At 64.1% G+C, this 110355-nt stretch carries 112 protein-coding genes and 1 pseudogene (1 of these 113 only partly in view); 60 read left to right on the forward strand and 53 right to left on the reverse strand.

Going from position 1 to position 110355, the window contains the following annotated elements; translation table 11 throughout:
- Positions 1-197 precede the first annotated feature (197 nt).
- The 3 genes and pseudogenes from AC0L2L_RS26190 to AC0L2L_RS26200 all read left to right on the forward strand — a co-directional run.
- Positions 198-809 (forward strand): annotated as a pseudogene (locus AC0L2L_RS26190) (RelA/SpoT AH/RIS domain-containing protein); the annotation flags it as partial.
- A gap of 73 nt (positions 810-882) precedes the next feature.
- Positions 883-1461 carry an orotate phosphoribosyltransferase gene (gene pyrE, locus AC0L2L_RS26195; RefSeq protein ID WP_473582454.1) on the forward strand — a complete coding sequence of 193 codons (579 nt, stop codon included), beginning with the start codon at positions 883-885 and terminating at the stop codon, positions 1459-1461.
- 75 nt (positions 1462-1536) lie between these two features.
- On the forward strand, positions 1537-1920 hold the full coding sequence (locus AC0L2L_RS26200) for a VOC family protein (RefSeq protein WP_473582457.1): 384 nt from the start codon (positions 1537-1539) through the stop codon (positions 1918-1920).
- Here AC0L2L_RS26200 and AC0L2L_RS26205 read toward each other — a convergent pair.
- Complete coding sequence (locus AC0L2L_RS26205) at positions 1898-2386, reverse strand: GNAT family N-acetyltransferase (protein WP_473582459.1); 489 nt, start codon at positions 2384-2386, stop codon at positions 1898-1900. The two genes, AC0L2L_RS26200 and AC0L2L_RS26205, sit on opposite strands and share 23 nt — an antisense overlap.
- Before the next feature lie 256 nt (positions 2387-2642).
- On the opposite strand from AC0L2L_RS26205, the gene AC0L2L_RS26210 reads away from it, so the two are divergent.
- From AC0L2L_RS26210 to AC0L2L_RS26235, 6 genes are all read left to right on the forward strand, one after another.
- Positions 2643-3230, forward strand: a complete 588-nt coding sequence (locus AC0L2L_RS26210; protein WP_473582462.1) for a DUF2062 domain-containing protein — start codon at positions 2643-2645, stop codon at positions 3228-3230.
- The gene (gene acpS / locus AC0L2L_RS26215) at positions 3227-3640 is read left to right on the forward strand and encodes a holo-ACP synthase (RefSeq protein ID WP_027164899.1); all 414 of its coding nucleotides are present in this window, start codon (positions 3227-3229) and stop codon (positions 3638-3640) included. The genes AC0L2L_RS26210 and acpS overlap by 4 nt, the downstream gene beginning before the upstream one ends.
- A gap of 79 nt (positions 3641-3719) precedes the next feature.
- Positions 3720-4469 (forward strand): signal peptidase I, encoded by a 750-nt coding sequence (lepB, locus tag AC0L2L_RS26220; protein WP_473582465.1) that lies wholly within the window; start codon positions 3720-3722, stop codon positions 4467-4469.
- Positions 4456-5190, forward strand: coding sequence for a ribonuclease III (gene rnc / locus AC0L2L_RS26225; protein WP_473582715.1), 735 nt, complete (start codon positions 4456-4458; stop codon positions 5188-5190). The genes lepB and rnc overlap by 14 nt, the downstream gene beginning before the upstream one ends.
- Positions 5175-6107 (forward strand): GTPase Era, encoded by a 933-nt coding sequence (gene era / locus AC0L2L_RS26230; RefSeq protein ID WP_473582467.1) that lies wholly within the window; start codon positions 5175-5177, stop codon positions 6105-6107. Before rnc ends, era begins: the two co-directional genes overlap by 16 nt.
- Positions 6108-6204: 97 nt before the next feature.
- Positions 6205-7101 (forward strand): aminoglycoside phosphotransferase family protein, encoded by an 897-nt coding sequence (locus AC0L2L_RS26235; RefSeq protein ID WP_473582469.1) that lies wholly within the window; start codon positions 6205-6207, stop codon positions 7099-7101.
- Between the two features lie 92 nt (positions 7102-7193).
- On the opposite strand, the gene AC0L2L_RS26240 is transcribed toward AC0L2L_RS26235, so the two are convergent.
- Both AC0L2L_RS26240 and AC0L2L_RS26245 read right to left on the reverse strand, forming a co-directional pair.
- Positions 7194-8705, reverse strand: coding sequence for a winged helix-turn-helix domain-containing tetratricopeptide repeat protein (locus AC0L2L_RS26240; RefSeq protein ID WP_473582471.1), 1512 nt, complete (start codon positions 8703-8705; stop codon positions 7194-7196).
- Positions 8706-8825: 120 nt separating this feature from the next.
- Positions 8826-9629, reverse strand: coding sequence for a CPBP family intramembrane glutamic endopeptidase (locus AC0L2L_RS26245; protein WP_473582473.1), 804 nt, complete (start codon positions 9627-9629; stop codon positions 8826-8828).
- Positions 9630-9891: 262 nt separating this feature from the next.
- On the opposite strand from AC0L2L_RS26245, the gene recO reads away from it, so the two are divergent.
- Positions 9892-10650 carry a DNA repair protein RecO gene (gene recO / locus AC0L2L_RS26250; RefSeq protein ID WP_473582475.1) on the forward strand — a complete coding sequence of 253 codons (759 nt, stop codon included), beginning with the start codon at positions 9892-9894 and terminating at the stop codon, positions 10648-10650.
- Positions 10651-10654: 4 nt separating this feature from the next.
- Here recO and AC0L2L_RS26255 read toward each other — a convergent pair whose 3' ends face one another.
- Positions 10655-11119, reverse strand: a complete 465-nt coding sequence (locus AC0L2L_RS26255; RefSeq protein WP_473582477.1) for an NUDIX hydrolase — start codon at positions 11117-11119, stop codon at positions 10655-10657.
- 463 nt (positions 11120-11582) lie between these two features.
- Here AC0L2L_RS26255 and AC0L2L_RS26260 point away from each other — a divergent pair, with 463 nt between their 5' ends.
- On the forward strand, positions 11583-14351 hold the full coding sequence (locus tag AC0L2L_RS26260; RefSeq protein ID WP_473582479.1) for a DUF2339 domain-containing protein: 2769 nt from the start codon (positions 11583-11585) through the stop codon (positions 14349-14351).
- 23 nt (positions 14352-14374) lie between these two features.
- Here the strand turns inward: AC0L2L_RS26260 and AC0L2L_RS26265 are convergent, their stop codons facing one another.
- Both AC0L2L_RS26265 and AC0L2L_RS26270 read right to left on the reverse strand, forming a co-directional pair.
- Positions 14375-14770 (reverse strand): hypothetical protein, encoded by a 396-nt coding sequence (locus tag AC0L2L_RS26265; protein WP_473582480.1) that lies wholly within the window; start codon positions 14768-14770, stop codon positions 14375-14377.
- A complete protein-coding gene (locus tag AC0L2L_RS26270; protein WP_473582482.1) occupies positions 14763-15014 on the reverse strand; it encodes a type II toxin-antitoxin system Phd/YefM family antitoxin in 252 nt (83 codons plus the stop codon). The genes AC0L2L_RS26265 and AC0L2L_RS26270 overlap by 8 nt, the downstream gene beginning before the upstream one ends.
- A 214-nt stretch (positions 15015-15228) precedes the next feature.
- Between AC0L2L_RS26270 and AC0L2L_RS26275 the strand changes: the two genes are divergently transcribed.
- The 5 genes from AC0L2L_RS26275 to AC0L2L_RS26295 all read left to right on the forward strand — a co-directional run bounded on the left by AC0L2L_RS26275 (position 15229) and on the right by AC0L2L_RS26295 (position 19619).
- On the forward strand, positions 15229-15747 hold the full coding sequence (locus AC0L2L_RS26275; RefSeq protein WP_473582484.1) for a sigma-70 family RNA polymerase sigma factor: 519 nt from the start codon (positions 15229-15231) through the stop codon (positions 15745-15747).
- On the forward strand, positions 15744-16538 hold the full coding sequence (locus AC0L2L_RS26280; RefSeq protein WP_473582486.1) for an anti-sigma factor family protein: 795 nt from the start codon (positions 15744-15746) through the stop codon (positions 16536-16538). Before AC0L2L_RS26275 ends, AC0L2L_RS26280 begins: the two co-directional genes overlap by 4 nt.
- A gap of 205 nt (positions 16539-16743) precedes the next feature.
- Positions 16744-17841: a peptidase C39 family protein gene (locus AC0L2L_RS26285; RefSeq protein WP_473582488.1), complete on the forward strand. Its 1098-nt coding sequence runs from the start codon at positions 16744-16746 to the stop codon at positions 17839-17841.
- Between the two features lie 4 nt (positions 17842-17845).
- Positions 17846-19309: a RimK family protein gene (locus tag AC0L2L_RS26290; RefSeq protein WP_473582490.1), complete on the forward strand. Its 1464-nt coding sequence runs from the start codon at positions 17846-17848 to the stop codon at positions 19307-19309.
- A 37-nt stretch (positions 19310-19346) separates the two neighbouring features.
- Positions 19347-19619: a DUF3303 domain-containing protein gene (locus AC0L2L_RS26295; protein ID WP_473582492.1), complete on the forward strand. Its 273-nt coding sequence runs from the start codon at positions 19347-19349 to the stop codon at positions 19617-19619.
- A gap of 15 nt (positions 19620-19634) precedes the next feature.
- Here the strand turns inward: AC0L2L_RS26295 and AC0L2L_RS26300 are convergent, their stop codons facing one another.
- Together AC0L2L_RS26300 and AC0L2L_RS26305 are read right to left on the reverse strand one after the other, a co-directional pair.
- Complete coding sequence (locus AC0L2L_RS26300) at positions 19635-20045, reverse strand: RidA family protein (RefSeq protein ID WP_473582494.1); 411 nt, start codon at positions 20043-20045, stop codon at positions 19635-19637.
- Between the two features lie 82 nt (positions 20046-20127).
- On the reverse strand, positions 20128-21057 hold the full coding sequence (locus AC0L2L_RS26305) for a LysR substrate-binding domain-containing protein (RefSeq protein WP_473582496.1): 930 nt from the start codon (positions 21055-21057) through the stop codon (positions 20128-20130).
- A gap of 84 nt (positions 21058-21141) precedes the next feature.
- Between AC0L2L_RS26305 and AC0L2L_RS26310 the strand changes: the two genes are divergently transcribed.
- Complete coding sequence (locus AC0L2L_RS26310) at positions 21142-22059, forward strand: fatty acid desaturase family protein (protein WP_473582498.1); 918 nt, start codon at positions 21142-21144, stop codon at positions 22057-22059.
- Positions 22060-22079: 20 nt separating this feature from the next.
- On the opposite strand, the gene AC0L2L_RS26315 is transcribed toward AC0L2L_RS26310, so the two are convergent.
- From AC0L2L_RS26315 to ygfZ, 3 genes are all read right to left on the reverse strand, one after another.
- Positions 22080-24221, reverse strand: a complete 2142-nt coding sequence (locus AC0L2L_RS26315) for a putative bifunctional diguanylate cyclase/phosphodiesterase (RefSeq protein WP_473582500.1) — start codon at positions 24219-24221, stop codon at positions 22080-22082.
- 65 nt (positions 24222-24286) lie between these two features.
- Entirely contained in the window at positions 24287-24925 is a 639-nt protein-coding gene (locus tag AC0L2L_RS26320; RefSeq protein ID WP_027164921.1) for a YfbR-like 5'-deoxynucleotidase, read from the reverse strand.
- A complete protein-coding gene (gene ygfZ / locus AC0L2L_RS26325) occupies positions 24925-25788 on the reverse strand; it encodes a CAF17-like 4Fe-4S cluster assembly/insertion protein YgfZ (protein WP_473582717.1) in 864 nt (287 codons plus the stop codon). The genes AC0L2L_RS26320 and ygfZ overlap by 1 nt, the downstream gene beginning before the upstream one ends.
- Before the next feature lie 85 nt (positions 25789-25873).
- On the opposite strand from ygfZ, the gene AC0L2L_RS26330 reads away from it, so the two are divergent.
- The 3 genes from AC0L2L_RS26330 to AC0L2L_RS26340 are packed head-to-tail and all read left to right on the forward strand — an operon-like array spanning position 25874 to position 28248.
- Positions 25874-27205, forward strand: coding sequence for a dihydroorotase (locus AC0L2L_RS26330; protein ID WP_473582503.1), 1332 nt, complete (start codon positions 25874-25876; stop codon positions 27203-27205).
- A gap of 49 nt (positions 27206-27254) precedes the next feature.
- On the forward strand, positions 27255-27479 hold the full coding sequence (locus tag AC0L2L_RS26335) for a hypothetical protein (protein ID WP_473582505.1): 225 nt from the start codon (positions 27255-27257) through the stop codon (positions 27477-27479).
- 55 nt (positions 27480-27534) lie between these two features.
- A complete protein-coding gene (locus AC0L2L_RS26340) occupies positions 27535-28248 on the forward strand; it encodes a nucleotidyl transferase AbiEii/AbiGii toxin family protein (RefSeq protein WP_473582507.1) in 714 nt (237 codons plus the stop codon).
- 9 nt (positions 28249-28257) lie between these two features.
- Here AC0L2L_RS26340 and AC0L2L_RS26345 read toward each other — a convergent pair whose 3' ends face one another.
- The 4 genes from AC0L2L_RS26345 to AC0L2L_RS26360 all read right to left on the reverse strand — a co-directional run bounded on the left by AC0L2L_RS26345 (position 28258) and on the right by AC0L2L_RS26360 (position 30666).
- Positions 28258-29049, reverse strand: a complete 792-nt coding sequence (locus AC0L2L_RS26345) for a hypothetical protein (RefSeq protein ID WP_473582508.1) — start codon at positions 29047-29049, stop codon at positions 28258-28260.
- A gap of 128 nt (positions 29050-29177) precedes the next feature.
- Positions 29178-29435 carry a hypothetical protein gene (locus AC0L2L_RS26350; protein ID WP_027164925.1) on the reverse strand — a complete coding sequence of 86 codons (258 nt, stop codon included), beginning with the start codon at positions 29433-29435 and terminating at the stop codon, positions 29178-29180.
- Positions 29436-29791: 356 nt separating this feature from the next.
- Complete coding sequence (locus tag AC0L2L_RS26355; RefSeq protein ID WP_473582719.1) at positions 29792-30169, reverse strand: TIGR02301 family protein; 378 nt, start codon at positions 30167-30169, stop codon at positions 29792-29794.
- Between the two features lie 71 nt (positions 30170-30240).
- Positions 30241-30666: an NUDIX domain-containing protein gene (locus tag AC0L2L_RS26360; RefSeq protein ID WP_473582510.1), complete on the reverse strand. Its 426-nt coding sequence runs from the start codon at positions 30664-30666 to the stop codon at positions 30241-30243.
- Positions 30667-30785: 119 nt separating this feature from the next.
- On the opposite strand from AC0L2L_RS26360, the gene AC0L2L_RS26365 reads away from it, so the two are divergent.
- Positions 30786-31547, forward strand: a complete 762-nt coding sequence (locus tag AC0L2L_RS26365; RefSeq protein ID WP_473582512.1) for an SOS response-associated peptidase — start codon at positions 30786-30788, stop codon at positions 31545-31547.
- A 127-nt stretch (positions 31548-31674) separates the two neighbouring features.
- Here AC0L2L_RS26365 and AC0L2L_RS26370 read toward each other — a convergent pair whose 3' ends face one another.
- Entirely contained in the window at positions 31675-31830 is a 156-nt protein-coding gene (locus AC0L2L_RS26370) for a hypothetical protein (RefSeq protein WP_156913300.1), read from the reverse strand.
- A 432-nt stretch (positions 31831-32262) separates the two neighbouring features.
- Here AC0L2L_RS26370 and cysS point away from each other — a divergent pair, with 432 nt between their 5' ends.
- The 10 genes from cysS to AC0L2L_RS26420 all read left to right on the forward strand — a co-directional run bounded on the left by cysS (position 32263) and on the right by AC0L2L_RS26420 (position 40780).
- Positions 32263-33714 (forward strand): cysteine--tRNA ligase, encoded by a 1452-nt coding sequence (gene cysS / locus AC0L2L_RS26375; RefSeq protein ID WP_473582514.1) that lies wholly within the window; start codon positions 32263-32265, stop codon positions 33712-33714.
- 208 nt (positions 33715-33922) lie between these two features.
- Positions 33923-34321: an endonuclease domain-containing protein gene (locus AC0L2L_RS26380; protein WP_473582516.1), complete on the forward strand. Its 399-nt coding sequence runs from the start codon at positions 33923-33925 to the stop codon at positions 34319-34321.
- Positions 34318-34704, forward strand: coding sequence for a VOC family protein (locus AC0L2L_RS26385; RefSeq protein WP_473582518.1), 387 nt, complete (start codon positions 34318-34320; stop codon positions 34702-34704). Before AC0L2L_RS26380 ends, AC0L2L_RS26385 begins: the two co-directional genes overlap by 4 nt.
- 33 nt (positions 34705-34737) lie before the next feature.
- Positions 34738-35229 carry a GFA family protein gene (locus AC0L2L_RS26390; protein ID WP_473582520.1) on the forward strand — a complete coding sequence of 164 codons (492 nt, stop codon included), beginning with the start codon at positions 34738-34740 and terminating at the stop codon, positions 35227-35229.
- Positions 35226-35702 carry a GFA family protein gene (locus AC0L2L_RS26395; protein WP_473582522.1) on the forward strand — a complete coding sequence of 159 codons (477 nt, stop codon included), beginning with the start codon at positions 35226-35228 and terminating at the stop codon, positions 35700-35702. Before AC0L2L_RS26390 ends, AC0L2L_RS26395 begins: the two co-directional genes overlap by 4 nt.
- Complete coding sequence (gene pip / locus AC0L2L_RS26400; protein WP_473582524.1) at positions 35699-36667, forward strand: prolyl aminopeptidase; 969 nt, start codon at positions 35699-35701, stop codon at positions 36665-36667. The genes AC0L2L_RS26395 and pip overlap by 4 nt, the downstream gene beginning before the upstream one ends.
- A 197-nt stretch (positions 36668-36864) precedes the next feature.
- Positions 36865-38481: a citramalate synthase gene (cimA, locus tag AC0L2L_RS26405; RefSeq protein ID WP_473582526.1), complete on the forward strand. Its 1617-nt coding sequence runs from the start codon at positions 36865-36867 to the stop codon at positions 38479-38481.
- Between the two features lie 5 nt (positions 38482-38486).
- Positions 38487-39014 carry a hypothetical protein gene (locus tag AC0L2L_RS26410; protein WP_473582528.1) on the forward strand — a complete coding sequence of 176 codons (528 nt, stop codon included), beginning with the start codon at positions 38487-38489 and terminating at the stop codon, positions 39012-39014.
- Positions 39015-39137: 123 nt separating this feature from the next.
- On the forward strand, positions 39138-40067 hold the full coding sequence (gene rarD / locus AC0L2L_RS26415; RefSeq protein WP_473582530.1) for an EamA family transporter RarD: 930 nt from the start codon (positions 39138-39140) through the stop codon (positions 40065-40067).
- Positions 40068-40093: 26 nt separating this feature from the next.
- Positions 40094-40780, forward strand: coding sequence for a glutathione S-transferase family protein (locus AC0L2L_RS26420; RefSeq protein WP_473582532.1), 687 nt, complete (start codon positions 40094-40096; stop codon positions 40778-40780).
- Between the two features lie 2 nt (positions 40781-40782).
- Here the strand turns inward: AC0L2L_RS26420 and AC0L2L_RS26425 are convergent, their stop codons facing one another.
- Positions 40783-41778, reverse strand: coding sequence for a transporter (locus AC0L2L_RS26425; protein WP_473582534.1), 996 nt, complete (start codon positions 41776-41778; stop codon positions 40783-40785).
- 256 nt (positions 41779-42034) lie between these two features.
- On the opposite strand from AC0L2L_RS26425, the gene AC0L2L_RS26430 reads away from it, so the two are divergent.
- From AC0L2L_RS26430 to AC0L2L_RS26440, 3 genes are all read left to right on the forward strand, one after another.
- Entirely contained in the window at positions 42035-43006 is a 972-nt protein-coding gene (locus AC0L2L_RS26430) for an MBL fold metallo-hydrolase (RefSeq protein ID WP_473582536.1), read from the forward strand.
- 49 nt (positions 43007-43055) lie between these two features.
- Positions 43056-43517: a tetratricopeptide repeat protein gene (locus AC0L2L_RS26435; protein WP_473582538.1), complete on the forward strand. Its 462-nt coding sequence runs from the start codon at positions 43056-43058 to the stop codon at positions 43515-43517.
- 170 nt (positions 43518-43687) lie between these two features.
- Positions 43688-44188: a DoxX family protein gene (locus tag AC0L2L_RS26440; RefSeq protein WP_473582539.1), complete on the forward strand. Its 501-nt coding sequence runs from the start codon at positions 43688-43690 to the stop codon at positions 44186-44188.
- 26 nt (positions 44189-44214) lie between these two features.
- Here AC0L2L_RS26440 and AC0L2L_RS26445 read toward each other — a convergent pair whose 3' ends face one another.
- Entirely contained in the window at positions 44215-45411 is a 1197-nt protein-coding gene (locus tag AC0L2L_RS26445; RefSeq protein WP_473582541.1) for an ROK family transcriptional regulator, read from the reverse strand.
- A gap of 242 nt (positions 45412-45653) precedes the next feature.
- On the opposite strand from AC0L2L_RS26445, the gene AC0L2L_RS26450 reads away from it, so the two are divergent.
- From AC0L2L_RS26450 to AC0L2L_RS26465, 4 genes are all read left to right on the forward strand, one after another.
- Positions 45654-48215 carry an ATP-binding cassette domain-containing protein gene (locus AC0L2L_RS26450; RefSeq protein WP_473582543.1) on the forward strand — a complete coding sequence of 854 codons (2562 nt, stop codon included), beginning with the start codon at positions 45654-45656 and terminating at the stop codon, positions 48213-48215.
- Positions 48212-49201 (forward strand): ABC transporter permease, encoded by a 990-nt coding sequence (locus AC0L2L_RS26455; protein ID WP_473582545.1) that lies wholly within the window; start codon positions 48212-48214, stop codon positions 49199-49201. Before AC0L2L_RS26450 ends, AC0L2L_RS26455 begins: the two co-directional genes overlap by 4 nt.
- 46 nt (positions 49202-49247) lie before the next feature.
- Positions 49248-50249: a rhamnose ABC transporter substrate-binding protein gene (locus tag AC0L2L_RS26460; RefSeq protein ID WP_473582547.1), complete on the forward strand. Its 1002-nt coding sequence runs from the start codon at positions 49248-49250 to the stop codon at positions 50247-50249.
- A gap of 72 nt (positions 50250-50321) precedes the next feature.
- Positions 50322-51080, forward strand: coding sequence for a glutamine amidotransferase (locus tag AC0L2L_RS26465; RefSeq protein ID WP_473582549.1), 759 nt, complete (start codon positions 50322-50324; stop codon positions 51078-51080).
- A gap of 251 nt (positions 51081-51331) precedes the next feature.
- Here AC0L2L_RS26465 and AC0L2L_RS26470 read toward each other — a convergent pair whose 3' ends face one another.
- Complete coding sequence (locus tag AC0L2L_RS26470) at positions 51332-51646, reverse strand: putative quinol monooxygenase (RefSeq protein ID WP_473582551.1); 315 nt, start codon at positions 51644-51646, stop codon at positions 51332-51334.
- A gap of 12 nt (positions 51647-51658) precedes the next feature.
- Positions 51659-52441 carry a glucose 1-dehydrogenase gene (locus AC0L2L_RS26475; RefSeq protein WP_473582553.1) on the reverse strand — a complete coding sequence of 261 codons (783 nt, stop codon included), beginning with the start codon at positions 52439-52441 and terminating at the stop codon, positions 51659-51661.
- 218 nt (positions 52442-52659) lie between these two features.
- On the opposite strand from AC0L2L_RS26475, the gene AC0L2L_RS26480 reads away from it, so the two are divergent.
- Complete coding sequence (locus AC0L2L_RS26480; RefSeq protein WP_473582555.1) at positions 52660-52875, forward strand: hypothetical protein; 216 nt, start codon at positions 52660-52662, stop codon at positions 52873-52875.
- Positions 52876-52977: 102 nt separating this feature from the next.
- On the opposite strand, the gene AC0L2L_RS26485 is transcribed toward AC0L2L_RS26480, so the two are convergent.
- Positions 52978-53748 (reverse strand): pyrroline-5-carboxylate reductase, encoded by a 771-nt coding sequence (locus AC0L2L_RS26485; RefSeq protein WP_473582557.1) that lies wholly within the window; start codon positions 53746-53748, stop codon positions 52978-52980.
- 136 nt (positions 53749-53884) lie between these two features.
- Complete coding sequence (locus tag AC0L2L_RS26490; RefSeq protein WP_473582559.1) at positions 53885-54175, reverse strand: muconolactone Delta-isomerase family protein; 291 nt, start codon at positions 54173-54175, stop codon at positions 53885-53887.
- 116 nt (positions 54176-54291) lie between these two features.
- Between AC0L2L_RS26490 and AC0L2L_RS26495 the strand changes: the two genes are divergently transcribed.
- Entirely contained in the window at positions 54292-55176 is an 885-nt protein-coding gene (locus tag AC0L2L_RS26495) for a LysR substrate-binding domain-containing protein (RefSeq protein ID WP_473582561.1), read from the forward strand.
- A 112-nt stretch (positions 55177-55288) separates the two neighbouring features.
- The gene (locus AC0L2L_RS26500) at positions 55289-55981 is read left to right on the forward strand and encodes a molybdate ABC transporter substrate-binding protein (protein ID WP_473582563.1); all 693 of its coding nucleotides are present in this window, start codon (positions 55289-55291) and stop codon (positions 55979-55981) included.
- An 8-nt stretch (positions 55982-55989) separates the two neighbouring features.
- On the opposite strand, the gene AC0L2L_RS26505 is transcribed toward AC0L2L_RS26500, so the two are convergent.
- Complete coding sequence (locus tag AC0L2L_RS26505; RefSeq protein ID WP_027164950.1) at positions 55990-56601, reverse strand: LOG family protein; 612 nt, start codon at positions 56599-56601, stop codon at positions 55990-55992.
- 118 nt (positions 56602-56719) lie between these two features.
- Here AC0L2L_RS26505 and AC0L2L_RS26510 point away from each other — a divergent pair, with 118 nt between their 5' ends.
- The 4 genes from AC0L2L_RS26510 to AC0L2L_RS26525 all read left to right on the forward strand — a co-directional run bounded on the left by AC0L2L_RS26510 (position 56720) and on the right by AC0L2L_RS26525 (position 61202).
- On the forward strand, positions 56720-58201 hold the full coding sequence (locus tag AC0L2L_RS26510; RefSeq protein ID WP_473582564.1) for a LysM peptidoglycan-binding domain-containing protein: 1482 nt from the start codon (positions 56720-56722) through the stop codon (positions 58199-58201).
- A gap of 111 nt (positions 58202-58312) precedes the next feature.
- A complete protein-coding gene (locus tag AC0L2L_RS26515) occupies positions 58313-58633 on the forward strand; it encodes an ArsR/SmtB family transcription factor (protein WP_473582566.1) in 321 nt (106 codons plus the stop codon).
- 86 nt (positions 58634-58719) lie between these two features.
- On the forward strand, positions 58720-60603 hold the full coding sequence (locus tag AC0L2L_RS26520) for an ABCB family ABC transporter ATP-binding protein/permease (protein WP_473582569.1): 1884 nt from the start codon (positions 58720-58722) through the stop codon (positions 60601-60603).
- Positions 60604-60860: 257 nt separating this feature from the next.
- On the forward strand, positions 60861-61202 hold the full coding sequence (locus AC0L2L_RS26525) for an antibiotic biosynthesis monooxygenase family protein (RefSeq protein ID WP_473582570.1): 342 nt from the start codon (positions 60861-60863) through the stop codon (positions 61200-61202).
- Positions 61203-61302: 100 nt separating this feature from the next.
- Here the strand turns inward: AC0L2L_RS26525 and AC0L2L_RS26530 are convergent, their stop codons facing one another.
- Positions 61303-62175: an SMP-30/gluconolactonase/LRE family protein gene (locus tag AC0L2L_RS26530; protein WP_473582573.1), complete on the reverse strand. Its 873-nt coding sequence runs from the start codon at positions 62173-62175 to the stop codon at positions 61303-61305.
- Positions 62176-62364: 189 nt separating this feature from the next.
- Between AC0L2L_RS26530 and AC0L2L_RS26535 the strand changes: the two genes are divergently transcribed.
- Positions 62365-63063, forward strand: coding sequence for a phosphatidylserine decarboxylase (locus tag AC0L2L_RS26535; protein ID WP_473582575.1), 699 nt, complete (start codon positions 62365-62367; stop codon positions 63061-63063).
- A gap of 3 nt (positions 63064-63066) precedes the next feature.
- Positions 63067-63882 carry a CDP-alcohol phosphatidyltransferase family protein gene (locus AC0L2L_RS26540; protein WP_473582577.1) on the forward strand — a complete coding sequence of 272 codons (816 nt, stop codon included), beginning with the start codon at positions 63067-63069 and terminating at the stop codon, positions 63880-63882.
- A 237-nt stretch (positions 63883-64119) separates the two neighbouring features.
- Here the strand turns inward: AC0L2L_RS26540 and AC0L2L_RS26545 are convergent, their stop codons facing one another.
- Positions 64120-66342 carry an AMP-binding protein gene (locus AC0L2L_RS26545; RefSeq protein ID WP_473582579.1) on the reverse strand — a complete coding sequence of 741 codons (2223 nt, stop codon included), beginning with the start codon at positions 66340-66342 and terminating at the stop codon, positions 64120-64122.
- A 215-nt stretch (positions 66343-66557) separates the two neighbouring features.
- Between AC0L2L_RS26545 and parS the strand changes: the two genes are divergently transcribed.
- Both parS and AC0L2L_RS26555 read left to right on the forward strand, forming a co-directional pair.
- The gene (gene parS / locus AC0L2L_RS26550; protein ID WP_473582581.1) at positions 66558-67046 is read left to right on the forward strand and encodes a type II RES/Xre toxin-antitoxin system antitoxin; all 489 of its coding nucleotides are present in this window, start codon (positions 66558-66560) and stop codon (positions 67044-67046) included.
- Positions 67043-67546, forward strand: coding sequence for an RES family NAD+ phosphorylase (locus AC0L2L_RS26555; RefSeq protein WP_473582583.1), 504 nt, complete (start codon positions 67043-67045; stop codon positions 67544-67546). The genes parS and AC0L2L_RS26555 overlap by 4 nt, the downstream gene beginning before the upstream one ends.
- Before the next feature lie 38 nt (positions 67547-67584).
- Here AC0L2L_RS26555 and AC0L2L_RS26560 read toward each other — a convergent pair whose 3' ends face one another.
- The gene (locus AC0L2L_RS26560) at positions 67585-67992 is read right to left on the reverse strand and encodes a tautomerase family protein (protein WP_473582585.1); all 408 of its coding nucleotides are present in this window, start codon (positions 67990-67992) and stop codon (positions 67585-67587) included.
- Positions 67993-68105: 113 nt separating this feature from the next.
- Between AC0L2L_RS26560 and AC0L2L_RS26565 the strand changes: the two genes are divergently transcribed.
- On the forward strand, positions 68106-68960 hold the full coding sequence (locus AC0L2L_RS26565; protein WP_473582587.1) for a LysR substrate-binding domain-containing protein: 855 nt from the start codon (positions 68106-68108) through the stop codon (positions 68958-68960).
- 152 nt (positions 68961-69112) lie between these two features.
- On the opposite strand, the gene AC0L2L_RS26570 is transcribed toward AC0L2L_RS26565, so the two are convergent.
- The 3 genes from AC0L2L_RS26570 to AC0L2L_RS26580 form a co-directional block, all read right to left on the reverse strand.
- Complete coding sequence (locus AC0L2L_RS26570; protein ID WP_473582589.1) at positions 69113-70030, reverse strand: DMT family transporter; 918 nt, start codon at positions 70028-70030, stop codon at positions 69113-69115.
- Between the two features lie 40 nt (positions 70031-70070).
- Positions 70071-70964 (reverse strand): DMT family transporter, encoded by an 894-nt coding sequence (locus AC0L2L_RS26575; protein ID WP_473582591.1) that lies wholly within the window; start codon positions 70962-70964, stop codon positions 70071-70073.
- A 139-nt stretch (positions 70965-71103) separates the two neighbouring features.
- Positions 71104-72600, reverse strand: coding sequence for a S10 family peptidase (locus tag AC0L2L_RS26580; RefSeq protein ID WP_473582593.1), 1497 nt, complete (start codon positions 72598-72600; stop codon positions 71104-71106).
- A 213-nt stretch (positions 72601-72813) separates the two neighbouring features.
- Between AC0L2L_RS26580 and AC0L2L_RS26585 the strand changes: the two genes are divergently transcribed.
- Entirely contained in the window at positions 72814-73320 is a 507-nt protein-coding gene (locus AC0L2L_RS26585; RefSeq protein ID WP_473582595.1) for an OsmC family protein, read from the forward strand.
- A 9-nt stretch (positions 73321-73329) separates the two neighbouring features.
- Here AC0L2L_RS26585 and AC0L2L_RS26590 read toward each other — a convergent pair whose 3' ends face one another.
- The 13 genes from AC0L2L_RS26590 to rpsF all read right to left on the reverse strand — a co-directional run bounded on the left by AC0L2L_RS26590 (position 73330) and on the right by rpsF (position 85428).
- Positions 73330-73554: a hypothetical protein gene (locus AC0L2L_RS26590; RefSeq protein ID WP_027165524.1), complete on the reverse strand. Its 225-nt coding sequence runs from the start codon at positions 73552-73554 to the stop codon at positions 73330-73332.
- A 138-nt stretch (positions 73555-73692) separates the two neighbouring features.
- The gene (locus AC0L2L_RS26595; RefSeq protein ID WP_473582597.1) at positions 73693-74334 is read right to left on the reverse strand and encodes a hypothetical protein; all 642 of its coding nucleotides are present in this window, start codon (positions 74332-74334) and stop codon (positions 73693-73695) included.
- A gap of 88 nt (positions 74335-74422) precedes the next feature.
- On the reverse strand, positions 74423-75166 hold the full coding sequence (locus AC0L2L_RS26600) for an SDR family NAD(P)-dependent oxidoreductase (RefSeq protein WP_473582599.1): 744 nt from the start codon (positions 75164-75166) through the stop codon (positions 74423-74425).
- Between the two features lie 53 nt (positions 75167-75219).
- Positions 75220-76701, reverse strand: coding sequence for an amidophosphoribosyltransferase (gene purF, locus AC0L2L_RS26605; RefSeq protein WP_473582601.1), 1482 nt, complete (start codon positions 76699-76701; stop codon positions 75220-75222).
- A 112-nt stretch (positions 76702-76813) separates the two neighbouring features.
- Complete coding sequence (locus tag AC0L2L_RS26610) at positions 76814-77488, reverse strand: CvpA family protein (RefSeq protein WP_473582603.1); 675 nt, start codon at positions 77486-77488, stop codon at positions 76814-76816.
- A gap of 46 nt (positions 77489-77534) precedes the next feature.
- Positions 77535-78938 (reverse strand): DNA repair protein RadA, encoded by a 1404-nt coding sequence (radA, locus tag AC0L2L_RS26615; protein ID WP_027165529.1) that lies wholly within the window; start codon positions 78936-78938, stop codon positions 77535-77537.
- A 231-nt stretch (positions 78939-79169) separates the two neighbouring features.
- On the reverse strand, positions 79170-80660 hold the full coding sequence (locus tag AC0L2L_RS26620) for a replicative DNA helicase (protein WP_027165530.1): 1491 nt from the start codon (positions 80658-80660) through the stop codon (positions 79170-79172).
- Positions 80661-80918: 258 nt separating this feature from the next.
- Entirely contained in the window at positions 80919-81884 is a 966-nt protein-coding gene (locus AC0L2L_RS26625) for a small ribosomal subunit Rsm22 family protein (protein WP_473582605.1), read from the reverse strand.
- Between the two features lie 70 nt (positions 81885-81954).
- Positions 81955-82275, reverse strand: a complete 321-nt coding sequence (locus tag AC0L2L_RS26630) for a YnfA family protein (RefSeq protein ID WP_473582607.1) — start codon at positions 82273-82275, stop codon at positions 81955-81957.
- 68 nt (positions 82276-82343) lie between these two features.
- A complete protein-coding gene (locus AC0L2L_RS26635; protein WP_473582609.1) occupies positions 82344-83639 on the reverse strand; it encodes a class I SAM-dependent methyltransferase in 1296 nt (431 codons plus the stop codon).
- Between the two features lie 230 nt (positions 83640-83869).
- Positions 83870-84457, reverse strand: a complete 588-nt coding sequence (gene rplI / locus AC0L2L_RS26640) for a 50S ribosomal protein L9 (RefSeq protein ID WP_473582611.1) — start codon at positions 84455-84457, stop codon at positions 83870-83872.
- 228 nt (positions 84458-84685) lie between these two features.
- Positions 84686-84934, reverse strand: coding sequence for a 30S ribosomal protein S18 (gene rpsR, locus AC0L2L_RS26645; RefSeq protein WP_006203718.1), 249 nt, complete (start codon positions 84932-84934; stop codon positions 84686-84688).
- Complete coding sequence (gene rpsF, locus AC0L2L_RS26650) at positions 84934-85428, reverse strand: 30S ribosomal protein S6 (protein ID WP_027165535.1); 495 nt, start codon at positions 85426-85428, stop codon at positions 84934-84936. Before rpsF ends, rpsR begins: the two co-directional genes overlap by 1 nt.
- 960 nt (positions 85429-86388) lie before the next feature.
- Between rpsF and AC0L2L_RS26655 the strand changes: the two genes are divergently transcribed.
- Positions 86389-86790 (forward strand): hypothetical protein, encoded by a 402-nt coding sequence (locus AC0L2L_RS26655; RefSeq protein ID WP_473582613.1) that lies wholly within the window; start codon positions 86389-86391, stop codon positions 86788-86790.
- An 80-nt stretch (positions 86791-86870) separates the two neighbouring features.
- Here the strand turns inward: AC0L2L_RS26655 and AC0L2L_RS26660 are convergent, their stop codons facing one another.
- The 6 genes from AC0L2L_RS26660 to AC0L2L_RS26685 all read right to left on the reverse strand — a co-directional run bounded on the left by AC0L2L_RS26660 (position 86871) and on the right by AC0L2L_RS26685 (position 94867).
- Entirely contained in the window at positions 86871-87134 is a 264-nt protein-coding gene (locus AC0L2L_RS26660; protein WP_473582615.1) for a curli assembly protein CsgF, read from the reverse strand.
- 48 nt (positions 87135-87182) lie between these two features.
- A complete protein-coding gene (locus AC0L2L_RS26665) occupies positions 87183-87785 on the reverse strand; it encodes a hypothetical protein (protein WP_473582617.1) in 603 nt (200 codons plus the stop codon).
- Positions 87786-87828: 43 nt separating this feature from the next.
- Positions 87829-88221 (reverse strand): hypothetical protein, encoded by a 393-nt coding sequence (locus AC0L2L_RS26670; RefSeq protein WP_473582618.1) that lies wholly within the window; start codon positions 88219-88221, stop codon positions 87829-87831.
- Positions 88222-88292: 71 nt separating this feature from the next.
- Positions 88293-93026 carry a beta strand repeat-containing protein gene (locus tag AC0L2L_RS26675; protein WP_473582620.1) on the reverse strand — a complete coding sequence of 1578 codons (4734 nt, stop codon included), beginning with the start codon at positions 93024-93026 and terminating at the stop codon, positions 88293-88295.
- Between the two features lie 299 nt (positions 93027-93325).
- Positions 93326-94162 carry a CsgG/HfaB family protein gene (locus AC0L2L_RS26680; RefSeq protein WP_473582625.1) on the reverse strand — a complete coding sequence of 279 codons (837 nt, stop codon included), beginning with the start codon at positions 94160-94162 and terminating at the stop codon, positions 93326-93328.
- 279 nt (positions 94163-94441) lie between these two features.
- Entirely contained in the window at positions 94442-94867 is a 426-nt protein-coding gene (locus AC0L2L_RS26685; protein WP_473582627.1) for a hypothetical protein, read from the reverse strand.
- A gap of 116 nt (positions 94868-94983) precedes the next feature.
- On the opposite strand from AC0L2L_RS26685, the gene AC0L2L_RS26690 reads away from it, so the two are divergent.
- Complete coding sequence (locus AC0L2L_RS26690; RefSeq protein WP_473582629.1) at positions 94984-95628, forward strand: invasion associated locus B family protein; 645 nt, start codon at positions 94984-94986, stop codon at positions 95626-95628.
- Between the two features lie 198 nt (positions 95629-95826).
- Here AC0L2L_RS26690 and AC0L2L_RS26695 read toward each other — a convergent pair whose 3' ends face one another.
- Positions 95827-97755 (reverse strand): LTA synthase family protein, encoded by a 1929-nt coding sequence (locus AC0L2L_RS26695; RefSeq protein ID WP_473582631.1) that lies wholly within the window; start codon positions 97753-97755, stop codon positions 95827-95829.
- Between the two features lie 274 nt (positions 97756-98029).
- Between AC0L2L_RS26695 and fabD the strand changes: the two genes are divergently transcribed.
- The 7 genes from fabD (at position 98030) to gmk (ending at position 104944) form a co-directional block, all read left to right on the forward strand.
- Positions 98030-98983, forward strand: coding sequence for an ACP S-malonyltransferase (gene fabD, locus AC0L2L_RS26700; RefSeq protein ID WP_473582633.1), 954 nt, complete (start codon positions 98030-98032; stop codon positions 98981-98983).
- Positions 98984-99118: 135 nt separating this feature from the next.
- A complete protein-coding gene (gene fabG / locus AC0L2L_RS26705; RefSeq protein WP_473582635.1) occupies positions 99119-99856 on the forward strand; it encodes a 3-oxoacyl-[acyl-carrier-protein] reductase in 738 nt (245 codons plus the stop codon).
- A 251-nt stretch (positions 99857-100107) separates the two neighbouring features.
- Positions 100108-100344: an acyl carrier protein gene (locus AC0L2L_RS26710; RefSeq protein WP_006203723.1), complete on the forward strand. Its 237-nt coding sequence runs from the start codon at positions 100108-100110 to the stop codon at positions 100342-100344.
- A gap of 34 nt (positions 100345-100378) precedes the next feature.
- Entirely contained in the window at positions 100379-101641 is a 1263-nt protein-coding gene (gene fabF / locus AC0L2L_RS26715) for a beta-ketoacyl-ACP synthase II (protein WP_473582637.1), read from the forward strand.
- 162 nt (positions 101642-101803) lie between these two features.
- Positions 101804-103069 (forward strand): endolytic transglycosylase MltG, encoded by a 1266-nt coding sequence (gene mltG, locus AC0L2L_RS26720; protein ID WP_473582639.1) that lies wholly within the window; start codon positions 101804-101806, stop codon positions 103067-103069.
- A 305-nt stretch (positions 103070-103374) separates the two neighbouring features.
- Positions 103375-104265 (forward strand): YicC/YloC family endoribonuclease, encoded by an 891-nt coding sequence (locus AC0L2L_RS26725; RefSeq protein ID WP_473582641.1) that lies wholly within the window; start codon positions 103375-103377, stop codon positions 104263-104265.
- Positions 104266-104269: 4 nt separating this feature from the next.
- Positions 104270-104944, forward strand: coding sequence for a guanylate kinase (gene gmk / locus AC0L2L_RS26730; protein ID WP_473582642.1), 675 nt, complete (start codon positions 104270-104272; stop codon positions 104942-104944).
- A 162-nt stretch (positions 104945-105106) separates the two neighbouring features.
- Here gmk and rsmA read toward each other — a convergent pair whose 3' ends face one another.
- The 4 genes from rsmA to AC0L2L_RS26750 all read right to left on the reverse strand — a co-directional run.
- Positions 105107-105952, reverse strand: a complete 846-nt coding sequence (gene rsmA / locus AC0L2L_RS26735; protein WP_473582644.1) for a 16S rRNA (adenine(1518)-N(6)/adenine(1519)-N(6))-dimethyltransferase RsmA — start codon at positions 105950-105952, stop codon at positions 105107-105109.
- A gap of 7 nt (positions 105953-105959) precedes the next feature.
- A complete protein-coding gene (pdxA, locus tag AC0L2L_RS26740; protein WP_473582646.1) occupies positions 105960-106994 on the reverse strand; it encodes a 4-hydroxythreonine-4-phosphate dehydrogenase PdxA in 1035 nt (344 codons plus the stop codon).
- Between the two features lie 196 nt (positions 106995-107190).
- Positions 107191-108114 carry a SurA N-terminal domain-containing protein gene (locus tag AC0L2L_RS26745; protein WP_473582648.1) on the reverse strand — a complete coding sequence of 308 codons (924 nt, stop codon included), beginning with the start codon at positions 108112-108114 and terminating at the stop codon, positions 107191-107193.
- Between the two features lie 253 nt (positions 108115-108367).
- A protein-coding gene (locus AC0L2L_RS26750; RefSeq protein ID WP_473582650.1) for an LPS-assembly protein LptD crosses the window boundary here: on the reverse strand, positions 108368-110355 show its 3' portion. It continues 415 nt past the right edge of the window; only the last 1988 of its 2403 coding nucleotides appear in the window; the start codon falls outside the window, past its right edge; it ends in the stop codon at positions 108368-108370.

Here is a 110355-nt window from a genome sequence, read left to right on the forward strand (position 1 = left end):
CCCCCCCCCCCCCCCCCCCCCCCCCCCCCCCCCCCCCCCCCCCCCCCCCCCCCCCCCCCCCCCCCCCCCCCGCGCCCGCCCCCCCCCCCCCCCCCCCCCCCCCCCCCCCCCCCCCGCGGGCCCCGCCGCGGGGGCCCCCCCCCCCCCCCCCCGGCGGCGGGGCGGGGGGGGGCCCCCCCCCCCCCCCCCCCCCCCACGTCATGAAGGCGGTCTTCCCCGACTATAAGGACGAGCGCGTCACCGTAAGCGCCCCCAAGCAGCGCGAGGAGGGCTGGTCGAAGATCCGCAACGCCGCCGGCATGCTGTTCCAGATGCCCGGCAGCCGCGCCGCACGCAAGGACAAGGACCAGCCGCGCGACGGCGCGGTGCCGATCCGCGGCGTGCGCGGCGACCTGCCGGTGCGTTTCGCGCCGGAAGGCGCGGTGCCCGGAGACCGTATCGTCGGCATCATCCAGCCGGGAACCGGCATCACCATCTATCCGATCCAGTCGCCGGCGCTGCAAGCCTTCGACGACCAGCCGGAGCGCTGGATCGACGTGCGATGGGATATCGACGAGCGCACCAAGGAACGTTTCCCGGCGCGTATCTCGGTCACCGCCATCAATGCGCCGGGTTCGTTGGCCGACATCGCCCAGGTCGTCGCATCCAACGATGCCAACATCCACACGCTGTCGATGGTACGCACGGCGCCCGATTTCACCGAGATGCTGATAGACCTCGAGGTCTGGGACCTGAAGCATCTCAACCGGCTACTGTCGCAGCTCAAGGACAATTCGAGCGTCAGCGATGCGCGGCGCGTGAATGGGTGAATAGTGAATAGTGAAAGAAGGTACTCTTACCACTCACCACTCACTACCATTCACCATGGACATGGAGCGAAGAATGAACACCGACGAAGTGCTGGGCATTTTCCGCGAGGCCGGCGCCGTTCTCGAAGGTCATTTCATCCTGACGTCCGGCCTGCGCAGCCCGGTCTTCCTGCAGAAGGCGCGGGTCTTCATGCATGCCGACAAGACCGAGCGCCTGTGCAAGGCCCTGGCCGAGAAAATCCGGGAAAGCGTGCCCGGCAGGATCGACTATGTCGTCGGCCCGGCCATCGGCGGCCTGATCCCGGCCTACGAGACCTCGCGCCATCTTGGCGCGCCGGCGATCTGGGTCGAGCGGGAAGGGGGCGAATTCAGGCTGCGCCGCTTCGAGATTGCCGAGGGCTCGCGCGTCGTCATCGTCGAGGACATCGTCACCACGGGCCTGTCGATCCGCGAGACCATCGACTGCCTGCGCGAGATCGGCGCGGAAGTGGTCGCGGCTGCCTGCATCATCGACCGCTCGGCCGGCAAGACCGATGTCGGCGTGCCGTTGATCGCGCTTGCCGAATATGAAGTGCCGGCCTATCCCGCCGACCGCCTGCCGCCGGAACTCGCCGCCATTCCCGCCGTTAAGCCGGGAAGCCGCAACATCTGAGATCGCAATGCATGAAAACAAGCACTTGAGCGCATCGCTTGGATCTCTTTCCCCCAGACACGCGGCGAGGTCGCGATGATCGCCGGCATCGACCACTTCGTGCTGACGGTCCGTTCGGTTGAAGCGACCTGCGGCTTCTACCGGCGGGTGCTTGGCATGTGGCGCGTGGATGAGCCGAACCGGCCGACCGCGCTTTTGTTCGGCTCGCAGAAGATCAACCTGCATGAGGTCGGCCGCACTTTCGAGCCAAAGGCAAAGGCGCCGACGCCGGGTTCCGGCGATTTCTGCCTCGTTGCCGCCGTGCCGCTTGCCGAAGTCCAGGCCAGCCTCAAAGCCAATGGCGTGGCTATCGAAGTCGGACCGGTCGAACGCACCGGCGCGCGCGGCACCATGATGTCGGTCTATTTTCGCGATCCGGACGATAATCTGGTCGAGGTCAGCGAGTATCCGCTCGACTGAGATCGAGCCGCATCGCGCAGCGCTGGTCCAAAGGCATGCCGTGCTCGGCCTCGTCGCTGAGCAGGCTTGCGAGCCGTTCGTCGATCTCGGCGTCTTCGAGGACGCGAAATCCGAACTTGCGATAGAAGGGCGCGTTCCAGGCGACGGCGCGAAATGTCGTTAGCGTCAAAGCGGCCAGGCCGCGCTGCCCGGCGTCTTCGATGGCTCGTTCGACCAGGGCGCGCCCGATGCCTTGGCCCTGCCGGTCGAGGCGCACGTCCAACTCCCAGATATGCAGCGTAACGCCCTCAATCCCGGCGCTCAGGAAGCCGACCAGCTGCTCTTGGCCATCGGCGGCAACCCAGCATGCGCCCCCGGCTATCAGCGCGCGGTGTCGTTCCGCGCTGACATTGTCTCCGTCGGCCAGCCATGCCAGCTCCGGGATGGCGCGGAACGCCAGTCCGGCGGACTGCTCGATCTGAGGCAATGCCCCGGCATCCTCGGTCCGCGCCGGTCGAATTGTGATCATTGGCCCCTTATCCTGGCTGTTTTCCTCAGTTTCGCCAGAATGAGGCTATTGTTACAGCCTGCGGCAGACCATCGCGGCGGCGTTTCCGTTGTTGCGCGGCCTCGTCGTCGCTATATCAAAGTCTTGTTGCCTTTCTGCGCCCTCGAAGCGCAAGATAAGTTTGCGCGTCCCGGTGGGCAGGGGCAGCGCGTGTTGGACCGGGAACTGGAACAGAGTGCTTTTTCGACGCCGAGAGCCTGATGGCCTCCTGGAGCGGGTGCGTACTTATCTTTGGCCGCGCCGCTCTTTTTCGCGTTCTGTTCAGTATTTTTCCAAGCGCATCCTGCGGTTGAAGGCGACGCCGCATTCCGTCGCCGCCGGCGTCGCCGCGGGCGTTTTTGCCTCCTTTTTCCCGCTTGGCTTCCACTTCATTGTCGCCGCCGTGCTGTGCTGGATCATCGCCGGCAATCTGGTCGCGGCGGCGCTCGGCGCCGTGTTCTTCGGCAATCCGCTGACCTTCCCGCTGCTGTGGGGCGCGTCCTGGGAAACCGGCAAGTTGCTCCTGCATGAACGCCTGCCGAAGCACGGGCCGCCCGAGCATCTCGGCGAAATGATGCACAAGCTCTCCTTCGCGAAGCTCTGGCACCCCGTCCTGGAGCCGATGCTGATCGGCGCCGTGCCGCTGGGCCTGGCCTTCGGGCTCTTGTTCTATGGCATCACGCGCTGGGGCATGACCGTGTTTCGCGAGCAGCGCAAGAAGCGCATGGCCGAGCGTGCCGAGAAGAAATCGCGGCCGGGCGGACGGGAAGTGCCCGCGGAATGATCATCGGCATCGGCAGCGACCTGATCGACATCAGACGGATCGAAAAATCGCTGGAACGGCACGGCCAACGCTTCGTCCAGCGCATCTATACCGAGGTCGAACAGGCCAAGTCGGAAAGGCGTGCCGCCCGCGCGGCCTCCTATGCCAAGCGCTTCGCCGCCAAGGAGGCCTGCGCCAAGGCGCTGGGTACGGGCATGGCCGAGGGCGTATTCTGGCGCGACATGGGCGTGATCAACCTGCCGAGCGGTGCGCCGACCATGGCGCTGACCGGCGGCGCCGCGGCCAGGCTGGAGAAAATCCTGCCGACAGGCCACCGTGCGCTGATCCACCTCACCATCACCGATGATTTCCCGCTTGCTCAAGCCTTTGTGATCATCGAGGCAGTGCCCGCCGAACAAGCGCCACATTGATTCCATCTGACCACGAGCGGCATGACGTTGCCCAGCGCGCGCCGAGACTCTATACCAACATCGCACAATCGAGGACGACATGAGCGTGGCTGAAAAATCGCAGAAGAAATCCGGCGGACTTGGTGAAACCTTTTCCGTCATCATCCAGGCTCTGCTGCTCGCGCTCGTCATCCGCACACTACTCTTCCAGCCTTTCTCCATTCCGTCCGGCTCGATGCGGCCGACCCTGCTCGAAGGCGACTATCTGTTCGTCACCAAATGGGCCTATGGCTATTCGCGCTATTCGCTGCCATTCGGTCCCGATCTCTTCTCCGGCCGCATCTGGGGCTCGGAGCCCAAGCGCGGCGACGTGGTGGTGTTCAAGTTCCCGCCGGATCCGTCGGTCGACTACATCAAGCGCGTCATCGGCCTGCCCGGCGACAAGATCCAGATGAAGGATGGTCAGCTTTTCATCAATGACGTCGGCGTGCCGCGCGTAAAGACCGGCCAGATCGAAAACCCCGACATCACCGAAGTGCCGCAGCCGGTCGACGTCTATCGCGAGACGCTGCCGAACGGTGTCAGCTACGACACGCTCGACCTGACGCCGAATTCGATCGGCGACAACACGCGCGAATGGACCGTGCCGGCCGGCCACTATTTCATGATGGGCGACAATCGCGACAATTCTTCCGACAGTCGTTTCACCGTCGGCTTCGTTCCGGCCGAGAACCTGGTTGGCCGCGCCAATCTCATCTTCTTCTCGATCGCCGGCAAGGCGAGCCCGCTCGAGATCTGGAAGTGGCCGTCGCTCATGCGCGCCGGGCGCCTGTTCCATTTCGTCCACTAGAGCAATGGCGGCCGGCAAGCGTTTGACCGCCGATGCCCTAGCCGAAGCGCTTGTCGAGCGCACCGGCCACGCCTTTGCCGACCGCCAGCGCCTACAGCGGGCGCTGACCCACGCCAGCGCGCGTTCGACCCATGCCGGCGTCGATTATGAGCGTTTCGAATTCCTGGGCGACCGTGTTCTCGGCCTCGTCGTTGCCGACATGCTGCTTGCTTCCTTCCCCGATGCCGCCGAGGGCGAGCTTTCGCTGCGTTACAACGCGCTGGTCAATGCCGAGGCGCTCTCCGAAATCTCCGAGGAGATTGGCCTGCCCGAGCTGATCCGCGCCGGTTCCGATGTGCGCAATCTCGAAGGGCGCAAGCGCACCAATCTGCGCGCCGATGCGCTGGAATCGCTGATTGCCGTGCTCTATCTCGACGGCGGGCTGGAGGCGGCGCGCGCGTTCATACATCGCTACTGGCAGCCGCGCTCGCAGGCGACCGGTGCTGCGCGCCGCGATGCCAAGACCGAATTGCAGGAATGGGCGCACCAGGCAGCGGCCGGCGCCGTGCCGGCCTACCGCATCGACAGCCGCGAAGGGCCGGACCACGATCCGCTATTCACCGTCAGCGTCAAGGTCGGCTCTTTTGCTCCCGCGATCGGCAGCGGCCGCTCCAAGCGCGAGGCCGAGCAGGCCGCGGCGGCTACTCTTTTGCTGCGCGAGGGCGTATGGAGCGCGGCATGATCGCAAACCAATCTCCCGAGACCCCCAACACCCGCTCCGGGTTCGTCGCGCTGATCGGCGCGCCCAATGCCGGCAAGTCGACGCTGGTCAACCAGTTGGTCGGCGCCAAGGTGTCGATCGTCACCCACAAGGTGCAGACCACCCGCGCCATCGTGCGCGGCATCGCCACGCATGACAACGCGCAGATCGTCTTCGTCGACACCCCCGGCATCTTCAAGCCGAAGCGGCGGCTGGACACCGCGATGGTGACGACCGCCTGGGGCGGCGCCAAGGATGCCGATGTCGTGGTGTTGCTGATCGACGCCGAGCGCGGCATCAGGGGCGATGCCGACGCCATCCTCGACCGGCTGAAGGATGTTCGGCAGCCGATGCTGCTCGTCCTCAACAAGGTCGACCGGGTCAAGCCGGAGACGCTTCTGGCCCTGTCCGCGGCAGCAAACGAAAGAGTGCCGTTCAAGCGCACCTTCATGGTCTCGGCGCTGACCGGCTCCGGCTGCAAGGACCTGCTCGACTATCTGGCAGAGGCGCTCCCCGCCGGCCCCTGGTACTATCCGGAAGACCAGATTTCCGACCTGCCGATGCGCCAGCTCGCGGCCGAGATCACGCGCGAGAAGCTTTATCTGAGGCTGCATCAGGAGCTTCCCTATTCCTCCCATATCGAAACCGAGAAATGGGAAGAGAAGAAGGACGGTTCGGTGCGCATCGAGCAGGTCATCTATGTCGAGCGCGACAGCCAGAAGAAGATCGTGCTCGGCCACAAGGGCGAGACGATCCGCGCCATCGGCCAGGCGGCGCGGATGGAGATTGCCGGCATCCTCGAACAGAAAGTGCACCTCTTCCTGTTCGTGAAGGTGCGCGAGAACTGGGGCGACGACCCCGAGCGTTACCGCGAGATGGGGCTGGAGTTTCCGCATTGATGCATGTCGCCCAAAAGTGCGAAGCGGTTTTGGGATAACGACATGCATAAGACAAACATGCGGGTCGCCCAAGGGTGAAGCGGTTTGGGACGGCGACATGCATGAGGCGCGACCAGACATCGATACCGATCTCGTGCGACGGCTGGTCGACGCGCAATTCCCTGAATGGCGGCATCTGCCGGTGAGCCCGGTCGCCTTTGGCGGCTGGGACAACCGCACCTTCCATCTCGGCGACGAGATGACGGTGCGCCTTCCAAGTGCAGCGCCCTATTCGCTGCAGGTCGAGAAAGAGCAGCGCTGGCTGCCGCAACTCGCGCCGCTGCTGCCGCTGCCCATTCCGACGCCGCTGGCGATGGGCGAACCGGCCGAAGGCTATCCCTGGCATTGGTCGGTCTATCGCTGGATCGAAGGTGACACTGCGAAGAATGGGCGTATTGGCGATCTGGGCTCGTTTGCGCTCGACGTGGCAGATTTCCTCGTCGCATTGAGGAGCATCGATCCAACGGACGGGCCTGGCCCTGGCCAGCACAATTTTCACCGCGGCGGACCGCTGACCGTTTACGACGGCGAGGCAAGGCAAGCCATCGCTGCGCTCGACGGCCGGATCGACACGCAAGCCGCCACGGCGGTCTGGGAAGCAGCGCTTGCCGCCACCTGGTCTGGCTCTCCGGTCTGGTTTCATGGCGACGTCGCCTCGGGCAATCTTCTGGTCGAGGACGGCCGCTTGAGCGCCGTCATCGATTTCGGCACCTCCGGGGTCGGCGACCCATCCTGCGACCTGGCGATCGCCTGGACCTTCTTCGAAGGTGAAAGCCGCGAAGCGTTCCGCGCTCGCATCGCCGTCGATGACGCCACCTGGGCACGCGGCCGCGGCTGGGCGCTGTGGAAGGCGCTGATCACGGTCGCCGGCCACGACGCCAACCAGGTCGAGGGGAAAAGGCAGCGCCAGGTGATCGACGAGGTGCTCGCCGAGCACGGGAAATTCGCGTGCTGAAGGCTATAGCAGGCCTGTCGCCCAAAGGTCGGCTGATGACGTGAAACGGGGTGCCGCCCCGCCGCCGAATCGCTCGGGCACCGCCAGCCAGCTCAGGATCCTTGACCCTCTCCAAGTGCCAGCGCCACGCCTTGTGCAAGGTGCTCCATGTCGGAGGGGTTCTCGAACGGCACGCCTGACATCGCATAATCGAGCGGAGAGAAATCGGCGTCATCGGCCTTGATCAATGCAACCTGTTGCCTCGCCGCTTCCATTTTGCCGAGCTGGGCACAACAGGCCGCGAGCCGCGTCCTGATCCACGGCATCGGTCGCGTGGCCAGTTCCAGCGTCTCGACAGCGGGCTGGTACTCGCCAATCATGTAGAGAGCCAACGCGCGATCATACTGGTACCAGTGCGGGTTGAGCGGGTCGATGCGGATAGCGCGCGCCAACCAGGCAAGCGCATCAAGCGGCCGGCCGCGCATTACCATGAGATAGCCCATCTGCCCGATGCACTCGGCGTCGCTCGGATTGAGCTCGAGTGCGATCCGCAAATGATGTTCGGCGGCTTGGTGATCGCGCATGTTGAGCCGCACCAGGGACTGGATGCGGTGCGCGGTCGCCTGGTCTGGCGACAACGCGATGCCTTTCTCGGCAAGCTCGCGAGCTTTCGCAAGCACGGCTGTACTGATGCTCCCAAACTCGCCATTCAGCACGTGCGACAGCGCCAGATAGGTGTAGGCAAGACCATAGGCCGGGTCCCGCGCGATCGCTGCTTCGAAAAGCGCCGCGGCCGCCTTCAGGTCGCTCTGCGCCGGATCGCGCAGCAAGGTTACCCCGCGCAGCGCCAGTTCATAGGCAGCCAGGTTTGCCAGCGGCTTTCGTGCCGCGCGCTGCAGGCCGGCATTGTGCACCCGCACCACCAGCCGTCCGACGATTTCCTCGACAATATCCTGTTGGATGGCAAAGAGCCCTGCATCCTCGACGCGGTAGCGCTCGCCCCAAAGCTGGATTGCGTTGGCCGCGTCGACGAGATTGACTGCAACGACAAAGCCGCCTGGCTGCCGGCGAACATAGCCGTCGACGAGATAATCGGCGCCAATGCGCGAGCGAACGGTCGGCCATTCGGTGGGCATGTTGGAGGCGAAGGAAAAGCTTGAGTTGCGCGCCAGCACCGTCACGGTGCCGAAGCGGGCCAGGCCGTTGATGACGTCCTCGGCAAAGCCGTCGACAATCGTTTGGTCGGCCGGATCCACGCCGTCATTGCGAAACCTGAGCACGGCCACGATTGGTTGCGCGCCGGGCTCCGGGACCACCTCCGTTTCGGCCGCCAGCATATAGCCGCGCTTTGACACCGTTCGCACCATTCCTTCGCCCAGCACCTTGCGGATTTCTCTGATCGACTGTGTCAGCGAATCCTCGGTGACGAAGACGCCCGGCCAGACCGTGTCCATCAGCTCCGATTTCGGCACGACGCGGCCGATGTTGCGAGCGAGGTGCGTCAGCAACGCGTAGGCTTTCGGGCGCAGGTAAGCTGTCCGGTCCGCTTGGCCAAGTGTGCCCTTGCCCAAGTCGAGCGTGAAATCGCCGAAATGAAAAACCTGATCGGTGGTCGAAACCGCCATCAAGAGACCCGCTCCCTGGAGGCCATGCGATATTGGCTACGCCTCGGGAGCCGGGTCAAGACCAGATGTTGGCACCACCGCGACAACGCGCCGCCCAGGAAGCGCGTCTATGTCTGCGGCTCAGGCGATTCCGGCAATGGCGACCCTGGCCTTTGACCTGTGGGCGAAGCTCTCGGTGCCGTAGCAGGCCACGATCGCCAACGCGATGATCGCCCAGATCGCAACGCCGATCCATTGCTGCTGCGCGTAGTCGCCGCCGGTGAACACCTTGCCAAGGAAGCGCACGCTGTTCTGGTGCGTGACATGCATCATGATCGCAAGCAGCACGCTGCCGGTGTTCTGGTAAAGCCAGGTGAAGACGATTGCAGCCAGCACGACGTTGATCGTGCCGTAGAGGCTGAGATCGCCGACCAGGCCGAGCGGCAAGTGCCAGATCGCCCAGATAACGCCGAGGATCAGGCTACCGGCGAGCGCCGAATGGCTGGAAAGAAGGCGCGGCGTCGCAAAGCCACGCCAGCCGGGTTCCTCGCCTAATGGGCCGCTGAAGACAGCATAGAGCGCGATGATCGGCAGCATCTCGGATAGGGCGGGGATGTTGCCCCAGGCCGGTACCGCCGCGCCGAACAGCGGATTGATCAGGATCGAGGCAAGCTGCGCGCCGAACGGCAGGCCGAACGCCACCAGATACCAAACCGGGCGGACACGCCACTTAACCATCGAGGCGAGCACGGGCTTGATCGCCCTCCAGCCTCCGGCAAGTCCCGAGACGATGAAGCCGGAGACCATCGGCCCGAAGGTGAACCAGGGAATGCTATCGCCATGCGACAAATAGAAGGGGACGAATGCCAGCCATGTCAGGCCGAGCGCCAGCGAAAAAAATGCAATAAGCTGATGCCTTCGCACCAGGCTCAGGAAGGAAGTCATCTCAAATCCTCTCAACGGGCAGTGATCATGAGAGGTCGACGGCTGCCCGATCGGTCGACATGCATCTGAGCACGATCCGGCCGAACCGTTCCCGCAGGCGGTGCGTCGACCGCATCGGCCAACGCGTTCTTATTGGAGGCAGCGCGCCCGAAAATCCCGACGGCTTTCTGAAAGATTTCCGATATTTGCAATTGGCAGCATTCTTCATGCTTGATTCAGCCGAATCTTGATTTCGCCGCGCAACGGGTGAAAAGCTCGCCGCATGGAATGGCGAGACGAGGGAATCATTCTCGGCACCCGCAAGCATGGCGAAACCAGCGCCATCCTCGAGGTGATGACGCGCGCGCATGGCCGCCATCTCGGCCTGGTGCGGGGAGGGCGCTCGCGCAAGCAGCAGCCGCTGCTGCAGCCCGGCAACCGCGTCGACCTTCTGTGGCGAGCCCGCCTCGACGAGCATCTCGGCATCTTCCAGGCCGAGGCGATCGAGATGAACGCCGCACGGCTGATGGACAGCGCGGTCGCGGTCTACGGACTGCAGACAATGGCCGCGCATCTCAGGCTTCTGCCCGAGCGCGATGCGCATGGCGGCCTCTACGAGGCGCTGGCCGTGATGATCTCGCATCTGAGCGATGCCGATGCGGCGGGCGAGCTGGTGGCGCGCTTCGAGCTGCTCATTCTGGATGAGCTTGGCTTCGGCCTCGACCTCAGCCAATGCGCGGCGACCGGCACCAGGCAGGATCTCGCCTACGTCTCGCCGAAATCCGGCCGCGCCGTCTCGCGCGCCGCCGGCGAGCCCTGGCGCGACAAGATGCTGGCGCTGCCCGCCTTCCTTCAGCGCGGCTCCGGCCTGCGCGCCGATGCGGCGGCACTTGAAGACGCCTTCCGGCTCACCGGCTTCTTCTTCACCCGCCATGTCTACGAGCCGCGCGGCCTCGAGCCGCCCGACGCCCGCGCCGGCTTCCTCGCCGCGCTGCGCCGGCATCATGCGGCGACGAAGGCGATTGCGGGTGAGGCAGGATAGAAGCCTAATCCGCTGCTCTTCGCTCCAGGAAATCGTCGAGCATGGCGCGCTGGCCCTTCAGGATCTTGCGGCCGGCATCGGCCAGTGAAAACCAGCCGGCTCTGTCCACTTCGGGAAACGCCTTCATGCTTCCCGATTTCGGCGGCCACTCCATGGTGAACATGTTGCTCTTGATGGCATTTGCATCGATATCGGCCTCGACGCTCCACGCGACCACGATCTTGCCACCCGGCTGCTTGTAGCTGCCGAGCGGCTGGAAATCGCCTTCGACGGCGACGCCGAGCTCCTCTTCGGCTTCCCGTTTGGCTGCCTCGAGCCCGTCCTCGGTGTCGCCGATCAGTCCCTTCGGGATAGACCACGCGCCTTCATCCTTTCTGGCCCAGAACGGTCCGCCCGGGTGGACGAGCAGGAATTCGAGCACACCGGCGGTGCGCCTATGGATCAGCAGGCCCGCGCTCTTCTGCGGCATCGGTCACCTCGCGACATTGTCTTCGCCGCGCGAGAATAGCACGAGTATTTCGCAGCGGAGGTCACGCAATCTCGCCGCCAAAAGTGGCGGTGCGGCCGGCCTGGCATTGGATAAACCGGCAAGTTGCTGGCAATCGGCCACGAAACATGCTCGATCTTGTATGTGCATGTCGCCCAAAAGTGCGCAGCGGTTTTGGGAGAACGACATGCACCAAAACAATGAGCATGTCGCCCAGAAGTGTGCAGCGGTTCTGGGACAACGACATGCATAAAAACAATGAGCATGTCGCCCAGAAGTGTGCAGCGGTTCTGGGACAACGACATGCATAAAAACAAAGATTAAAGCGTGTCGCCTGAATCCGTTTCAGCGCAACACGCTTTAGCCGGCAAGACGCTGATTTGCGCCAGCCGTCTCATTGCCGCATTTATTGGCCACGACTGGTCTGGTTTTGAGGGAAACCACCATGTTTTTCAGCCTGATCGCCATTGCCGCCGTCATCGCTCTTTTCGTCATCGTTTCACGACAGCAAAACCGCATTGCGCTGGTCGAGCGCGAGCTCGGCGTCCTGCGCGGCCTGGTGCAGCCACCGTCCAAGACGGCCACCGCCGCGCAAGAAGGTGTTTCCGAGGAGGCCAGGCCGGCCGCGGCCTCCGCAGTGCCGTTGGCTGACGACGCGACCGCGGCCGAAGAGATTGTCGCGAAGCCCGCGGCCGCCGAAGGCGAGGCGATGGCTGGGCCCTGGACCAAGGGCAAGGCGAGCCCGGCGCAATCCGCCGGGCCATCCGAACCGGCGCAACCTGCCTCCGTGGCCAAGACGCCTGCGGCAGGGGCGCCTGCGTCCGCCAAGGCGGCGCGCCAGACCGATGTCGAGACGGCGCTCGGCACGCGCTGGGCGGTCTGGGTTGGCGGCATCGCGCTGGCGCTGGGTGGCCTGTTCCTGATCCGCTACACCATCGAGGCCGGCATTTTCGGTCCCGGCGTGCGGCTGACGATGGCCGGCATCCTCGGCCTGGTGCTGATTGCCAGTGCCGAATTCATCCGCCGCACCGGCTTCAAGGTGCCGGTGCAGGGCGCGGCCGGCGCCTATATTCCCGCGATCCTGACCGCGGCGGGCGCCTTCATCCTGTTCGGCACGGTCTACGCGGCGCACGGCATCTATGGCTTCATCGGTCCGGCGACAGCCTTCGCGCTGCTTGGCGTCATCGGCGTCGCGACTATCGGCGCTTCGCTCGTGCATGGCCTGGCGCTGGCCGGCATCGGCCTCGTCGGCGCCATGGTCACGCCGGCGCTGGTTTCATCGCAGGCGCCCAACCCCTGGGCGCTGTTCGTCTACCTGGCGATCGTGCTTGCGGCGACCGCGGCAACCGCCCGCATCCGGGACTGGAAGGCGCTTATGGCCGCTGCTTTCGCCGGCACCGGCATCTGGACCATTCTTTACATGGTCGACGCGCCGGACGTGAACCTTGCCGCCGTCCTGTTCATCAGCCTGGCCACGCTGGCCGTGCTTGCCTGCGTCTGGCTTGCGGGCCGCGACGGGTCGGCGCGCGGCTTCGACTGGCCATCGATCGTGCCCGGCTTCTTCATCGCCTTGAGCGCGATCGGCCTCTCCGTCGATCCGGCTTTTGCCAGCGCCGGCGATGCCTTGCACGGCGCGGTCCTCCTGGCCGCGCTGGTCGCAGTGGCGCTCTACCAGCCACGTGCGCTTCCGCTGGTCTTTGCCGCCGGCATCGCGACCGTGCTGATCTATCTCGGCATCATCCCGCCCGCCACGATCGGCGCGGATGCGCTCGATGTCGGTCTGGACGCCCAGCCTTTGGCGTCGTCCGACGCGCTGACTTTCCGCATCGGCATCACGCTTGGCCTGATCTTCCTCGCCGCCGGGTTCTGGGCGGCACGCCGCTTCGCCGCCACTGCTCCGGTGCGCGCGGCCTGCTGGGCGGCCTGGGGCGTCATTGCTCCGCTGGTGGTGCTCCTGGCGCTGTGGCTGACCTTCGGCGATATCGACCGCGACTTCGGCTATGCGCTGCCGGCGCTGTTGCTGGTGCTGGCCTTTGCCGCCGGCGGCGAATGGATCGCGCGCGCCGAGGAGCCGCCGCTGACCGGCGGCCCGGCCGTGTCGTTCGCGCTCGGCGGCGCCGGCGTCGCCGGCCTGCTGATGCTGCATATGGCCTTCGGTTCGGGCTGGACGACCGTGCTGGTTGGAGCTGCCGCCATTCTGCCAGCGCTGGCCACGCGCTGGCGGACTTACCCCGTGCTGGGCTGGATCGCGGTGGGCGCGGCGGTCGCCGTGCTCGGCCGTGTCGCCTTCGATCCAACGATCGTCGGCGCAGCGTTTCTGTCCAGGACGCCGGTCTTCAACTGGCTGCTGCCGGGTTACGGCGTGCCGGCCCTCGCCTTCGGCTTCGCCGCCTGGCAGCTCGCCCGCACCACCCCCGCACTACCAATAGCTGGCAATGGCCGGCCGCGCCTTGCGATGGAGGCAGCCTCGGCGCTGTTCGCGCTGCTCACCATCGCCATGCTGGTGCGCCATGCCATGCATGGCGGCGTCATCGACACCGGCACGGTGACGCTTGCCGAACAGGCGATCTACACGCTGATCGCGCTCGGCGCCGGCGCCATCCTTGTCGCCATCGACATGCGCTCGCCGAGCTCGGTGCTGCGCTATGGCTCGCTGGCTGCCGGCGTGGTTTCGGCAGCCCTGATCGCCGTTCAGCATTTCGTGGTGCTGAACCCGCTGCTGACGGACGAGTCGACCGGCGCGATACCGGTCTTCAACCTCCTGTTCCTCGCCTATCTGCTGCCGGCGATCGCCGCCGGCGCGCTGGCGCTCTATGTCCGTGACAAGCGTCCGAGGTGGTATGCGGCGATGCTGGCGCTGGTCGCCTCGCTGCTTGCCTTCGCCTATGCGACGCTGTCGGTGCGCCGCCTGTTCAAGGGCGAGTTCATCGCCTTGTGGAGCGGGCTGGGCCAGCTCGAGACCTACACCTATTCGGCGCTCTGGCTGGTCATCGGGGTGGCGCTGCTGACCGCCGGCGTCTGGCTGAAATCGCAGGTGCTGCGCATCGCCTCGGCGGCGCTGATCGCGGTCGCGGTGGTGAAGGTCTTCCTGTTCGACATGTCGGAGTTGGAAGGCGTGCTGCGCGCTCTGTCCTTCATCGGCCTGGGCGCAGTGCTGATCGGCATCGGGCTATTTTACCAGCGGCTGCTGACAAGGGCAGCCAAACAGGCATGACGGCCCCGGTTTCTGTCCTGCTGCTATCTTCGGACAATGCCGCGCAGTCGGCGCTGGTTGGCTGCCTCTTTGATGAGGCCAGCAATCTTGCGGATGAACGCCGGACTGAAAGAACCGATCGGCTTCGTCGTCGCGAGGTCGTAAACTTCGTCGGTCCGCGCCCGGTTGTACTCGTCGAGGATCAGCCATGATGGAAAATCGAGGCCGCCCCTACGGCACTCGATCTCACTGATGGCAATATACGTGCGGGTTGGATCGGGTTGCTGCGAGGTGAGCGGGAACAGGAACAGCGCGGCTGGCGTAGTCGGCGTTCTGACCACGACACAGACGGGACGCGCTTTGCGGCCAGATTCTTCACCGGCTTCAGCTTGCCGCGCCCACAGATAGTAATACCGAAGCAGATCGCCGGGCTTAAACATCCGGCTCATCGCCAGTTATGATGGCTTCCAATCCCGACATCAGTTCGTCGTGGATATCGTCAGGCGCGTCCTCCAGCGTGTAAGCGGCGGCATGAGACGAACCAACGAGTTGCCGGTATTGTCTGGCTGAGAGGATGATCAGTTTTTCCTTGCCGCGTTTCGTGAGCGCGACAGGCTCGATCATCGCCGTTTCAAGGATTTCACCTGATGCGCGGTTCATGTCTGAGAAGGTGAATTGTTTCATCAGTTGCCTCATACCTGATATACCTATTATACCTATTATACGTAATTAAGCAATTGGCCTATGCGGCTTTTGGGCCGGGAATAAACTGCCCTCCGTCCGCGTTATTGACTTGCTTGGGTAATCGCAGCGGTTGAGCCGCTTGGCGCTGACTGCTTGCACCGCGCCGGGAAGGCGCGTTCTATCGGAATGGAAAGCGACCTCGAAACAAGCGGTCATGGACGACAAGAAGGCAGCGATCCTGAGCGAAATACCGCGGTTGCGGCGCTATGCGCGCTCGCTGCTGCGCGACCGCGATTCCGCCGACGACCTCGTCCAGGATTGCCTGGAGCGGGCACTTCAGCGGCTCGACAACTGGCAGACTGGAGAGAGCCCCCGGAGGTGGCTGTTTACGATCATGCATCACTTGTTCATCGACCAGATGCGCAAGGTCAACCGGCGCGGCGAGGCGGCGATGCTGCCTCTCGAAGCCGGTGAAGCCCAAGCCGCGCCCGCCGATCAGGTCGAAACCATCGCCTCGCGCGAGATCATGGATGCCTTGCAGGCGATCAGCCCCGATCGCCGCGCGGCATTGGTGATGGTCGCCATCGAGGGCTTTTCCTATGCCGAGGCCGCCAACATCCTTGGTGTGCCGGCCGGCACGCTGATGTCGCGCATCGCGCGCGGCCGCGAGGAACTGCGCGGCCTGCTCGAGGACACATCGCGCCGCCGCTCGATAAGGATCGTCGAGAAATGACCCGCCGCGATTTCTCCGAACGCGATATCCACATGGCCCTCGACGGCGAACTGCCGGGCGAGGAGCGCATGGCTTATGACGCCTGGCTCGAGGCCAATCCCGAGATGAAGGCGAGGTCCGCGCGCTACATTGCCGATCGCGCCGCCATGCGCGCCGCCTTCGCGAGCGTGATCGACGAGCCGGTGCCGGCGAGGCTGCGGCAGGTCGTGTTTGGCGAGGTGCCCGCGAAAGCGCCTGCATGGCGCTCGCGCTGGTGGCTGTCGGCTGCCGCTGCCGTGGTGCTGGCGCTCGGTGGGTTCGGCGGCTACGTCGCCGGCATCGATAGCGTCAGCCGTGGTGGCGATAGCGACGACCAGCTCGCCGAGCAAGCGATCGCCGCTCATGTCATCTACGCCGCAGAAAAGCGCCATGCCGTCGAGGTCCCGGCAAGCGACAAGGATCACCTCCAGACCTGGCTGTCGAACCGCGTCGGGTTGAAGCTGGTTGCGCCCGACCTCGCGGCCGAGGGCTTTGAGCTGATCGGCGGCCGGCTGCTGCCTGCCGGTGAGCAAGGCAAGGCGGCGATGCTGCTCTATGAGGATGCCAAGGGCGAGCGCATTTCGCTCTTCGTCACCGCCGAATCGTCCGCGACGTCGAAGGGCACCTACACGGCTGAGGGGGGCGGGCCCGAGGCGGTCTACTGGCTCGACAAGGGCTACGCCTGCGCTGTCGTCGGCTCGTTGCCGCCGGAGCGGCTGTCCGATGTCGCAAAGAGGGCCTACGGCCAGCTCCTGGCCGGCATATCGAGCTGAACCGGCTGCGTTTTTCGCGGCCGGTCTTCCCTAGAACGGCAATTCTGTTCAAACACTTTACCCTTTCCTGCCGTGGCGGAAACTGTCACAATTCGGCCCTAATCAAGGAGCGATAGCGCTTGATGGATACCGGCGTTTCGGCCAGTGTTCGCGACGCATCCACCGGGGCCGTTTCCACACCCAATCGAGGTTCTCCCAAGCCCGTATGCCTGCCGAGATTCGCAAGGCCCGTGCGTCAGATGTCGATGACCTCGCCGCCATCGAGAAGGCGGTGTTTCCTGGCGACCGGCTGTCGCGCCGTTCCTTCCGTCAGTTTATCGAACGCGAGACCGCCGAGATGCTGGTGGCTGAAAACGAGGGGCGTGTCGCCGGCTATGCGGTGGTGCTGTTTCGCAAGGGCAGCGGCGTGGCGCGGCTCTATTCCATCGCTGTCGGTCCCTTTTTCGGTGGGCTCGGCATCGGCCGCGTCCTGTTGGCGGCCGCCGAGGACGCGGCCTTCGAGCATGACCGCTTGTTGCTGCGGCTTGAGGTGCGCGAGGACAATGAACGCGCCATCCGCATCTACGAGCAGGCCGGCTATCGGAAACTAGGCCGCGAGCCCGACTATTACGAGGATGGCGCGACGGCGCTTCGCTACGAAAAGACGCTGCGCGGCGACACACCCACAGCGACCAAAGTTCCGTTCTACCAGCAGACTTGTGAGTTCACTTGCGGTCCGTGCTGCCTGATGATGGCGATGGCCAATTTCGACCGCGGCTTCGTGCCCGATCCGGTGATGGAAATCCGCCTCTGGCGCGAGGCCACCACGGTCTTCATGATGTCCGGTCCCGGCGGCTGCGAGCCTTTCGGCCTGGCGGTCTCCGGCTACGAGAGCGGGCTCGCCGCCGAGATATTCGTCTCCTTTTACGGCGCGCTGTTCCTGCAGTCGGTGCGCAGCGAGGACAAGCGCCGGGTGATGGAGCTGGCGCAGGTCGATTTCCGCCGCCGTGCCGAACTTTACGGCATTCCCGTCAATTACCGTCCGTTCGGCATCGGCGATATCCGTGACGCCCTGGCCGAGGGCAAACTGGTGGTTGTGCTGATCAGCGGCTTCCTTATGTTCGGCAAGAAGGTGCCGCATTGGGTGCTGGCCATCGGCGACGATGGCGACCATATCCTGATCCACGATCCCTGGGTCGAGGACGAAAGGCAGGAAACGATCCTCGATGCCGCGAACATTCCGGTGCCCTACGACATCTTCATGAACATGGCGCAGTTCGGCCGCGACGGTTTGCGCGCCGCCATCACTCTGGGAAAACGCTGAGACAATGACCTGGGTTATCCTGACAGGCAGGCAGAACGATCTCGATCAGGTTGCCACCCCCCACAAGATCATCACCAACCGCGATTACCTCGCGCATCCGGCGCTGTTCCGCGGCCAGCGGCCGAAGGTGATCAACCTTTCGAACAATTACGGCTATCAGAGCCGCGGCTACTATGCATCGCTGCTCGCGGGCTCGCGCGGCCATAGGGTGATCCCGACCGTCGAGACGATGATCGACCTCTCGGAGCGCAAGCTTTACGAGCACGCGCTGCCGGAACTCGAACTTGCCCTGAACAAATGCCGCAAGGACCTCGGCGGGACTTTCCCGGCGAAGGTCGCGATCTTCTTCGGCATCGGTCCGTCGAAAGTATGGGACCGTTTCGCCAAGCTGTTGTTCGACTGGTTCCGTGCCCCGGCGCTCGAGGTCCATATCAAGGACAGCGCCGAATGGGCGTCGATCCGCAAGATCGGCTTCCTGCCGCTCGCCCGCATGACCGAGGATGAGGACGAGTTCTTCCTGCAGTGCCTGGACACCTACACCAATCGCGAATGGCGCGACACCAAGGGCCGCACGCCTGCGCGCTATACGTTTGCCACGCTGGTCGACCCGCATGAGGAATTGCCGCCGTCGGAGATTTCCTCGCTGCGCTACTGGGCGAGGATCGCCGAGAAGATGGGTGTCGAAGTCGAGCCGATCACCAGGAAGGACCTCGCCAAGCTCGCCAATTACGACGCGCTGTTCATCCGCGAGACCACGTCGATCTCCAACCACACCTACCGCTTCGCGCGCCGCGCCCAGCAGGAAGGCATGCCGGTGATCGACGATCCGCTGTCGATGATCCGCTGCACCAACAAGGTCTATCTCAACGAGCTGATGACCTACAACAAGGTGCCGGTGCCGCCGACGGTGATGATCGCCGGTACCTCCGACCTGGAGCTCGCGGCGCAGACACTGGGCTTTCCGCTGGTCTTGAAGATCCCGGATTCGTCCTTCTCGCGCGGCGTCAAGAAATGCGAGAACATGGCTGAGTTGACCAAGCTCGCGACTGAGTGGCTGGACGATTCCGATCTGCTGATCGCGCAGAAATTCATCCCGACCGAATATGACTGGCGCGTCGGCGTGCTCGGCGGCCAGCCGCTGTTTGCCGTCCATTATCTGATGGCGAAGAAGCACTGGCAGATCGTCAACCACAAGGCCAGCGGCAAGCCCGACCAGGGCGGCATCAAGACCTTCACGCTGAAGCAGACGCCGCCGCATGTCGTCGAGACCGCCGTCAAAGCGGCAAAGTGCATCGGCGACGGCCTCTACGGCGTCGACCTCAAGGAGACCAAGGACGGGGTCTTCGTTATTGAGGTCAATGACAATCCCAATCTTGACCATGGCTGGGAGGATTCCGGCGAGAAGGACGAGCTGTGGGTGCGATTGACGCAGTGGTTCCTGGAACGCCTGGAGCGGCCGGACAAATAGCGACCGGAGAAGTAACTGCCTGATTTGAGGGAACAAAATGCTGTTTTTCGTGATCGAGGATTTTCACGGCTCGGACCGCAAGGAGATCTATCGCCGTTTCCGTGACAAGGGCCGCCTGAAACCCGACGAACTCGTCGTGCATCACAGCTGGATCGCCGGCGACATGAGCCGCTGCTTCATGCTGGTCGAAGCCGACGATGCGACGGTGCTGCAGCGCTGGGTCATCGAATGGGCGGATTTGGTCGAGTTCGAGATCGTTCCCGTGGCTAACAGCAAGGACATGGTGGCGGCATTGGCTGGGCATCTCTGAATCGATGATGACCAGCTAGCTGCTGCTGGCCCCGTCAATGACCGCTATCGCGTCGACCTCTATGAGGTAGCCTGGGGACATGATCGCCACGCCGACAATCACATTTGCTGGCTTGTGATCTCCAAACAGCGAAATCTGCGCATCTTCGATGATCGGAACGTGTTCATCGCGGTTGTAGTCGACGATGTAGATCGTGATCTTGCAGACTTGGTCGGGCCGGGCACCCGCCGCACTGAGCGCTCGGCCGAGATTGCCGAACGCCAGGCGTGCTTGCGCCGCAAAATCACCATGCCCGACGAGCTTGCCGTTTATGTCTTCGGGCTGCTGACCCGAGATGAACACCAGCTTGGATCCCGTCGCGACGACAACCTGTGTGTACATCTCTGGAACTGGCAGATCATCCGGGTTGATGAGTTCGAGCGACATCAAAAATCTCCTGTTTCGTTCGACTGAAAAGCGAGGCGGGCAGCGAAGGCAAATTAGTGCTCCGTCACCGTAATTCCCTAAATTAATCCTCGGATGACCGGGTGCCGAGCGCCGGCGATCCGACTGCGCGCACGCATTCCCCGATCAGCCATTCCCGGAACGCCGCCACGATATCGCGCCTTGCGCTGCGTTCCGGGATCGTCAGGCAATAGGGTTGGCGCAACGCCAGGGATCGGGCAGCGGGCCGGACCAGCCGGCCGTCTTCCAGCGCCTGGGCGCAGTAGACGCCTTGCGCCAGCGCCACGCCCAGTCCTGAAATGGCGAGATCGAGCGCTGCGCGCGACGAATTGGCCGAAAGGCCGCGCTGTGCCATGCGCCCCGGCTCGCTCCCCGCTGCCTCGAACCAGTTGCGCCAGGATGGAAAGGACGCGCCGGTCGGTCCCCAATCGGTGTGGATCAGCGGCAGGCCGGCAAGGCTGGCGGATCCGGTCATGCTTGCGAGCGCCGGCGCGCAGACGGGATAGACGGCGTCCCTGACGATCTCTTCCGTCGGATGCTCGCGGTAGTGCGGACCGTAGGAGAGGCGGATGTCGATCAATTCATGATCGAACGGCACCGGATCGTCGTCGCCTCTGAGCGATATGTCGGCGGCGCCATGGTCGGCGACGAAGCCGGCGAGACGCTCCGAGAGCCAGCCCATCGCCATCGAGGGCGGCACGGAAACGACGAGCCTTGGCCGGAACGCATCGCCGCCGGCATCGCGCGCGACACTGCCGATTTCCCGGAAGGCCATGCTGAGCCTGGGCAGCATCTCCACCCCGGCCTCGGTAAGCACAGCGCGCCGGTTGACCCGGTGGAACAGTTTTCGCCCCATCTGCTCCTCGACGGTGCGGATAAGCTGGCTGACGGCCGCCGCCGAAACCGACAGCTCCTCCGCCGCGGCCGCAAAACTGCCCGTGCGGGCCGCCGCTTCGAAGGCCTGAAGTCCGCGCAAGGAGGGAAGGGCGACCATCGCGATCCAAAAGATAAGGTGACCTTATCTATTTTGCAGAAATCCTCGTTTTTCGAAAGGTTTCTTTCTCGGTATCGTGATCTCATGAATGCAATCGACCACGACGCAACCGTCGACCATCGCCACGTGATAGCGTCGCTGACGAATGAGGAGCGCGGCCGGCTGACCGGAAAATCGGATGCCCCGGGCCTTGTCCAGTTCGCCCTCCATCTCGGCGCGATCATCGTTCTCGGCGCGCTAATCGCGGCACAAGTGCCGTTCTGGCCGGTCCTGATGCTGCCGCAGGGTGTGCTGATCGTGTTCCTGTTCACGGTGCTGCATGAAACCGTGCACAGGACGGCGTTCGAAACGCAGTGGCTGAACGATATCGTCGCGCGCTTCTGCAGCCTGGCGATCGCGCTGCCCGCCGACTGGTTCCGCTACTTCCACTTCGCCCATCACCGCTTCACCCAGGATCCCGAGAACGATCCGGAACTGGCCTTCCCGAAGCCCGAAACCTTGCGGCAATACATCGTCCACGTCTCCGGGCTGCCGGTGTGGTGGGGCCATTTCAAGACGCTCTACACCAATGCGACCGGTGGCTGCCGGGACAGTTACGTGCCGCCGAAGGGTCTGCCGAAAGTGAAAGCCGAGGCGAGGGCGATGATCGCCTTTTATGTCATCCTGCTGGCGCTTGCCGTCTGGTTCAGGTCATCGGTGCTGCTCTATGTCTGGATCGTGCCGGCGCTGCTCGGCCAGCCTTTCCTGCGGCTTTATCTGCTGGCCGAGCATGGTCGCTGTCCCTTTGTCGCCAACATGCTGGAAAACACCCGCACGACGCTGACCAACTGGTTTGTGCGCAAGCTCGCCTGGAACATGCCTTATCATGCCGAGCACCACACCTATCCCGGCGTGCCGTTCCACCAGCTGCCGGAATTCCACTGGCTGATCGAGCGCCATCTCAAGGTCGTCGAGCCCGGCTATGTGAGCTTCCACGAGAAATACATCGAGAGCCTGCGCTAAGGCGACGCGCTACGGCAGAATCAGCCTGACTGGCGCAGCAGCGCTTGCGAGCGCAGCAGCCGGCCCATGTCGGAAGCCTTGGTCGGCACGCCGATCAGATAGCCTTGCGCCTCGCCGCAGCCGGCCTTGCGCAGCGTGTCGAGCTGCGCTTCGGTCTCGACCCCCTCGGCGGTGACGGTGATGCCGAGCTCCGCGCCGAGCCCGATCACAGTGCGCACGATCGCCGCTGTGTCGCGCTTGTCGAGATCGCGGATGAAGGAGCGGTCTATCTTGATCTTGTCGACGGGGAAGCGTCGCAGATAGCCGAGCGAGGAATAGCCGGTGCCGAAATCGTCGAGCGCGATGCGCACGCCGAGGCCGCGCAACTGGCTCAGCGTCTTCAGCACCGCGTCGCTTTCGTCCATCATCACCGTTTCTGTGATTTCGAGCTCCAGGCGGTCGGCGGGCAGGCCGGAAAAGGCGAGCGCCGAGATCACGCTGCGGGCGAAGCCGCCGCTCTTGATCTGCGCGGCCGAGACGTTGACGGCCATGCGCATGTCCCGCGGCCAATTGGCCGCCACGTTGCAAGCCTTGCGCAGCGCCCAGTCGCCGAGTTGCACGATCAGCCCGGTCTCCTCGGCGGCGGGAATGAAGTTTTCCGGCGACACCAGGCCGCGCGCCGGCGAACGCCAGCGCATCAGGGCTTCCGCACCGACAATCCTGCCGGAGCCGATGTTGAGGATCGGCTGGAAATCGAGCTCGAACTCGCGCTTGGAGAGCGCAGCTTCGAGTTCGACTTCAAGCGCACGGCGCTCCCGCATCAGGGCATCCATGCCCGGCTCGAAGAAGCGATAGACGTTGCGTCCTTCGCTCTTGCCCCGGTAGAGCGCCATGTCGGCGTTGGTGAGTAGCGTGTCGGCATCGCGTCCGTCGCCGGGATAGAGCGCGATGCCGAGGCTGACGCCCACATGCATTTCGCGCCCCTTGTCGCGATAGGGCTTGCCGACGATCTCGACGATGCGCTTGGCGAGCTTTTCGGCGTCGGCGACGCTCTTGATGCCGAACTGGATGATGGCGAACTCGTCGCCGCCGAAGCGCGCCACCACGTCCTTGCTGCTGCGCACGGAATGCTGCAGCCGCTTGGCAACGCATTTCAGCAGCCAGTCTCCAGCCGGGTGGCCGAACGTGTCGTTGACGGCCTTGAAGCGGTCGAGGTCGAGCGAGAGGATCGCCAGCGGTTGGGCGTTGGCCTCGCCAAGCGCCTGGTCCAGGCGTTCACGAAACATCGAGCGGTTGGGCAGATTGGTCAGCGTGTCGTGATGCGCAAGATGCGTCATGCGCTCTTCGGCGCGCCGGCGCTCGGTGACATCCTCGAAGGTCGCCACCCACCCGCCGCCGGCGAGCGGACGCCGCAAGACGAAGAGCGTTCGGCCGTCGACCAGTTCGCGATAGCTCGCGCGCGACTGGCCGGCCTCCAGGCTGGCCTTCGTTTTTCCGACTTCAACGTCGATTTCGAGCGGCGCGAAGATGCCGAGGCGAATGAGCTTGTCCAGCATCTGGCGGTGCGTCATGCCAAGCGCGAAATCCGACGCCTTGGCGTTGCACAGGTCCAGAAAACGCTGGTTGCGCACGATGAGGCGGCCCTTGGCGCTGTACATCAGCAGGCCTTGCGACATGTTGGCCAAAGCGGCGTCGAAGCGGCGGTGTTGTTCTTTCAACTCCGCTTCGGCGCGCCGCTCTTCGGTCACGTCCTCGTAGATCGACACCCAGCCGCCGACGGCGATCGGCCTGTGCGAAATGACGATGATGCGCCCGTCCGACAGAACTTCCTCGTAGGTCGAAGGCTTGGCCCCGTCGATATAAGGCTTGCGGATGGCATAGAGCTCGCTGGCGCTCTGCGAGGCGATGCCGATGTCGGCGCTATGCTGCAGAATGTCGAAGAAACGAATGCCAGGCTTCACCACTTCGGCATCCAGGCTGAAGATGTCGATGTAGTTGCGGTTGCAGATGATCATCCGCTCATCGGCGTCGAACATGCACAGCCCATGCGACATGTTCTCGACGGCCGCCTCGAAGCGCTCGTTCTGGGCCCGTAATTCTTCCGCGATCCGCCGTGCCGGACCAGTACCGGCTGCTCTTCGCTTGCCGGCGACGGAAGCAGTCTTGACATGTGCGCCAGGCATCAGCAGGCCTTCGGACCGTGACCGAACGCAATACTGTCCTTGTCGCGGGTTAATTTAGCGTTCTTCTACGTGGTTGAATCCATGGCGAGCGAAGACTGGCGCTTGGCCTCCAGCGTCTTGAAGCGCTTGAGAAAAGCAGTTTGCGCCCAGGTGACGGATTTTGGCGTGAAGTCGAAGCGGTCGGCGGAAAAGCCGCGCGGCCGGCCAAAGAACTCGGTGGCTTCCGCTGTCGAAAAGCCGGCAAGCAGCGTCGCCTCATAATAGGCGGCGATCTGGTCGGCGCGCTTGATGTCCTTGCGCAACGTCGCGGCGAGCTCCGCCGGCAGCGAGAAACGCAGATGGATGGCGCGCTGCAGGCGCAGCTCGCAGTCCTTGTAGGAGCCGCCCATCACCGATTTGAACGGCGAGATCATGTCGCCGATGACATATTCGGGCGCGTCGTGCAGCAGCGCGGCGAGCCGCGCCTCGGCCGAAGCGGCGGGCGCCAGTTCGCCGTAGAGCGCTTCGACCAGCAGCGAATGCTGCGCGACGGAGAAAGCGTGATCGCCGCGGGTCTGGCCGTTCCAGCGGGCGACGCGGGCAAGGCCGTGCGCGATGTCGGCAATCTCGATGTCGAGCGGCGATGGATCGAGTAGGTCGAGCCGACGGCCAGAAAGCATGCGTTGCCAGGCGCGCGGCGGCGCGCCCACCCTGTCGGCCGCCATCAGGCCTCCTCCGCGCTGACCGCATCCGGCGGGAAGGAGAACTTCGCCCATGTCGGAATCGAGAGCGTTATCGGAACCTCGCCCGCCATGATCGCCTCCCCGGCATCGACCGCCGCCTTGACGCGGTCGATGCGGGCGATGGCGAGGCCGGTCTTGCCGCTGACCGACCCGAGCGCACCGACAGGCCGGCCGTCGACGGTGAGTTCGGCGCCGGAGGCGGGCATGGCATTTTCGGCGGTGGCGATCAAAACGCGGCGCCGCGCGGTGCCGCGGTGCTGCATGCGCGAAACGACTTCCTGGCCGATATAGCAGCCCTTCTTGAAGCCGACACCGCCGGTTTCGTCGAGCAGAACGTCATGCGGGAAGGCATCGCCAAGCTGGTAGTCGCTGCCGCTTTCGGCGATGCCGTTGGCGATGCGCAGCACCTGCCATGCCTCGGAGTCGCCACCGTCCTTTGCTTCGCCGCCATAGGTGCGCTCGACCGCGACATCGCGAAAGCGCATGTCGGCAAGCGCCGTTGAATCGGAAAGTGAGGCGGTTGAATCATCACCCCATCCGACAGTGACAAACGCCTGATCCTGCTTGGCAATCTCGGCCTTGGCCCTTAGCCGGTAAAGCATCAGCCGGCGCACGAAATCGTCGGCGATGTCGGCCCTGCATTCGAACCGGAAGCCGTTGTCGCCCGCGCGGGAGATCAGGAAATCGAACAGGATCTTGCCCTGTGGCGAAAGCAGCGCGCCGGGTTTCGCTTCGCCGGGTTGGAGCGTATCGAGATCGGTGGTGAGGATATTCTGTAAGAAATGCTCGGCATCGGGGCCTGAAACGGAAATAAGCGCGTGGTCTTTGAGCTGGGCAAAGGGCATGAGCGTGAAATCGGCCTGATCTTGCAAAACGGACGCTCATTACGTAAGCCGGCCACACTCCCCCCGCAAGAGATTGGACCTGCCCATGGCAACCACCTTCGACCTCATCCTGACAGGCGGCACGGTGGTCAACCATGACGGCGAGGGCCGGCGCGACATCGGCGTGAAGGCCGGACGCATCGCACGGGTCGGCAATCTCGGCCAGGCCTCGGCCGGGGAAACCATCGACTGCAGGGGCCTGCACATCCTGCCGGGCGTCGTCGACAGCCAGGTGCATTTCCGCGAACCGGGGCTGGAGCATAAGGAAGATCTGGAAACCGGCTCCCGCGCGGCGGTGCTGGGCGGCGTCACCGCGGTCTTCGAAATGCCCAACACCAATCCGCTGACCACCAGCGAGGCGGCACTCGCCGACAAGGTGCGCCGCGCCACCGGCCGCATGCATTGCGATTTCGCCTTCTGGGTCGGCGGCACGCGCGACAATGCCGGCGATGTCGGCGAATTGGAACGGCTGCCGGGAGCGGCCGGCATCAAAGTGTTCATGGGTTCGTCCACCGGCGACCTTCTGGTCGAGGACGATGAAGGCGTCGCGTCGATCCTGCGCAACACCCGCCGCCGCTCCGCCTTCCATTCGGAGGACGAGTTTCGTCTGCGCGAGCGGTTGGGCGAACGCATAGAGGGCGATCCGTCGTCGCATCCCGTATGGCGCGACGAGGTCACCGCACTTCGGTGCACGGAGCGCCTGGTGCGCATCGCCAGGCAGACGCGCGCGCGCATCCATGTGCTGCACATCTCGACGGCCGAGGAGATCGTCTTCCTCGAACAGCACAAGGATGTCGCGACCTGCGAGGCGACCCCGCATCACCTGACGCTGACGGCTGACGACTATGCGCGGCTCGGCACGCTGATCCAGATGAACCCGCCGGTGCGGGCGGCTCGCCACCGCGACGGCGTCTGGCATGGCATTTCGCAAGGCATCGTCGATGTTCTGGGGTCCGACCACGCGCCGCACACGCTTGTTGAAAAGGCAAAGACCTATCCAGCCTCGCCGTCCGGCATGACCGGGGTGCAGACGCTGGTTCCGATCATGCTCGACCACGTCAACGCCGGCCGGCTCACCTTGCAGCGCTTCGTCGATCTTTCGAGCCACGGTCCGCAGCGCATTTTCGGCATGGCGCGGAAAGGCCGCATCGCCGCCGGCTACGACGCCGATTTCACCGTCGTCGACATGAAGCGGCGCGAGACGATCACCAACGCGCAGGCCGGCTCAAAGGCCGGCTGGACGCCCTATGACGGCAAACAGGTCACCGGCTGGCCAGTCGGCACCATCGTGCGCGGCACGCGCGTCATGTGGGAAGGCGAGATCGTGACACCCGGCCAGGGCAGGACGGTGGAGTTTTCCGAGGTGCTGCCGGTCTAGCCTGCCAACGTTGGATTTGTTAAGCGCTCTGCACTATCTTAAGTACGCTATGACCGCGAATATTGCGCCGATAATTCCTGCAGAGTTTCCACAGCTCCAGGCACTCGCCTGGAACCGCGATGTCGCGCGCCCTATCCCCGCGAAAGAGGCCTTTGCGCTTTACGAACGCAACTGGCGGTTTGTCGATCAAAAGCGCCTTACGGCGCGTGAGAAGCTGCTTATCATGAAGTTGGCTGACGAATTTGGCCACGGTATCCTTCTGACCACGTCGTGATAATCCTCGACGCGCACAACCACTGCGCCTTGCAGGAACATTGCGGGTAGGGATCATGAAGGCGTTCGGAAAACCGGAACATAGGATAATCGCCGAAGCCCTCGGGCTGATGGATCGTGACTTTCTGACGGCCACCGAATGCTGGTTTGGCGGCGGTACGGCCATTGTCATGAAGCTTGGCGAGTATCGTCGGTCGCTGGATCTGGATTTCCTTTGCGCCGACGCCAGCGGTTACCGCGAGTTGCGAACACGAGCATCGGAGCTTGGCGTTCGGGCTTTTTTCCCTGAGCCCGTAGAAGCCATCCGGGACTTCCAGATCGACCAATATGGCCTGAGGACCGTTGTGCGCCTCAACGGACAACCGATCCGGTTTGAGGTCGTTCGGGAAGGCCGCATCGGTTTGCGCGGTCATTTCGACGAGGATCTGGGGATACCGGCCCTCGTTCCTTCAGATATGTTTGCCGAGAAGTTGTTGGCGAACGCCGATCGGTGTCAGGACCGTGCGACCGCATATCGAGATGCCTTCGATCTTGGGATGTTGATCAAGGCCTATGGGCAAATCCCGGCCGAAGCGCTCGACAAGGCGCAAACCGCCTATGGACCCGACATTGAACGCAAAGTCGCCTGGGTTGTGGGCAAGCTCCGGGACAAAAGCGAATTGCGCGACGCTGCCGAAGTTCTGCAAATGGATGTCGCTATGGCAACCGAGGCTATTTCGGCCGTGCGCGAGGAAGCGGTCCGCACATGGCCGGAGACCGACAACGGTTGAGTTCCCGGCTCAATCCCCGGCGACGAAAAACAGCCACTGGCCGGTCGGCGTGATGCCCACGCGGTAGAAGATGTAGGCGCCGAACTGCTTCATGTCGTCATAGTCGCTTGCCGTGACCAGCTTGAACAATTCGACACGCTGCCTGGGGTCGAGCTTGTCGAGCGGCAGGGCGAAGAAATACGGCCAGACATAGAGTTCCTGCGGCGTGCCGGTGTCGACATGGACGTAGCCGGCCGACAGCACCTCTTCCAGGATGGCGAGGATTTCCTGACCGTCGCCGTCGCCGGAAAGGCTCTTGAGGAAGGTGATCGGGTCGCCGTCGATGTCGCCCAGCGACAATTGCGTCATGCCATCGCCTTTGCCGATCAGTGGCCTCAGCTTCTCGATGTCGCCGGCCCGGCAGGCCTCGATGATCAGCCCATGCATGCGCTTGACCGGTTCGGGAAGCGTGTTGAGGTCGTAGACGACCGCGGGCGGCGGCGCATCCGGATCGGCGCGTGGGCTGGTGATGCCGCCATTGGCGGGCGGCGTCTCCGGCTGTGACTTATCCGTGTCGTCGGCCGGCTGGCCGCTGCCCGAGGGTTTGGTGCCGGGCGCCTCGGGCATCGGCACGGTGGCTCCAGGCGCAGCGCTGTCGCTACCGGCGGGCGGGTTGACCGGGGAAGGCAGGTCCCCGCGCTGGATTTCGCTCAGTGCGTAGGACGGCGTGCCGGCGAGGCACAAAGGCAGCGCCAGGCAGGAAGCGGCGATCAGGATGTCGAGGGCCAGCCCGCGTGGCCGGCCGAACATCGAAAATCTCACCGCTTGCCTCTCCATTGTTACCCGGCCTGATCCGCGCGGCACCTTGAACGATCAAGCGCATGGGCATGATGCCCAAGCGGCGCGTCCCCGTCAAAAGTCACGATCAAAAGTCGCTGTCAAAACAGGTGCTAGTGCCTGAGCCGCTCCGGCTCGAACGCGCCGGCGATCACCTTTTCGCGCATGCGGTCGAGCAGCGCGAGCGCGGAGGTCTCGCCATTGGCGCGCAGCATCTCGCCGAAAGCCGTCTCCAGCGCGGCCTCGGCGATGATTTCCGGTTCGATGCCAGCCGACAGGCCCTCGGCCCAGGCTTCGCTGTGGCTCTCCACGGCGGTCAGGCGCTTTTCTTCCCTGACCAACGCGTCGATGTCGCTGACACCATGTTCCATTGCGATGTCCACCTTCTGCAAGCATCGATCCGGCGATGAATCTAGCTTGGCCTGTCAGTTCATCCGTAGTCTCTACTAAGTCTTTGTAAATACGACGTTTTTATGGTCGATATCCACATTGCGAGCGAGACTGCTCTCAATCGATGCCGAGCTTAGCCGATTAGTCCGGCTCGCGGCACCAAAACCTTCAGTTTGAGTTAATTCCACAATCGCGCGCTAACGTTTCATTAACGCTGTTGCGCAAGTGCAACACATGATTGCACCAGAGCGGGACAGGACACAATAAGGCGCGTCACATTGGCGCCGATTGTCGCAAAAAAATCTGCGCAAAACGCGGCGCGGCGGCTGATCCGGCCTCAATTGCCGTAGCGGGAAGCGGTATCGCGCGACAATGTCTCGCCTTCCTTCATGTAGCGGGCAATGGCCTCGGTCGCCGAAGGCGTGCATCGGGTGTAGGTGCCGCTGAAAGAGCGATAGCCGCGATTGAAGGAGGCGATGAAACGGGCGCGCCGGTTGGGATCGGGGTTTTCCGACTCGAGCAGCTTTTCCATCTCGACCCTCCATTGGTCGCCCTTCTCGCCGCACAGGTTGCGCAGGAAATGCAGCGAACCGAGCACTTCGGCCAACCGCATCAGCCCTGGCTCGAAAGGCGACTCGGCGGTGCGCGCCGGGGACGCCGAAACAGCGATGCCGACGGCGAGGCACGCGGCGAGAAGAGGAGAGGCGCGGGTCATCAAAGCCTTGCGATGAAAGGGCAGGGCTTTGTGGCGAAACATTTTGTCGCCTGCAAGGCCATTCTGGATGTTCACCGCCTGGCGCCTTGCGCAGGTCCAAGCAACTCCTCGGCAACCGACAACACGTCACCGGCAAGCGGCATCGCGGCCATTTCCGCCAGCGTGTAGAAGGCGGCCGCCTCGGCGTCGTCGCCGGCCACCGGTTCGCCGCCGGCATAGGCCGCGCCGAACACCGTCAGCAGATAGTCGACCGCGTGGTTTTCGGCGCTGCCGTCGATATGGATGTCGCGCAGCGGGCGGTAGCCTGTCGCCGCAAGCCCGGTCTCTTCGAGCAATTCACGCGCCGCCGCGGCGGCGAGCGTTTCGCCCGGCTCGACCTTGCCGCCGGGATAGGCGTAGAGCCCTTGCGACGGCGCCCGCGCGCGCTTGACCAGAAGCACCGTCCCGCCACGCACGACGGCGACGGAAACGGCTGGTATGATCTTGCGCTGTTCCATGGGGTCGCCGAGTTTTTCCGCAGCCTGTTGTGGACCGATCGGCCCGACCGGGTTTTAGCGGTTGCGGCGCGCCGGTTCCATCGCCACTTTCATCGCACATCAATTGACGAGCCCGATCCATGTGCGGACGCTTTGCCCTGACCGCCACGCCGGACCAGACCGCGGCCTTGCTCGGCCTTGCCGAGCTGGAGGAATTTCCGGCCCGCTACAACATCGCGCCGACGCAACCGGTGCTGATGGCGCTCGCCGGACCGCAGCGGGAGCCGGGCTCGAACCTGCCGGACCGCCAGGCGATGCTGGTGCGCTGGGGCCTGATTCCAGCCTGGGTCGAGGATACCAAGGCCTTTCCGCTGCTCATCAACGCGCGCTCCGAAGGCGTGCTGCAAAAGGCTTCCTTCAAGACCGCGATGCGCCACCGTCGCGCTCTGGTACCAGCCTCCGGCTTTTACGAATGGCAGCAGTCGGGCGGCAAGAAGGGCCAGCCTTACTGGATCTGGCCGAAGCAAGGCGGGGTGATCGCCTTCGCCGGGCTGATCGAGACCTATGCCGAACCGGGCGGGTCGGAAATGGACACCGGCGCGATTCTCACGATCAAGGCCAGCGCCGGCATCGCCCATATCCATGACCGCATGCCGGTGGTGATCGAGGAACGCGACTTCAGCCGCTGGCTCGATTGCCGCACGCAGGAGCCGCGCGACGTGCTCGATCTGCTCAAGCCCGCCGAGCCCGATTTCTTCGAAGCGATTGCGGTTTCCGACCTTGTCAACAAGGTCGCCAACACCGGACCGGAGATTCAGGAGCGGGGCGTCGTGGGCGAGCGGCCCGAAAAGGTCAGGCGCCAGAAGCCCGGCGCGGACGAAGACCAGATGACCTTATTTTAGCGAGGGCTGCATTTTAGCGAAGGCTGCTTGCCTCGAGAAGCTGCTTTGGGCCTTCATCTCCAGGGCGCTCTTTGGCGCCCTCATCGCCGGCGTCCCCATCGTCAGGGACCGTGCCGGTTGAGCCCTTTCAGGCGACGCGCGGCGAAACGATCTTCTGCACCGGCTTCTTCTTCTTCGCGGTGTGAAGAAGGGCAGCGACGATTGCCGCCGGGCCGATCGCGCGGTAGTGGCTGGCCAGCGCGGGCTGCGTTTGTCGGTTCTGTTCCTGCTTGTTGCGAGCCATTGTTCTCTTCCCTGGTAACGGTTTCGTGTTCAGCGTTTGGCGGCTGATTCCGACCAAATCGTGACATCTGGCGGTCTAGCCGGCGAATGTTTCATCACTGTGCCGACATGTTTAATAAAATGTTTCGGCCAGTCTTTACCTGTGATCCAACGACATCTTTCCTAAGTCGAGCGACTTGACGGCAACACCTGCCAGCGCGATAAAGCCGCCCATGAAAACGTCTTTCGCCGTTTGTGGCATTTGCATTATTGGCTAGCCTCGCGCTGGTCCGGACGTTTTCGCCTCATCTTTCCCTAGAGTGGACAAACGCCCCGGCCAGCAGGCTGGAGCCCGATTTGCGCCTTGGCGCAGAGCTGGCTTCAGCCAGAGCATGACCCCGAAAAGTGGAAGCCGGATAAGGTCATGCTCAAACAAGAAAAGGACCGGGACCGCATGTCTGACGCATCGAAGGGCCTCAGCCTCTACAACACGCTAACGCGGACGAAGGAGCGATTCATCCCGATCGATCCGCAGAATGTGCGCATGTATGTCTGCGGCCCGACCGTCTACGACTTTGCCCATATCGGCAATGCGCGTCCGGCGATCGTCTTCGACGTGCTCTTCCGTCTGCTGCGCCAACTCTACGGCGAAAGCCACGTCACGTATGTGCGCAACATCACGGATGTCGACGACAAGATAAATGCCAGGGCGCTGCGCGACTTCGGCGGCGAGATCGCGGCCGGAAAGCTGTCGCTCAACGACGCGATCCGCAAGGTGACAGAAAAGACCGCCGACCAGTACCACAAGGATGTCGCTGCGCTCGGCTGCCTGCAGCCGACCTACGAGCCGCGCGCGACCGAGTTTGTCGCACCGCGCGCCGACGGCAAGGCCGACATGCTGTCGCTGATCGCGCAGCTGATCGAGCGCGGCCACGCCTATGTCGCCGGCGGCGAGGTGCTGTTCGACACCGCCTCGATGCCCGACTATGGCGAATTGTCGAAGCGCAATCTCGACGAGCAGCAGGCGGGCGCGCGCATCGCCGTGGACGCACACAAGAAGAACCCCGGCGATTTCGTGCTGTGGAAATTGTCCAGCCCGGAAGAGCCCGGCTGGGAAAGCCCGTGGGGCAGGGGCCGGCCGGGCTGGCACATCGAGTGCTCGGCCATGTCGGCCGCCTATCTGGGCGAGGTCTTCGACATCCATGGCGGCGGCCTCGACCTGATCTTCCCTCATCATGAGAACGAGATCGCCCAGTCGCGCTGCGCCCATGGCACCAAGGTCATGGCCAATGTCTGGATGCACAACGGCTTCCTGCAGGTCGAAGGCCAGAAGATGTCGAAGAGCCTCGGCAATTTCTATTCGATCCACGAACTCCTGGAGACCGACACCTTCGGCGGCCGCACCTGGCCGGGCGAGGTGCTCAGGCTGGCGATGCTGATGACGCACTACCGCGAGCCGATCGACTTTTCGGTGCGCAAGCTCGAGGAGGCGGAAAACACGCTGCGCAAATGGAAGCGCGCGGCCGACCTGGCGGCGGAAGCGGCGAAGAACCTGCCGGCCGAGGTGGTGGACGCGCTGTCCGACGACCTCGCCACCTACGCCGCCTTCCAGCGGCTGACGCAGCTCGCCGGCGAGGCGATCGAGTTCAGCAGCGACGGCGAGAATGCCGCCGCCGCTGCGCTGAAGGCCGCGCTCGCCTTCCTCGGCTTCGACGTCGGCGCGGCTAAGGTGGATGAGACCGCGGTGGCCAAGGCAATCGCTAGGCGCTTGGACCTGATCGCTCAGAAAAACTGGGCCGAGGCCGACAGGATCCGTGACGAACTGCTGGCGCAAGGCGTGCAGCTCAAGGACGGCAAGGACCCTGTGACGGGCGAGCGCGTGACGACCTGGGAGATCAAGCGGTGAGGCCGACTGCTCTTATGGCAGGAACGGAGAGGCTGGCGCGAGGCGCCCCCCTCTGTCCTGCCGGACATCTCCCCCTCAAGGGGGGAGATTGGACGTCGCCTTGGCTTTCGCCAATCGCCGACGTAGCAAAAGAGATGCCGTCGGCGAAACCGCTGATCTCCCCCCTTGAGGGGGAGATGCCCGGCAGGGCAGAGAGGGGGGCCTCGCGATGACTCATCATCGGGTATCTCCTGCCAGCCGCGGCAATGCGCGCAAAATGCGCAAGCAAATGACAGACGCAGAGCTAAAGCTTTGGAATGAGATTCGCGCGCATAGGCTGATGGGATTGGCGTTTCGACGTCAAATGCCAATAGCTGGCTACATCGTCGACTTCGCCTGTCCCGCCAAGAAGCTGATCGTCGAGATTGATGGCTCTCAGCACGCTCTTGCAGAAGTTTCGGCTTCCGACGCCGCGCGAACCGCTAAGCTCGAAGCGGTAGGCTGGACCATCCTGCGCTTCTGGAACGACGACGTGATCCGCGATATCGACAATGTCTGCCAGCATATCGTCATCATGGCCGGCCTGACTGATGCGCCCGCGCCGCCAATGGAGGAGCTCGTCTTATGATCGATCATCTCGGCATCAATGTCGCCGATTTCGACGCTTCCAAAATCTTCTACGACAAGGCGATGGCGCCGCTGGGTGCCTCGTTGCTCTACATGGTGCCGGAGGAACACACCGGCGGCGCCAAGGTCGGCGGCTATGGCCGCGACCGGCCGGTGTTCTGGCTGAGCGACAGCACGGACAAGCCGAAATCCATCCAGCATGTCGCCTTCACCGCGCGCAGCCGCGCCGAGGTCGACGCCTTCCATTCCGCCGCCCTTGCCGCCGGCGGCAGGGACAATGGCGGGCCGGGGCTTCGCCCGCATTACCACCCCAACTATTACGGCGCCTTCGTGTTCGATCCCGACGGCAACAATGTCGAGGCGGTCTGCCATGACGCGGAGTGAGCCCACACGTCGGCCCATGATCCGGAGCGTGTCATGAGCCTCGACAACACGCCGGTCTATACCGGCGGCTGCCAGTGCGGCGCCGTGCGCTTCCGCGTCGAGGGCGCGCTGGGCGAGGCCTCGGTCTGCCATTGCCGGATGTGCCAAAAGGCGAGCGGCAATTTCTATCTGCCGCTGGTTTCGGTGCGCGGCGCCACGCTCGACTGGACGCGCGGCGAACCAAAACGCTTCCGCTCGTCCAACGCCGCCTGGCGCGGCTTCTGCGCCGAGTGCGGCACGCCGCTGACCTTCGAGGCGCCGGACGGCATGGCGCTGGCGATCGCCGCCTTCGACGATCCGTCAGGCATCGCGCCGACCATCCAGTGGGGCGTCGAAGCAAAGCTTCCCTATGTCGACGGCATCCCCAAACTGCCGTCCGAGGACACGATGGCCGATATCGGCTCGGCGCCCTATCTCGCCGAGCTCGTCTCTTATCAGCACCCCGATCACGACACCGACCAATGGCCGCCGGAGGAAAGACGATGACCGACCAAGTTCGAACCGGCGGCTGCCAGTGCGGCGCCGTGCGCTTCCGCATCAAGGGCAAGCTCGGGCGCTCGTCCATCTGCCATTGCCGCATGTGCCAGAAGCAATTCGGCAATTTCTTCGGCGCGCTGGTGACGGTGCCGAAGGACGGCGTCGAATGGACCCATGAGGAGCCGACCTATTTCCAGTCCTCGGTCAACATTGACCGCGGCTTTTGCGCCCGCTGCGGCACGCCGCTGACCTATCGCCAGCCCGGTGTGCTTGAGATCGCCATCGGCGCCTTCGACGACCGCTCCGACCTCGCGCCGCAGATCCAGGTCAACTACGCGGTGCGGCTGCCCTGGGTGGAGAAGATCTTCGAGGCGCCGGTCCTCGACGATCCCGATTTCTACAGAAGGCAGGAGCAGATCATCTCCTTCCAGCACCCCGACCACGAGACGGCCAACTGGCCGCAGCAGGGCTTGAAACTATGACGATCCACGGCAGTTCCTTGCGTACGCTCTATCCGGAGATCGAGCCGTTCGAGAGCGGCATGCTCGATGTCGGCGACGGCCACACCATTTATTGGGAACGCTGCGGCACCAAAGGCGCCAAGCCCGCCGTGTTCCTGCATGGCGGTCCGGGCGGCACCATTTCGCCGAAGCATCGGCGTCTGTTCGACCCCAAGCTTTACGACGTCATCCTGTTCGACCAGCGCGGCTGCGGCAAGTCGGTGCCCAACGCTTCGCTCGAGGCCAACACCACCTGGCATCTCGTCGCCGACATCGAGCGCCTGCGCGAGATGGCGGGCTTCGACAAATGGCTTGTCTTTGGCGGCTCCTGGGGTTCGACGCTGGCGCTCGCCTATGCCGAGACGCATCCGGAGCACGTCAGCGAGCTGGTCGTGCGCGGCATCTACACGCTGACCCGCGCCGAACTCGAATGGTATTATCAGTTCGGCGTCTCCGAGATGTTCCCCGACAAATGGGAGCGTTTCCTGGCGCCGATTCCCGAAGCCGAGCGCGGCGACATGATGGCCGCCTACCGCAAGCGGCTGGTCGGCTCCGACCGCAAGGCGCAGGTTGAAGCTGCCCGTGCCTGGAGCCTGTGGGAAGGCGAAACCATTACGCTTCTGCCGGAACCCGAGACCAGCGACAAGTTCGGCGAGGACGACTATGCAATCGCCTTCGCCCGCATCGAGAACCACTATTTCGTCCATGCCGGCTGGCTGGAGGAGGGGCAGTTGCTGCGCGACGCGTGGAAGCTGAAGGACATACCCGGCACCATCGTCCACGGCCGCTACGACATGCCGTGCCCGGCCAAATATGCCTGGGCGTTGCACAAGGCCTGGCCGAAGGCGGATTTCCATCTGATCGAGGGGGCAGGGCACGCCTATTCCGAGCCCGGGATACTGGATCGGCTGATCCGGGCGACGGACAAGTTTGCGGGGAAGAACTAGTCGATGTACGGCGCTCCGTCACACCCCCCTCTGGCCTGCCGGCCATCTCCCCCGCAAGGGGGGAGATTGGATGTCGCCTTCGCTTTCGCTAATCGCCGACGCTGCAGGACGAGCGCCGTCGGCAAACCTGCTGATCTCCCCCCTTGCGGGGGAGATGTCCGGCAGGACAGAGGGGGGTGCTCAAGCACCTTGCCATCATGAAAAAGCAAAGATTGTTCCTCTTCGACACCACTCTCCGCGACGGCCAGCAGACGCCGGGCATCGACTTTTCGGTCGAGGACAAGATCGCGATCGCGAAGCTCTTGGACGATTTCGGCATCGACTATGTCGAGGGCGGCTATCCGGGCGCCAACCCGACCGACACCGCCTTCTTCCAGAAGAAGCGCACGGCAAATGCCAGTTTCGTTGCCTTCGGCATGACCAAGCGGGCAGGGGTCTCGGCCTCCAACGACCCCGGGCTGGCGGCGCTAGTGCAGTCGAAATCCGATGCCATCTGCTTCGTCGCAAAGAGCTGGGACTATCATGTGCGCGTTGCGCTCGGCTGTACCAACGAGGAGAATTTGGACTCGATCAAGGCCTCGGTCGAGACGGCGGTCGCCGCCGGCAAGGAGGCGATGGTCGACTGCGAACATTTCTTCGACGGCTTCAAGGCCAACCCGGACTACGCGTTGGCCTGCGCGAAAACCGCCTACGATGCCGGCGCGCGCTGGGTGGTGCTGTGCGACACCAATGGCGGCACGCAGCCTTCCGAGATCCGCGCCGTCGTCGACAAGGTGATCGCGGCCGGCATTCCCGGCGACCATCTCGGCATCCATGCCCATGACGACACCGGCCAGGCGGTGGCGAATTCGCTCGCCGCCGTCGAGGCCGGCGTGCGCCAGATCCAGGGCACGCTGAACGGCATCGGCGAGCGTTGCGGCAACGCCAACCTGATCACCATCATCCCGACGCTGGCGCTGAAGCCGGCCTTCGCCGAGCGCTTCGAAACCGGTATTTCCGCCGAAGCGTTGACCGGCGTCTCGCGGCTCTCCCGAGCCTTCGACGAATTGCTCAACCGCGCCCCGGAAGCGCAGGCGCCCTATGTCGGTTCCTCCGCTTTCGCCACCAAGGCCGGCATCCATGCTTCGGCGCTCGCCAAGGAGCCGGCGACCTATGAGCATGTGGAGCCGCAATCCGTCGGCAACCGCCGCCGCGTCATGGTCTCCGACCAGGGCGGCAAGGCCAATTTCCTCGCTGAATTGAAGCGGCGCGGCATCGACGTGCCGAAGGACGATCACCGGCTCGACGCGCTGATTGCGGTGGTCAAGGAACGCGAGGCCGAAGGCTATGCCTATGAGGGCGCCGACGCCTCCTTCGAGCTGCTTGCCCGCAAGATGCTGCACGGCCTGCCGGAGTTCTTCAACGTCACCTCTTTCCGCTGCATGGTCGAGCGCCGCTTCGACGCCAACGGCAATCTGAAGACGGTCTCCGAGGCGATCGTGAAGGTCGAGGTCGACGGCGAGGAGAAGATGTCGGTGGCCGAGGGCCACGGCCCGGTCAACGCGCTCGACATCGCGCTGCGCAAGGACCTCGGCAAATACCAGAGCGAGATCGTCGATCTCGAGCTCGCCGACTTCAAGGTGCGTATCCTCAATGGCGGCACCGAGGCCATCACCCGCGTTCTGGTCGAGTCGCACGACTCCACCGGCGCCCGCTGGTGGACGGTGGGCGTCTCGGAAAACATCATCGACGCCTCCTTCCAGGCGCTGATGGATTCGATCGTCTACAAGCTGATGAAGAACCGCGAGATGGCTGGGCTGGTGGCGGCGGAGTAGCAAGCGTGGGTTTTTCGACAAGCTGGTTTGGTTTCCGGGGCTGCGGGATCAAGGAAGTCGCGGCCCTGGTTGGCAGGGAGGTCGGCGGCTCATCGGAAGACTTCGATGCGCCGATAAATGCCTTTTGCAGCGATAAAAACTGGAGGTTCATCATCCTTGATTGCTGCACCTTTCCCAATCCTCCCGATAGCGACCTGTCCGTGTTTTCGCAGGGCAAGGAAATGGTCGTCGTGCATATCGAAGAACATACGATGTTCGCGCGGGCAGAGCTCTGGAGCGATGGAAGCAACATCTGGAGAATTTGGCACAGCGGCGACGAGAACGTCATGGACTTGCACACCACGGGCGATCTTCCAACCTCCTTTGAACCCCTGAGGCAGCAAGCGTTTTCAAGGCAGGACAAGGAAAGCGACGTCGATTATGTTTTCGACATTCCTCTCAATCTGGCGGCGGAGTTGACAGGCTTCAGGCATGATGAGGGAGCACCCGACAGGGTTTTCTTCGAGCTTGTCGAAAAACCCGCCCATCAATGAGCAGGCATCGCTGTTCAGGCGCCTTGAAGCGTAGTCAACCACTTGAACCATCACCGAAAGTCCATTGATCCATCATAATTTTGTGATGGTCTTGGACGGTTCGCTGGGCCATAGCGTTGGGCCATGGTCACCGAAACCGCTCTCCTCGATCAAGACGCCAAGGCCCGCCGCGGCTTCCTGCTGGCGCTTGGCGCCTATTCCCTCTGGGGACTGCTGCCCTTCTACATGAAGGCGGTGGCGCATCTGCCGCTCGCCGAAGTGATCGCCAACCGCGTGGTCTGGTCGGTGCCGATCGCTGCGGCGGTGCTCATCTGGGCCGGCCGCACCGCCGATTTCAAGGCGGCGATCCGCTCGCCCAGGAGCATCGCCATGGCGGCGCTGACGGCGGTGCTGATCTCGGTCAACTGGGGCATCTATGTCTGGGCGATCTCGGTCGGCCGCACCGTCGAGACTGCGCTCGGCTATTACATCAATCCACTGGTCGTCATCGTCGTTGGTGCAGTGCTGCTCGGCGAGCGGCTCGACCGGCTGCAGATCGCTGCTGTGGCGCTTGCGGCAATCGCGGTGGCGGTGCTGACGATCGACGCCGGCAAGCTGCCCTGGGTGTCGCTGGCGCTGGCCTTCTCCTTCGCCGCCTACGGCTTCTTCCGCAAGGCGCTGCCGATCGGCCCGAGCCAGGGTTTCCTGCTTGAGGTGCTTTTGCTCTCGGTGCCGGCGCTCTGTTACATCGCTTACCTGATCGCAACCGGGCAGGACCATTTCGTCTCCGGCACCGCCACCGACACGGCGCTGCTGATCGGCTGCGGCCCGATCACGGCGGTGCCGCTGCTGCTCTTTGCCTTCGGCGCCAGGTTGCTGCGCCTGTCCACCATCGGCATCATGCAGTATATCGCGCCGACCATGGTGTTCCTGATCGCGGTGCTTGTCTTCGACGAACCGTTCGGCACGACGCAGGCGATCGCCTTCGCGCTGATCTGGGCCGCGCTCGCCGTCTACAGCTGGTCGATGTTCAGGGGCCGCGAAGCGCGCACGGTGGTGCCGGCTACCCGTTAAGATAGTTCAGGGCAGGGAGGGGGCTGATGTACGTTCTGCATATCGGCAACAAGAACTATTCATCCTGGTCGCTGCGCCCGTGGCTGCTGATGCGCGTCCTCGCCATTCCCTTCGAGGAGCGGCTGACGCCGTTCCCGACCGGATCGAGTTTCAGCCTCTACCGAAAGGTCTCGCCAAATGGGCGCGTACCCTGCCTTGTCGACGACGGCTGGGCGGTCTGGGACTCGCTCTCGATCGTGGAATACCTGGCCGAACGCCATCAAGGCGTCTGGCCGGCGGACGCAAAAGCCCGCGCCTGGGCGCGGTCGGCCGCGGCCGAGATGCATTCGAGCTTCACGGCGCTGCGCGATCTCTGCCCGATGAGTTGCGGCGTCCGGGTCGAGCCGCTGCCGATGTCCGCTTCGCTGAAGCACGACATCTTCCGCATGGCGGACTTGTGGAACGATGGCCTTGCGCGTTTCGGCGGGCCGTTCCTGGCCGGCGACCGCTTTGGCGCCGTCGATGCCTTCTTCGCTCCCATCGCATTCAGGGCACAGTCCTATGGGCTGGCATTCGAAGGTGAAGCGGCTGCCTATCCGCAACGGCTGCTCGATTTGCCGGCCATGCGCGAATGGTATGCGGCCGGGCTTGCCGAGACGTGGCGCCATCCCGACCACGAAGCCGAAGTCCGCGCCGCCGGCACCATCGTCGAGGATTTGCGAGCAAGAGCGTAGCGCTACACGCGCCCGAGCCGCCGCACGAACATAAAGACGATGCCGGCGATGGCGACCGAAATCGCCGTCACCACCCAGAATCCAAACGGCGTGTCGACAAGCGGCAACCCGCCGACATTCATCCCGAACAGGCCGGAGATGATGGTCATCGGCAGGAGCACCGCCGTCATGACCGAGAGCACGTAGAGCAACTGGTTCGACTGCTCGGTCAGCTTGGCCATCAGCTCGTCCTGCAACAGGCGCGTGCGCGCCTGCAGCTGCTCGCCGTCGTGATGCAGCGTATGTGCCCGGTGCGAGAGCCTTTCCGCCATCTCGTTGACCGGGTCGGGCAGTTCATTGCGATGCGAATGGTCGAGGTGGCGGAAGAGGTTGGTGAGCGTCGCCATCTGCCGGTGGATGATCACCAGCTGCCGGCGTGCATCGACCAGCGCCTGCCGCTCGCTATGCCATGCGTCGACGACGATGCGGTCCTCGATGCCGTCGAGCGTGTCGCCCATCTTGTCGAGCTCGGCCGCCATGCCGTCGAGCGACTGGCCCATCACCGCCTCGATCAGCTCGGCCGGCGTGCGGAATTTACGCGTGCCGCTCTCCACCAGCTTGCGGATTTTGTCGACCGATTCCAGCGGCTGCTTGCGGGCGCCGACCAGCATCTTGTCATTGAAGGCGAAGCGGAAATGCGTGAGCCCGCGCGCCTCCGCAAAATCGTGCCTGAGGTCGGGCAGGTCGCCATAGAGGAAGTCGTCCTCGAAATCGATCTGGCAGCCATGGCTGGGGGACAGGAAGGCATCGCGCACCGGCGCCGGCAGGGCCTGCTCGGCGCCGATCTCCTGGCGGGCACGCATGTCGGTGATCTGGTAGCTACGCCAGGTCCAGTGCGCCTCGGCGGGGTCCTTGGTGCGGGAACCGTCGGCCTTGAAATAGTAGATGAAGAACAGCCCGTGCTCGTCCGGCAGGTAGGGCGAGAGGTCGGTGCCTTCGGAAGGGGCTGCAATGTTCATGGCGGCTTCGCCGGCTCTTGATGCGGTCGGGGGTCGCGGGGCGGCCTGACGGCGCTTCTAGCATGCGCGACCCTTTCGGGTGTGACAGTTCGGTGACGGCCGACGCGGCCTGGGTTCCGATTTCGCGCTTCCCAAAAAATTCTTCCGCGCCCCGGGAATAAAGCCCGGGCGTCCCGGGTCTTGCTGTGTAGCGAGGCCATTTCTCTCATACCGCCTGAGACCTGAAGCAACTCGCAGCCACTAGAGGAGATTTCTGATGTTCAATATGACACGCCGCATGGTGCTCGGATCCGCCGCCGCCGCGGCCGCCTTCGGCATTGCCGGCAAGCTTGAATTCGCGCCCGCGGCTTACGCCGAAACCCCGGTCGAGCCGCTGGTCGGCTTCTACAAATACAAGGTGGGCTCGCTCGAGGTCACCGCCGTCTATGACGGCATCTGGCGCAAGCCGCACGACCCGGCCTTCATCAAGGGCGTGTCGGTCGACGACACCAAGGCGGCGCTTGCCAAGGCGGGGCAGACCACCGAGTTCATGCCGATCCCGCTCACCGTCGTCGTTCTCAAGATGAATGGCCGCACCATCATGATGGATGCCGGCTCCGGCGTCGGCCAGTGGCAGGCCAACGCCACGCATTTGCCGGCCAACATGAAGGCCGCCGGCATCGACTACAAGGCGATCGACACCATCATGATCTCGCATTTCCATCCGGACCATGCCTGGGGCCTGATGGAGAAGGGCACCAACAACCCGGTGTTCCCGAATGCCGAGCTGATCGTCAACGCCACCGAGTACAATTGGTGGACCGATCCGAGCCGGCTCGCCAAGCTGCCCGAGGGCCGCAAGCCGGCTGGCAAGCGCATCGCCGAGAACTTCCCGAAATGGAAGAACTGGAAACTGGTCGACGACGGCACGGAAGTGGTGCCCGGCATTCGCCTCATGGCGGCGCCCGGTCATACGCCCGGCCATTCCGTCTATCATGTCGATGCCGGCTCCGAGCAGTTCCTCGTTTCGGCCGATACCATGTACGTGCCGGCGCTGCTCGCCCCGCATCCCGAATGGCAGGGCGCCTACGACCAGGACGGACCGATGGCGATCTCGACGCGCCACCGGATTATTGACCAGGTCATTGCCGACAATGTCCGCATCTGCGGCTCGCACTTCCCGTTCCCCGGCACAGGCAGCTTCGTCAAGGACGGCAACGCCTACGCCTTCACCCCAACCCAGATCTGACCGGAAAATCCGATCTGATTGAGATCCTGAACAGAAAGCGACAACTCCAATGAAGCACGCACTTTTCGCGGTGCTGGGCGCCATCGCGGTCTTGACCGCGGCCCCCATCGCCATTGCCGTTCCGGCCTATGCCGTGGACGACATCGAAGGCGCTGATGCGCCCGACCTGACGGTCGTGAAGGCCAAGATCGACGCCAAGGACTACAAGGGTGCGCTGGCCGACCTGCGCGACCTCGCGCAGGACACCCAGCAGGCCGACGTCTACAATCTGCTCGGCTTCACGCTGCGCAAGACCGGCGACTACCAGACTTCGCTGACCTACTACACCAAGGCGCTGGAGCTTCAACCCGACCACAAGGCGGCGCATGAATATCTGGGCGAGCTCTATGTCGAGACCGGCGACATGGCCAAGGCCAACGAGCAGCTCGCCTCGCTGCAAAAGCTCTGCCCGTCAGGCTGCGAGGAACTCTCGGACCTCAAGCAGGCGATCGACACCAAGGTGACGCAGTAGGGCGGCCCGTAAGGGCTCGCCATTCCTTGGGCGCCATGGCGGTAGCGCCCGAAAACCGGAGCCGGCGTTCCTCTCCCTCGCGCCGGCTCCGACCTTTCAATCCTCAGGCGCGCGGCCGCGCGGCGCCCGCCCATCTCCAAGACGCCTGCTTCCAAAGACTGGAGCCGACCATGACACCGACCGGACTTGACGAGAAGCTTCACGCCAGGGACGTGGTCCTGCTTGCCGGCCGACTGCTTCTGTCGTTGATCTTCCTGCATGAGGGACTGGAGCTTGCGACCCATTTCGAGGGTGCCCAGAAGGCGATGGCCGCGCTCGGCGTCGGCACGCCGTTGCTTCTCGCCACCATTGCGCTGCAGCTTGGCGCTGGCCTGTCGGTGGCGCTCGGCATCCTCGCGCGGCTGGGCGCGATCGGGCTCGGCCTGTTCTGCCTGATTACGGCAGCCCTCTTCCACACCAATTTCGCCAGCCAGAACGAGCTGCTGCATTTCGAGAAGGACCTCGCCATCGCCGGCGGCATGTTCATCCTGGCGCTCGCCGGCGCGGGCGGGCTGTCGGTCGATCGCATGCTGATCGCGATGACGAAGGCGGGCAAGGGCTCGAGGTCCGAAGCCGAAACCGCGCCGAGCGAACCGTATGTGTCAGCGGGCGCGACCAGCCCGCCGGTCTGACGCAAGCGCTTGCCGTATCCAGCCGTTCAGCCCTGGCCGGCCAGTGCCGAGAGGCTGCCCAGCAGCTTCGTCCGGTCCTTGCCGATCATCAGCACGCTGCTGTCGGGCGCCAGCAATGCCGAGAAGGGCAGCATCGCCGCGCCGATCGGCGAGGCCTCGGGGCCGAACTGGCCCGGCACGATCTCCGGCGCGACGATGCCGATGGCGCTGGTCCGGTTGAACTGCTTCTGCACCTTCGCCAGCAGTTCGAGATGGATCGAGCGCGGCAGGATCGAGTCGAGCACGATCGCCTCGATGTCGATGACCGAGGTGATGGCGATGATCGCCTCGACCAGCGCGTTGGCGCAGTCCTCGATCCATTCGAACAGCGGCTCGCGCGCGCCTGGCGGCATGGGTTCGAGCTCACGCACCCGGACGATCTCGATGCCGCGCGATTTGAGGTGATTGACCAGCACGTAGATCGAGGCGCGGTGCAGCAGGCTCTGGTAGCGCGCCGGCTTGGCCGCCACCGAATCGAGGCTTGACGGCGAGACCGGCAGCGGGCCAAGCGCCGCGCTGTTGCCATGCGGGCCGGTATGCACCTTGCCGCTTTGCACCAGGCCGCCGCCGACGAAGGTGTCGATCGAGATATGCATGAAATCGCGGAAGCGCGAACCCGCGCCTTGCACGAGTTCGGCCAAAGCCGCCGAGGTGGCGTCGTTCTCAATGAACACCGGCGCCTTCGGCGGCGTTGCGAAGAAGGTCATGAGATCGATCGCCTCCCAGCGGTCGCCGAGATCGTCGGGAAAACCGAGCTCCTCGCTCCAGCCGCCGAGGAAATAGGGCGAGGCGATGCCGACGCCGACGATCGAGGCATCGTCGAGCCCATCGACCAGCGCCTCGAAATTGGCAAGCGCGGTGTTGCCAGCCTTGCGCACCAGATCCGGGTCCGGATAGCGGTATTCATGCGATGCGCGGGCACGCACCTCGCCGGCGAAGTCGACCAGCACCGCCTCCAGCGCGCGCCGGCCGATCTTGATGCCGACGCTGTAGATGCGCTCCGGCGCCAGCCGGTAGAGGGTGGATGGCGATCCGCGCTGTCCAAACCTTTTTCCCACTTGCTTTACGAAACCGGCAGACTCCAGCCCGTCGACGATGTCGGCGACGGCGGCAGGCGTGAGGTGGGCGGCGCGCGCCAGGTCGGACTTGGAAGCCTCCTTCAGGCGGCGGATGGCATCGAGCACGAAACGCTCATTATAGTGACGAACCTTGACAGAATTGCTGCCTTTTCCCGACAAAACGCCATCTCCCAAGTCTTGCCGCGGGTGCGGTCGGCTCTATCTGCAATCGCGCTCGTGAAGCTGCGGATCGCTGGTGAGCACGGCGCGACACTGCGCGTTGCGCGCATGGAAGTCAATTTTCCGGTTGCGGCTTGAAGGCATTTAATATAGCAAATTGAAAAAATAACTACGACCAGGGAGGAAACGTGCTGCAGCAAGGCGCGCTTGGCGAAGTCGTTGCGACGGCGCAAGGGAAGCCCGTTCCGGTAGCGCTGGTTGGCGCCACCAAGGCTTTCGGCGGTACCATTGCGCTCAAGGACGTTTCCTTCGAATTGCGCTCCGGCGAGGTGCTTGCGCTGCTCGGCGAGAACGGCGCCGGCAAGAGCACCTGCGTCAAGCTGCTGGCCGGCGTGCATTCGCCGACGGACGGCCATGTCGAGGTCGACGGCAAACCCGCTGCCTTCCGTTCCCCGCACGACGCGCAAGCCGCCGGCATCGCGGTCATGCACCAGCATCCCGGCTTGTTTCCTGATCTGTCGGTCGCGGAAAATATCTATCTCGGCCACATGCCGCGCGGCCTTGGCGGCATCGATAACGCCGCCATGCTTGTCGGCGCGCGCAAGGTGCTTGCGACCGTCGGCCTCGCCGTTCCTGCCGACACCAGGCTCGGCGCCTTGCGTACCTCCGAGCAGCAATTGGTCGAGATTGCGCGCGCGTTGTCGCTCGACGCGCGCGTGCTGATCATGGACGAGCCGACCGCCGCGCTCTCGCAGCGCGAGGTGGAGCGGCTCTTCACCGTCGTCGCCGATCTCAGGCAGCACGGCGTGGCGATGATGTTCGTCGGCCATCGCATGGACGAGATCTTCCGCATTGCCGACCGCATCGCGGTGCTGCGCGACGGCCGCCTCGTCGGCGTCAGGCCGAAGGCCGAGCTCGGCCGCGCCGCGGCGATCTCCATGATGGTCGGCCGGGAGGTCAGCGACCTCTACCCGGAGCGTCGCGAAAAGCCGGGCGCGCTGGTGCTGGAGGCGAGGGGACTGTCGCGCGCCGGCGCCTTCGCCGATATCGACCTCAAGCTCAACGCCGGTGAGGTGGTCGGGCTCGGCGGCCTGGTCGGCAGCGGCCGCACCGAGATCGCGCGCGTGCTGTTTGGCATCGACCAGCCCGATGCCGGCGAGATCCTCATCGACGGCAAGCCGGTGCGCTTCACTTCCGCGCGCGACGCCATGGACGCGCGCATCGCCTATGTCTCGGAAGATCGCATGGGCCAGAGCCTGGTCATGGATTTCGGCGTTCTCGACAACGCCGTGCTGCCGGTGCTGGGCAAGGCGACGCGCTTCGGCCTCTACGGCACCGACCGCGCCGTCGGCCTCGTCGCCGATTGGCTGAAACGCATGAAGCTACGCTTCGCCGGCTACGGCCAGCCGGTCAAGGAACTCTCCGGCGGCAACCAGCAGAAGGTGGTGCTGGCCAAATGGCTGCGCACCGAGCCGCGCGTGCTGATCCTCGACGAGCCGACGCAAGGCATCGACGTCGGCACCAAGGCCGAGGTGCATGCCATGATCGCCGACCTCGCCGCGCAAGGCATGGCGATCCTGCTGATCTCCTCGGAAATGCCGGAGCTCATCGGCATGTGCGACCGCATCGTCGTGCTGCGCGAGGGCCATCGCACGGCCGAGTTCGCCAGCGGCGAAGTAACCCAGGAAAAGGTGCTCGAGGCCGCAACCCGCACCGTCGAGCAAGCCGGCGCGGCGACAGAAGCGGCGCAGGCAGCCCTCGAGGAAGCAAGCAAAGGGCCTGGGCATTTCCTGAAGCGCCGCGAGTTCGGCCTGCTTGCCGCGATGCTGGCGGTTGCCATTCCCGTCACCATCATTAATCCGCGCATGGTCAGCGCCGCGAACCTGACGGCGGTCTCGATGGACGCGGCGCTGCTGGTCGTTGCCGCTCTTGCCCAGATGCTGGTGCTGATCACCCGCAACATCGATCTCTCGATCGCTTCGGTGATCGGCCTGTCCGCCTATATGGCGGCGAGCATGGTGCAGGCTTACCCGGGCATGGACATCGCATTTGGCCTCGCGACCGCCTGCGCCGTCGGCGCTCTCTGCGGGCTCATCAACGGCCTCGTCGTCACAAGGGGCAGGATTCCCGCCATCGTCGTCACCTTGGCCTCGATGTCGATCTTCCGCGGCTTCAACTCCATCTGGGCCGCCGGCAACCAGGTCAGCGCCGACGAAGTGACGCAGAGATGGCTCGACATGACCGGGTTGAAACTCGCCGGCGTGCCGCTGATCGTCGCCATCGCGGTCCTCATCCTCGGCGCCGGCTATGTGCTGCTCTACCGCACGGCGATCGGCCGCGAGCTGTTCGCCACCGGCTCCAATCCGGACGGTGCGCGCCTCATCGGCATTCCCGTCGACCGGCGCATCCTCATGGCCTTCGGCCTGGCCGGGCTGCTCGGCGGCCTGTGCGGCGCGCTCTGGGCCTCGCGCTACGCAACCATCGACGCCCGCGTCGCGCTCGGTTTCGAGCTGACGGTGATCGCGTCGGCCGTGGTCGGCGGCGTCGCCATCCGTGGCGGCTCCGGCACGCTGCTCGGCATCGTGCTCGGATCGCTGACGCTCTTGGTCATCAAGAACGGGCTGACCCTGGTGCGGGTCGATCCGCTGTGGCTGCAGGGCGTCTACGGCCTGGTGATCCTCGTCGCCATCGGCATCGACACCTTCATCGTGCGGCGCGCCGAGCAGGCGAGACAGGCAAGGATGAGATGACGAGATTCCTCCGCTCCATCGACTTCTGGGATTTGCTGCTGGCCGCCGCCTGCCTCGCGGTCTTCCTCTACGCCGCGGTCTTCGTGCCGAACTTCGTCTCCGGCTTCAACCTGTCGCAGCTTGCGGCCAGCGCGTCGGAAAAGGCGCTGCTGATCCTGCCTATGACGCTGCTCATCATCGCCCGCGAGATCGACCTGTCGATCGCCTCGGTGCTGGCGCTGGCCTCGGTGATCTTCGGCCTGCTCGTCCAGGCCGGCATGCCGACATTGGTGGCGATCCCGCTGACGCTGCTCTTCGGCGCGCTGCTTGGCGCCTTCAACGGCTTTCTGGTGTCCGCGCTCGGCCTGCAGTCGCTGGTGGTGACGCTCGGCACCATGGCGCTCTACAGGGGCATCGGCTACATCCTGCTCGGCACCGGCTCGGTCAACATCCTGCCGCCCGCGATCGTGGATTTCGGCATCGACAACCTGCCCGGCACGCAGATCCCCTGGACCATCGTGCCCTTCCTGGTTTTGGCGCCCGTATTTGCGATCGTCTTGCAGAAGACCGCGACCGGCAAGCGGCTTTATGCGCTGGGCGGCAGCCCGGAAGTCGCACGCTACTCCGGCATCGACACGCGCCGCATGGTGCTTTCGCTCTTCGTCGTCTCCGGCGTCGTCGCGGCGGTCGCCGGCATCGTCTACACCGCGCGCCTTTCCAATGCGCGGGCCAACAACGCGCTCGGCATGGAGCTCGACGTCATCACCATCGTGCTGCTCGGCGGCGTCAGCGTCTTCGGCGGCAAGGGCCGGCTGACCGGCGTCATGCTGGCGCTGGTGCTGATCGCCATCATCCGCAACGTGCTGGCGCTCAACCAGATCGGCGGCGATGCGCAGGGCATGATCATCGGCCTGCTTCTGATCGGCTCGCTGCTGGTCGGCAATTACTGGCGCTCCCTGGAGGAGCGGCTCTCAAGATCGCGCGCCTTGCGCGAGACCAAGGGGTGATCTCGGGCCCCTTCTCGAAGCCCGGAGTCTGATGGAGGAGTAAACAATGAAAAGCTTTCGATTAGCCCTGCTTGCATCTGCGGTCCTGCTTGCCCCTGCTTCGCTGGCCCTTGCCGACGAATGCGCCAAGGAGCCGGTGACCGTCGGCTTCCTGCCCAAGCTCGACACCGATCCTTATTTCAAGGTCGCCCAGCAGGGCGCCGAGGAGGCCGCCAAGGAGATCGGCGGCAAGGCGATCCAGGTCGCGCCTTCGCAGGCGACTGCCGAGGCGCAGATCGATTTCATCAACAGCCTTGTCACGCAGAAGGTCGGCGTCATCGCCATCTCGGCCAATGACGCCAATGCCGTCGCGCCGGCGCTGAAGCGCGCCGCGCAGCAGGGCCTGAAGGTGGTGTCCTACGATTCGGACGTCGCCGGCGATGCCCGCTCGGTCTTCGCCAACCAGGCCAAGGGCGACAGCCTTGCCGAGATGATGCTGGAAAGCGCCTATAATCTGATGGGCGGCGAGGGCGACTTCGCCATCCTGTCGTCGACGCCGACGGCCACCAACCAGAACGCCTGGATCGACTTCATGAAGAAGAAGATGGCGGCCGAGCCGAAATTCGCCAAGATGAAGCTGGTGCAGGTCGCCTATGGCGAGGAAAGCGAGCAGGTCAACCAGCAGCAGGCGCTGGCGCTCGTCCAGGCCTTCCCCGATCTCAAGGCGATCATCGTTCCGGCCGGCATCGGCCTGCCGGCGGCGGCGCGCGCCCTGGAGGAGGCTGGTCTGATGGGCAAGGTCAAGCTGACGGGCCTCGCGCCGGCGACGCTGATCTCGAAATACATCAAGGACGGCTCCGCCCAGGACATCTGGTGGAACGTCTCCGATCTCGGCTACCTGACCTACCAGGCCGCCCAGGCGCTGGCGCAGTGCAAGATCACCGGCAAGGAAGGCGAGAAGTTCAAGGCCGGCCGGCTCGGCGAGTACACGATCGGCGCCGGCGGCGAGCTGGTGCTCGGGCCGGCCAAGATCGTGACGCCGGAAAACCTGGCCGAGTTCAAGTTCTGATTTTTTGAACCTGGCGGGCGCCGTTCACGCCGGCGCCTCGCCACCTTTTCCATCGATTGGACGGTTCAGGCAATGAAGATCCTGCTTGCGGGCGAAACCTTTTCGGCCACGACGTCGGTGGCCTCCGGCGCCGACGTGCTGACCAGCGCCGCCTACATCAACGGCGCCGCCGCCTTCAACGCTGCTCTGGCCGCCGAGGGAATCTCGGTCACCCAGATCGGCGGCGAGCGTTGCTCGGCCGAATTCCCCTACGATCTCGAAGCGCTGGCGCCCTACAAGGCGGTGGTGATCTCCGATGTCGGCGCGCTGAGCTTGCTGGTCACGCCCGAAGCCCGCGCGGGCCGCATCGGCATCAACCGCCTCGAGGTGCTGAAAACCTATGTCGAGGGCGGCGGCGGGCTGATGCTGGCCGGCGGCTATATGGGCTTTCAGGGCATGTTCGGCACGGCGCGCTTCCACGACACGCCGGTCGAGGATGTGCTCCCGGTGCGTTGCCTGCCGTTCTGCGATGGCCTGGAAGTGCCGCAGGGCCTGCAGGCTACCATCCTGCAAGCGTCGCATCCGATCCTTGCCGGCATCGATGGGCCGCTGCCGCCGATCCTCGGCATGAACAAGACCGATTTCCGACGCGACGGCACCTCGCGGCTGCTCGCCTCCTGCCATTATCGCGGCGCGGACTGGCCGCTGCTTTCGGTGCGCGAGCATGGAAAGGGCCGCAGCGCCGCCTGGACGACCGACATCGGCCCGCACTGGCTGTCGCAGGATTTCCTGGCCTGGCCGCTCTACGGCCGGCTGATGGCCAACATCATCCGCTGGATATCGGGTGGATAGATTCCCCGCTTTGACCAGTGCCGCCGCCCGACGCTCCCTGCGGGCGCTTGCGAAGCGGTCAGGCAACACGCTTCGTGCGGCACTGGTCAAAACCTCCCTCAATCTTCGTTAGCGGCGCTGCTCAAGCGCTGGACCGACCTCAGCTACCCGGATGAGCATGCGGTCGCCAAGGTCCGCGGCAACGACATGCCGAACGTCGACCTTGTGCTGGAGCACAGCATGCCGGTGGATGTTATTTGGGAGTAATTGTCTCAGCTTGAAATTTGAGGTTTCGCCTTGAGGGAAATCGGATCGGTTTCGAGTAGGCGAAGCGACTTGACCATATCGGCGGTCCCGACCTTGTATTTCAGAAAGTGCGGCGTGGTCAGATGCGCTTCATATGCTGCTTGGTCGGCATAACCTTCGATCACTCGTACCAAGTGGCTATTTTCTTTCATGGCAACCGCAAACAAAAACAGCACTCCGGGCTCCAGCCGCACCGAGGCTTCGATCTCCTCTGAGAGCAATGCGTTGAAGGCGTCGACGCTGCCCGGGTCGATCTCCAACTCGGCCATCCTCACGATCATTGTTCGCTCCGCTTAAAGCACGCTCGTGATCCCGCCATCCACCAGCAGCGTCTGTCCCGTCACGAAGCTGGCGGCATCGGACGCCAGGAACACGGCGGCGCCGGCCAGTTCCTCCGCATCGCCCCAGCGCCGCATCGGCGTGCGGCCGGTGAGCCAGGTCGAGAATTTCTCGTCGGCGACCAGAGCGGCGTTCAACTCGGTCCTGAAATAGCCGGGCGCGATCGCGTTGACGCGCACGCCGTGCTGGCCCCATTCGCCGGCCATCGACTTGGTCAGCATGGTGATGGCGCCCTTGCTCGCCGCGTAAGGCGCGATCGAGGGGCGGGAGAGCGCGCTCTGCACGGACGAGATGTTGATGATCACGCCCTTGCGGCGTGCGATCATGCCTTTCACCGCGGCGCGGCTTACCTTGAACACGCCGTCGAGATTGGTCGCCATCAACGCGTCCCAGTCTTCGTCACTGAAGGTTTCGAGCGGCGCTCGGCGCTGGATGCCGGCATTGTTGACCAGGATGTCGATCGGGCCGGTGCCGGCTTCGCTCGCTGCGATTGCCCCGTCGACCGACTGGGTGTCGGTGACGTCGATCACGGCTTCCGCCACGGTATAGCCTTCGGCGCGCAGGCGGTCGCCGGCCGCCTTGAGCTCGTCGGCCTTGCGGCCGCCGATGGTGACGCGCGCGCCGGCGCCGGCAAGTGCTTCGGCGAAGGCGAGGCCCAGCCCGCGGCTGGCGCCGGTGATGAAGGCATGCCTGCCTTCGAGCCCGAAAAGACGGCCGAGATAATCAGTCGAACGCAATTTGCACCCTCATCGATTTGTCGCCGGCAAGCCCGCCGGCCGTCGCCAGCGTGCCGCGCGGCTCGATGAAGTGCAAGACTGGAGCCTGCGGCCTCCAAGATAGCGTGCAGAAGCCGCAGCGTGAGGCCCGATCCCGATACCCAGCGGCGAGGACGCCCGCGCTCTGTGTTGTTTGAGGCAACGCTAATGCCAGAGCTTGGCTTGCATGGGCGAATCTGATGCTGTGGCTCAACAGGCTATGGGGGCGAATGATGCTCAAGTGGGGTGCTATCCTTGGCATCGTCGGCTTTCTCGGCGGCTTCGTGGGACCGGTCATCTTCACGCCGGAAGCAAATCAGGGTCCGATGCTTGGCATCTTTATCACAGGCCCGCTCGGCTTCATCCTCGGGCTGGTCGTTGGCTTTGTCCTGCGGATGTTGCCCGAACGCCGCTAGGCTTCGGCGCGGACGGCATTGGCGCCACGCCGGTCGTCTATCTCTATCTGGACCGCCTGAGCGCGCGTAAACCCTCGCTCCGGCTTGCAAAGGCGCAGTGAATTACTTGCCCGTGATGCGCTTGTGCACGCGGCCAAGGCTCTGAGCGAAGGCATCGAACGTGCCGCGTTCGGTCAGTTCGCGCAGCACCTGCTCGTTGATGCCGCCGCGCGTCGCGTAGTCCTGCGCAAGATGCATGAAGTCGGCGTCCGGCGCCGTGTCCGGCGCATTGGCCAGCGCCTTGAAGATACTGGTGATGTACGCGCGGCTCTTGTCTCCAGCCACACCCTGGCTCCGCACCCAGGCGTGGATCGTGTCGAGATATTTGAAATAGCTGGCATAGGTGGCGGTGACGACGCTGAGCGCATCGAATTCGTTCTGGTCCTTGACCTCGATCACGCCGCCCAGCCTGCCGAAGAACGCCGCCACGACCGGGTCCGGCGGGCAGATGATCGTCGCGCCTTGCAGGCGGGCGATCATCGGCATGGGCAGGGCCTTGCCGACATGTGCCGCCGGCGCCACAAGGCTGGCGATCTCCTCGCGTGATATCGTGGCAATCAGGCTGACGACGTGATGGTCCTTGCGGAACCGCAGTTCCTGCAGCACCTCGCGCGCAATCTGCGGCCGCACCGCCAGCATGACGGTGTCGCACTGGTCGAGCACGGCCTGGCTGTCGGCGGCGATGCGCACATCCGGATAGCGCGCGGCGAGGTCGGCGGCTATCTCCTCATTGCGCGGCGAGACCACCACCGGCGTCGTCTCGCCCGGCAGCGATTTCAGCCCGGTGACAATGGCCGAGCTCAACGCGCCGGTGCCGACAAAGCCAAGTTTCATGAATGTTTCGCCCCTGTTCCGGATTGCCGCCGACAATAGCGACGACTTCTTCGCCGGCAAGGGGAACGATTGGCGCGATCACGGTTCCGAGGCGGTGAGGCTGTCGCACAGAGCGACAGCCTCACCTGTAGCCCAGTTAGCGCTTCGGACCAAAACCCGGATAGGGGCTGAGCGGTACGATCGCCGCGATGTCCATCATGCCGGCCTCGATCAGCGGCAGCGTGGCGAGATGGCCGCGCACTTCCTTCTCGTCGATCGCTTCGAACATCATGCCGCTGCCGGGAATGTCGCCACGGTTCCAGATCTGGCGCACGGCGCCTTGCGCATAAAGCGTCTTGCGCTGCTCGGATTCGGGCGGCAGCAGCGGCGCGAAATCGGCGTCGCTGAACTTCTGGGTGTTGCGGGTGAGTAAGGCAAAGAACTGCATGGCGATCTCCTTTATGGCCGGTTGCCGAGGGAGATATCGCGCCGCCTAGCCAGACTGTCCAAGACTGATTAGGTTATAATTGAGACGTTCAAGGTCTTGATCCGTGGAGGCGGAAAATGCTCGACCTGCGCCAGATAAGATATTTCGTCGCTGTCGCCGAGGCCGGCAATGTCGGCCGCGCCGCCGAGCAGTTGCACATCTCGCAGTCGCCCTTGAGCCGGCAGATCATCCAGCTCGAGGAGCAGCTCGGCGTCGCTCTGTTCGAGCGGGCGAAGCAGCGCGTCCATCTCAACGCCGAGGGCAAGGCCTTCCTTGCCGAGGCCCGCGTTTTGCTTGCCAACGCGGCGCGGCTGGAAGAGCTCGGCCGCAACCTTGCCAGCGGTGCGAGCGGCAGCCTGGTCATCGGCTATGTCGAGGGTGCGGTGCATGCCGGGCTGGTCGCGGACATGCTGAAGGATTTCCGCCGCGCGCGGCCGGATTTCCATCTGCAACTCAGGAGCCGGCGAACGGCGGCGCAGTTCGAGGATTTGAGGCAGCGCGTGCTCGACCTCGGTTTCGTCTATTCCCCGGCGCCCGATGGCGATCCGGATATCGACAGCATGCTGGTTCGGCGTGAGCCGTTGGTGCTCGCGCTACCGGAGGGCGATCCGCTGGTTGATGTTGCCGACATCGCGCCCGGCCAGCTCGACGGCCGCGTCTGGATCACGGTCGTACGCCAGCCCGGCGACACCAACCGCGCGCAGTTCCTGGCGGCCTGCGCAGAATCCGGCTTCATGCCTGACATCGTTTACGAGACGGCCGATCCCTTGACCTCGCTCGGCCTGGTCAGCGCCGGCCTCGGTCTCGCGACGGTGCAGGAAAGCCTCCGCGCCGCAGCGCCAGCAGGCATCGTCTTCCGCGACCTGCCTTGGTTCAGGCGCAGTGTGGCGATCCATCTCGCCTGGCGGCGGCATGACCGCAGGGCGGTGGTTGGCGATTTGAGGGAGGCATTGTCCGTTTGATCAGGAAGCCGGCACGACGGGACGCTGAGGATAGAATGGTCGGGCAGCCGTGGATTGCAGGCTTGGATACGTATTATAAGGCAAGGCTTTTTCGACCAATTCAGGTTAGGCCATGAAACAGGCTATACGGCTTTTTGGCGCTATTGCGATCCGTCCCGCCGTCCTTGCTCTCATTCCTCAGTTCGAAACGGCCACAGGATTCACAGTTGCGGTCAAGTGGGAGCTCAATCCGACAGTAAAGAAGCAGATTGAGGCTGGGGAGCCATTTGAGCTCGTCATCACCAATCCGAACCTGATTCAAGATCTGATCTCCTTGGGAAAGGTCAAGGCGGGAAGTCAGGTAGCGTTTGGCCGGATAGCAATGGGGGTGGCGGCCAAGACAGGCAGTCGACCGCTCAACATTGGGTCCGTGGAAGCATTCGAACATGCCCTGAAGAGCGCCGAATCAATCGCCTACGCCAGTGAAGGAACCAGCGGTGGCTACTTCTCCGGTTTGCTGGAACGCATGGGATTAGCGGATGAGGTGAAGCCCAAGCTGGTGGCCATACCAGGAGGGCAGACAGCGTCGGCCGTAGGCCGTGGGGAAGCCGAATTGGGGGTTGTTCCAGTGACTTCGATTCTCGCCGCCGCTCCCGAGGTCATGCTTGTCGGTCGGTTTCCGGCTGAACTCCAAAGTTACGTCGACTTCGCCATTGGCATCAGCACCAATTCAACGCATGCAGAAGTAGCCAAGCAGCTATCGGAATTTCTGATGTCGACAGCCGTTGACGACATCTTGGCGGCAAAGGGCGTCGAGCGCCACTAAGGCCGCCCCTACATCTTGTCGATCACCGACTGCACCCCTTCCGTCGGCGCATCGACCGATGAGCCCGCCACCATGATGGCGGCGACGATCGCTTCCGGGTCGTTGACCACCAGCGGCTTGACGCGCTGCGCGGTGTGGATGAAGCCCTCCGCCGACATGTGCTCGAGCAGCGCCAGCATCGGGTCCCAGAAACCCTTGATGTTGGCAAAGACGATCGGCTTGCGGTGATGGCCGAGCTGCGCCCAGGTCATGATCTCGACGATTTCCTCCACCGTGCCAATGCCGCCGGGCAGCGCCACAAAGGCGTCGGATTTTTCGAACATGCTGTGCTTGCGCTCGTGCATGTTGTCGGTGATCAGCAGCTCGTCGAGTTTGTCGAGGGCGGTTTCGGTCGCCTCCTTGTTGATCAGGAAGCGCGGGATGATGCCGGTGACCTTGCCGCCGGCCTTGAGCGCGCCGTCGGCGACAGCGCCCATGATACCCTTGGTGCCGCCGCCATAGATCAGGCGCAACCCGGATTTGGCAAGCGAGCGGCCAAGTGTGTGGCCGGCCTTGATATAGGCCTCGTCGCGGCCCGGAGACGAGCCGCAATAGACGCAGACGGATCGAATCGTGTTCATGGCGATGATTGGTGATAGGGACGGTCGGCGGGGTCAAGCCCAGGGGCGGGCTTTTTCTTGTCGGACCCGGCAAAACACGCTAGACCGGGCGTTAGGTGGCTAAGGGGGTAGGGAAAGTATGGCTGTCAATCCATTGAAGGCGTTTCTGTTCGCGGCCGGCGGCTCCGTCGTCGTGGCGGGAAGCGCCTATGTTTCGGGCGCGCTCGACCCGTATCTCAACCAGAAGCCGGCGCAGATTGCCGCGCTTCCGCAGACCGACGCGAAACCGGCTGAATCCTCAAGCGCGACCACCGAGGGGCGCGTGCCCGAGGTTCCTGCAAACACGATGGCCCCGGCCAACACGATGGCGCCGGCGAACAATGCCATGGCGCCGGCCAACACGATGGCATCGGCCAACAATGAGACGGCCCCGGCCACCACAACGCCTGCCCAGGCGCCCGCTGCCGGTCCGACGCTGCCGACCTTCGATGTCGTTCGCGTCGAAAGCAATGGCTCGATCGTCGTCGCCGGCAGCGCCGCGCCCAACGCCAGCGTCGAGATCCTGAATGGCGGCACGGTGCTCGGCTCGACCGTTTCCGGTCCTGACGGAGCCTTCGCCATCGTGCTCGACGATCCGCTGAAGCCCGGCGACTATACGATCACGCTGCGCCAGACGGTTGGCGGCACTGCCGTCGCCTCGGCCCAGACCGCCGTCGTCTCGGTGCCGCAGAGCCCGATGGGTCAGGTGCTGGCCATGGTCGAGGAACCGGGCAAGGCATCGCAACTGATCACTGTTCCGCAGGCCGAGACCAAGCCGGCGGCGCCGGCTGCCGGCGACCAGGCGGCGGCTCCGGCAACGACCGCGCCGGCTGCATCCAGCACGGCCGCCGCGCCTGCCGCCGGCGACCAGGCTTCCGCTCCGGCGACAGCCCCGGCAACGGCCGCCGCGGCTGAGCCCAAGATCGCCGTCGAAGCGGTCGAGATCGACGGCAGCAAGATCTTCGTCGCCGGCACGGCCGATCCGGGCCGCAAGGTGCGCGCTTACGCCGACGCCATCCTGCTCGGCGAAGCCAAGACCTCGCCAGACGGTCATTTCCTGATCGAAGCGACGCGCGACATTCCGGTCGGCAACTACACCATCCACGTCGATGGCCTGGATAGTGACGGCGTCAAGGTCGTCGCCCGCGCCGCCGTGCCGTTCGAGCGCGAGCCCGGCGAGTCGGTCGCCGCCGTCGCTCCAAGTGAAACGAAGACCGGCGAGACAAAGCCGGCCGAGGCCAAGCCCGCGGCGCCGGCTCCGGCCACTGAAGCCCCCGCCAAGGTTACGGAGGCGGCGCCTTCGACCGACGTGCCCGAGACGGTCGCGCCGAAGCTCGAACATGCCGGCGGCGCGGTCATCATCCGCCGCAACGACACGCTCTGGCGCATCTCGCGCCGCGTCTATGGACACGGCACGCGCTTTTCGACCATCTATCTCGCCAACAAGGACCAGATCCGCGATCCCGACCGCATCTGGCCGGGCCAGGTGTTCAAGGTGCCTTCGACTTCGAAAGAAGGCGAGGCCGCCGACATGAAGGCCATGGGCGAGCAAATGACAGCGGCGCCGGCGAAGACGGAGTGAGGTTGGCGATTAGCCGATCTCCCCCACGTGGAGGGAGATCAGCAGTTCCGACCAATCTACCCATCCGCCTAGCTTGCCCTGCCACTCTTCATCGTCTATCGCCGATGGACGATGACCGAATCCCCCGAAACCCGCAGCATGGAAAGCCGCGCCATTGCGCTCCGCCTGGCCGCGCTTTCGCATCCGGCGCGCATCGAGATCCTCAAGCATCTTTCGGCCAGCCGCTGCTGCTCGTGCCGTGAGGTGGTCGACCATCTCGATCTCGCGCAATCGACCGTTTCGCAACATCTGAAGATCCTGGTCGAGGCCGGGCTGGTCCGCTTCGAGGCCGATCGGCAGCGTTCGCGCTATGCCGTCGATCATGCCGCGCTCGCGGGCGTCTCCGCATCGCTCACCGACCTCGTCAACTCCTGCTGCGCGGCTCAGAGATAGAGCATGATGTCTTCCGAAAACCGCTCCACGCTTTTCGGTATCATGCGCTGGCGCCGCTGACCCTCTCACCCAAAAAGGCAAGACTTGTGGCCGAAAAGACCGTATCCGCCGAAGCCGACACCCTGACGACCCTGCGAAATCTCTGGCCCTATATGTGGCCTGCCGAGCGCGCCGACCTGAGAGCCCGCGTCACCTGGGCGACGCTGCTCCTGGTCGTCGCCAAGCTGACGCTGGTCGCCGGCCCCTATTTCTTCAAATGGGCGACCGACGCGCTGGCCCACGCCTCCAAGACGCCGCCGCCGCTGCCGTCCTTCCTGCTGGCGCCGGTGGCGCTGGTCATCGCCTACAATGTGCTGCGCCTGATCCAGCTTGGCTTCAACCAGCTGCGCGACGCGCTGTTCGCCCGCGTCGGCCAGTATGCGGTGCGCCAGCTCGCTTTCCGCACCTTCGTCCACATGCATCAGCTGTCGCTGCGCTTCCATCTCGAGCGCCGCACCGGCGGCCTGTCGCGCATCATCGAACGCGGCACCAAGGGCATCGAGACGATCGTGCGCTTCATCATGCTGAACACGGCGCCGACCATCCTCGAATTCGCGCTGACGGCCGGTATCTTCGCCTTCACCTACGGTTGGAAATACGTCGCCGTGGTCGCCCTCACAGTCTGGGTCTATGTCTGGTTCACGGTCAAGGCCAGCGACTGGCGCATCTCGATCCGCCGCGACATGAACGACAGCGACACCGACGCCAACACCAAGGCGATCGATTCGCTCTTGAATTTCGAGACGGTCAAATATTTCACCAATGAGCGGATGGAGGCCGAGCGCTTCGACCGCTCGATGGCGCGTTACGAGTTCGCCGCGACCAGGACCTGGACCTCGCTCGGCTGGCTGAACTTCGGCCAGGGTGTCATCTTCGGCCTCGGCACCGTCGTCGTCATGTGCATGTCGGCGCTCGAAGTGCAGGCAGGAACCCAGACGGTCGGCGACTTCGTCTTCATCAACGCCATGCTGATCCAGCTCTCGGTGCCGCTCAACTTCATCGGCTTCATCTACCGCGAAATCCGGCAAGGGTTGACCGACATCGAGCACATGTTCGACCTGCTCGACGTGCCCCAGGAGATCGTCGACAAGCCGGACGCCAGGCCGCTGAAGGTCAGCGCCGGCAAGGTCGAGTTCCGCGACGTGCATTTCTCCTACGACCCGAACCGCAAGATCCTGAAGGGCGTCTCCTTCGAGGTGCCTGCCGGCAAGACGGTGGCGATCGTCGGCCCCTCCGGCGCCGGCAAGTCGACCATCTCCAGGCTCTTGTTCCGCTTCTACGACGTGCAGCGAGGCCAGGTGCTGATCGACGGCCAGGACATCCGCGACGTCACCCAGGAGAGCCTGCGCGCCATGCTCGGCATGGTGCCGCAGGACACCGTGCTCTTCAACGACACCATCGCCTACAACATCCGCTACGGCCGCGTCGGCGCCAGCGAGGACGAGGTGCGCAAGGCGGCTGAGCTCGCCCAGATCGGGCCGTTCATCGAAAAGCTGCCCGAAGGCTACCGCTCGATGGTCGGCGAGCGCGGCCTGAAACTGTCAGGCGGCGAGAAGCAGCGCGTGGCGATCGCCCGCACCATCCTCAAGGCGCCGCCGATCCTGATGCTGGACGAGGCGACGTCGGCGCTGGACACTCAGACCGAACAGGAGATCCAGGCGGCTCTCGACCTCGTCAGCAAGGGCCGCACCACCATCGTCATCGCGCACCGGCTGTCGACGGTGATCTCGGCCGACGAGATCATCGTCCTGAAGGACGGCCAGATCGCCGAGCGCGGCACGCACGCGGCACTTCTCGCCAAACACGGTCTCTACGCCTCGATGTGGGACCGCCAGCGCGAAGCGACCGAAGCCGAAGAGCGGCTGCGCATCGCGCGCGAGGGCGACGAGCTTGGGGTGATCGTGCGGAGACGCACGTCGGAGGTGAGCTAGCGCCTACTTCCCCTTCTCCCCTTGAGGGAGAAGGTGGCCGCGAAGCGGCCGGATGAGGGGTGTTCCAGGGAACGCCGACGTCTCATTCCGCTGGAACACCCCTCAACCGTCTCGCCGCTTCGCGCCGATCCACCTTCTCCCACACGGGGAGAAGGAAAGGCGGCGCCAAAAACCCCTTGACCTCAACCTACCTTGAGCTTGCAAACCCGTCTCCGAGCCTCCTGCCAAGCACCTTCCAGGAACGGAGACAGATCGAGATGAGCCCCAAAAATCAAAGCAACGGCAGCGTATTCCGGGTCGACAAGTTTGTCGTGCCGGCGCAAGCGCGCGACGAAATACTCAGCAAGGCCAGGATGACGCACGAACTGCTGCGCCAGCAGGAAGGTTTTGTGCAGGACTTCCTGCTCGAGCAGTTCTCCGGCCCGGGCGAGTTCAACATCGTCACCATCGTCGAGTGGGAAAGCCAGGCAGCTGTCGACAAGGTGGTCCCGATCGTCAAGGCAGCGCATGAGCGCATCGCCTTCAGCGCGCAGGAAACCATCGCCCGGCTCGGCGTCAAGGCCGACATCGCCAACTATCAGCGGGTGCCGGAACTCTAATGCATGTCGCCCAGAAGTGTGCAGCGGTTCTGGGACAACGACATGCATCAAAACAAAGACTTAAAGCGCGTCGCCTGAATCCGTTTCAGCGCGACGCGCTTTAAGAAGGCCAACCGGCTCCCGGCGCGGATACGGCGATGCTCAGCACCTGACCGGTGCGGGCGTCGCTCACCATGTTTTCGAAACCGCGCCATTCGGCGGCGAGGATGAACAGCGTGCTGCCGTCGGCTCCGCCCAGCATGCAGGCAAAGCAGCCGCGATCGACTTCAATCCGATCGATTTTCTCGCCGCCTTCGCGCACTCTGACACAGTGCCGGTTCGGGACGTCGGCATACCAAATGCAGCCTTCGGCATCGATGCAGATGCCGTCGGGATAGTCGTTGCCGAGGTCTGCCCAGACGTGCCGTCTGGAAAGGCTCCCGTCCTCCTTAATGTCGAAGGCAGTCAGCCGCCTGGCGTGGGATTCGGCGACGATCAGCATCCGGTTGTCCGGCGTCACCGCCATGCCGTTGGCGAAGGCAATGTTGTCGGCCACTTGCCGCATCGCGCCGTCGGGGGTGATCAGCACGATGGTGCCGGGTCCGAAATGCTCGCCCGGCGCCGGCGCCGGCCCGCCGCCATTGACATAGATATTGCCGCGCCCATCGACGACGATTTCGTTCCAGGGGTTTTTCGACAATTGCCTGAGATCGGCATGGGTGGCCAGCGTTCCGTCTGCTTCCTGCCGGAGCAGAAGGCCCTCCCGGCCGGACACGACAAGCAATCGTCCATCTGGCAGCCAGTCGATCGAATAGGGCAGGACGGCCGGCACCGTGAGCATGACCTCGCGGTTGCCATCGGCATCGACCGCAATGATCTCGCCAGTGCCCCAGTTGCAAAGCCACAGGCGTTCGTCATGCCAGCGGGGCGATTCCCCGAAGGCGAGGCCAGCGGTGACGAGATGGGCTTTCCTGGCGCTGTTTGATGACGGCATTGGCTGGCTCCTGGGCGCGTTGTCCAGCCTAGGACGGATGAGACGGCCAGGTTCCTACAGTCGGCGCTGAAAGTCATGGCTATCGGTGACGGCGCCCGCCTGTCCATCCTCCCGCCATTGTTGCGTTGCGGGGAGGGGGGCTTTCCGCTATTGAGGCGCAACCTGAAACAGGGACCGCCCCCAAGCCCTATGACGCTTCTCGACTCGGTCAAGAATACGTTCGTTCCGATCCATCGCGAAGGCTATCCCTTCATCGCGGCCTTCGCCGCGGCAACGCTGTTCCTCGGCTATTTCTCCTCGATCCTGTTTTGGATCGGGCTGATCCTCACCGCCTGGTGCATCTATTTCTACCGCGATCCCGAGCGCGTCACGCCGGTCGACGACCGGCTGGTGGTGAGCCCGGCCGATGGCGTGGTTTCGGCGGTCGGCCCCGCCGTGCCGCCGAGCGAGCTTGGCCTCGGCGCGGGCGAAATGACCCGTATTTCGGTGTTCATGAACGTGTTTTCCTGCCACATCAACCGCGCTCCGGTGCGCGGCAGGATCACGCGCATCGAGCACAAGCCCGGAAAATTCCTCAATGCCGAGCTCGACAAGGCAAGCGCCGAGAACGAGCGCAACGGGCTGGTCATCGACAGCCCGAACGGCACGATCGCAGCCGTCCAGATCGCCGGCCTGGTTGCGCGCCGCATCGTCTGCTGGGCCGAGACCGGCGGCACGATTGCGATCGGCGAGCGTTTCGGCCTGATCCGCTTTGGCTCGCGTGTCGACGTCTTCCTGCCGTCGAACGCCGTGCCGCGCGTCGCGGTCGGCCAGACGGCGGTCGGCGGCGAGACCGTGCTTGCCGAATTCGGCGGCAGCGCGGTCACGCCCTTGGTCAGGGTTTCCTGAGCGTTGGGCGCGCCGTTCAAAAAATTCGAGGCCCATGCCAGCGGCGGTCCGCGCATCCGCGAGATCCCGATGCGCATGGTGCTCCCCAATCTGGTCACCGTGCTTGCCATCTGCGCCGGCCTGTCCGGCATCCGCTTCGCCTTCGAGAACCGTTTCGAGATCGCCGTGGTCATGGTGCTGCTTGCCGCTTTCCTCGACGGTATCGACGGGCGGCTGGCGCGCATGCTGAAGGCCACCTCGAAATTCGGCGCCCAGATGGATTCGCTGGCCGACATCGTCAATTTCGGCGTGGCGCCGGCGCTGGTGCTCTATGCCTTCCTGCTCGACCGCGCCGGCTCGCCGGGCTGGATCGCGGCGCTTCTCTTCACCATCGCCTGCGGCATGCGGCTAGCCCGTTTCAACGTGCTGGCCGACGACGCCGACCAGCCGGCATGGCAGACCGAATATTTCGTCGGCGTGCCGGCCCCGGCCGGCGCCGTGCTGGTCATGCTGCCGCTCTATCTCTATTTCCTGCGATTGGGTCTGGAGCCCACACGGCCAGCCGCCTTCATCGCCACCGGCTTCACCGTGCTCGTCGCTTTCCTTCTGGTCAGCCGGCTGCCGGTCTATTCGGGCAAGAGCATCAAGGTGCCGGGCGACAGGGTTCTGCCGGTCATCCTCGGCGTGGTGCTCTACATCCTCTTGCTGATGACCTATCCCTGGTACACCCTGACGGCTTCCGTCGCCGGCTATCTGCTGTTCCTGCCGTTCTCGGTGCGCGCTTATTCGAAACGGGCAAAGCTTGAAGGGGAAAAAGTGCCGCCGTCGGATATTGGGTGAGGTCGCGGGCAGCGCCTAACGTTGATCAGTAGCGTTCCTTCGCGCCCCCCTCTGTCCTGCCGGACATCTCCCCCACAAGGGGGGAGATTGGCGGCTTCGGCGCCCGCTTATTGTTGCACCGTTTGAGATTGGCGAAAGCCGTCGTGACGTCCGATCTCCCCCCAAGTGGGGGAGATGTCCGGCAGGACAGAGGGGGGCGCTGTCCCGCCGACGTTTGGAAATGATCCCGTGCAGGCGCTACGCCGCCACACCCAGCCCCAGCCTGTCGATCGCCAGCTTGCGGGCCGAGATATAATCCGTCTTGCCCGAGCCCAGCACCGGGATCTCATCGACCTTGATGATGTCGTTCGGCACCATCAATTCGGCCGCGCCCGCCTTCTTGCCGAACTGGCGCAACTCCTCGGCATTGGCGTCATCGGCCGTGGTGACCAGCACGATGCGCTCGCCGCGCCGTTTGTCGGGCACGGCAACCGCCGCGTGGCGCTCTTCCGGCCACAACGACTGCACCAGCATCTCGACGGCGCCCAGCGACACCATCTCGCCCGCGATCTTGGCGAAGCGCTTGGCCCGGCCGCGGATGGTTATGAAGCCTTCGCGGTCGATCGAGACGATGTCGCCGGTATCGTGCCAGCCTTCCAGCGGCTGCAATTCGCCGGGACGGTCGGCGGTCATGTAGCCCATCATCATGTTCGGCCCGTCGAGCCACAGCCGGCCGCCCTCGGCAATGCCTTCGACCGGCTCCAGCTTCATGCGGATTGCCGGCAGCGGCCGCCCGACCGTGCCGTCGCGGTTGTGTATCGCGGTGTTCACCGCCACCACGGGCGCGGCCTCGGTCAGCCCGAAACCTTCGATAATCGACGCCTGGAAGCGATCGCGGTAGGTGCGCCGCGTTTCCGGCTTCACCGCCTCGGCGCCGGCGACGACGAAGCGAAGGCTGGAGAAATCGCCGTCCTTGGCGGTGCGGGCATAGTTGGCAAGGAAGGTGTCGGTGCCGAACATCACCGTCGGCTTCACCTTGCGGGCGACCTCCGGGATGAGCTTGTAGTGCAGCGGCGAGGGATAGAGGAACAATTTCACGCCCGTGACCAGCGGCAGGATGGTGCCGCCGGTGAGCCCGAAGGAATGGAACACCGGCAGCACGTTGAGCAGGATATCGGCCGGCGAGATCGTGATGCGCGCCTCGGCCTGCATGGCGTTGGCATAAAGGTTGCGGTGCGACAGCACCACCGCCTTCGGCGTGCCTTCCGAGCCGGAGGTGAACAGGATGACCGCCGGTTTTGACGCCTGCTGCCGCTGCAGCGGCAAGCGCCAGAAAAGCGCGGCGGCGACCTTGTCCAAGGTCGTCACGCCGGCGCGCACGTCTTCCAGCCACAGCATCCTGGCTCCGCCCGCCTCGACCGCGGCGACGATGTCGTCGAGGCCTGCCTTTTCGATGAAGGCGCGAGAGGAAACGACCGTCCTGACAACGGCGGTGCGGATCGCCGCCGTCACGCTTGCCGGGCCGGCGGTGTAGTTGATCATTGCAGCCACGCGTCCTGCCGAGATCAGGCCGACGAAGGAAAGCACCACGCCATTGGCGTTGGGCAAGAGCACGCCGACCGCTTCGCCGGGCGCCGTCACCGCCTCGAAATGGCGGCCGAGCACGCGCGCGCCGATGAACAGCTTCCGATAGCTGAGCGAGCCCGAAATCACGTCCTCGATGATGGGGCGGGAAGCGCCGATGCGGTCGGCGGCGTCGCGCATGGCGAGGAACAGGCCGCGGTCGAGATTGGTGCCGTAGAGCCGCGCCTCCGCGAAACGGTCGAACAGGGCATTGGTGTTGGAGACCATGTCGGGGTTGCGCGCCACCAGTTCGGCGATGGTCATCGGCTCCAGCACGCTCACCGAAAGCCGCGGGAACCAGTGGCGGGGCGCTTTCTCCTTCGGCGTCAGCGACACCGGCAGGTCGCGCGTGCCGGCAACGAAGATCGGCACGATGCGCGCGTCGGCCTGCATGGCGATGCGGGTGATGGCGCGGAACAGCCGGAAGGATTTGACGTCCGGCTCGACATTGTCCGGCAGATAGACGGCGAGCCGTCCCTTGCCCTTCAGCACGCGCACCAGCCGGCGGCTGACGAAGACATGCTCGGCGTTGAAGGCGATCGTGCGCGCAAGCTCGCGCCACGGCTCCAGCCAGGGCGAACGCGCCGAGGCCTCGTCCAGGATATGCAGCGTGTCGTCGGGAAGCAGCGACAGCATCAGCGCCGGCTCGATGCGCGACTGGTGCGAGACCACGTAGATGACCGGCGTCTTCGCGCTGCGGGCGATGCGGATGCGGTTGTCGGCGATGCGGTAGGCAAGCTTGAACGGCACGTAGAGCAGCGCCTGGGTGAAGCGCAGGTCGAGCCGGAACCTTTCGATCACCGCGATCAGCAGCCAGGCAAAGACAAGGCCCGCCAGCAGCGCCAGGGTCAGGATCATGCCGCTCTCTCCCAGTCTCCTCCAGCGCGGCTCTTGAGCGGCCGCTTCGAGGGCAGAGGGTAGCGGAAGTCGGGGGAAGGTCAATGTGGGGCGGCGCGAACGGAACGGATCATTGATTTCAGGGCGCGACAGTGATGAGCGGGAAGATTCGCAGCCATCACTTGAAATGGGGTGACGCATGTCGTAAATAAAGCGACACGTGACGGAGAATAATTATGGCTGATCTCCCAACCGGGTTTGCCGAGGCACCGCATATGGAGCCGGAGTTCGAACGCCTGGTCGACCTGTTCGGCGGGCCGAAAGTTCTTGGATTTTCCGTGTCCAGTCCGCTTGAGGCCCATGAGATGATCCTGCACGGAATTCCAGGCCGGGCCTTGGAAAGCCTTGTCGAGCACCTGACCGTCATTGACCTTGCCGATGCCTTCGAAACGGCGTTCGGCATGAGCGAGCGGACATTTCAGCGGCATAAATCGGATCGCTCCAAGACCCTCAACAAGGAGCAAGGTTCTAGAACCTGGAATTTCGCCAGGATCCTCATGAAGGCCACGTCCGTTCTCGGAACCCAGGAAGAGGCTGAGAAGTGGATGATTCAGCCGGCGATGGGCCTGGACAATCGGCGACCGATCGATCTGCTGACCACGGCGGCGGGCACTATGCTTGTACAGGAATTTCTCGAGCGGCTCGATTACGGTGTCTACGCGTGACGCCCTTGCCGGGTTCCCTCGGGACGGGAGAGGTTCTTGGCTGGAGGCTTGATCACAAACGCTTCAAGTCAACTTGGGACAGCGGTGAGGGAGCTTTCAAACTCGGAGGAAGGTGGAACAGCAAAGGTGTCAGGGCCGTGTACGCGTCCATTGACCCTTCGACCGCCATTCTCGAGGTGGCTGTCCACAAGGGGTTTCGCACGCTCGATACTGTTCGTCACGTGCTGACGGCATTCGACATCACCAATCCGCCGGAAATTCATGTGGTGGAAATCAACGATATTCCGAACACAAACTGGCTGCGCCCCGGCATTCCCAGCGCGGGGCAGCAGCAGTTTGGCGACGGTCTGTTGGCAAGGCATCCCTTGTTTCTAATTCCGAGCACGGTATCCCAGCATAGCTGGAACCTGGTGTTCGATCCCGGTCGAGCGGCCGGCCTTTACGAGCTACATCTCCAAGAGGATTTCGCGCTCGATACGAGGCTTCATCCTCCCGCGTGATAGCCGTCAGGTCAGAGCGGCGAAGGGAAATAAAATCCTCACGCCGCCTTCAGCCTGCCGCTGATGAACCGGAACTCCTGGCTCTTGCCGCCGAAACCATAGGCCGCGGCCGGCACCTCGTGCACCAAGGCGTAGCTTTCCTCATGCACGCCCTTGAGCAGCCGGCCGAAAGCTTCGAAGATCGCCTTGAGATAGGCCTCCAACTCGAGCTTGGTGTTGGTGCCGTCAACGACCTTGATGTCGAGCCAGAACGTGCTGGTGCCATGTTCGGCCAGCGGCTTGCCGCCGGCGAACCAGTGCTGCGGATCGATGTAATTGACGGCGACCGCCGTGATGGTCGGATCCTTGCGTAAATGGGTGGCGGTGATCTCGGTGACCTCCTTGGCAATCGCGGCGGACAGTTTGGCATCCGGCTTGCCGGTGACGCTGGTATTGATGATAGGCATTTTTCTCTCCTTCGGGTTGGGCGCCATGCGCCTTCGATGAGAGGATCATGCCACTGTCCTTGCATCAATAAAATCGAATTGTTTTTGACAAACGATTCGATATAATCGAAGTAATGGAAGCGCTCGATCCCGATCTTTTGAAAACCTTCCTCGCCTTCGTCGACGGCGGCTCGCTCGCAAAGGCTGCATTCACTGTCGGCCGCACGCCGTCGGCGGTGACCGCGCAGATGCAGCGGCTGGAGGAGATCGTCGGCGAACCGTTGCTCACGCCGCAAGGCAGGGGACGCGGGCTGACGCCGGCCGGCGAGGACCTTGTCGGCCATGCTCGGCGCATCCTTGCGGTCCACACCGAAGCCTGGCTGGCGCTGAAAGGCGCGCGCGCCGGCGGGCGCATCGCCATCGGCACGACGCAGGATTTTGCCGACCGCGGCCTGCCGAAGCTTTTGCGCGCCTTCGCCGCCAGCCATCCGCGGGTGCGGATCGAACTGCGCGTCGGCCGCTCCCAGGAACTCGGGTCAGCCTTGCAGGCAGGCCAGCTCGATCTCGCAATCCTCATGCGCCATGCGCCATCGCCCGATGAGGTGGCGCTTATCAGCGAGCCGATGCTGTGGCTCTGCTCGGACAAAGGCTTGGCGACGCGGCAGGAGATGGTGCCGCTGGCGCTGCTCGACCCCTATTGCGGCTTCAGGGAGGCCGCGCTCAACGCGCTCGACGCCGCCGGCCGCCGCTACCGCATCGCCGCCGGCAGCGCCAGCCTTGCCGGCCTGCGCACCGCGGTCAATGCCGGCATCGCGCTGACGCCGCGCACCTGGCGCTTCGCCCATTCTGGTATCGTGGAGGCGTCGGCCGATCTTGATCTCCCGCCGCTGCCGGCGGCCGACTTCGCCATCCGGCTCGGCCGCGAGGCGGCTCGTCCGGCGCGGGATCTGGCGGAACTCCTGGGCAGCGGCCTTGCCTTGCCACCCTGACCGGCGAAGAATTCCCCAAAAGAAAAAGCCGACCTTTTTGCGGGTCGGCTTCTAGTCGGACGGGTCGAGGGGTTTGGGGGGACTTGGGGGGTGACCCGTCGATCCAATAATGCCTCACGCGAATGATGGTTCCGTGACTCGGCAAAATAATTTTACAAGCGCGCCGATTTCGCTTTCAGCCAGTCGCGACCGGCATGGGCAAAAACCGCGCAAAGCACGATGGCGCCGCCGATGACGCTGGCCATCGGCGGGACTTCGCCGAGGAACATGAGGGCGAAAAGGATGGCGAACGGCACCTCGGCCGAGCCGAGCAGGCCGGCTTCCGCCGACGGGATGAGCCGTGAGCCTTCCGTCCACAGGATCGAGGCCAGCGCGAAGGAGCAGCCGAAGGTGGCAAGCAGCACCATGTCGCGGGTCGAGACGGCCAGCGGATCGGTGACGAACCAGCCGAGCACGAAAAGCAGGAAGGCCGAGACCGTGGCGGCCCAGACGACGGGTGAATCGCGAAAGGCCCGCACCATGATCATGTAGAGCGCGCTGCCGGCGGTCATCAGCAGCGCCAGGGCGTCGCCGAACAGATGGCCGTTGCCGAGGCCGGCTCCCACCATGATGGCGACGCCGCAAAGCGATACGGCGGCCGCAACCATCGTCTGCAGCCGGAATTTTTCCCGCACCAAAAGGAAGGCAAGCAGCGCCGCGATGAACGGCGAGGTCGCGTAGATGACTGCGACATTGGCGACATAGGTGAATTTGAAGGCCGAGATGAAGGCGATGCTGGCGGCGGCGCCCTCGACCGCAAGCAGCCAGCCGCGCCAGCCGAGCCGCAGGCTTTCGCGCCCGCCCGAACGGCGCCGGCGCCACAGCACGTAGAAGCTGATCAGGATCGAGCCGAAGAAACCACGCCAGCACGTGATGGTCAGCGGATCGGCGTGGATCGACTTGGTCAGCACGCCGGTGAGCGCGAAGGCGATGGCCGATGCCGACACCAGGATGATGCCGAGCGCGCGCTCGGCCGCCACGTCGGCCGGAGCCGGCACGAGCTTTTCAGGCATGTCGAGCGTTTCCGTCATGGCGCCAGCCTACCCGGTTGCTGCTGACAGCCTTCTGTCATCAGGCCCGCTCCCGTTTGCGGAAATGCTCGTTGCCGACGATCAGCAGGCCGGCGCCGACGATCAGCGCCGCGCCCATGAACACTTCCGTGCGCGGCAGGTCTCCCCAGATGGCGTAGCCCAGCGCGAAGGCCCACACCAGCGAGGTGTATTCGAACGGCGCGACGATCGACACCGGCGCGCGCTTCATGCCTTCGAACAGCATGTATTGCGCCACGCCGCCGAGCCCGCCGACGCTGAGGAGCAAAAGGAGTTGCGGCCCGTCGGGCATGCGCCACCAGATCAGCGCAGGCACGGCCGAAAAGAGCAGGAAGTAGAAATTGTTGAGCACGAGCTGGATCATGGTGCGCTCCTGCATGGCGATCTTGCGCAGGAGCACGACGGCGATGCCCCAAAGGACGGCGGCGGCCAGCACGAGCACCACTGGCAGCGACAGGCCGAGCCGCGCCGGATCGCAGGCTATGAAGACGCCGACGAAGCCGATGAACACCGCGATCCAGCGCAGCAGTGGTACCGTCTCGCCCAGGATCAGCACCGACAGCACGGTGACGATGATCGGCGCGGCGTAATAGATGGTGGTGAGCTCGGCGAGCTGCAGCGAGCGCGCGGCGTTGTAGTAGCAAAGCCAGGCGGCCAGCGTGAAGGCGCTGCGCACCAGCATCGGCTTGACGATCGCAGAGTCTATCGTGTCGGCAAACAGCCGCTTGCCGCCGATCGCGCCGCAGGCGACGAGCACGGTGATCGAGCGGACGAACATGATCTGCCAGACCGTCATGCCGGCGACCAGAAGCTTGATCGAGGCATCCTGTGCTGAAAACAGGAAATAGGCGGCAGCCGTGAACAGGATGCCGGCCAGCACCCTTTCGCGGCTTTCGAGGACGACGACATCGGCCATGCGGTTCAGCGTGGTTCGCGTGAGGCGGTTCCGCCCCAGTCGGAGCCACGCCGCAGCTATACGAGTGAAAACAAGCGCTGCGCTGCTCCAGCGCGGCGCTTGCGTTGGCGCAGGGGCTGCCGCTGCGGCTGGTTTGGGCCTACTGCGTCGCCTGGTAGAGCTCGGACGCCGCGTCCTTCAGCGCGCGCCGACCGTCGGGCCGCAAATACATCATGTGGCCGCCCTCGACGACGTCGAGCCGGATCGGCTTGGCGTCGGCCAGCGAGGGAACCTGGTTCACCAGGTAGCGCGAGCCGAGATAGGGTGTGACGAGGTCGGTATAGCCGTTGACGATGACGACGCCGAGGCCAGGGTTGAGCGAGCGCGCCCGCTGCAGGTCGTTCATCACCCCGGCATAGCCCTGGCCCGAGTTGCCGTAGTCCCAATTGCGGCTGATCTCGCCATTGAGCAATCGGTAGCTGACATCGGTGCGGTAGTTCAATTCGTCACGAACATAGGCGACGAAGGCGGAGGTGAGCACCGGAACGCTGCGGTCGAGTACCGGATCCGGGCCGGCGTCACGCGCGCTTTGCGGCGCGATGTCGGCGGTGCCGATGGTCGCGTCATAGGGGCTGAGCACCTTGCCCGTGGCGCGCTGGAATTCCTTGGCGAAAAGCCCGGTGGGGATGCGGGCGAAATTGCGTTGGACGAGCTCGAGCGGCAGGCCGGTGATCTCCGAAACGCGCCCGCTGGCCAGTTTGCCGCCTTGCTCCAGCCCGCTGTTCAGTGCCGTCAGGTAATCGCCGAGTGCGTAATGCTCGACTTCGGCCAGCCTGTCGCGGAGCGCGTCGCCGGTCACGCCGTCGCCCTTCAGCCGCGTTGCCGCCAGCGAGGGCAACTCGAGCGCCCAATGCAACTGGTCGAACTGATCGGGCCGCACCAGCATGAACTCCAGCGCCGGCGAGATCAGCACGATGCCGCTTGGGCTCAGGCCGACATCCTCCTGCAGCGTGCGGGCAAGCAGTGCGGCGCGAAAGCCGCCATAGCTTTCGCCGGCGAGGAACAGCGGCGATCCGGTGCGGCCGTTCTGCGCCAGATAGAGCCGGATGAAGGCGCCGACCGAGCTGGCGTCTGCGTCGACGCTCCAGAATTCCTTCGGCTCATGCCCCGGCGCCTCGCGGCTGTAGCCGGTGCCGACCGGATCGACGAAGACAAGATCGCTCATGTCGAGCCAGCTGTCGGGATTGTCGATGAGCTTTTGCGGCGGCCGCAGGAACTCGCCGTCGGCGGCGGTCTCGACGATGCGCGGTCCGATCGCGCCGAGATGCAGGTAAGCCGACGCCGCGCCCGGCCCCCCGTTGAAGACGAAGGTGATCGGCCGATCCTTCGCCGGGGCGGGCGACTGCTGTGTGTAGGCGACATAGAAGATCTCGGCCGTGACCTCGCCCTTGCCGGACAAGAGCGACAGCGTGCCCGCCTTGGCCTGGTAGTCGAGCTTGCGGCCGGCGAGCGTGATCGAATGCTCGGTCACCTGCGGCGGCGGCAACAGCGACAGCACGCCGCCTTCGGGTGCCGGGCGTTCGGAGGGCGCGGCGAAGGCGGGCTGAACGAAGGCGGCGAGCGCCAGGATGGCGAGGGGGATGAGCTTGGATCGCATAGTGGCTCCGCGGGAATGACACCCGCAAGGTATGGCCTGGGTGGGTGAAGTCAAAGGGGCGGGGCGCAAAAGCTGCCAATCTCCCCCGCAAGGGGGGAGATCAGCTTTCGTCGCGGCCTTCGCAAATCACCCAGGCAGCGGAAAGGGCGTGCTGTCCCGCCGTCATATCAGTGCTATCAAGGCGTCAAAGACTGATCGAAAGGAATCTCGACAATGGACGCGACCGCACTCAAGGCCATGCAGGCGCCGCTGAAAGACGCTTATCGCGACGATGCCGCGCGAGCGCTGATCACGCTCAAGGCCCGCGGCACGCTCGACGATCAGTCGATCGCCTGCAAGGTGGAGACGGGCAGGGCGCTCGCCATTGCCGGGCTTCATCCGGCCACCGGCGGCTCGGGGCTGGAGCTTTGCTCGGGTGATATGCTGCTCGAAGCGCTGGTCGCTTGCGCCGGCGTGACGCTGAAAGCGGTGGCGACGGCGCTGGAGTTCAAGCTCGGCAACGCCACCGTCGAGGCAGAGGGCGACCTCGATTTTCGCGGCACGCTCGGCGTCGCCAGGGACGCGCCGGTCGGCTTCCGCGAAATAAGGCTGAAGTTCGGCCTCGACACCGACGAGCCGCAGGAGCGCATCGATTCGCTCTTGAAGCTTACCGAGAGTTACTGCGTGGTGTTTCAGACTATCAACAACAAGCCGGCGTTGAGCGTGAGCGCCGAACGCTGATCACTGGCGCTATTGCGCCGACGGCGTCTCCGCGTCCCCTTCATCGGTAAATGGCGAGGCGCTCGGCACGCACTGCACGGCCCAGCCCTGCGGCGTCGGCTGCTTCTGGTATTCGGTGACGGCGTTGGTGCACTGTTCGCGGGTATCGAAGGTGCTGGGCAGCACCACCATGCCGCCTTGCGGGCCGGCGATCACCAGATACCAGACTAACGCTACGCTGGGTGTAGCAGCCATGGGGAATTCCTCGCTTTGCTGAAATGTCGGAGTCGGACCGATCCTAGCAACTCCCCGCCGATGGCGAAAGCAGGGCGGCGGCACACGCTTTCGCCGCCCTGTTCACAGACCGGTGAATAGAGTGATCGTGACCCGCGCTCACTCGGCCGCGAAGCAGTAGAACAGGCCGTCGCCGCCGGTGCCCTTGAGCGCCTCCTGGCTGCAGCCGCCGCGCGAGGCATGCGAGGAATTCCACGACTTCGCCGCCGCCGAATCGTCGAGCCCGGCACGATCGTGGTGCCCCATCATGGCAGCGCCTTCGGCGTTGCTCATCGTCCAGTCGCCGCAGGTCTGGTCGGCGATCCTGGTGCCGTCGGGCTTGGAGCCGGTCAGCATGTCGTGACGGTTCGGCGTATCGCCGCGGCCGTTGATCGTCTCGCCCTTTTCGGTCAGCGCCGTCTGCTTGGTTATGCCGTTGGCGTCGCTGTGCAGCGAGGCGACATCGTCGGCGATCTTCTCGCCCTTGGCGTTGAACCATGGGCCCTTGCCGATGCGGTCGCGCGCGTCTTCGGTGCTGGAGGAAAGATAGGCATGCCAGGTCTTGCCGGTGACACCGGCCGCTTCGGCCAGCGAGGCGCAATGCGCGTCGGCGCCCTTCAGCCCACCGAGATCGGCGCCCTTGCCGGAGCCGGCACTGGTGACGAAGAAGCTAATCTTTGCGTCTTGCGAGAACGCGGCGCCCGCCGTGGCGGCAAGAGCGACGGCTGTCGCGATGGCGGCAACGAGAAGAAGTCTGCGCATATCGGTCCTCCAGTTTCGAATGTCCTACATTCGAAGAACGTAGCCGAAGGCCTGTTTAATCCGTTTCGAACTCAAGTTTGTTCGAAGCTTATTCCGGCTGCCGGTAGGCGACGAAGCGGTTGTGCTTGGCTTGGAAGATCAGCCCGGTTTCCTTCAGCTCCGGGCTGGCCAAAGGCACGATGCGCCTGGCGATCTCGGACGGATGCGGCAGCGTCTCCGGATCTTCGCCGGGCATGGCTTGCGCGCGCATCGCGGTGCGGGTGGCGCCAGGATCGACGGCGTTGACCCTCAGAGGCAGGGTCTCGGTCTCATGTGCCCAGGAGCGCATCATCGTCTCCACTGCAGCCTTTGAGGCCGCATAAGGCGCCCAGAAGGCGCGTGCCGAATGAGCGGAGCTGGCGGACATGATGATGGCGCGGCCGGCGTCGGAGAGCCTGAGCAGCGGGTCGACCGAACGGATCAGCCGCCAGGTCGAGGTGACGTTGATGGTCATCACTTTTTCGAAGGTCTTTGCCTCGACATGGCCGATCGGCGAGATCACGCCGAGCACGCCGGCATTGGCGACCAGGATATCAAGCTTGCCCCAGCGCTCATGGATTGCGCCGCCCAGCCGGTCGATGCCGGCCATGTCGGAAAGATCGAGCGGTACCAGCGTCGCCTGTCCGCGGCCGTCCGTCTTGATCTGGTCGTCCAGTTCTTCCAGTCCGCCGACGGTGCGCGCCACCGCGATAACATGCGCGCCGGCCGCGGCCAGCTCCCTGGCGATGAAATAGCCGATGCCGCGCGAGGCGCCGGTAACGACCGCCACGCGGCCGGAAAGGTCGAGGGTCATGCGAAAGCTTCCATCAGGCGGGCGCGAGACACTTGGCGAAGGAGTCCGGCGCCCTACGCCCCGCTGTTCGCCAGCAGCGACAGCGTGCGCACGTTGTCGTGGCCTTCGAAGTCGAGCAGGCGGGTGGGGTATTGTCCGGTGAAGCAGGCGTCGCAGAATTGCGGCTGCTCGTTGTCGCGTCCGGCCTCGCCGACGGCGCGGTAGAGCCCGTCGATCGACAGGAAGCCGAGCGAATCGACGCGGATGAACTCGGCCATCTCCTCGACCGACATGCGCGAGGCAAGCAGCTTCGACTTCTCCGGCGTGTCGACGCCGTAGAAGCACGACGCGCTGGTCGGCGGCGAGGCGATGCGCATATGCACTTCCTTCGCGCCGGCGTCGCGTACCATCTGCACGATCTTCTGGCTGGTGGTGCCGCGCACGATGGAATCGTCGACCAGCACCACGCGCTTGCCTTCGATCATGCGGCGGTTGGCGTTGTGCTTGAGCTTGACGCCCATGTGGCGGATGGAATCGCCCGGTTGGATGAAGGTGCGGCCGACATAGTGGTTGCGGATGATGCCGAGCTCGAAGGGAATACCGGCGGCCTGGCTGAAGCCGATCGCGGCCGGCGTGCCGGAATCCGGCACCGGCACCACGATGTCGGCCTCGACCGGGTTTTCCTGCGCAAGTTCGGCGCCGATGCGCTTGCGCACCTCGTAGACGTTGCGGCCCTCGACGGAGGAATCCGGCCGCGCGAAATAGACATATTCGAAGATGCAGAAACGGGTCTTCTGCGGCTCGAACGGGAACAGGCTCTCGATGCCCTTGGAGGTGACGACCACCATCTCGCCGGGCTTGATGTCGCGCACGAAGCGGGCGCCGATGATGTCGAGCGCGCAGGTTTCGGAGGCGAGGATCCAGGCGCCGTCGAGGTCGCCCAGCACCAGCGGCCGGATACCGAGCGGGTCGCGGCAGCCTATCATCTTCTTGGCCGTCATCGCCACCAGCGAGAAGGCGCCCTCGACCTGGCGCACGGCATCGATGAAGCGCGAATTGAGATCACGTTCCTTGCTGGTAGCGACCAGATGCAGCAGCGTCTCGGTGTCGGAGGTGGAGGAAAATATCGCCCCCTGCTTCTGCAACGCGCGCTGTACCGTCATCGCATTGGTGAGATTGCCGTTGTGGGCGACAGCGAAGCCGCCTTCGCCGAGTTCGGCGAAGAAGGGCTGGACGTTGCGCAGGCCGGAGCCGCCCGTGGTGGCGTAACGGGTGTGGCCAATGGCGCGGTTTCCTTGCAGGCTGTCGATGACGCGCTGCTTGGTGAAGGTGTCGCCGATCAGGCCGATATGGCGCTCGACATGGAACTGGGTGCCGTCATAGGAAACGATGCCTGCCGCCTCCTGGCCGCGATGCTGCAGGGCGTGCAGGCCGAGTGTGACGATGGCCGCCGCATCCTGCCGGCCGAAAATGCCAAATACGCCGCATTCATCGTGGAAATGGTCGTCGGCCTCGGCGGAAAGCACGTCGTCTGCGTCTGCCTTCGAGTCTGCCATGGGGGCTCAAGCTCCGCTAAAATCGCCATATAAGGCGATCGCTCGTCGAAAGCAACGCACGCCGTTCGGCATTCGCATCAACGTCAGGTCGGCGAGCCCTGCCGGCCCGCAATCAGTTTGCCGGCGCTGGCGCCGGGGCAGGAGCCGGGGCAGGAGCCGGCTCGTTGTCGGCCGGGGCGTCGCCCTCGCTGTCGTCGGGCGCCGGCGCGGTGTCGTCGCCTGCCGGCGGCTCGGCCGCGGGCTGGTCGGTCGTCGCCGGGGCGCCTGCCTGCGGCGTGCCCTTATGCGTGTATTTGTTGACCAGTTCCTCGGTGTTTTCCGGCAGCACGCTTTCCAGCTTGGCGCCGATCGTCTCGAGCAACGGCCGCGACTTGGCGTTGGCTATCCAGGGCGGCGCCTTGGCGCCCGCCAGCCAGTTGAAGAACAGAAGCGCCACCGCGACCACCAGGATGCCGCGCGCCGCGCCGTAGAGGAAGCCGAGCGTGCGGTCGAGCGCGCCGATGCGCGAATCGATGATCCAGTCGGCGAGCTTCATGGTGATGACGGAGACGACGATCAGCGCGATCAGGAAAACGACGCCGGCGGAAGCCGCCATCGCGATCTTGTCGTTGTCGACATAGGGCTGAACATAGGGCAGGACCGGCTTGTAGAAGAAGAACGCCGCCGCCGCCGCCGCCGCCCAGGAAACCACCGACAGCACTTCCCGGGAGAAGCCGCGCACCATGGCAAGCATTGCCGAGACCAGGGTGAAGCCGACGAGGATTCCGTCAAGCAGCGTAATCGGCATGTCTTTGGCCCCACTCCGATCTCTGTTCACGGCCCGACGGGCCGCATCACTCCCCCTCGTCGGCGCGGCTGCGCCGTGAGCCGGCTATGCGCGCCACAAGGTCGGCAAGCTCGGTGGGCTGGAATGCGCCGGCCCCGATGCCCCCGGCAACTTCCTCGCTGCCAAGCGGCAGCACCGCGCTTCCAAAACCCAGCTTTTCGGCTTCCTTGAGGCGCTGCTGCGCATGCGCAACCGGCCTCACCGCGCCCGATAGGCTGATTTCGCCGAAATAGACGCAATCGGCGGGAAGGGCAAGACCGGTGAGCGAGGAAACAAGTGCCGCGGCGACCGCGAGATCGGCCGCCGGCTCCGAGATCCGGTAGCCGCCGGCGACATTGAGATAGACGTCTTGCTGGCCGAAGCGCACACCGCAATGCGCCTCCAGCACGGCGAGCACCATCGACAGCCGCGCGCCGTCCCAGCCGACCACGGCGCGGCGCGGCGTGCCGAGCGAGGAAGGCGCGACCAGCGCCTGGATCTCGACCAGTACCGGCCTTGTGCCTTCCATGCCTGCGAAAACCGCGGCGCCCGGCGATTTCGCATGCCGTTCGCCGAGGAACAATTCCGACGGATTGGCGACCTCGCGCAGGCCCTTGTCCGACATTTCGAACACGCCGATCTCGTCGGTCGGGCCAAAACGGTTCTTCACCGTGCGCAGGATGCGGAAGTGATGGTTGCCTTCGCCCTCGAAATAGAGCACGGCATCGACCATGTGCTCGACGACCCGCGGTCCGGCGATCTGGCCCTCCTTGGTGACATGGCCGACAAGCACGATCGCGGCACCTGTGGATTTCGCATAGCGGATCATCGCCTGCGCGGCCGCGCGCACCTGGGTGACGGTGCCCGGCGCCGAATCGGCAAGGTCGGTCCATAGCGTCTGGATGGAATCGAGGATCACGAGATCGGGCCGTTTGCCGTCGGCTATGGTCGCCAGGATGTCCTCGACATTGGTCTCGGCGGCAAGCTCCACCGGTGTGTTCGCGACGCCTAGGCGCTGCGCCCGCAGCCTGATCTGCGCGACCGCTTCCTCGCCGGAGACATAGACGATGCGATGGCCCTTCGAGGCGAGCGCGGCCGCGGCTTGCGTCAGCAGCGTCGACTTGCCGATGCCGGGATCGCCGCCGACCAGCAGCGCCGAGCCGCGCACGAAGCCGCCGCCTGTGGCGCGGTCGAGCTCGCCGATGCCAGACACGATGCGCGGCGCGTCCTCGATATCACCCGACAGGCTTGTGAGCACCACGGCGCGGCCCTTGCGGGCGTTGCGGGTATTGGCCGGCCCCGAGCCGATGCCGCCGGACGTGCCTTCCTCGACGAGCGTGTTCCACTCGCCGCAGGCATCGCATTTGCCGGCCCAGCGCTGATGCACCGAGCCGCAATTCTGGCAGATGAACTGAACGCGCGATTTGGCCATTAGGGGCGGCCTGCGACAAACATTGCTGGATAGGTCGGCGGGCCAGCCCACTCCTCTGTCCTGCCGGACATCTCCCCCTCAGGGGGGGAGATCAGCAGCTTTGGCGACGGCGCCCATCTTGCAACGTCTGCGATTGGCGAAAGCCGACGCGATATCCAATCTCCCCCCTTGAGGGGGAGATGTCCGGCAGGACAGAGAGGGGGGCGAAGGAATGAGGCCTTTCTCAAGAGCTCACTCAAACCTTTCCGGCAGATGGTGCTCTTCCGCCAGATCCGAGAACCGCGTGAACTCGCCGTGGAAGGCGAGGCTGACCGATCCGGTCGGTCCGTGGCGCTGCTTGGCCACGATGCACTCGGCCTTGCCGCGCGCCTCGTTCATTTCGTTTTCCCACTTGATGTATTCGTCGGTGCCGAGCTTCGGCTCGCGGTTCTTGAGGTAATATTCCTCGCGATAGACGAACAGCACCACGTCGGCGTCCTGCTCGATGGAGCCTGATTCACGCAGGTCCGAGAGCTGCGGGCGCTTGTCGTCGCGGCTTTCGACCTGGCGCGACAGCTGCGACAGCGCGATGATCGGCACACCGAGTTCCTTGGCCAGCGCCTTCAAGCCTGTGGTGATCTCGGTGATTTCCTGCACGCGGTTCTGCGAGGCCTTGGCGCTCGACCCCTGCATCAGTTGGATATAGTCGATGACGATGAGGTCGAGGCCGCGCTGGCGCTTCAGCCGCCGCGCCCGGGCGGAGAGCTGCGCGATCGAGATGCCGCCGGTCTGGTCGATGAACAGCGGGATTTTCTGCATTGTTTGCGAGCAGGCCACCAGCTTCTCGAAATCGATCTCGGTGATCTCGCCGCGGCGGATCTTCGAGGATGAGATTTCGGTCTGCTCGGAGATGATGCGGGTGGCGAGCTGCTCCGACGACATTTCCAGCGAAAAGAAGCCGACGACGCCGCCATTGGCGGCTTTGAACGAACCGTCGGCCTGCTGGGCCGGCACGTAAGCTTCGGCGATGTTGAAGGCGATGTTGGTGGCCAAAGAGGTCTTGCCCATGCCAGGGCGCCCGGCGAGCACGATCAGGTCGGAAGGCTGCAGGCCGCCCATGCGGCGGTCGAGGTCGCGCAGGCCGGTGGCGATGCCCGACAGACCGCCGTCGCGCATAAAGGCGGCGTTGGCCATGTCGACGGCGGTCTTGACCGCGTCGTTGAAGCTTTCGAAGCCGCCGTCGTAGCGGCCGGTCTCAGCGAGCTCGAACAGGCGCCGCTCGGCATCCTCGATCTGGTCGGACGGCGACATGTCGACCGGCGCGTCATAGGCGATGTTGACCATGTCCTCGCCGACGGTGATCAGCGCGCGGCGAGTGGCGAGGTCATAGATCGCGCGTCCATAGTCGGTGGCGTTGACGACGGTGACCGCCTCGACCGCCAGCCGCACGACATACTGCGCCACCGTCATGTCGCCGACCTTCTCGTCGGCCGGCAGGAAGGTCTTCAGCGTGATCGGCGTCGCGATCTTGCCCATGCGGATGAGCTCGGCCGCGACCTCGAAGATCCGGCGGTGCAGCGGCTCGTAGAAATGCCCCGGCTTCAAAAAATCCGAGACGCGGTAGAAGGCGTCGTTGTTGACGAGGATAGCGCCGAGCAGCGCCTGCTCCGCCTCGATGTTGTTCGGTGCCTCGCGATAAAGCGGCGTTTCCGCCGCCCCGAATTTTAGTGCCGCCTCTGCCATGATATCCCCGATTCCGATCCCGCTTTCTCGATATCAGAACGAGACGATTGGGTGCTGACCTTTCTGCAACAGTGGGTCTCGAACCGGCCTTGATGCTCGCGATTCACAGGCAAAATTTTTTCGTGGAAAGAATCGCAGTTGACTCGAATCGAAGACGGGAAGTTAGCGTTTCTCGAACGAGAACAAAACAGGAAAATGCAATGGCGGTTCCGCGTTTGATTGCTGCGCGTCCGCTTCGCCCGTGGATGACGAAGTGCCTCAGTCCAGCGTATCGCCCCAGTCCGCCCGCCGCGCTGCCTTGAAGACATCGCCGTCGCGCTTGCTGAACAGGCGCTCGCTGGCGCTGCCGTCCGGCTGGCAGAGCTTCAGCACCACCTTGCCGGAGCCCCCTTTCGGCGGCGCGACCACCCGTGCCGGGCGCGCCGGCGCCGGCTGCCGGGAAGCGGCGAGGTAGATGAACTTCTCGTCCTCCCACGGCACCTCCGCCTCCTTGACCAGGCGATGCAGCCGCGAGCGGGCGACGCGGCGCGCGAAATGGCACCAGTCGGGCGGCGTCAGCGGGCAGGGCGCATTATGCGGGCAGGGCGCCAGTACATGCGCTCCCGCTCCGGTCAGTTGTTGCCGCGCGGCAAGGATGCGCTGCCAGCCGGCGGGCGTGCCGGGCTCGACGATGAGCAGCGTGTCGGCCGTAAGCCGCCAAAGGCGGTCGATGAGCTTCGGCAGCGAGGCAGGCACGATCTCGTCCAGCACATAGGCGGCGCTGACCAGGTCGGCGGGTTCAATGCCGTCGAGATCGATCGTCGCGTCGCCGGCGATCCAGTCGGCGCGGGCCGCGATTGCGCCTTCGGCAAGCGATTGCCCGGCCTTGCGCACGGCAGCGCTTGCCTCGACCAGAACCGCCCGTTCGAGTTCGGGCCATGCGTCCGTCGTTGCCCAAAGCATGGTGCCAGGCCCGGCGCCGATGTCGAGCAGGCTCGCCGGCCGGAAATCGGGGCGGGCACCGGCCAGTGCTTCGAGGCTGGCGCGCACGGCGGCATAGGTGGCGGGCAGCCTCGTCGCCAGATAGGCTTTGACCGCTATCTCCTCGCCCATATGCAGGCGGCCGTCGCGCAGCTCGGCGCGGTAGCGCTCCGAGAGCGTCCGGGCCGCCTGTTTCAGCGCCGCAAGCGGCACCTTCTCCAAGAGGCTGTCGACGCCTTGCCGCAATTGGGCGGGGAGTTCCACGGTCAGGCTCCCTTGGAGTCGAAGAGATAGGGCATGATGTCGTCCGAAAACCGCTTCATACTTTTCGGCATCATGCTCTGGGCGCAAGCAGGATGACGGAGGCGCCGGCGACGCAGAGCGCCGCCCCCGCCAGATCCCAGCGGTCGGGGCGCACGCCCTCGACCAGCCACAGCCAGCCGAGCGAGGCGGCAATGTAGATGCCGCCATAGGCGGCATAGGCGCGGCCCGCCGCATTGGTATCGACCAGCGACAGCAGGAAGGCGAACAGCGCCAGCGAGACGAGACCGGGAAGAAGCCAGAGCGGCGACTTCTCGAGCCGCCACCACGCCCAGAACGAGAAGCAGCCGGCGATCTCGGCGAGGGCGGCTGCGATGTAAACGAAGTAGGTCATGAAAAAGGTCTCGCGAACGAGACCTTTTTCGTGGCGTCAGGCCGTAATGGCAAGCGGCAAATAGGCGACTACTCCACCTTCTTGCGGCGCGCCGGCTTGGCCGGCTTGACGGGGGCCGGCGCCGCCGGCTCCAGGTGTCCGATATCGCGCAGCTCCAGCGCTTTCTCGCATTTGGCTATGTAGTCGCGCGTCATCGGCAGCGTGTCGTTCTGCTTGGCGATCTGGAACTGGAAGATCACCAGATCCTGCCAGCGGAAGGCGGCCTCGGAGGCGGCGAGGTAGAACTCCCACATCCTGCAGAAGCGCTCGTCATAGATCGCCTTGGCCTTGTCACGGTTGACGGCGAAGCGCTCGCCCCAGTGCTTGAGCGTCTCGGCATAGTGCAGCCGCAGGATTTCGACGTCGGTGACGACGAGACCGGACTTCTCGATCGCCGGCATCACCTCCGACATCGCCGGGATGTAGCCACCCGGGAAAATGTATTTGCGAACGAAGGCGCTGGTCGCCCACGGCACGCCGGAACGGCCGATCGTGTGCAGCAACATGACGCCGTCCGGCTTCAGCAGCGTTGCGGCCTTGTCGAAGAAAGTGCGGTAGTGGTTGACGCCGACATGCTCGAACATGCCGACCGAGACGATGCGGTCGAAGCGTTCGTTCAGCGCGCGATAGTCCTTGAGCTCGAAATGCACGCGATCCTGCAAGCCTTGCGCATGCGCGCGGTCGGTTGCGACGCCATGCTGCTCGGTGGAGAGCGTGACGCCCTGCACGTCGACGTCGAAGGCCTTGGCGAGATAGAGGCCGAGGCCGCCCCAGCCGGAGCCGATGTCGAGCACCGTCTGGCCGGCCTTGAGCCGGAGCTTGGCGGCGATATGGCGTTTCTTGGCGGCCTGCGCCTCGTCCAGCGTCATGTCCGGCTGTTCGAAATAGGCGCAGGAATACTGCATGTCCTCGTCGAGGAAGAGCTTGTAGAGCTCGCCGGACAGATCGTAGTGGCGCTCGACGTTGCGGCGCGCGCGCGCTGCGGTGTTGATCTGCTGCAGCCGGCGGAAGGCGTGGCGCAGGCCCTCGATCGCCTTCGACCAGGCCACGTCGATGCCGCTCGAGCCCATGTTCTGGAACGCAATGCGCATCAGCCCGAGAACGCCGCCCTCGAGTACGTCCAGCTCGCCGTCCATATAGGCTTCAGGCACCGCCAGCATCGGGTCGAAGGTGATGGCACGCTCGGCATGCATGGTCTTGATGTGGATGTGCACCGGCTCGCCGCTGCCGTCGCCGAACTTGTGCGTCACGCCTTTCGGGCCGGTGACTTTGAGGTCGCCGGCCCGCACCAGGCGTTCGAGAACGTGTTTCAACAGGATATTCATGACCAAATGTCCCCTCAGTCGGACCACCCGGTGACCGGACTGGAATGCCAGATCGAAAGTGCCGTGGCGCGTCGCCCGCGTCCAATCGACGCGCCACGCTGTAATGTGCACAAGATATAGGGTGTCGAAAAGTTCCTTTTGGCATAAAAAAGCCCGGGTCTGAGACCCGGGCGTTAGTCCAGTACTGATTGAACATCGAAGCGGCTGGTGCGCCGCTCCGGTCTTGTCGATCAGGCGTTCTCTTCGCCGCCACCCTCGAATTCGGCGTTCGGGTCGAAGAAATTCTCCGGCCGGGCGTTGTCGTTGATGTCGTCGCCATAGATGGCTTCGGCGGTGGTCAGCATCTCGCCCTTGGCCTGGCGCTCCGCCTCGTCGGACGAACGGGCGACGTTGAGCGTCACGGTGACCTCGACTTCCGGATGCAGCGCGATCGCCACATTGGTAAGGCCGATGGTCTTGATCGGCTGGTTGAGCTCGATCTGGTTGCGGTTCACGGTGAAGCCTTCGGCGGTGAGCAGGTCGGCGATGTCGCGGGTCGACACCGAGCCGTAGAGCTGGCCGGTCTCGCCGGCCGAGCGCACCACGATGAAGCTCTTGCCGTCGAGCTTCTCGGCGATCTGCGCTGCTTCCGACTTACGCTCGAGGTTGCGGGCTTCGAGCTGGGAGCGCTGGCCTTCGAACTTCTTCTTGTTGGCTTCGTTGGCGCGCAGCGCCTTGCCCTGCGGCAAAAGGAAATTGCGGGCGAACCCGTCCTTGACCTTGACGGTTTCGCCCATCTGGCCGAGGCGGGAAATGCGCTCGAGGAGAATGACTTCCATGGTTTCGTTCCTTTGTTGTCAGGCGCCGGTCGCGAGACGGGCGTCGAATAATTGGAACAGGTCAGGAAGCTAAAGGGCGTCGCCGCCGGTGTCGCTGTCCTGCCTGTCTGGGCAGTTAGAGGCAATTGGCCCCAACTCGGGATTTGACTTCAAACCGTCGCGGCGCCCGTCGCCGTGAGGTGGAAGCGGGCGGCGAGCCGCCCGCTTGATCATGGTCAAACTAAAGCCTTAGCGGACCACGTAGGGCAGCAGGCCGAGGAAGCGGGCGCGCTTGATCGCCTTGGCGAGCTCACGCTGCTTCTTCTGGCTGACGGCGGTGATGCGCGAGGGCACGATCTTGCCGCGCTCGGAAATATAGCGCTGCAAGAGACGCACGTCCTTGTAGTCGATCTTCGGCGCATTGGCGCCGGAGAACGGGCAGGTCTTGCGGCGGCGGTGGAACGGGCGCCGGGTCGGGATCTGGTTGATGTCGACCATTATTCTGCACCCCCTTCAACGCCTTCGCGCGGACGGCGCGGGCCACGGTCGCCGCCTTCGCGGTCGCCGAACGAACGCGGACCACGGTCGCCGCGGTCGCGGTCGCCGAAGGAACGCGGGCCACGATCGCCACGGTCGCGGTCGCCGAAGCCGCCGCGCTCGGAGCGCTCTTCGCGCTTCTGCATCATCGCCGAAGCGCCTTCCTCATGCGCCTCGACCTTGATGGTGAGGAAACGCAGCACGTCTTCCGACAGGCCCATCTGGCGCTCCATTTCGTTGAGCGCGGCCGGCGGGCAGGTGATGTCCATCAGCGTGTAGTAAGCCTTCCGGTTCTTCTTGACCCGGTAGGTGAGGGACTTCAGTCCCCAGTTCTCGATCCGGCCGACCGATCCGCCATTCGCCGTGATGACGCCCTTGTACTGTTCGACAAGCGCGTCAACCTGCTGCTGCGACAGGTCCTGCCGGGCAAGAAACACATGTTCGTAAAGAGCCATTATGTTTAAGTGCCTTTCTTCGTTTCTCTGTACCGGCCCTCGCGGCTAAGCCTCTGCAACTTGTCTGACCCGGTCATCGAGGAACGGGAAGAAAGGAGCATCGCGAGACGGTCGAGAGCGGAGACACGGGAGGCTAGAAGCGCTTCTGCTTCGTGTCGTGGTTTTGAAAGCCACGGCCCTCCGTTCAGCCCCCAGCAAGGACCGGCAGATTGCGGGCGTCTATATAGCAAATCTCCCGGAAGGCAAGGCCGGGAAGGCGCCGGCGTGACTGCAGAGTGTCGCAGCCTTCAGAAAAACGCCAACGCCAGCAGATACTCGATTTTATCGATTTTCCTGTAATCCGGCTTTAACCACCACATGAGGTTGTACCGGGTTGCAACCACCCGCTGCGGCATGAGAACGGTTGTGGCGGAATGGAACGACCGCGACCGCTTTCAATGCATGATGCGAGGAGTATCTGGTTTGCGCCTTCGTGAAACACGTTCTGTTTGCAGGCCCGTCATTTCTTTCGCAACAGACCCTTTATGCTGACGGATGAGACCACGTGCTTGTCAACCCAGGTAATCCAAGGCGCGGACGGCGGCTTTGCGCCTATATCGGCCGTTCGGAATAGTGGTAGCCGCACCCCAATTGCAGTCATCCATGTATGCGCCAAAGGATGGCCGGTTGCCCGACCGGCAGGCGAGTTCAATTCCATTCGTTCGGGCAAGTGCCGGCTGCGCGCAAGATGCCACGGCGCGCGACTCCGCTTGAGTTGACGCTATTTTAACGCCGCCGAAGCGCGAGCAGCAAAGCGGACTTGGAAAAGTGGTCCTGCGGTGCTCTCTGTTTCGGGCATGGGAGGGTTGCGCGAACTCGATTAAAATCTCGACCCTGATCTTAACTAATTACAAGTCATAGCGCTTCACGGTAAATTATTACGACCCGTGTACTATCCATTCCAGCAACAGGGGATGGGCAATGAAAATAAAATCGATGTTGTGCGCCGTTTCTTTCGGCGTTGCATTGACCAGCAACGTCAATGCAGCCGAATTCTATTCTCCGGCTTACATAAATCAGATCGGCTCTGGCGCGTACAAGGGCTCATTTGCAACAATGAGCACTGAAGACATCGTAAAGCCTATGTTCCAGGTGGCAACAGGCCTGTCTTCCCTGCGACCCAGCCAGGGCAATCTAGGCCTGATTTGGCAAGAGGGCGACACCAACACCGCCGCCATCACCCAGGACGGGATCGGCAATATCACCCTCGTGCGCCAGATCGGACTGGACAACACCGCCTCGGTCACGCAGAGCGGCTCAGGTCATCAGGCCCTGGTTTTCCAGCAGGGGCGCGGTAACGTGGCGATCATCCACCAGCGCTGAGTTCCTTCCCTGGACTTGCTCTCAACGCAGGAATGGCCGGGGACTTCCCGGCCCTTTCGCAATTCAATAGAGAACCGGCCTCAATTGTTGCCGCCATTGTCCGGCAGATCTGTCGGATCGGGATCCGGCTGCGGGATGCCACCAAAATCAGGGAAGTCGATCGAAAAACCCGGCGACCCGCCGCCCGTCGTTTGCGCAGTCGCCTGCGACAGCAGCCAATTGCCATTCAGGGGATCGCCACCGAAGGTCGGATTGACTGGTTTGTAGACGAGTTCGGATGCGCTCGCGCCGCCGACCGCGGCGACTGCGGCGATGCCGGCGGCAAGCACGATGGTGCGTAGCATAGTCAAGTCTCCTTTTCCTTCCTCTGGTCCTCGATGCCTCGGCCGGCATTACTTGGGAATGACATACATCCGCCCCGGGACGATGACCACGACCGCGTTCTGCAGGCCGCGAAGGCCAGTGGGCATCAGGTAGTTTCCCGATTGCGGCGTCTGAATCGCCAGAACGGTGGCATTGCTCGCATTCGTCACGTCGAGAGCGCCAGCCAGATCGTTGCCCTTCTGTAGATAGGCGACGCTGTTGTTGTTGCCCGAAACGCCGACAAGCTGAAAGTTCCGGTCACCCTGGCTTGCCTGCAACACTTTGTTGTTGGTGCCGCCCTGGACCAGCAGAAGCGCGGAATTGCTGCCCTGGATCGACTGAACCGCGCGATTGTTGCTGCCGGTCTGGTTGATGGAGGACAGATTGCTGCTGCCGTCGACATTCGACAATGCATGGTTCGTGTCGCCGATCTGGGCGATCGATGTCGTGGTCTGAGCCTGGCCAAGGATGAAAGGACTGATCGGCTGCATCAGTGTATTCAGCGTGGCCTCTGCATTCGGCGAATTCTCGACCAGCAGGTCCTCAGCCGAAGCAGATGCTGCGACCAGCACAAAGGCCGAAACCGCAGCGGCGTTCTTCAGCGCCCTTACGAATGTGCCCATCTTGGTCATTTTTGTCCCCATGCGCTGCCCAAAGGCGCGCTGTTAGCCGGCGTTAGGTTCGAATGCCCTGCGCGTCGAAGTCGATGTCTTGCGAAAGCCGGCATAGCTCCACACCCGCGGAAGTCGCCGTCATGTCGATCTTGAGCTTTGTCGGTTGACCGACGGTAATGACGTTGTTGCCGGGAAAGCTGACGCTCTGGCTGGTGAAATTCGAATTCGATCCCGATCGGCTGTGGACTGATATGGCGAACTTGCCGATGATGTTTTTGTTGGTCTCGATGAAGGGCGTGATCCTGGTCAATGCGCCGCTTTCGATCGTGACTCCGCATTTCACGACGCGCTGGTCGAGAATCTCTGCGTCAAGAGTCTGTGAATTCATGGAAAAAGCCCCGGTGTGGCTGCCGAGGAGGAGGGCGCTTGCCAGTATGCCAGGTTTCAATGCCATTCGCCGCCTCCCTTGTCCGCTGCCTTGAAGGAGATGTGGGGCGCCGGAAAGCGCCCCACATGGTTTTTAGCTTAGTTCTGGACGACGGCAGCAACGTTGCCGCGGCCCGACTGCATGACGAACGAATTGTTGCCGCTGTTATGCTGGGTGATAGCGGCGATGTTCGGGTTTGTCCCCACGCCGACGCCGTTCTGCAGCACGGTCGAGCTGTTCGAGCTGCCGTCCTGGATGATGTAGGCGAAGCTGTAGTCGCCGGTTTGGGCAACGAGCGAGTTCTGCGAGGAGCCCGACTGAAGCACCGAAGCGCCGGAGTTGTCGGCATCCTGCAGGATCAGCGACGAGCTGCCGGTGCCCGACTGCGCGGTGATCGCCCAGTCCTGGCTGCCATGCTGGACCGTCGCCGATTGGTTGTTCGAACCCTTCTGCGTGGTGATGGCCAGGTTGCTGTTGCCGATCTGCGTGGTGAGCGACAGGTCGGCCGAAGCCACCTGCAGGTTCGCCAGGTCGTCGAGCGAGTCGACATTGGTCAGATCGAGATCGCCGGACTGCGTGGTGTAGGCCTGGTTGCCGTTACCGCTCTGGATGGTGCCGGCAGCCGAAGCCAGAGCCGCTTTCTGGGTGGTGACGGCCAGATTGCCATTGCCTTGCTGGAAGGTGCCGGTAAGCACGCCCGCGGTCAGTTCCTGCGAGTTGATAGCAGCGTTTCCGTCGCCGATCTGAACGCTGGCCGCCAACGAAGCCGCCGCGCCAACCTGCGAGTTGGTGGCGAAGTTGCCGTTGCCGTCCTGGACGATGGCCGCAGCCGAGGCGATGGTCGGGACGACGACCTCTGGAAGCTGGTCACCGATCGCCTGCAACCCGGCCACGGCGGCTGAGGACAGCGAGGAGCCCACAAAGGCGTTGACCAAACCCATAACCAAGGGGCTGGCAGGCGTGTGATCGGATTTCTTGGACGCCCAAACAGATACACTCGCATGTGCAGTCAGCGTATCCGGGATAATGACCTTACCGACCTGAGTGTTCGAGCCGAAGTTGTCATTTCCGTTCTGGATGACTGCCGCTATGGAGTCCTGGGCAGGAGCGTCGTCAGTTCCGGTCAAGCCCGCATTGGTCCATTGCACACCATACTCATATGTCGCGCCAAAGAACTTTTGTTCGCCGAGCTTCAGCTTGTCATCCGGCAGTCCCAAATTGACAGTCTGCGAGTTGCCCTGCGTGTTGAACGCCCGATTGTTGTCGCCGACCTGCACGACGGCGGCCTTGACGCTCGAGCTGCCGTTCTGCTGTGTGTTGACGGCGCCGTTGCCGTGCCCGTACTGGGCGATGAAGGCACTCGAGTCCTGAACGCCGTTCTGGACATTGAAGCCAACATTGGTGGCGCCGCCGTCGTTGCCCTGCAGGATTAGAGCCGAGCCGCCGTCAACGTTGATCTGCGTGTTGGCGGCAAGGTTGGCGCCTGCTGACGTGCCGAATTGCACGACGGCCGCGCTGGAGTCGGTGACATTGGTCTGGGTATTGGCACCGGCGTTTCCGGTGCCGCCCTGGACGATCAGGGCCGAGGTCGGATCGACATTGGTCTGGTCGTTGAGCGCGACATTGCCGCTGCCGAGCTGCACGATCGCCGCGGACGCCTGAGTCGAGTTGCCGTCTTGCAGGTTGGTGCCCTGGTTGTTGTTGCCGGCCTGAACGATGCCCGCTGAATTGTCCTGACCACCGGTCTGGACGTTGAAGCCCTGATTTCCATCACCGGCTTGCAGCACGCCTGCGGAAAGACCGGCATGCGTGGCGTCGGCTGCCTGGAGGTTCGACGCGGTGTTGCCGCTGCCGAACTGGGCGATGACAGCCATGTTGCCGGTGTCGTCCGCACCGGGGGTCGTCAGCCCTGTCTGGACGTTGCCGGCGATGTTGTTGTTGCCCGCCTGCACGATGCCGGCCTGGTTGTTGTAGCCGTCCTGCTGGTAGTTCGCCGCCGAGTTGGCGGAGCCGAACTGCGCGATGCCTGCCTGGTTAGGCAGATTCGCCGATACCAGGCCGCCATTCACCTGCGTGTTGGAAGCGGTGTTGTGGTCGCCACCCTGCACGATGGCGGCGTTGGCGAACGTGCCCCCGACTCCGCCCTGCGAATTGCCGGCGATATTAGACGTGCCGAACTGGGCGATGACAGCGTTGTCTTTTCCGGTCAGATTCTGCGTGTTGACCGCTACGTTCGAACTGCCCACCTGGACGATGCCGGCATTCAAGTCGGCGCCGATCTGTGAGTTGGACGCGGCATTGCCCGTTCCCGCCTGGGCGATGCCGGCATTGTTGTCGGTGCCCTGCTGGAAGTTGATCGCGCCGTTGCCGTCGCCAACCTGGATCGTTGCGGCGTTGAGCGTGTCACCGGGAATGTTCGGCGTCACGGCGGTGTAATCCGACTGGGTGTTGCTGGCGTAATTGCCGTTGCCGGCCTGAGCGATCAAGGCGTTCGAGTCGACGACGGTATCCTGCGTGTTGATCGCACCGTTTCCGGTGCCGGCCTGAATGATTGCCGCGGACGTCGGATCGACATTGGTCTGCACATTGGCGCCTACATTGCCGCTGCCGCCCTGGACGATCAGCGCTGTCGCATCCGACCCGCCGGTCTGCGTGTTCGCGGCCGAATTGGTGTCGCCGGCCTGGACGATACCGGCAGTATTACCCTGGCCGCCGGTCTGCAGATTGACGCCGCCATTGCCGTTGCCGACCTGGAGGATGCCAGCAACGTCGACCGGACCGGTCGTGTCACCGACGGTGTCGGTCTGGGTGTTGGCGGCCGTGTTGCCATTACCGAACTGTGCAATGCCGGCCTGGTTTTCATTGCCGCCGGTCTGCGAATTGACCGCCCCATTGCCGCTGCCGCTCTGGATGATCAGAGCGTCGTTGTACCAGCCGTGCAACTGCGTGTTGCCTGCAACGTTGGTCGATCCGCCTTGCACGATGCCGGCCTTGTTGCCGGTGCCATAGGTCTGGGCATTGCCTGCGATGTTGCCGGTGCCGCCCTGGACTATAGCTGCGGAAGCGGTGGACGGATTGTTCTGGACGTTGAGGCCGGCGTTGCCGCTGCCGATCTGCAGGATCGAGGCGTTGCTGTAGTTCGGATCGATCTGCACGTTCCCGGCGGTGTTGCTCGTGCCGAATTGCGCAATGTTGGCAACGTTGTCGATGCCGAAGTTGGCGGAGTTGCCGCTCTGCGCGTTGGTGGCGGTGTTGAGGCCAGGACCCGTTCCGACCTGCACGATGTTGGCCGAATTGTTGTTCACGCCGGTCTGGGCGTTTCCGGCGAGATTGGCATTGGCATTGCTGCCATGCTGGACAATCGTCGCATCCGAATCGACCACGTTGGTCTGCACGTTCGCGCCGGTGTTGCCGGTGCCGCTCTGGATGATGAGGGCCGATGTCGGATCGACGTTGGTCTGATCGTTGAGCGCGACATTGCCGCTGCCGATCTGGACGACGCCGGCCGTAGCGGCAATCGACCCGCCATCCTGAAGGTTGGTCGCCTGGTTTGCGTCTCCCTGCTGCAGGACGCCGGCGACATTGCCCTTGCCCCCGTCCTGGACGTTGAGGGCTGCATTGCCATCGCCATTTTGAACGACGCCGGCCTTGTTGTTGCCGCCTTCAAGCTGCGCCGTCTGCAGGTTGGTAGCGCCATTGTTGTCGCCGTTCTGCAGGATCAGCGCGGTGGCGCCGGTTGTGCCGCCAGGCGTTGAAACGTCGTTTGCTGCGCCGACCTGGCTGTTGAAGGCGGAATTGCCGCCGCCATTCTGGACGATGCCGGCGACGTCGCCGAAGCCGTTTTGCGAGTTGTTCAAGGCGTTGTTGGCGTCGCCGATCTGGAGAATGCCGGCCTTGTTGCCGGTGCCGATATGGCCGCCGTCGCGGCTGAGATTCGTCGCGGTATTGTCGTCGCCGAACTGGGCGACGGCCGCTTCGTTGTCGGTGCCGCCGGTGTGGAGGTTGTAACCCTTATTGCCGTCGCCGCCCTGGACGATTGCGACGAAGTCGCTGGTTGATGAATCCTGACTGTTGAAGCCGAGATTGTTGTCGCCGACCTGCACGATACCGGCCTCGTTGCCGTGACCGATGTCGTATTGGCCGATCAGGCTCGGGGTGTTGTAAACGTCGATGAACTGGCTGTTATAGGCCTGGTTGTTGTCGCCACCCTGGGCGATGGTCGCGATCGAGCCTTTCTGCTGACTCTGCGCGTTCGAGGCGACGTTGTTGGAACCGCCCTGCAGGATGCCGGAAAAAGAGTCCGAAGCGGTGACGTTCGGACCGGACAGCTGCGTGTTGAAGGCGTAGTTGCCCACCTTGCTCGAGTCCGGGTTGAACTGGATGATGCCGGTGTCGTTATTCGAGCCCTGCTGCTCGTTCTGGGCCAGGTTGGAGTAACCGCCCTGGAAAATGGCGCCGCGGTTGTTGCCGGTCTGCAGGAATCTGTTGACCAGATTATGCTCGCCGAACTGGGCAAGGCCGGCAACGTTGTTGCCGGTTTGCAGGAACACGCCGCCAATGAAGTTTGCGTTGCCGAGCTGCTCCACGCCGAGCGTGTTGGTGCCGGTCTGGGCGACAGAAGGATTGTTGGAGCCGTCGAGCGGCAGGAAGAAGTTTCCTGTGCCGTGCTGGTAAATGAAGCCGCTGTTCGAACCAACCTGCGACAAATAGGCGAAGTTGCTGTCGTTGAGCTGGCTGATGAACGCGGTGTTGCCGGCCATGGCGGCCCCCGCCATCGGCATCATCGCTGCGCTGGCCAGCAGGCTGGCGCGGAAGATCCTGGAACGTGTCATTCGATAATTCCCCCTTTGATGGAAGCCACGAGGCAAAGCCTCAAACCCACCCGGCATCGCAAAAGCCAGATTCCCAAACGTGAACTAACACGGGTTTGTAAAAAAGAACAAGTGGAAAATGTTAATAACTTGATAACTTGTTGAGGTAACCAAATAAACCAGTAATAAAAATTGGCCGTGACACAAATCACTTCCACAAGATTGCTGTGGCTATTTTTAATATCGCTCTCAAAGATATTTCTAAACCTTACTTATGACCCTTTGTTCAACCCAGAGCTCCAATGTGGTAGCTGCCACGGTCAGGACGTCGGCCTGTCCGCCTTTGCATAGATCTTTTGAAATTCTCCAATGAGCGCCGGCGCGCGGTTCTGATCGCTCAGCTTCCAAAGCCCTTGCTTCACACCCTGGACGATCAGCGAGTAAACGGCCAATTCCATGCCCTCACGCACTGCCAAATGGCCGGGGTCGTTGTAAGTCGTTCCGGCTTCGATCTCGAGCAATTCCGTGGGCGCGGCAAATGTGTAAGCGCCACCACGCGCCTCAAAGGAGTAAATCTGCTTGGATGTCGTGGTGGAGACCAGTATTTCGCCGGTCTGCACGCTCACGGCCCGCAAGGAAATCGTCACCAGGTCCGAACGATAGGTGATATCGCCACCGATACCGAGATAGCGCGCTCCGGCTCCGCCTGTCTGTTCGTTCGAATCGTACCCGACGATGCCGCCCTCGAGAATGAGGCCCGCAAAACGCACCGGCGGAAGGTTGGACAGGCCTTTTCCGTAGGCGCGCTGCGTGTTCTCGATCAAGGTGCGCTCTTGCACGAGGTTCTTCAGCCCGCCGCGCTCCACCACCCGGAACCAATTGCCGTGGCCGGCGGACTTCAGAACGTCGATCAGAATGCTGGACCCGCCTTGCGTGACGGCCCGGCTATATTCGGCAAAATTCTCGTTCGGTTTGGCTTGCCCGGTCAGGTCCGGGAAATCATAGACGGCGACGTCCACCGGGACGGCGGGGGCGGGAGCATCCGACAGCCTGTGCGTGGTCTTGGTAAGGGATTCGAGATGGGCGGGAGGTGTCGGCAACTGCTGTCCGGTCTGGCAACCAGACACGACAAGGCACACCAAGGCCAACAGGCCCATCCCCGTGGACACCCTCATAAATACCCCCAACACCCATAGCCGCGCGATGCACGGCCAGGTCCCCTGTGTTAACTCGCCGTTAAGGATTAGCTGCTTGCTTTCGGCGTTACAAGCGGGGTTGCTACTTTAGCGTGCTTTAGAGTTAACTTTGGCGTGCTTTGCGGTGAAAAAACGGTGCTTTCGGCCGCAGCAATGCCCTGTTTCGACGGTTAGTGACTTTTTTTGGGTGCATTGGGTTGTAGAGCCCGGCGTCCGCCCGATGCGCAGGCAAGGGGCCCCTCAGCGCTTGACCACGCCACGGCCTACATTTGGCAATTGCGTATCGGTCTTTGCTCCGGCCAGCGCCAGGGACACACCGTCACCCACATTGGGGTAGGCAGGGTGCTTCCTGGCCGCCAGAGCGCGGCTTCTGGACGCGTCTGTCTGGCGGCCCTTGGCCGGACGAACGACCAGGGGACGGGCGTCTGCCGGAAGCTGCGGAACATAAGCTGGACTGGCGCCGGCGTTCATCTGCGCCACGCCCTGGCCTCCCAGGCTTTGGTCGAGCTGATTGACGTAGGCGTCGGCCGACGCGGCCGATCCCCAAACGACAGTCGCAAAAACAAAGACAGCGGCCTTCGCCAGAAATCTACCCAAAGCACATATCCCCAACAGTTCTCGGCGCGACAAATGCCACAGCCGTCGAAATTCGATATCCCCAGCCAAAGAATCAGCTCTTGGGCTGGCGGTGTCAAGTTACTGTTTCTTGCCGGCTGGCAGTCCCGTCCATTTGGCATTACGGTGGGCAAATAAAATGCACCCGCCGAAGCAGGATTTCGACAATGCGCCGCCGTATCTATGTTTTTTGCACGCTCTTTCTTGCTGCCATCGCCAGCTCGGCCGTCGCGCAGACACAAGGTCGTCAGGGATTGGATACGATCATCGAGCCTATCGTGCCGGAGCGACAGATCGGGTTGCCGGACAAGGCTCCTTCCGCACAGGATCCAGCGGCCGGTGCTCCGATAACCGCAGCGCCCAAGCGCAAGGCCGAGAAGCCGGTCGCTCGCGAGACACAGGCCGCAGCGGCTTTCGGATCATGGACGACCGAATGTCTGGACAAGGCGACCAAACCGAATTGCCAGGTGATCGTGCGCTCCGCCGTCGGCGACCAGATCGCACTGGTTCTGGGGATTGCGCGGCCAGCTTCCGACGGCCCCCGCATGCAGATGGCTGTGCCGCTTGGCCTGGCGATCGACAAGGGTGTGACAATCAAGATCGGCGCATACAGCGAGAGTTTCAAAATCAGCCGTTGCACGGCGCAGGGATGCCTGGTCGAAGGCGAAGCCCCGCAGCCACTCGTCGACGCGCTGGGAAAAGGGACCAGCGGATCCGCCACCATTTTTTCGTCCGATGGCCGATCGATAAGATTGCCGCTGCCAACAAAATCGTTTGCCGAGGCATACGCGTCGATAAACTCCACTAACTGAACTAACTGATCGCCCACGTGTTGTTTCGTGGGCCCGCCGGAGAGCGGTAGTGAATTCCGCCGGCAGGTGCGCTTCTGAAGGTGCACGCCGCAAAGCCGCCAGTCCGCAATCGGCCCCGAAGTCGCCATTCCAGCTGCGCTGGCCGCGTGCTGACTAATTTGGCTGCAACGTCAACTCGCGGCTCCAACGGCCGCCGCTTCAGCTCGTATGCGCGACGAGCTTGTCCACCGTCTCGGGGAAGAAGTCGGGCGCCGTGTGCCGCTTGCCGAACATCATGTCGTATTGGATGAGCCGGAAATCGTTGATCTTGGGGTCGATCTGCTTCTGCCTCGCCCAGTCCGGCGTCGCTTCGCCCGAGGGCGACAAGAGCAGGTTGCGGTCGATGACCCGGTAGCGTTCGCGCATCGCACCGAGGAAGCCGGTGTAATAGGGGTGGGTGATGCCGGCGCTGGTCAGGATATGGTAGGGCAGGAAGGCCGGGCTCACCGCGCCGATATTCTCCACCGGGCCGGTACGGTTTGACCAGATGACCAAGGGCGTGTCGTGGTGTTCGAGCGCGGCCTCCGCCGTCGGCTCCTTGCGCGGCGCGACATTGTCCTTGAGGAAGCCTGTCTCGACATAGACGGGTCCGAGCGGCGGCAGGTGGTCGCCGAAGAAAGCGATGATGGTCGGGCGCTCGCGCTTCTTCGCCCAGTCGATCAGCCGCTGCAGGCCGTGGTCGGCGTCGGCCGAGCCCTCGGTATAGGAAAGCAGCGACTCCCGCGCCCAGGAACTGATCGGCGCCGCGACCGAATGCGTCGGATTATAGTAGCGGTAGGGCTCGTAGGGGCCGTGGTTCTGCAGGCTGACGGCGAACAGGAACACCGGGTCGTCGCTGGTGTCGGCCTCACGGATGATCTCGTCGGTCATCGCCGCGTCTGACGCCAGGGGCCCGCGCTTTTCCATCGGCGGCAGCGTCTCTTCGGAGCGGAAGTCGTTGAAGCCGAAATCGGCGTAGACGGCGCCGCGGTTCCAGAACCAGTTGGTGCCGGGATGGATGGCGTGCGCCCGGTAGCCCACGCTCTTCAGGAAGGTCGCCAGCGACGGCGTAGGCGTGCGCACATATTGCTGGTAGGGGATCGATCCGGCCGGCAGGAAGGCGTTGGAAAAGCCGGTCAGCGCCTCGAACTCGATATTGGCGGTCATGCCGCCGAACTCGGGCGAGAACATCGAACCGGAGCGCAACGCCCTGACCGTCGGGATCGGGTCCGGCTTGATGGTGACGCCGGGCAACTTGGTCGGATCCCAGAAGGACTCGCTCATCACCACGATGATGTCCGGCTTCTTGTCGGGCACCGAGGCTGCAACATTGGGACGCTCGATGGCGGCCATCGTCTTGTCCGAATAGCCGGGCGGCGCCGAGACATGCGCCATCGGCACGTTCATCGCGAAGGCCAGCGCAAAGCCGTTGGAGGCGTAGTTTTCCTTCTGGTCCCACATGATCGGGATGATCTGCAGCCGGTCGCGCGTCCATGAGAAGGTGGCGTAGTCCATGATCGAGACGAAGAAGGCGAGCAGCGGCACGGCGAGCGCCAGCCGCGCGAGGCGGCCCTTGCGGCTGAGGATCGGCACCCGCCGGCGCCAGGTCCGCCAGCCGTAGACCAGCAGCGACAGCCCGCCGATGATGCCGGCAGCCAGCATGATGGCGGTCCATGGGCGCTCGCGCACCAGCAGCGGCATCAGCGCCATGATCTGGCGCGCAAACAGGAAATCCGTCGGATAGAGGGGATCGCCGAGATAACGCGATTTCTGGTGACCGACAAAGGCGAGCGCCAGCGTCAGCGGCGCCACGATCATCAGGCTCTGGTGGCTGCGGCCGAGTATGGCGTCGAGACCGACCATGACCAGCGCGAAGACGAAGATGGTCGTCCAGCCCGGCTTGAAAGGCTGCAGGAAGAAATCGACCGTGCCGAAGAAATCGCCGCGCACGATCCATTCGATCGCGAATACAAGCAGGGCCGCCGCAAGAAGCGTCGTCAGGCCGTAGCGTAGGGTCGGCCAGGGTCGTCCCGGCAGGTAGCCGGTGGACGGATCGTCTTCCAAGAACTGCGGCACGGGCTTGGCCGCGCCTCTTCTGATCCTTGCCACTCTACTTCCCCCGGCCCACGCAACGCTTTCCGCCCGCGTCATGGTTCTGTCATCGAAGTGTCACGCAAAGCTAGCGCCTGTGGCGGAAATAAGAAGAGCCAGCAAACGATTCGTGAGCGGTTTTCATCAGGTGTGATCGTCAAAAGGCCTTTTGGAACAGGGAGTCAGCCGGCTTTTCCGGCTGAAATACGGCTCGAATAGGCGCCCGCGGGCTTGACTTGGCCGTCCGCCTTGCGCCAGAGGCAGGGAAAACCAGCCTTTGGAGGGACCTCAAATGGCCGTCGCATTCACCTTTCCGGGACAGGGCAGCCAGGCCGTCGGCATGGGCAAAGACCTTGCCGATGCATTCCCCGAAGCGCGCCGCGTCTTCGAGGAAGTGGACGCCGCGCTCGGCGAAAAACTGTCGAAACTCATCTGGGAAGGCCCGGAAGAGACGCTGACGCTGACCGCCAACGCCCAGCCGGCGCTGATGGCGGTGTCGCTGGCGGCGATGCGGGCGCTCGAAGCGCGCGGTTTCTCGCTGAAGGACAAGGTGGCCTATGTCGCCGGACATTCGCTGGGCGAATATTCCGCGCTTGCCGCGGCCGGCTTCGTTTCGGTCGGTGACGCCGCAAGGCTGCTCAGGACCCGCGGCAACGCCATGCAGGCGGCGGTGCCGGCGGGCGAGGGCGCCATGGCGGCGATCATCGGGCTGGAGCAGGCCGATGTCGAAGCCGCCTGCGCCGAGGCAGCGCAAGGGGCCGGCAAAGGCTCCGTCTGCCAGGTCGCCAACGACAATGGCGGCGGCCAGCTGGTCATTTCGGGCACCAAGGCGGCGGTCGAGCTGGCGGCCAGGCTCTGCACCGAAAAGGGCGCCAAGCGCGCGCTGATGCTGCAGGTGTCCGCCCCCTTCCACTCGGCGCTGATGGCGCCGGCCGCCGACATCATGCGCGAGGCGCTGGCCGGTGTGGCTAAATCCGCGCCAATCGTTCCGATCGTCTCCAACGTCACCGTGACGCCGACCAGCGACCCGGACGAGATCGCCCGCCGCCTGGTCGAGCAGGTGGTTGCCCGCGTGCGCTGGCGCGAGACGGTGGAGTGGTTCGGCGCCAATGGTGTATCGACCCTCTACGAAGTCGGCGCCGGCAAGGTGCTGTCGGGCCTGGCACGCCGCATCAACCGCGACATCGCCACCGGCGCCATCGGCACGGCCGCCGAAGTCGAGGCGGCGCTGGCGGCGTTGGGATGAGGCCCCGCTCCGCCCGTGGATGACGACGGGAAGGAGGCCTTCGCTAATCTCCGACGCTTGTCTAGCGTGACTTGGACGATATGACGTATACGGAACGCGACTGCTTGCAGGCGTCTGAAAAATGAGGTTGCAAAAATGTTCGAACTGACCGGCCGCAAGGCGCTTGTCACCGGCGCATCGGGAGGCATCGGCGAAGCGATCGCCAGGGTGCTGCACAGCCAGGGCGCCATCGTCGGCCTGCACGGCACACGCGTGGAGAAGCTGGAGGCGCTGGCCAATGAGCTCGGCGACCGTGTAAAACTGTTTCCCGCGGACCTGACCAACCGCGACGCGGTCAAGGCGCTCGGCCAGAAGGCGGAGGCCGACCTCGAAGGCGTCGACATCCTGGTCAACAATGCCGGCATCACCAAGGACGGCCTGTTCGTGCGCATGTCGGACGCCGACTGGGATTCCGTGATCGAGGTCAACCTCACCGCCGTGTTCCGGCTCACCCGCGAGCTGACCCATCCAATGATGCGCCGCCGCCATGGCCGTATCATCAACATCACCTCGGTGGTCGGCGTCACCGGCAATCCCGGCCAGGCCAACTACTGTGCCTCCAAGGCCGGCATGATCGGCTTTTCCAAGTCGCTGGCGCAGGAGATCGCCACCCGCAACATCACCGTCAACTGCGTCGCCCCGGGCTTCATCGAATCGGCCATGACCGACAAGCTCAACGACAAGCAGAAAGAGACGATCATGGCCGCCATCCCGACCCGGCGCATGGGCACCAGCGCGGAGGTCGCATCCGCGGTCGCCTACCTCGCCTCCAACGAGGCGGCTTACGTCACCGGCCAGACCATTCACGTGAATGGCGGCATGGCGATGATCTGAGAACCTTTGTTGATAATTCCGCCCCGTCGGCCATCGGCGGGACGAATTCCGAACAAGGTTCTAGGGGTGCGAAAACAGCTATTTCGGCTTGGACGCCCGCGATTTTTCGTGTAATGCGGCCCGCAACCCGGCGGTTCGGGCAAAAACCGGTCCTGTGGCGTTGCGTTGCCCGCAAGACCATCTTTGAGCTTGATTAGCGGCATTCTGCCCGCTAACGAAGCATAGACAACATAAGACGAGGATTGCCCCAAATGAGTGACACCGCAGAGCGCGTCAAGAAGATCGTCATCGAGCATCTCGGCGTCGACGCCGACAAGGTGACGGAACAGGCGAGCTTCATCGACGACCTGGGCGCGGACAGCCTCGACACGGTCGAACTCGTCATGGCGTTCGAAGAAGAGTTCGGCGTCGAAATTCCCGACGATGCCGCCGAGACCATCCTCACCGTCGGCGACGCCGTGAAGTATATCGACAAGGCCTCGGCCTGAGTTTTTTCGCAGGCATCACCGGGGAGGACCTGCCATGAGGCGTGTCGTCGTCACGGGCCTTGGCCTGCTTTCGCCGTTCGGCATGGGCGTCGAGCACAGTTGGCGGGAGCTGCTCTCCGGCCGCAGCGCCTGCCGACGCGTCACCGAATTCGAGGTGGACGATCTTGCCTGCAAGATTGCCCACATCATCCCGCGCGGCGACGGCTCCAACGGCACCTTCAATCCGGAGGCCGTGCTCGAGCCAAAGGAACTGCGCAAGGTCGGCGAGTTCATCCTCTATGGCATCGCGGCCGCCGACGAGGCGCTGGCCGATTCCGGCTGGAAGCCCGAGACGCATGAGGACCAGTGCGCCACCGGCGTGCTGATCGGCTCCGGCATCGGCGGCATCGACGGCATCGCCGAAAACGCGATGATCCTCAAGGAGCGCGGCCCGCGTCGCATCAGTCCCTTCTTCATCCCCGGGCAGATCATCAACCTGGTCTCTGGCCAGGTCTCCATCCGCCACGGCCTGAAAGGCCCGAATCATGCGGTGGTCACCGCCTGCTCGACCGGCGCGCATGCCATCGGCGATGCCGCCCGGCTGATCATGTGGGGCGATGCCGAAATCATGCTGGCGGGCGGCGCCGAAGCGCCGGTCACCCGGCTGTCGATCGCCGGCTTTGCCGCCTGCCGCGCGCTTTCCACCGAGCGCAACGACGCGCCGGAGACCGCTTCGCGTCCCTATGACCGCGACCGCGATGGTTTCGTCATGGGCGAGGGCGCCGGCGTCGTCGTGCTGGAAGAGCTCGAGCACGCCAAGGCGCGCGGCGCCAAGATCTATGCCGAGGTCACTGGTTACGGCCTGACTGGCGATGCCCATCACATCACCGCGCCGGCCGAAGATGGCGACGGCGCCTTCCGCTGCATGACCGCGGCGTTGAAGCGCGCGAAACTTTCGCCGGCCGACGTCGACTACATCAATGCGCACGGCACCTCGACCATGGCCGACACGATCGAGCTTGGCGCGGTCGAGCGGCTGGTCGGCAATGCCGCCTCGAAGATTTCGATGTCGTCGACCAAGTCGTCGATCGGTCATCTGCTGGGCGCCGCGGGTGCGGCGGAAGCGATCTTCTCGATCCTTGCCATCCGCGACAACATTGCCCCCGCCACCATCAATCTCGACAATCCGGAACGCCAGACGGCGATCGATCTCGTGCCGAACAAGCCGCGCCAGCGCCAGATCGATGTCGCGCTGTCGAATTCCTTCGGCTTCGGCGGCACCAACGCCTCGCTCGTGTTCCAGCGTTACAATGGCTGAAAGGCCAGCCGGAGCAATCCCGGGGGGCAGCGATTTTCCTGCCAGGATTGCTCGGAAAAAGACAACCAGTCGGCAGTCCCGCCACCTGCCGTCATTTTTGCCAAATTCTTCCCTAGCTTGTTGCCGGGGGATTCGTTGCAAGATCAGACGGTAGGGCGCGCCATGAGCACAAATCCGGGGAGCACAAATCCGGGCGGCGGTGGGGATTTCGGACGGCAGGGCACGACGGGTCCGATCAGGCCCAAGACGGCGGCCGAGGCGTTGCGCCCGGAAGCCGGCACGCCACCGCCGTCGAAGCGGTCGCGCGCCTCGCGCAGCCAGGTTGTCGTGTTCCTGAATTTCTTCCTCTCCGTGGCGATCCTGGTCGTGCTCGCCTCGGGTGCCGCGCTCTATTTCGGCATGCAGGCTTTCGTCGAGCCCGGCCCGTCCGCCAATGGCGACACTTTCATGATCAAGCCGAACACCGGCGTGCAGGAGATCGCCGATCAGCTCGAACGCCGCAGCCTGATCAGCGATGCCCGCATCTTCCGGCTCGGCGTGCGCGCCACCGGCAATGAATCGGCGCTGAAGGCCGGCGAATACGCCATCAAGCCGCGCTCCTCGATGCGTGACATCATGGAGCTCTTCAAGAGCGGCAAGTCGGTGATGTACTCGCTGACCATCCCCGAAGGGCTGACGGTCGAGCAGGCGCTGCAGCGCGTGGCCGATCAGGAGGCGCTCACCGGCGACATGCCGCCGGCCTTGCCGCCGGAGGGCAGCATTGCCACCGACACGCTGCGCTTCACCCGTGGTGCCACCAGGCAGCAGATGGTCGACAAGCTGATCGCCGACCAGAAGAAGCTGGTCGACGACGTCTGGTCGCATCGCGCGCCCGACCTGCCGATCGCCAACATCGACGATTTCGTCACGCTGGCCTCGATCGTGGAGAAGGAAACGGGCAGGAGCGACGAGCGCTCGCGCGTTGCCGCCGTCTTCCTCAACCGGCTGGCCAAGGGCATGCGGCTGCAGTCCGATCCGACCATCATCTACGGCCTGTTCGGTGGCAAGGGGAAACCAGCCGACCGGCCGATCTACCAGTCGGACCTCGACAAGCAGACGCCCTACAACACCTATATGATCAAGGGCCTGCCGCCGACGCCGATCGCCAACCCTGGTCGCGCGGCGCTCGAAGCGGTCGCCAATCCGTCGAAGACCGACGACCTCTATTTCGTCGCCGACGGCAATGGCGGCCACGTCTTTGCCGCGACGCTGGAAGAGCACAACCAGAACGTCGCGCGCTATCGGACGCTGCAGAAGAAGCAGGCGGATGCCGCCGCCAAGGCTTCCGGACAAACGACGGCGCCGGCCGCTCCCGACGGCAACGCCGACACCAATGACGCCGGCGACAGCGGCGAGAACGGCGACGCCGGCGGCGACGCTGCGCAGTAGGCTCAATGCATGTCGCCCAAAAGTGCGTAGCGGTTTTGGGAAAACGACATGCATCGAAACACAGATCAACGCATGTCGCCCAAAAGTGCGTTGCGGTTTTGGGAAGGCGACATGCCATCGAAACACGGACTTAAATCGCATCGCTGAATTCGTTTCGGCGCGATGCGCTTTAAGCTTGCCGCACGCGTCCTTTGACGCGACGCCATATTCATGTTTTGAGGGGGCGCCGGCCGATCGTCCGGCGATTTTGGGGCGCGCGGCGCTGGGCCTTGTGTGCTGGCCTGCGACAGGGAATGACGGACACAATGAACTTGCAAAGCATGACCGGTTTCGCGCGGTCCGCCGTCGAAAGCGAAGGCACCTCGATCGCCTGGGAGGTGAAATCGGTGAACGGCAAGAGCGCCGAGGTGAGGCTGAGATTGCCGCCGGGTTTCGACCGGCTGGAGACCGCCGTCCGACAAACCATCCAGAAGCGCTTCTCGCGCGGCAATTTCCAGGCGACGCTGACCGTGGGCCGCGCCGCCGCCAGGCAAATCCAGCCGGTGGTCAACGAGGTGTTCCTCAAGGACCTGGCGGGGCTGGCGAAGCGCTTGCAGGAGCAGTTCGGCATCGAGCCCGCCACCGCCGACGGCCTGCTCTCGCTGCGTGGCGTGCTCGACATTCCCGAAGCCGTGGAGACCGATGAGGAGCGGGCCGCGCTTGACGCCGCAATCCTGTCGGCGCTCGAGGCGGCGCTTGCCGGGCTGGAGCAGGCGCGCCAAAGCGAGGGCGCAGCACTTGGCGCGCTGCTTGCCGGCCATATCGATATCATCGAGGCGCTGACGCTGAAGGCCGAGGCCGATCCCTCGCGCGAGCCGGCGGCCATCCGCCAGCGCATCGCCGAGCAGGTGCGCCTGTTGATGGATGCCTCGGCCAATCTCGATGCTGTCCGGCTGCACCAGGAAGCTGCCTTCCTCGCCACAAAGGCCGACATCCGCGAGGAGATCGACCGGCTGAAGACGCATGTCGCTTCGGCGCGGGCGCTGCTCGGAAGCGGCGGCGCCGTCGGCCGCAAGCTCGATTTTCTCGCGCAGGAATTCAACCGCGAATCGAATACGCTGTGCTCGAAGTCGAACGCTGCCGCGGTCACTGCGATCGGGCTGGAGCTCAAGGCGGTGGTCGACCAGTTTCGCGAGCAGGTCCAGAATCTGGAGTGACGGGATGGTTGCCAAGGAACCGACGGCTTCCAGGGATCTGGGGTCCCGCATCCGCCGCCGCGGATTGATGCTGGTGCTGTCGTCGCCATCGGGCGCCGGCAAGTCGACGATCGCGCGCAATCTTCTGGAAAGCGATTCAAGCCTGGAGCTGTCGGTCTCGGTCACCACCAGGCCGCGCCGCGGCTCGGAGATAGAGGGCGTCCACTATCATTTCCGCACCATGCGCGAGTTCGAGCGGCTGCGCGATTCCGACGCGTTGCTCGAATGGGCCGAAGTGCACGGCAATTGCTATGCGACGCCGCGCGAGCCGGCGGAAATCGCGCTGGCCGAAGGCCGCGACATGCTGTTCGACATCGACTGGCAGGGCGCCCAGCAGCTCAAGGAGAAGATGCGCGCCGACATCGTCTCGATCTTCATCCTGCCGCCGTCGATGAAGGAATTGAAGGCGCGTCTGAAGCGCCGCGCCGAGGACCAGGAATCCGTCATCGAGACCAGGCTGAAGAACGCCCGCCTCGAGATCGAGCACTGGAAGGAATACGACTTCGTCATCGTCAACGACGATCTCGACCGCGCCTTCGCCGAGGTCCGCGCGATCGTCGCCGCCGAGCGCCTGCGCCGCGACAGGCGGCCGGGCCTGTTCGATTTCATCTCGGGGTTGCTGGACGAGAAGACGGGGTGACTTTTACCTTCTCCCCCTTGTGGGAGAAGGTGGATCGGCGCGCAGCGCCGAGACGGATGAGGGGTGTTCCAGCGGAGTGAGACGCCGGCGTTCCCTGGAACACCCCTCATCCGTCGCCTTCGGCGACACCTTCTCCCACAGGGGGAGAAGGGAAGCGCGCGGCTACACCGCGTTCGTCAACCTTACGAATTCTTCCACGCTGAGCGTTTCGGCCCGCCGAGTCGGGTCGATGCCGGCTCGCGTCAGCAGTGCCTCGCCGCCGAGGCTCTTCACGCTTTGCCTGAGCATCTTGCGGCGCTGACCGAAGGCGGCCTCGGTGACGCGGCCGAGCTTTCTGCCGTCGACGGGCAGGGGAGCCAGGCGCGGCGCCAGATGCACCACCGAGGAGGTGACCTTCGGCGGCGGCGTGAACGCCTGCGGCGGCACGTCGAACGCGATCCTCGCCTCGGTGCGCCAGCCCGCTAGGACGCCGAGCCGGCCATAGGCATCGCTGCCCGGACTTGCGGTGATGCGCTCCGCCACCTCGCGCTGGAACATCAGCGTCATCGACTGGTAGAAGGGCGGCCAGTCGGCCACGGTCAACCAGCGGATCAGGAGCTCGGTGCCGATATTGTAGGGCAGGTTGGCGACGATCTTCACCGGTCCGCCACTGGCCGTTCCTGCCAGCGCGGCAAAATCCGTTTTCAGCGCATCGCCGGGAATGACCTCGAGGCGACCGGGATAGTGGCTGGAAACCTCGGCCAGCGCTTCAAGGCAGCGTTCGTCGCGCTCGATGGCGATCACGCGCCGCGCGCCGTTTAACAGCAGCGCCCGCGTCAGCCCGCCCGGGCCGGGACCGACCTCGATCACCGTCGCCTCGCCGAGATCGCCGGCGGCGCGCGCGATCTTGCTTGTCAAATTGAGGTCGAGCAGGAAATTCTGTCCAAGCGCTTTCTTGGCCTGCAGGCCGTGCCGCTCGATCACGTCGCGCAGCGGCGGCAAGCCGTCGATCGTGGTGCGCGCGTTCAATTGATCCTCATGCGGTCGCGGTCTGCCGGCCGCTGTCGGCCAGCCGGCGCGCCAGCCTCAGCGCTGCAATCAGGCTGTCGGCGCGCGCAATGCCTTTGCCGGCGATGTCGAAAGCGGTGCCGTGATCGGGCGAGGTGCGGATGAAGGGCAGGCCCAGCGTCACGTTGACCGCCTCGTCGAAGGCTAAAGCCTTGGCAGGGATCAGCGCCTGGTCATGATACATGCACAGCGCCGCGTCATAGGAGGCGCGTGCGCGTGGATGAAACATGGTATCGGCCGGCAGTGGTCCGACGGCCTCGATGCCTTCGGCTTGGAGCGCCTTCACGGCCGGGAGAACGATCGACAGATCTTCCAGACCGATCGCGCCGCCTTCGCCGGCATGCGGGTTGAGCCCGGCGACCGCAAGCCTCGGCCGCGCGATGCCGAAGCGGCTATTGAGATCGGCGGCGGTGATGCGCGCGACGGCGACGATCAGCTCCGTCGTGAGCACTTTTGGCACGTCGGCCAGAGGGATGTGGATGGTCACCGGAACCGTGCGCAGATCAGGTCCGGCCAGCAGCATCACCGGCGTCACTTCACTGCCGGTGTGGCGCGAGGCCAGGTGCGCCAGATATTCGGTATGGCCGGGAAAGCCAAATCCGGCATCATAGAGCGGTTTCTTGGCGATCGGGCAGGTGATCACCGCGGCCGCGCGCCCGGCAAGACAGTCCGCGACGGCGCGGTCGATGGCTTCGATGGTGCCGGCGGCATTGGCAAAGTCCGGCTCCCCCGGGCTGTCGACATGGCGCGCATCGAGCGGCACGACGGGCAGCATGCGGGCAAAATGATGCGCTGCTTGTCCCGGCAACGTCTCGGCAATCGTCACATTCGCGCCGACGAGACGGGCGCGGGCTTCGATCAGCGCGGGGTCGGCGAGCAGATAGAAGGGCGGCACGCCGCCGCTGTCACCGGCCTGCCAGGCGGCGATGGCGATCTCGGGGCCGATGCCCGAGGGGTCGCCGACACTGAGCGCCAGCGGCGCATCGGTCTTCTGCGTGTTCATGCGAGCTCGCGGACCAGGCTGTTCATGTCTCGACGGAAGGTGGATTTCCTGCGGTATCGAGGCACGCGTCGAACCCTGTCGCTTTATCCCTTTGTCTTGACGCAATTCCGGGCGGAAGGTTACGGCGAAGACGCCGAACTTAACCGCTCACACTTTTGATGCCGAAAAGGTCGATTCGACCTGAAATCATCCGGCTCTAGCGCTCGACGATCTTGGCCTTCTGGCGCAACTCGGCGACGTACTTCTTGCTGAGTTCGTCGGCGTCCTTGTCGTTGCCGCCCTCGGCCTGGAACACCATCTGCGCGGCCTTGTCGTCGGAAACCTCGCGCGAGGAGCAGACGCCGATGAATTCGACGCCGCGCTCGGTCTGGCGGGTCGGCGTCGCGGCGCCGACCTTGGTCGCCTTGATCTGTTCGGCCCAGTCAGACGGCAATTGCGGCGCCAGCACGCGGCCGAGATCGCGTACGGTGACGTCGAGCAGGCCCTTGGCGAAGTCGCGCGTCGTGTTGCAGCCGCTGAAGCGGGCACGCATGGCGTCGGCCTCGCGCTTGCGTTTGGCGAGCGTGGCCGCGCGCTCCGATGCCGGCACCACGAAGATCACCTGCTGCAGCATGTATTCCATCGCGGTCGGCTTGGCGCCGCCCTTGTCCAGCATGCGCCGCACGGCGTCCTGCTCGGTCACCGAGCCGCCTTCGCCGGAACGGTAGCGCGCGCTGAGCGCCTGGTTCCAGGCCATTTGGGCACGGATGAATTCCTTGAAGTGTTCCTTGCTGACGCCTGACTGCGCCATGATCGCGTCGAGTTTCGCCAGCGGCATCTTGTTGCCCGAGGCGAAGCGCTGGTAGGCGGCGTCGACCTGCTGGTCGGAGATGCGGATGCCGAGCCGCTTGGCCTCGGCCAGCCGCAGCGTCTGGTCGATCATCTCCTGCGCTGCGTCGCCCTTCTTGTGCTGCAGCTTGAAGAAGGCGGCGCGGTGCGCGATGTCACCGGTGGTGATCGGTACATTGTTGACGACATACTTGATCTGCGCGGCGAAAGCAGGCTGCACGCCAGCCGTGACCGAAATCGAGGCCGCCGCCACCAGAAGCGCCAATCCTGCCGAAAACAGGTATTTCCTCATCTTACCTTCCCAATTTTTCCCCATCTCGATTTGCCCGTCATTGCGGCACGGCGTCCTCCGAACGCCTGCGCGATGCAGTCGACGCCATGCCCGTCCTATGCGGCGAAACGATGTCGCCGGCGCATGACCCTGAGAATCGCGCCTATGCCGAAAAGGGACGCCTATACTCAAGCGACTATGCGTCAAATCAAGACCAAAGCACCGTCAGCGCTCGAACCGACGCATGGCTCGGAACCCGCGCCCGCCCCCTTGGTCACTGGATGGTGTCGACGGCGCTTGTCGACGAGCCGAAATCGCCGAGCGTGCGGAACGACAGGTTGAAGCCGATATTCTGCGACACTTCCTTGGTGACGGTATCGCGCGTCTGCGAATACGTCATGATGTAGGTGAAGCAGGAATCGTTGTAGGCGAAGCCGACACCGTCCTTGACCAGCACGTTGTTTTCGATGTCGTAAGTGCCGGTGCCGAACAGCCGCCAGTTCTGCGCCAGATGCGTCGACGCGCCGAGCGTGACCTCGTGGCGGTCCGTGGTGAAGCCATAGAGCGGCTGCGCCTCGATGAATGCGTATTTGGCGCTGAGCGATATCGGCAGGCTGGAATAGGCGGCCTTCACTTCGGCGCGCCTGACCTCGAAAGTCTGCTCGTCGAAACGACCGCTCAGCGACCCGGAGAAACCGCTCGGGCTGTTGAAGCCGACAAGGCCGACATAATCCGAGGTCCGCTTATCCAGCCCGGAATCGGCCGTAACATTTACGAGATCGGGTGCGGTGAAGGAGTTTTCGCCCGCAAGCTGATAGGACTGGCCGAAGATGGCGTTCGTGCCCCAGCCATTGTCATAGGCGCCCGAATACCGGAAGCCGACATTGGCGCGCGTGCCGCCTTCTATGCGATCATAGCCCGAGAACTTATCGCGCTCGAACAGCGTGGTGGCGTCGAAGACAAAGCTCTGCGCGTCTTCGTTGGGGACGGCCAGTCCGCCGACATATTGCTCGTTCGGGCGCACGAAGACCTGCGCGGTCGGCTCCAGGATGTGGCTGGAGTTGGCCATCGAGAACAACAGCGGCCAACGGGCCTCGAGGCCGAGGGTGGCCATGTAGCGGGCAAGCGACGAACGCATGTCGACGTCCTGGCCGAGATTCGTCGCCATGTCGTTGACCGCCGTGAGCGACGCCGAATTGGCGTTGACGTAGCCGGCGTCGCCGCGGAAGGCGAGCAACGGTGTCAGTTGCAGGCCGTCATCCGTGGTGAAGGTGCGCTTCCATTCGGCTTCCGCCGTCAGCCGGCTGGATTGGCCCTCGATTCCGGGAACCCGTTCCACCTTCGAAAACTTGTCAAAAGTCTCATCCAGCCGGTTGCGGCTGATGACGCGTGCGTTGACGTTGAGCGACAGCTGGCCGCCGGCCACGGACGTGTCCGGGATATAGGCGTAGTCGAACGACGGCAGCACCCAGGGCTGCTTGGCCGCGCGCGCGGTCGGATCGCTGGAGAGCGTGTCTTCCTGCACCTCGAAGCGCATGGCGCGGACGTCGAAATAGTTGCGGTCGCTCAAGCCCGTCAGGTAGATCGACGACTGGTGGACAAGGTCGCTATATCCTTCGATGTTGTAGGTGCGCGAGAATTCCTTGTCGGTCTGCAGCAACACATCCCAGCCAAAGTTCCAGCGCTCGTTGATGGCGAACTGGCCCTTGGTGCCCATCATGCCGCGGAACTTGTTCGGATCGTTGGCCGGCCCCGAATTCACATTGTGGCCGGCGGAATCGATGAAAGCGTCGGGGTCCTGCTGGTTGATGCCTGCGATCTTCAGCGTGTACTGGCCGTTATTGAAGCGCTGGCGCCACTCGGCCTCGCCGAGGAAACCCTGCTTGGTGTAGCCGCTGCCGGTGACGGTCAGGTCATAGGTCGGGGACAGCGCGAAATAATAGGGGACTTTGACGCCGACGCCGAGATGGTTGTTGTAGACGATGCCGGGGATCAGGAAGCCGCTCTTGTGTTTCACCGTCGGGTCGGCGATCTCGAAGGCCGGCAGATAGGCAAGCGGGAAGCCGAAGAACTCGAAATTCGAGTTTTCGAAGCGGACCGTCTTCTTCTCGCCGTTCCAGATGATCTTTCGTGCCTTGACGCGCCAGGTCGGCGCTTTGTCCGGCTTGTCCTCGCAAGGTTCGCAGGCGGTGTAGACGCCGTTGTGGAAGGTGGTCAGCACGCCGCCCATGCGTTCGGCGCTCTCGGCGGCGAAATAGGCCT

Source organism: Mesorhizobium sp. WSM4832 (assembly GCF_055811115.1).

What these genes read in the sequence shown, in the direction of transcription:
- AC0L2L_RS26580 (WP_473582593.1), bottom strand. Translation starts at nt 72,600, where the DNA reads ATGCGATCCAAGCTCATCCCCCTCGCCATCCTGGCGCTCGCCGCCTTC.
- AC0L2L_RS26245 (WP_473582473.1), bottom strand. Translation starts at nt 9,629, where the DNA reads ATGACTTCCTTCCTGAGCCTGGTGCGAAGGCATCAGCTTATTGCATTT.
- AC0L2L_RS26240 (WP_473582471.1), bottom strand. Translation starts at nt 8,705, where the DNA reads ATGGCGGTTTCGACCACCGATCAGGTTTTTCATTTCGGCGATTTCACG.
- AC0L2L_RS26235 (WP_473582469.1), top strand. Translation starts at nt 6,205, where the DNA reads ATGCATGAGGCGCGACCAGACATCGATACCGATCTCGTGCGACGGCTG.
- AC0L2L_RS26370 (WP_156913300.1), bottom strand. Translation starts at nt 31,830, where the DNA reads ATGGCTCGCAACAAGCAGGAACAGAACCGACAAACGCAGCCCGCGCTG.
- AC0L2L_RS26690 (WP_473582629.1), top strand. Translation starts at nt 94,984, where the DNA reads ATGCGCCGCCGTATCTATGTTTTTTGCACGCTCTTTCTTGCTGCCATC.
- AC0L2L_RS26560 (WP_473582585.1), bottom strand. Translation starts at nt 67,992, where the DNA reads ATGCCTATCATCAATACCAGCGTCACCGGCAAGCCGGATGCCAAACTG.
- AC0L2L_RS26545 (WP_473582579.1), bottom strand. Translation starts at nt 66,342, where the DNA reads ATGATCCTGACCCTGGCGCTGCTGGCGGGCCTTGTCTTTGCCTGGCTG.
- AC0L2L_RS26570 (WP_473582589.1), bottom strand. Translation starts at nt 70,030, where the DNA reads ATGACGGAAACGCTCGACATGCCTGAAAAGCTCGTGCCGGCTCCGGCC.
- pdxA (WP_473582646.1), bottom strand. Translation starts at nt 106,994, where the DNA reads ATGAACACGCAGAAGACCGATGCGCCGCTGGCGCTCAGTGTCGGCGAC.
- fabD (WP_473582633.1), top strand. Translation starts at nt 98,030, where the DNA reads ATGGCCGTCGCATTCACCTTTCCGGGACAGGGCAGCCAGGCCGTCGGC.
- AC0L2L_RS26515 (WP_473582566.1), top strand. Translation starts at nt 58,313, where the DNA reads ATGACCGAATCCCCCGAAACCCGCAGCATGGAAAGCCGCGCCATTGCG.
- AC0L2L_RS26285 (WP_473582488.1), top strand. Translation starts at nt 16,744, where the DNA reads ATGCCTGCCGAGATTCGCAAGGCCCGTGCGTCAGATGTCGATGACCTC.
- cysS (WP_473582514.1), top strand. Translation starts at nt 32,263, where the DNA reads ATGTCTGACGCATCGAAGGGCCTCAGCCTCTACAACACGCTAACGCGG.
- AC0L2L_RS26500 (WP_473582563.1), top strand. Translation starts at nt 55,289, where the DNA reads ATGAAACAGGCTATACGGCTTTTTGGCGCTATTGCGATCCGTCCCGCC.
- purF (WP_473582601.1), bottom strand. Translation starts at nt 76,701, where the DNA reads ATGGCAGACTCGAAGGCAGACGCAGACGACGTGCTTTCCGCCGAGGCC.
- AC0L2L_RS26460 (WP_473582547.1), top strand. Translation starts at nt 49,248, where the DNA reads ATGAAAAGCTTTCGATTAGCCCTGCTTGCATCTGCGGTCCTGCTTGCC.
- AC0L2L_RS26745 (WP_473582648.1), bottom strand. Translation starts at nt 108,114, where the DNA reads ATGAGGAAATACCTGTTTTCGGCAGGATTGGCGCTTCTGGTGGCGGCG.
- pip (WP_473582524.1), top strand. Translation starts at nt 35,699, where the DNA reads ATGACGATCCACGGCAGTTCCTTGCGTACGCTCTATCCGGAGATCGAG.
- AC0L2L_RS26525 (WP_473582570.1), top strand. Translation starts at nt 60,861, where the DNA reads ATGAGCCCCAAAAATCAAAGCAACGGCAGCGTATTCCGGGTCGACAAG.
- AC0L2L_RS26320 (WP_027164921.1), bottom strand. Translation starts at nt 24,925, where the DNA reads ATGGCGGCCGACAGGGTGGGCGCGCCGCCGCGCGCCTGGCAACGCATG.
- AC0L2L_RS26665 (WP_473582617.1), bottom strand. Translation starts at nt 87,785, where the DNA reads ATGACCAAGATGGGCACATTCGTAAGGGCGCTGAAGAACGCCGCTGCG.
- parS (WP_473582581.1), top strand. Translation starts at nt 66,558, where the DNA reads ATGGCTGATCTCCCAACCGGGTTTGCCGAGGCACCGCATATGGAGCCG.
- AC0L2L_RS26585 (WP_473582595.1), top strand. Translation starts at nt 72,814, where the DNA reads ATGGACGCGACCGCACTCAAGGCCATGCAGGCGCCGCTGAAAGACGCT.
- era (WP_473582467.1), top strand. Translation starts at nt 5,175, where the DNA reads ATGGAGCGCGGCATGATCGCAAACCAATCTCCCGAGACCCCCAACACC.
- AC0L2L_RS26360 (WP_473582510.1), bottom strand. Translation starts at nt 30,666, where the DNA reads ATGGAACAGCGCAAGATCATACCAGCCGTTTCCGTCGCCGTCGTGCGT.
- AC0L2L_RS26265 (WP_473582480.1), bottom strand. Translation starts at nt 14,770, where the DNA reads ATGTTTAAGCCCGGCGATCTGCTTCGGTATTACTATCTGTGGGCGCGG.
- AC0L2L_RS26680 (WP_473582625.1), bottom strand. Translation starts at nt 94,162, where the DNA reads ATGGGCCTGTTGGCCTTGGTGTGCCTTGTCGTGTCTGGTTGCCAGACC.
- AC0L2L_RS26430 (WP_473582536.1), top strand. Translation starts at nt 42,035, where the DNA reads ATGTTCAATATGACACGCCGCATGGTGCTCGGATCCGCCGCCGCCGCG.
- AC0L2L_RS26675 (WP_473582620.1), bottom strand. Translation starts at nt 93,026, where the DNA reads ATGACACGTTCCAGGATCTTCCGCGCCAGCCTGCTGGCCAGCGCAGCG.
- rpsF (WP_027165535.1), bottom strand. Translation starts at nt 85,428, where the DNA reads ATGGCTCTTTACGAACATGTGTTTCTTGCCCGGCAGGACCTGTCGCAG.
- AC0L2L_RS26275 (WP_473582484.1), top strand. Translation starts at nt 15,229, where the DNA reads ATGGACGACAAGAAGGCAGCGATCCTGAGCGAAATACCGCGGTTGCGG.
- rpsR (WP_006203718.1), bottom strand. Translation starts at nt 84,934, where the DNA reads ATGGTCGACATCAACCAGATCCCGACCCGGCGCCCGTTCCACCGCCGC.
- AC0L2L_RS26340 (WP_473582507.1), top strand. Translation starts at nt 27,535, where the DNA reads ATGAAGGCGTTCGGAAAACCGGAACATAGGATAATCGCCGAAGCCCTC.
- AC0L2L_RS26610 (WP_473582603.1), bottom strand. Translation starts at nt 77,488, where the DNA reads ATGCCGATTACGCTGCTTGACGGAATCCTCGTCGGCTTCACCCTGGTC.
- AC0L2L_RS26395 (WP_473582522.1), top strand. Translation starts at nt 35,226, where the DNA reads ATGACCGACCAAGTTCGAACCGGCGGCTGCCAGTGCGGCGCCGTGCGC.
- AC0L2L_RS26480 (WP_473582555.1), top strand. Translation starts at nt 52,660, where the DNA reads ATGCTGTGGCTCAACAGGCTATGGGGGCGAATGATGCTCAAGTGGGGT.
- AC0L2L_RS26470 (WP_473582551.1), bottom strand. Translation starts at nt 51,646, where the DNA reads ATGATCGTGAGGATGGCCGAGTTGGAGATCGACCCGGGCAGCGTCGAC.
- AC0L2L_RS26455 (WP_473582545.1), top strand. Translation starts at nt 48,212, where the DNA reads ATGACGAGATTCCTCCGCTCCATCGACTTCTGGGATTTGCTGCTGGCC.
- AC0L2L_RS26255 (WP_473582477.1), bottom strand. Translation starts at nt 11,119, where the DNA reads ATGCCGCAGAAGAGCGCGGGCCTGCTGATCCATAGGCGCACCGCCGGT.
- AC0L2L_RS26420 (WP_473582532.1), top strand. Translation starts at nt 40,094, where the DNA reads ATGTACGTTCTGCATATCGGCAACAAGAACTATTCATCCTGGTCGCTG.
- AC0L2L_RS26310 (WP_473582498.1), top strand. Translation starts at nt 21,142, where the DNA reads ATGAATGCAATCGACCACGACGCAACCGTCGACCATCGCCACGTGATA.
- AC0L2L_RS26530 (WP_473582573.1), bottom strand. Translation starts at nt 62,175, where the DNA reads ATGCCGTCATCAAACAGCGCCAGGAAAGCCCATCTCGTCACCGCTGGC.
- AC0L2L_RS26380 (WP_473582516.1), top strand. Translation starts at nt 33,923, where the DNA reads ATGACTCATCATCGGGTATCTCCTGCCAGCCGCGGCAATGCGCGCAAA.
- AC0L2L_RS26495 (WP_473582561.1), top strand. Translation starts at nt 54,292, where the DNA reads ATGCTCGACCTGCGCCAGATAAGATATTTCGTCGCTGTCGCCGAGGCC.
- AC0L2L_RS26490 (WP_473582559.1), bottom strand. Translation starts at nt 54,175, where the DNA reads ATGCAGTTCTTTGCCTTACTCACCCGCAACACCCAGAAGTTCAGCGAC.
- AC0L2L_RS26335 (WP_473582505.1), top strand. Translation starts at nt 27,255, where the DNA reads ATGACCGCGAATATTGCGCCGATAATTCCTGCAGAGTTTCCACAGCTC.
- AC0L2L_RS26465 (WP_473582549.1), top strand. Translation starts at nt 50,322, where the DNA reads ATGAAGATCCTGCTTGCGGGCGAAACCTTTTCGGCCACGACGTCGGTG.
- fabF (WP_473582637.1), top strand. Translation starts at nt 100,379, where the DNA reads ATGAGGCGTGTCGTCGTCACGGGCCTTGGCCTGCTTTCGCCGTTCGGC.
- AC0L2L_RS26440 (WP_473582539.1), top strand. Translation starts at nt 43,688, where the DNA reads ATGACACCGACCGGACTTGACGAGAAGCTTCACGCCAGGGACGTGGTC.
- radA (WP_027165529.1), bottom strand. Translation starts at nt 78,938, where the DNA reads ATGGCCAAATCGCGCGTTCAGTTCATCTGCCAGAATTGCGGCTCGGTG.
- ygfZ (WP_473582717.1), bottom strand. Translation starts at nt 25,788, where the DNA reads ATGCCCTTTGCCCAGCTCAAAGACCACGCGCTTATTTCCGTTTCAGGC.
- AC0L2L_RS26315 (WP_473582500.1), bottom strand. Translation starts at nt 24,221, where the DNA reads ATGCCTGGCGCACATGTCAAGACTGCTTCCGTCGCCGGCAAGCGAAGA.
- AC0L2L_RS26670 (WP_473582618.1), bottom strand. Translation starts at nt 88,221, where the DNA reads ATGGCATTGAAACCTGGCATACTGGCAAGCGCCCTCCTCCTCGGCAGC.
- AC0L2L_RS26270 (WP_473582482.1), bottom strand. Translation starts at nt 15,014, where the DNA reads ATGAAACAATTCACCTTCTCAGACATGAACCGCGCATCAGGTGAAATC.
- AC0L2L_RS26565 (WP_473582587.1), top strand. Translation starts at nt 68,106, where the DNA reads ATGGAAGCGCTCGATCCCGATCTTTTGAAAACCTTCCTCGCCTTCGTC.
- AC0L2L_RS26300 (WP_473582494.1), bottom strand. Translation starts at nt 20,045, where the DNA reads ATGTCGCTCGAACTCATCAACCCGGATGATCTGCCAGTTCCAGAGATG.
- AC0L2L_RS26600 (WP_473582599.1), bottom strand. Translation starts at nt 75,166, where the DNA reads ATGACCCTCGACCTTTCCGGCCGCGTGGCGGTCGTTACCGGCGCCTCG.
- rarD (WP_473582530.1), top strand. Translation starts at nt 39,138, where the DNA reads ATGGTCACCGAAACCGCTCTCCTCGATCAAGACGCCAAGGCCCGCCGC.
- AC0L2L_RS26290 (WP_473582490.1), top strand. Translation starts at nt 17,846, where the DNA reads ATGACCTGGGTTATCCTGACAGGCAGGCAGAACGATCTCGATCAGGTT.
- AC0L2L_RS26505 (WP_027164950.1), bottom strand. Translation starts at nt 56,601, where the DNA reads ATGAACACGATTCGATCCGTCTGCGTCTATTGCGGCTCGTCTCCGGGC.
- AC0L2L_RS26635 (WP_473582609.1), bottom strand. Translation starts at nt 83,639, where the DNA reads ATGAATATCCTGTTGAAACACGTTCTCGAACGCCTGGTGCGGGCCGGC.
- recO (WP_473582475.1), top strand. Translation starts at nt 9,892, where the DNA reads ATGGAATGGCGAGACGAGGGAATCATTCTCGGCACCCGCAAGCATGGC.
- cimA (WP_473582526.1), top strand. Translation starts at nt 36,865, where the DNA reads ATGAAAAAGCAAAGATTGTTCCTCTTCGACACCACTCTCCGCGACGGC.
- mltG (WP_473582639.1), top strand. Translation starts at nt 101,804, where the DNA reads ATGAGCACAAATCCGGGGAGCACAAATCCGGGCGGCGGTGGGGATTTC.
- AC0L2L_RS26355 (WP_473582719.1), bottom strand. Translation starts at nt 30,169, where the DNA reads ATGACCCGCGCCTCTCCTCTTCTCGCCGCGTGCCTCGCCGTCGGCATC.
- AC0L2L_RS26330 (WP_473582503.1), top strand. Translation starts at nt 25,874, where the DNA reads ATGGCAACCACCTTCGACCTCATCCTGACAGGCGGCACGGTGGTCAAC.
- AC0L2L_RS26660 (WP_473582615.1), bottom strand. Translation starts at nt 87,134, where the DNA reads ATGCTACGCACCATCGTGCTTGCCGCCGGCATCGCCGCAGTCGCCGCG.
- AC0L2L_RS26620 (WP_027165530.1), bottom strand. Translation starts at nt 80,660, where the DNA reads ATGGCAGAGGCGGCACTAAAATTCGGGGCGGCGGAAACGCCGCTTTAT.
- AC0L2L_RS26595 (WP_473582597.1), bottom strand. Translation starts at nt 74,334, where the DNA reads ATGCGCAGACTTCTTCTCGTTGCCGCCATCGCGACAGCCGTCGCTCTT.
- AC0L2L_RS26200 (WP_473582457.1), top strand. Translation starts at nt 1,537, where the DNA reads ATGATCGCCGGCATCGACCACTTCGTGCTGACGGTCCGTTCGGTTGAA.
- AC0L2L_RS26365 (WP_473582512.1), top strand. Translation starts at nt 30,786, where the DNA reads ATGTGCGGACGCTTTGCCCTGACCGCCACGCCGGACCAGACCGCGGCC.
- AC0L2L_RS26435 (WP_473582538.1), top strand. Translation starts at nt 43,056, where the DNA reads ATGAAGCACGCACTTTTCGCGGTGCTGGGCGCCATCGCGGTCTTGACC.
- AC0L2L_RS26260 (WP_473582479.1), top strand. Translation starts at nt 11,583, where the DNA reads ATGTTTTTCAGCCTGATCGCCATTGCCGCCGTCATCGCTCTTTTCGTC.
- AC0L2L_RS26390 (WP_473582520.1), top strand. Translation starts at nt 34,738, where the DNA reads ATGAGCCTCGACAACACGCCGGTCTATACCGGCGGCTGCCAGTGCGGC.
- AC0L2L_RS26385 (WP_473582518.1), top strand. Translation starts at nt 34,318, where the DNA reads ATGATCGATCATCTCGGCATCAATGTCGCCGATTTCGACGCTTCCAAA.
- AC0L2L_RS26510 (WP_473582564.1), top strand. Translation starts at nt 56,720, where the DNA reads ATGGCTGTCAATCCATTGAAGGCGTTTCTGTTCGCGGCCGGCGGCTCC.
- AC0L2L_RS26535 (WP_473582575.1), top strand. Translation starts at nt 62,365, where the DNA reads ATGACGCTTCTCGACTCGGTCAAGAATACGTTCGTTCCGATCCATCGC.
- pyrE (WP_473582454.1), top strand. Translation starts at nt 883, where the DNA reads ATGAACACCGACGAAGTGCTGGGCATTTTCCGCGAGGCCGGCGCCGTT.
- rplI (WP_473582611.1), bottom strand. Translation starts at nt 84,457, where the DNA reads ATGGAAGTCATTCTCCTCGAGCGCATTTCCCGCCTCGGCCAGATGGGC.
- AC0L2L_RS26425 (WP_473582534.1), bottom strand. Translation starts at nt 41,778, where the DNA reads ATGAACATTGCAGCCCCTTCCGAAGGCACCGACCTCTCGCCCTACCTG.
- AC0L2L_RS26280 (WP_473582486.1), top strand. Translation starts at nt 15,744, where the DNA reads ATGACCCGCCGCGATTTCTCCGAACGCGATATCCACATGGCCCTCGAC.
- fabG (WP_473582635.1), top strand. Translation starts at nt 99,119, where the DNA reads ATGTTCGAACTGACCGGCCGCAAGGCGCTTGTCACCGGCGCATCGGGA.
- lepB (WP_473582465.1), top strand. Translation starts at nt 3,720, where the DNA reads ATGAGCGTGGCTGAAAAATCGCAGAAGAAATCCGGCGGACTTGGTGAA.
- AC0L2L_RS26295 (WP_473582492.1), top strand. Translation starts at nt 19,347, where the DNA reads ATGCTGTTTTTCGTGATCGAGGATTTTCACGGCTCGGACCGCAAGGAG.
- acpS (WP_027164899.1), top strand. Translation starts at nt 3,227, where the DNA reads ATGATCATCGGCATCGGCAGCGACCTGATCGACATCAGACGGATCGAA.
- AC0L2L_RS26710 (WP_006203723.1), top strand. Translation starts at nt 100,108, where the DNA reads ATGAGTGACACCGCAGAGCGCGTCAAGAAGATCGTCATCGAGCATCTC.
- AC0L2L_RS26655 (WP_473582613.1), top strand. Translation starts at nt 86,389, where the DNA reads ATGAAAATAAAATCGATGTTGTGCGCCGTTTCTTTCGGCGTTGCATTG.
- AC0L2L_RS26630 (WP_473582607.1), bottom strand. Translation starts at nt 82,275, where the DNA reads ATGACCTACTTCGTTTACATCGCAGCCGCCCTCGCCGAGATCGCCGGC.
- AC0L2L_RS26485 (WP_473582557.1), bottom strand. Translation starts at nt 53,748, where the DNA reads ATGAAACTTGGCTTTGTCGGCACCGGCGCGTTGAGCTCGGCCATTGTC.
- AC0L2L_RS26350 (WP_027164925.1), bottom strand. Translation starts at nt 29,435, where the DNA reads ATGGAACATGGTGTCAGCGACATCGACGCGTTGGTCAGGGAAGAAAAG.
- AC0L2L_RS26575 (WP_473582591.1), bottom strand. Translation starts at nt 70,964, where the DNA reads ATGGCCGATGTCGTCGTCCTCGAAAGCCGCGAAAGGGTGCTGGCCGGC.
- AC0L2L_RS26590 (WP_027165524.1), bottom strand. Translation starts at nt 73,554, where the DNA reads ATGGCTGCTACACCCAGCGTAGCGTTAGTCTGGTATCTGGTGATCGCC.
- AC0L2L_RS26725 (WP_473582641.1), top strand. Translation starts at nt 103,375, where the DNA reads ATGAACTTGCAAAGCATGACCGGTTTCGCGCGGTCCGCCGTCGAAAGC.
- AC0L2L_RS26305 (WP_473582496.1), bottom strand. Translation starts at nt 21,057, where the DNA reads ATGGTCGCCCTTCCCTCCTTGCGCGGACTTCAGGCCTTCGAAGCGGCG.
- gmk (WP_473582642.1), top strand. Translation starts at nt 104,270, where the DNA reads ATGGTTGCCAAGGAACCGACGGCTTCCAGGGATCTGGGGTCCCGCATC.